Below are 101,399 nucleotides of genomic sequence, written 5' to 3' on the forward strand. Positions count from 1 at the left end.
TGCCGCGCGGCTCCAGCTCGCGCACCGACAGTCCCTCGCTAAACGAGCGGCGGAATGCCATGCGCTGCTTCAGGCGCGGCTTCAGCAGCCGCACACCCTCGATCTGCTGCAGGGCCTCGTGGGTCTCGTCGGTCTCGCGCACGGCCTGGTGCGTGTCGGCGCGGTTGATGAATGCCAGGATCTCCGGGCGCTCTCGCGCGCCGCGCTGCTCCTGGATACGCGTCACGAAGCGATAGGTGGACCAGACATCCGCCTGGCTGGGCGGCACCGGGATCAGCACCCGGTCGGCACCCTCCACCGCGGCCATCAACGCCGCCATGTCCGATGCCCCGACGTCGATCAGGATCTCGTCGTAGTCGCCCGCGCGGGCGCGCGCCGCTTCCAGGTCCGGGGCCGCCTCCAGCATCGGCTCGAAGCCCTCTTCCTGGCGCACCTCCAGCACGTCACTAAGGGTGCGCTGGGGGTCGAGATCGACGGCCAGGGCGCGGCGGCGACTCTCGAGCAGCCACAGGGCCAGATTGAAGGCCACGGTGCTCTTGCCCGTACCCCCTTTCAGATTGGCAACGACGGTCTGCATAGAGCCTCTCCTGGGAACACTGCGGACTGCCGGCTGCGTTTCAGCCACCAGTCCGCAACGCTCGAAAACAGGGCCTGCCCGAAGCCGGGCAGACCCAACCGAGGGATGGACTTAGTTGCCCTGACCCTGCTGCTGCGGCATCTGACCCTGCGGGCCCCAGCCCTGCGGACCGTAACCCGGGCCATAACCGTAGCCGGGACCGTAGCCGTAACCCGGGCCATAACCGTAGCCCGGATGGCCGTAGCCGTGGCCCCGGCCGTAGCCGTGGCCGTGGCCGTGGCCATAGCCATGACCGCGGCCGCGACCGCTGGCGGAGAAGTCAAAGGCGCCATCGCCCATCATGTCGCTCATCATGTCGCCCATGCCCCAGTTACGGCCGGAGCCATACCCCGGGCCACCGAAGAACGGCATGCTGGGACCATAGCCATAGCCGGGACCGTACGGCCCGGGGCCGTACCCGTAGCCCGGACCGCCCCACTGGGCGGAGGCCATCATCGGGGCGGCCAGGCCACCCAGGGAAACGGCGAGAACTGCTGCCTTGACGAACTTGTTCATGGTGCTACCTCCTGAAGGAGTCATGCCCTCGAATCGATTACGCGCATGCGGGGAGGGCTTCTCGAACGCGCGCTTTACTGGTCAGGGGAACGGAAAACCACCCATGCCCCAGGGGAGGACCGGAATCGGCCCGCCCATGCCCGGGTATCCGGGTCCACCCGGATACCCGTATGGATCACCCCACGGCATCCCGCCGGGGGGGTGGAAGGACGGAGTACCGGGACCGCCGTACGGGTAGGCCGGTACCGGCTGTGACCGGTCGTGAACGGCGCCCGATTCGGCCCGCTGCGACGGGTCGTAATCACGCTCCGGAAAGCGCCCGCGCGGGCGCTCCGGTGCCGGGCGCTGCGTCTCCGGCGTAGCGGAGGCCCAGGGGTTCTGGCGTTCACTCGCTGCCAGGTCGGCAACCGGCCACAGGCAGACGGCGACCAGCACGATCGCGAGCACCGAAGCGCGCCGCGTCCGTTGGGGTCTCGTTTGCCCGGACTGCCTGCCCTGCATGGCGAACCGCCTCCGTCTCAAATCCACAGCGATGGGCACCAAGGCACCCGTCCATCCGCGATGACTGATCCGTGGATCAGTAGCCACCGCCCTCTTCCCTGGACTCACGACGCTCACGCATCATTTCCATGCGCCGCTCGCGCTGGCGCTCCATCTCTTCCTCGTAGGCCGCGCGCCCGGCCTCCATGGCCTTCTGGCGTGCCTCACGCATGGCCTGCATCTCTTCCATGCGTTCCTGGCGCTCGGCGTGCTGCGCCTGGATGCGCTCGCGCATCTCTTCCGGCATGTCCTCCGGCAGGTTGTCCGGATCAAACTCCGGCATCTGGCCGTAGCCCGGGCGCTGCTGCATGCCGTAGCCCGGCTGCATCATCCCCGGATGGCCGAAGCCGCCTCGCTGCGGGCCGGGCCCGTAGCCCGGACCATAGCCAAAACCTGGGCCATAACCCGGGCCATAACCCCGATAGCCACGCCCATACCCGTGGCCATAACCGTCGCCGTGACCGCGGCCGTAGCCCTGGCCGTGGCCACGCCCGGACATGCCGAAGCTGAAGTCACCGGAGCCTTCGCGCTGCTGCATCATCCCGCCGCCGGGATGCATGCCCATGCCATGGCCGTAGGGGGCGTGACCGTAGGGACCGGGCACCGGACCCTGCTGGCCCATCGCCGGACCCTGGCCGTAGCCCTGCTGCTCGTCGGCCTGGGCCACACCCAGGGCCAGCACGGATGCCACGGCGGCGCTGGCCAGCGCGGTGCCGATCGTTCGGGTATTGAATCGCTTCTTCATCGGGAACCTCCTTGAGGTCTTGCTTGCGTGATCACTTGAGTCGAATCCCGCGCCGGGCGCGGCCCTTGCCGGGCGTACCCGACTTGCCACCCCCCTTGGGAGTGGTGCCGCCCTCCTTGCGGCCGGTCTTGCTACTGGTCGAGGCGGATTTGGTGGTTCCACCGGTCTTCTTGTTGGACGCCGGCGCCGCGCGCTTGTTCGCCGTGCCACCACCGGATTTGGGGCCGCTGGCGGCCTGGCCGGACGTGCTCGCACGCCCTTTGCTCGGGCTACCCGCCCCGCCAGTGGTCGTCTTGGCCTTGGTCTGCGTCCTGGCCTGAGTCTTCGTCGTGCCACTGGACGCCTTCTTCGCGGTCTTCGTACCCGCGGCTCCGCTCCCGGCCGCGCCAGTCGCGCGGCTGGAGCCGCCCTTCGCAGACCGCGATTCCGTGGCGCCGGACGCGGACGTCGCCTTCGCCGACGCCGCGCGGGATGCCCCGCCGGCGCGAGAGGCGGATTTCTTCGGGCTCACGGCGGCATCGGTCTTCGCATCCGCGTTGCCGGAGGCCGGCGCCGGGGCCGCCGGCCTCCGGGGCTCGGCGGCGGGCTCTGGCGCTTCGGGGCGACTCGCCGGCTCGGGCGCCTGCGCAACCGGATCCGAATCCGGGGCACCGGTCGATTGGCGGTCCTGCGACTTGCCAGCGGCCGGGCCGGAGCCCATACCCGACGGCCCGCCACTCACCGGACCGCTACCGAAGCCCGAGGTGGAGCCACCGCCCGACGGGCCGCCCGGCCCGCCGCCACCGTCACGACGGCGCTCCAGCAAGGACCGGATCAGGCGCCACAGGGCAAACGCGAGATCGCGCAGGCCCTCGAGGAAGGCCAGGGCCAGGCACTTGAGATAGAGACCGGCGTACTGCACCGCCAGGGTGACCGGCCCGCCCTCGCGCGGACCGAAGAGGTCGTTGCCCGCAGCGGCGCCGGAGGCCGCGCCCGGAGCCGGGGCCGCCGCGCCGCCATGGCCGTTGCCGTTGCCATTGCCGGTTGCGCACACGGCCGTCGCCTCGCCGTTCTCGTTCAAGCTGGTCGGACAGAAGGCGCGGCGCCCGGAGATGCAGCCCAGCGGGATCACCACCAGGGTCAGCAGGGTGGCGACCACGGTGCCGAACATCAGCGAGATCGCCATGCCCTGGAAGATCGGATCGAACAGAATCACGCTGGAACCGGCCAGCAGAGCCAGCGCGGTGATGATGATCGGGCGGGTACGCGCTTGGCAGGCCATGATCATGGCATCGCGCACGTCGTGGCCCTCATCCACCGCCTGGCGGCCGAAGTCCACCAGCAATATCGAGTTTCTGACGATGATGCCCGCAAGTGCTATGAAGCCGATCATCGAGGTCGCGGTGAACTCGGCATTCATCAGCCAGTGGCCGGGGATAATCCCGATCAGGGTGAGCGGGATCGGGGCCATGATGATGCCCGGTAGCACGAAGTTGCCGAACTCCCAGACCACCAGCATGTAGATCAGGATCAGGGCGATGGCAAAGGCGATCCCCATGTCACGGAAGGTCTCGTAGGTCACGGTCCATTCGCCGCCCCACTCGAAGGCGGTGGAGCCGTCGTTCGGCGGTGGACCGAGCCAGTGGGGCTGCACCGTGCTGCCGTCCGGCAGGCGGTAATCCTGCAGCTGTTCCTGAACCTCGAGCATGCCGTACACCGGGGCTGCCAGGCGCCCGACCACCTCGCCGGTCACGTACTCCACCGGGCGCAGGTTCTTGTGGTAGATCGGCTCGTCCTGCGGGCGCTGCACGAATTCGCCCAGCTCCATCAGCGGGATCGAACCGCCCTGCGCGGTCGCCACCGGGATCATCTCGAGCTGGCGGATGTCGTTGCGGGTCGCCTCGGGCAGGCGCATCTCGATCAGGTGCGGCTCGACCAGGGACTGCGCCTTGATGTCGCCCAGGATCTGGCCACCGATGGCGGTCTCCAGCGTGCGGTTCACGGCCTCCACCGTGACCCCGCGGCGCAGGGCCTTGTCGCGGTCCACCTCGAAGTGCCACACGTGGTGCGGCGCCTGCAGGAAGCTGTCGACATCGGCCACATGCTCGGCCCGGGCGAACATGCCCTCGAGATCGCGTGCAACCGCGCGCCGGGTAGCGGCATCCGGGCCATACACCTCGGCCACCACCGACTGCAGCACCGGCGGCCCCGGCGGCATCTCGACCACCTGGATGCGCGCCCCGGCGGCGGACGCCATCGGGGTCAGACGCTCACGCGCCTCGGTGGCAATCTCGTGCGAGGTGCGGCTGCGATCACCCTTGTCCACCAGCTGCACCTGGATATCGCCCTGCCAGGGCTTGTCACGCAGGTAGTAGTGGCGCACCAGGCCATTGAAATTGAACGGTGACGCAGTGCCGACATAGGCCTGCAGACCGACCACCTCGTCCATCTCCCGCAGCACCCGGGCCATGTCGTGGCTCAGGGTGGCGGTCTCGGTCAGGGCCGTGCCCTCGGGGAAGTTCACCACTACCTGGAATTCGGGCTTGTTGTCCAGCGGCAGCATCTTCACGCGGACATCGGTGGTCACGAACAGGCTGACCACCAGGAAGAACACCACGATCACGCCGATCAGGAAGGCGTAGCCACGCACGCGGTTGTCGGCCAGCCCCGGGATCGCCTTGCGATAGAAACGGCCCAGCCGCTCGGCCTGGCGGTGTTCCTTGTCCGTGGCCTTTTCGAGGTACGCCATGCTCGGGCGCAGGCGCTGGGTCAGCCACGGCGTGAACACGAAGGCGGCGACCAGCGAGAACAGCATCGCCACCGAACCCAGCACCGGGATCGGCTGCATGTACGGGCCCATCATCCCGGAGACGAAGCCCATCGGCAGCAGCGCCGCGATCACGGTGAAGGTGGCGAGGATGGTCGGATTGCCGACCTCGCGCACGGCATCCACCGAGGTCTCGGTATCGATCCCGCGCTTCATCAGCCAGCGCCGGTAGATGTTCTCCACCACCACTATGGCGTCGTCGACCAGGATGCCGATGGAGAAGATCAGCGCGAACAGGCTCACGCGGTCAATGGTGTAGCCCAGCACCCAGGCGCTGAATACGGTGAACAGGATCACCACGGGGATCACGATCAGCACTACCAGCGCGGCGCGGAACCCAAGGAACAGCCCGACCAGGATGGTCACCGCGAAGGTGGCGATGAACAGCTTGAAGATCAGCTCGTTGACCTTCTCGTTGGCGGTCTTGCCGTAGTCGCGGGAGACGGCGACCTCGACGTTGTCGGGGATCACACTGCCCTTGAGCTGCTCCAGGCGCTCGAGCACGTGATTGGCGACCGTGACGCCGTTGCTGCCGGGCTTCTTGGCGATGGCCAGGGTTACCGCGGCCGCACCCTCCGGCGCCGCCGCCGGATCGACCGCCGCCGGGCCGGAGTAGTGCCGTACGAATCGCTCCAGCTCACCGGGGCCATAAGTCACCTCGGCCACGTCGCTCAGGTAGACCGGCTGGCCGTCGCTGACCGCCACCAGCAGCTGCTCCAGATCCGCCGCGCCGGTGAAGAAACGCCCGGTATACACCGCGGTGCTCAGCCCGCCACTCTCGATGCGGCCGGCCGCCCCCTCCACGTTCGCGGCCTGTACCGCACGGGCAATCTGTTCCTGGCTGACACCGAAACTGGCCAGGCGCTCCGGGCGGAGCTGGATGCGCAGGCGTTCCTCGCGACCGCTGACCACGAAGCTCTGGCTGGTATCGGGGACCTCGTTCAGCTGCTGCTGGGCATCCAGCGCGATCTGGCGCAGCAGGGCATCGTCCACCTCGTGCGACCAGAAGGTCAGGTTGACCACCGGCACGTCGTCCGCGCCCTTGGCCTTGACCAGCGGCTCGCTGACGCCGGGCGGCATCAAGTCACGGTTCGCGAACAGCTTGTCATGCACCTTGACGATCGAGGACTCCATGTCCTCGCCCACGTCGAACTGCACCGTCACCATCGCCTCGCCGCGATGCGAGACGGAATAGACGTTGTCCACCCCCGAGAGCTCGCTCATCAGCCGCTCCAGCGGCCGCGCGGCCAGGCTCGCCACCTGCTCCGAAGGCACCCCCGGATACGACACCATGATGTCCACCATGGGCACGGAGATCTGCGGGTCCTCCTGGCGCGGCGTGACCATCAGGCCGAGGATGCCGATCGCGATACTCGCGAGCAGCAAAAGGGGTGACAGCGGCGAATGGATGAACGCCGCCGCCATGCGCCCGGCGATACCGAGATCCCCGTGTTTCTGCCGGAACCCGCTATCGGATTTTTTTTGGTCTTCCGCCATCAGGTCTGAAACATCCCTTGTTGCTTGCGCATCCGCATCCCCTGGCCCACCGGACTACATCCGGTTCCAGGGGTCGGCCTCGAGCGAACGCGGGCCGGAGGTGTCGCGCCCGACCGGCTGGCCGGAACGCACACCGGCGTCCGGGCGCGCCAGGATCTGCATGCCCGCCTCCAGCCCCGAGGTCACCACCACCTGGTCACCGCGCATGCCGCCCAGGCGCACCATGCGCACACGCACCGAACCCTCGCCGTCGAGTACCGCCACCCGCGGCAGCGCGCCGCCGGGGATCAGCGCCGAGCGCGGAATCACCACCCGCTCACCCGCGACCTCGCCCTGCGGCAGATGCACCGCCGCGTGCATTCCCGGCCCCCCGCGCACGCCCTGCGGCAGGTCGAACTTGACCGTAACCGTGTGGCGCTGCGGGTCGGCCAGCGGGAAGATCTGCGCGACCCGAGCCTCCACCGCGTCGCCGGTATCCAGGCGCACATGCACGTAATCGTCTTCCTGCAGCCCGGCCACCAGCCGCACCGGCACTTGGGCCTCCACCCGCAGAAACTCGACATGCCCGAAGCTCACCAGCGGCTGCCCCGGCTGCACCGTGTCGCCCGCCTCCACGTGCTTGTGCATCACCAGGCCATCGAAGGGGGCCTCCGAGCGGGTGTCGCGGATCGCCGCATCCAGCTCGGTGACCCGGGCACGGGCCTGCTCCCAGCGCGCCTGTGCCTGATCCACGCCGATGTAACGCGAGTAGAGGTCGGTGCGCCGGTCCAGCGCGGGATCGCCGAAGCCCATGAACTGGCCCATCGGCTGGGTAAACATCTGGTCGAACATCGACGGCACGCCCATGCCCGGCATCTGGCCCAGGCTGCGCGACTGTGGCGCGATCATCTCGCGGCCGTACTGCATCTGGGCCTCGCGGATCGCGGACTCGGCGGTACGCATCTCGGCCTGCGCCGCCAGGCGCTGCGCGCGCAGGCGGTCATCACTGATGGCCACCAGCACCGCACCCTGCTCGAAGCGGTCCCCCTCGGCCCCGGCCACCTCGATCACACGCCCGGCCGATTGCGCGGTCAGGGTCACCTCGCGGAACGGGATCACGGTCCCGCTGACGACTCGGGTCGCGGCCCGGTCGGGCTCGACGGTCACCACCTGGCTGGAGGCATGGGCGGCCAGCGGGCCGGCCAGCATCAGGGCCACCGCCCCGCGCAGAAAGATCCGGAAAAATCGAGCAGGCATGGTCGTCGTCACCTCGCGCCGAGGACCGCAATGGGAGAAAGGGCCGGGTCGGGCCGCGTCGCGGCCGACCCGGCACCCGCCTGGAACACCGTCACCACGGGAAGGCCCGCAGCTGCGGGCGCGGCGATCGATCTCGTCCACGCAGTGACGGCGGCATTGCCATTCGGGCAAGTGTCCATCGTCCTGTATGTAGAAGAACTCATCCCCGGCTACAAGCAACGCATATGCCAAGATAATGGTTTTCTTATAAATCAATCAGTTGTTAATGATGTACTAATACTACAGAAACGACTGTTGCAACACCCCCGTTTCGCGCTATAACCGATACAGGGACTGGCGAAACGGGCATCGTTCGGGCGTTGCAACGGATACGCCGTGTTGCAACACCGCATCGCTTCCGCCACCCCGTCCAACAAAAAGAACAAGGAGAGGGGATGACCACAACCGAGCTGGCCGAGATCTGTATCCGACACAGTCGAGACCCACACCTCATCAGCGATGCCCGGGGCCGCGTGCTCTTCGCCAACCCGGCCTTCCACCAGACCCTCCAGATCCCGCCGGGGACCCGCCTCACCCTGGATCAACTGGGACCGCTCAACCTCGAGACCCACCTGAAAGAGGCCGCCATCGCCGCCGGCGAGCCTGCCGACGCCAGCCGCACCAGCCAACCCCTGCACTTCTCGCTGATGGCCGAACTGGATGACGAGACCCTGCCGTTGGAGGTCATCAGCCAGCCGCTGAGGCTGAACGATGACGCTCGCGCCCTGCGCCTGATCACCCTGCAGCCCCAGCGCCGCCGTACCACCGCGGTCGAGACCATCCACGAGGACGGCCGCGACGGGCTCGATGACAGCCATTTCCACTCCTTTGATGCTGAATGCCGCAGTGCACTGCAGTTCGCGCGCCGCATCGCAGCCAGCGATGTGCGGGTGATGCTGCTGGGCGAGTCCGGGACCGGAAAGACCCGCCTGGCACGCGCCATCCACCGCTCCAGCCGCCGCACCAGCGCCCCGTTCGTGGAGATCAACTGCGCAGCCATCCCCGAGGAGCTGCTGGAATCCGAGCTCTTCGGTCATGCCCGCGGAGCCTTCTCCGGCGCGGTCGCCGATCGCATCGGTCGCTTCGAATCGGCCGACGGCGGCACCCTGTTTCTGGACGAGATCGGCGAGATGAGTCAGCGCCTGCAGGCCAAGCTGCTGCGGGCGGTCCAGGACGGGGCCTTTGAACGCGTCGGGGAAAACGAGACCCGCCAGGTCGACGTGCGCATCCTTGCCGCCTCCAACCAGGACCTGCGCGCCCGCGTCGAGGCCGGCGAATTCCGTACCGACCTGTTCTATCGGCTCGCGGTCGCCTCCGTGGAGATCCCGCCGCTGCGCAGCCGCCCCCAGGACCTCGCGGCGACCCTCGAGACCTACGAGGTCCACAACGGCATCCGCATCGCCCCGCGCCTGAGGCAGCGACTGCAGGAACACCCGTGGCCGGGCAACTTCCGGGAGCTGGAAAACGTCCTCGAGTGCCTGAGCCTGCACGCCCGCGACGGCCAGGTGGACGACTTCCCGCTACCGCGTCCGATCCGTATCGACGCCGCCCACGACGCCGGCGTCGACCGCGCAGCCGGGGACACCACGGCGCCGGCGCGCGCCCCGTCCGCGGGCGCCAACGGGCATGCCGCGAAATCCGGGCCGGAGCTCACCGGCGCCGAACACCCGGAGGCCCGGCGCCTGCGCGAGGCCCTGATCGCCAACGCCGGCAACCGTTCCCAAACCGCGCGCTCCCTCGGCATGGACCGCAGCACCCTCTGGCGCAAGCTGCATCGCTACCAGCTGGTCTGAGCGCGGCGCCTGCCCCGGCGCGTCACCCCCCCAAAAAACAAAGGCCCCGCAGGTGATCCACCTACGGGGCCTTTTGTCTGTCGTGCCGGGCCCGGAAGATCCCCGGGTCCGGCACGCTATCTCACCTAGCGGTACTGGCGCAGGTGCGGGGCGCCATCGCGGTGATGACGGTCATACACCGGCGCCAGGCGCTCGATCAGGGCCCGCCGTTCACGCACCGGCAGCAGCCCCAGGGCGCTGTCCCAGGCCTGCATCGCCGCGTCGGCCTCCCCGGTGGCATACAGGGCGTTGCCCAGTTCGCCGTAGAGGTCGGCACGCTGCACCGAGGTCGCCGGAATCGCCTGCAGGGCGTCACGCAGCACCTCCACCGCGGCCTCGGGGCCATCGCTCCAGTACGCCGCACGCCCCGCCTCCAGCGCATCCTGCACCTGACGCGCGATCTGCTCTTCGCTCATCGGCTCGCCGGTCGCGCGCTCGCGCGCCTGTTCCTGCGGGTCCGGAATCGGGCGGTGCATCCCGGTGGGTTCTTCGCGCTCGTAGGCCTCGCCGGTCATCGGGTCCATGTCGCCCTCCGACAGGCGGCCCTCGGCCGGTGTCGTCTCCGGCGTGGTATCTTCCGCCACCGCAACGGCCTCGGTCTCCGCGTCCTCCGGTACCGCCTCCACGCTGGGGGCCAGCAGGTCGCGGGCCGACCACGCGATCAGCCACAGCACGATCGCGATCAGGACCCAGTAGCGATTGACGAAACTTCTCTGCTTGTTGTCTGCCTGTTCCATGCCTCACCTTTCCCGGTTGATCCAAGGCGAAGGGCCGCCCCTTCGCACGCTCCTGAATTTATCCTGCACCGATCCGGCCTCGGCTTCCAGCGCGAACCGGTCACAGCCTGTGGACAACAAAACCGCGGCATAGCTCCCGACCCGGTCGCGGATGCCTCGTGTCAGCGCCAGCCCAGCACGTCCTGGTGGCCCACGGTCAGCTCGACCGTGCCGGCGGCCAGCGCCTGCGCACGCGCATCGCCCCAGGCCTGCAGATCCCCGGCCCGCTCCGGGCGAATCGCGGCCGCCGCGCCCACCCAGCCCTCGATCAGGGCCGCCCCCAGCGCCGCCTGCTCCACGCCGATCCGCCAGTCACTCGCGGCGACCTGTACCCGGTAGCCGAGCGCCTCCAGCTGCTCCGCGCAGGTCGCGGCCGCCGCGGGTCCCAGTGCCGGCCCGAACCCCTTGTCCGAACGCTGATGGCGATTGACCCAGGCCTCCACGTCGGCATCCAGCGGGTGCGGCCGCGACCAGCGCATGCGGCCGTCATAGCTCAGCGCGAACAGCACGGCGGCCCCCTGCCCGGAACAGGCCGCGAGCAGGCGCTGCAGCCACTCCCGCGAGACCAGATCGAGCAGGGCCGAGCCGGTCACCAGGGCCTCGTCGCCGGCCAGCGCCACGGCCGGATCCGAGGCCAGATCGCAGCGTTGCCTCTCGATCTCGACCCCGGCGCAGGGCGCCAGCGCCTGCGCCAGCAGCCCGGCATCGTGATCCACAAGCCGCCAGTGCTGCGGCCGCGGCAGCCGCGGCGCGAGATAGCGCAGGTTGGACCCGGTGCCGCTGCCCAGGTCGGTCACCCGGATCACCGCCGATCCCGCCCCCGCCAGCGCCTCCCGCAGCGCGGTCGCCAGGGCCTCGGGCCGCGCCGCATGGTCCGCCGGTTCCCGCAGTTGCAGCCAGTCCGGGTCAAAGGTCTCGGTCATGCCAGCCACTCCTTCAGGGTCCGCTCCAGTGCATCCACCGCGCCCGCCCAGTCCGGGCGCGCGGCCATCGCGGCACGCCCGGCCCGGCCCATCTGCTCGCGGGTCGCGGCATCCTGCAGCAGCGCATCCAGCGCCGCCGCCAGCGCGGGCACATCGCCCGGGGGCAGCAGGCAGCCGGCCGCCGCGGGCACGGTATCGGGTATCGCACCGCCGGTCGTGGCCACCACCGGGAGCCCGCGCGCCATGGCCTCGGTAAAGGCCATGCCATAGCCCTCGTAGGCACTGGGCAGCACGAACAGCGAGGCCCGCGCATACCAGCCCTCCAGCGCCGCCTCGTTACACTCCCCCGCCCATTCGATACGGTCAGCGATGCCAGCGGCGGCAATCGCCGCCTCCACCCGCCGGGCATACGCCGGATCGCGGGAGCGGGAACCCACCAGCGCCGCGCGCCAGGGTGTCGCCTCCAGCCGCGCCAGCGCCTGCACCAGTTCCAGCTGGCCCTTGCGCGGCACCACGGACCCGACCGTCAGCAGCAGCGGCGGTTCCCCCCGCCCCGGACCAACCGCCTGCGGGTGCGGCGCAACACCCGGCGGTACGGCGCGCAGCCGTGCCGGGGCCAGCCCCCAGCCGGCCACCTCGCGGGCGGTATGCTCGCTGGTGGCCAGCACCCCGTGCGCCAGCCCCAGCGCGGCCCGCTCGGATTCCAGCAGTGCCCGCGCGCGCGCCGCGTCGAGGCCGGTCTCCAGCCCCAGCGGGTGATGCAGCAGGTAGATCAGGCGCAGGCGTTCGGCATGCCGCGCCAGCACATCCGGGAAGGCCCCGGCGGCGAGGCCGTCGACGACCACCCCCGAGCCGTCGGGAAGCCCCTCCAGGGCGGCCGCCAGGGCCGCCGCGGCGGCAGGCTCCGGGCCGGGAAACGCGCCCGCCAGCTCGTGCACGTCCACCCGCCAGCCGCGCGCGCGCAGACCGGACACCAGCTGCGCATCATAGCGGTAGCCCCCGGTGCGCTGATTCAGCGCCCCGGGCACGAGCACGGCCAGGCGATGCATGCGGCGGACGGGGCGCGCTATGGCGCCGCCTCGTAGCTGGCCCAGGCCACATGCGATTCGTTCAGGGTCACGCAGACCGCATCGAGGTCACGGGCCGATTCGCCCAGCTCGCCGGCATGGATGGCCCGGGCCACACGCTGATACAGCTCGTGGGCGAGAAATTCGGTGGTCGTGTTGCAGCCGCGAAACTCCTCGCGCTCGTCCAGATTCTGGTAGTTCAGGTCGGCCAGCAGGGCCTTCACCACCTCGGACGCGCGGCCGATATCGACCACCAGACCGTCGGCATCCAGCGCCTTGCGACGAAAGGTGACATCGACCACATAGGTCGCGCCGTGCAGCTTTTGCGCGGGGCCAAAGGTCTCCCCGGCAAAGCTGTGGGCGATCATGAAGTGGTCACGGACATTCAGGCTGTACATCGGGCATTTCCCCGTGGTTCGCAAAGGTTCGCAGGCATTCAGTAACGGATACGATGGCAGAGCGTCTGCGCCGCCTCCGGCCCGGTCACGCGCGCCATCACCGTCGGCAGGTCGGCGAACGCATCCTCCCCGGTAATCAGGGCATCCAGGGCCGGTTCGGTCAGGAGCGACAGCGCCAGCGCCAGGCGCCGCCGGTAGTCCCAGCGCGCGGCGCGGTCGGGCGGCAGACGCCCGACCTGGGAACTGCGCAGCGTCAGCCGCCGCGAGTGAAAGCCCTCGCCCAGCGGCACCGGTACGGCGCGGTCGCCGTACCAGCTCATCTCCACCACGCGCGCCTCCACACCCGCCAGCGCCAGGGCCTGTGTCAGACCGTCCGGGTTGCCACTGGCGTGCAGCACCCGATCGAGCCCCTGCAGGTCAGCATCCGCAGCGGCAGCCGCCGGCGTGGCCAGACGCAGCCCCAGCCGCTCCGCCACCGCCGCACGCGCGGGGTTGGGGTCGATGACGCTGACCTCGGTGCCCGGGATGGCCCGCAGCAGCCAGGCCGCCAGCAGCCCGACCACCCCGGCCCCAATCACCGCGATACGGTCCCCGGGACCGACCCGGGCATCCCAGACTGCGTTGATCGCGGTCTCCAGGTTGGCGGCCAGCACCGCGCGCTCGGAGGGTACCGCATCCGGGATCGGCACCACCGCCGTGGCCGGCACCACATACGCGCTTTGATGCGGATACAGGCAGAAGACCCGCTGGCCCGGCTCGATCCCGGAGTCGCCCCCCGCCTCGCCGCCCTCGATCACGCCGACGCTGATATAGCCGTACTTCACCGGCCCGGGAAACGCCCCTTCCTGAAACGGCGCGCGCATCGCCTGGTACTGGCTCTCGGGCACACGGCCATGGAACACCAGGGATTCGGTGCCCCGGCTGATGGCCGAGAACCGGGTGCGCACGCGCACCTCACCGGTGCCGGGTTCCGGCAACGGCTGCGGGCGCAGCTCGCCGGTGCCCGGCGCCATGACCCAGAAGGCCTGCTCCGGCGTCATCACCAGCACCCGGAACCCGACGCGACCGGCTTGCGGCATTTCATCGTCATCCGCGCAGTGTGGGCGAAGCGCCGGATCAGCGGCAACTCCCGCCACGGCCCGTGGTCCATCAAACAAACCCGGGCGCACGCGCCGGAGGGCTACAATCCCGACATGATCTCGTCCGATCTCAAGCCATACCCCGGCGCACGCCTGCGCAACGGTGCCCGTACCTGGGCCGCAGACTGGGTGCTGGCCGGTCTCTGCGGGCTCGGCGTCACGCTGGCCCTGCAGGCCCATACCGGCCTCTCCGGCCCTGCGCTGCCCCTTGCCTACGGCCTGCTCTGGCTCGGGCTGGGCGGGCTGCTCGCGGGCACGACGCCGGTGGCCGGCCTGCTGCCCGGTCGCCGCGGGCCCGGCCCGGCCAACCGAATCACGCTGCTGCGCGCGAGCCTGACCGTCCCGCTGGCGGCCCTGGTGCTCACAGCCCCCGCAGCGGACACCCTGCTGGCGCTCTGGATCATCGCCCTTGCGGCCGTGGCCCTGCTGCTCGACGGCGTCGACGGGGCGGTGGCCCGCCGCAGCGGCAGCAGCACGGCCTATGGCGCACGCTTCGACATGGAGCTGGACGCCGCGATGATCCTCGCGCTGGCGCTACTGGCCTGGCAGCTCACCCCGGTCGGTCCGTGGGTCGTCCTGATCGGGCTGATGCGCTACGCCTTCGTGCTGGCCGCCCGGCCATGGCCATGGCTGGCCGCGAGCCTGCCGCCCAGCCGTCGGCGCCAGGCGATCTGCGTCCTGCAAACCGTGGTCCTGCTGCTGGTGCTGACCCCCGCGCTGCCCGCCGCTGCGGCCAGCGCCGTCGCCCTGGGCGGCCTGCTCGCGCTGACTCTCTCCTTTGCCGTGGATATCCACTGGCTGTACCACCACTCGACGCCCGCTGATGGAGGTGCGCAATGACCCCTACCCGCAACAACCGATCCCCCCAAAACCGGCTCGGGTGGATGCCCTCCCTGCTGCTGGCACTCGCCCTCGTCCTGCCCGGCAGCGCGCTGGCCGGGACCGACCGCTGGGTCATCGACCCCGACCACTTCGCGGTCGGGTTCCTGGTGGACCATGCCGGTTTCGCCAAGGTCATGGGGATGTTCCTGGAGGCCGAGGGCGAGTTCAGCTTCGACCCCGCATCCGGCGAGCTGGAAGGCGGCTACTTCGTGATCCAGACCGACAGCGTGTTCACCAACCATGCCGAGCGCGACGACCACCTGCGCAACCCGGACTTCCTGAATGTCGAGGAATACCCGGAGATGCGCTTCACCGCCACGCGCTACCAGCCCACCGGCGACAACACCGGACGCCTGAGCGGCGGGCTGGAACTGCTCGGCGAGACGCGCACCATCCACCTGGACGTGACCATCAACAAGGTCGCGCGCTATCCGTTTCCGCTCGGTGGCCTGTTTGGCCGTCCGTACGTGCTCGGCGCATCAATGCGCGGGAGCTTCAACCGCTCGGACTTCGGCATGACCTACGGCCTGACGCGCGACATCGTCGGTGACGAGGTCGAACTGATCATCGAGTTCGAGGCCCAGCGCCAGTAACCTCGAACGGCCGGATGGATTCACCGCGAAGCGCACGAAGAAGGGCAAGGACGGACTGCACCACAGAGGGCACTGAGGACACGGAGAAGGACTGACGACAGGGCGGCGCGCGCTGGAGTCGACGTGGCTGACCGGCGCGCAGGGCACGGGGCCACGCTCCCCCGTCATCCCGGCCCCAGCGTCCCCTCTTCGTCATCCCGGCCGTAGCGCAGCGGAGAGCCGGGATCTCCACACGCCGGTCCAGCCCCAACGTACGGGTACCCCATACCGTTGAGATCCCGGATAACCGCCGCGCGGTTTCCGGGATGTCGAAGCAGGGGACGGCTGGAGACCCGGGCACGCACCGACCTTGAGCCTGGCTGACGCTCGTTGCTAATCAGGTTCTGAAAAAAAATCCGGTTCAAGGGCTCAAGTCTGCGGCGATGCCGCCGTCACCGGGGGCAGGTCCGTCCCGCGCTTGAGCGCAACGGGCCTGTACATTCAGAACCGGGAGTACCGTGATGGACGCAAGCGCGATTGCCGCGATGGCCACGCAAAACAGCCAGCAGCAGCTGGCGCTGCAGAAGGACGTGGCCGTGCAGAAGAAGGCGATGGAGTCGCAGGAGGTTGCCGCCCAGTCCCTGCTGCAGGCGATGCCCGACATCGGCGAGATGCAGGCCGCCACTCAGGGCCTGCCGGACAACGTCGGCACCAACATCAACACCACCGCCTGAGACGTTACCGACCATCCGCCCAGAAAGGCCCCGGCGCATCCATGCCCGGGGCCTTCACATTACGGGGCCATCACCGGCCCTGCTCCGGCAACGATCGACTTTCTCCGTGTCCTCCGTGACCTCTGTGGTTACATGCCCTTGCCCTTCCTTCGTATCTTCGTGCCCTTCGTGGTGAACAAACGCCCTTGCCCTTTATCCCCCATCCACGGGCGCGCGGCAGACCCGTGCCGCGAAGCGCCGCATCACGCCGCGCGCGACGCGGTCATCGGGGTCGATGCAGAAACCGGCGCGCTCCACCGCGGCCTCGGTATCCCGGTTCGGGTGACAGCCGCCGGTGATGCAGGTCCAGGCCGGCTGCACCCGGTCCTGGGCGCGGGCCAGCAGCGGCCGCGTATGACGCACATGCTCCAGCATGCGCAGCTCGCCCGCCTCCGCCAGCACCCGACGCACCTCGCCGAGCGCCTGTGGCGGGTCCTGCACGCTGCAGAACACCAGGCCGGAGACCACGGTATCGAAGGTGCCATCGGCAAACGGCAGGGCCTCGGCCCGCGCCACTACCAGCGCCGCGGAAGGCGCCCTGCGCCGGGCCCGGCGCAGGGCCGCCAGGTCCGGGTCGATGCCGATAACCCGCTCCGGCCCCGCGTACAGCGGCAGGTCGCGCCCGGTCCCGCAGCCGATCTCCAGCACCCGGCCCCGCGCACCCGTGACCAGCCGCCGGCGCCAGCGGCGCAGGCCAAGCACCTCGGCCACGCTCATCAGGCCGTCATACAGCCAGGGGATCTGTTCCAGTCCGCGCATCCGACCTCCAGAGGGCCGTGCCCAGCCGGAGGCCGCCCCGGCACGGCGGTTCGCAGGCAAAACGTGAACGCCACCACATTCTTTCGGCCCCGCGCAGGAACCTGTTCCGGTGCGGCCTGTCCACGTACTTAAGTTGCGGGAAATGTCGGCTCCCTGGCAACGGCAGCCGATATCCGCCGTTCAGACGCGAACCCTCCATCACACGGGTGTCTGAACGATTTTGGGCCCGGCCATCGCGCCGGGCCTTTTTTTGTCCGCGCGACTCAGCCCGCGGTGCGGCCAATCAGGTTCAGGAATTCACGGCGGGTGCGGCCGTCCTCGCGGAACGCGCCCAGCATCACCGAGGTCGCCATGGAGGAGTGCTGCTTTTCCACCCCGCGCATGGTCATGCACATGTGCTTGGCATCCACCACCACACCAACCCCCTTGGCCCCCGTGACCTGCATCAGCGCCTCGGCAATCTCGCGGGTCAGGCTCTCCTGGATCTGCAGGCGGGCGGCGAACATGTCCACAATGCGCGCGATCTTCGACAGGCCGATCACCTTGCCGTCGGGCAGATAGGCCACATGCACCTTGCCGATGATCGGCAGCAGGTGATGCTCGCACATGGAGTACAGCTCGATATCGCGCAGCAGCACCATCTCGTCGTTGTCGGAGGAAAACAGCGCCCCGTTGACGATGGTATCCAGGTCCTGGTGGTAGCCGCGCGTCAGGTACTGCATCGCCTTGGCGGCGCGCATCGGCGTATCCAGCAGGCCCTCGCGCTGCGGATTTTCGCCCAGCCCGGCGAGGATCGCACGGTAGTGTTCGGCCAGGGCCTCGGGGGCCGCCAGCGGCTGGCCGGCGGCCACCACGGGCCCGGCGTTGATGCGGGCTTGTGCATCCATGGTCGAATCCTTGTCTTCGCTCATTCTTGCTTGTTCCTCGTTCCGGCCCGGATCAGGCCACCAGCGTCACCGCAAGCCCGGAGGCCAGGGCCAGCATAGCCCCCGCCGTCAGCACCAGGCGCAGGCCCAGGTAACCCGGGGGCAGGGCCCGCTGACGCAGGCTCATGCGGTCCACCCAGAGCACCCCAAGAAACAGGGCCGCCAGCGTCATCAGGGCCTCCGGCAGCGGCTGCAATACGGCCAGCCACGCCAGGATGGACGGCACGACCGCCCACACCGGGGCCTGCAGCGGCCCCACGCGGTGCTGCCGGTCCGCCAGGTAGATGCCCCAGTGGATCGCCCCCAGGAACGACAGGATCACCGCACCATAGAGCGCCAGGGCCTCCAGCGCGAAAGCCTGCCATTCCGGCTGGGCCATCCAGGCCGCCGCCCCGAAAAACACAAAGGGTATCAGGCCGCCATAGCCCAGTACCTGCAGGGCCGGCGCCGGTGCATCCGGTCGCACCGTATCCGCGGGTGCGCGGGTCGCACTCGTCCCCAGATACGCGCGCAGCTCCGGAAGGCCGCCAATCGCGCCGTCGCGGGCAACAAAGAAGGGCAGCACCGAGGCACCCGTCGCCTGCTGCAGGGCATGGAACTGCTCGCGATTGTGCGCGGAACCCATGCCCCACTCCAGGCGCAGCCAGCGCCCCGGGCGCGTCGCCTCCAGCAGGGCCTCGGCCTCGCGCAGGTCCGACAGCCCCGAGGTGATGGCCACGATCTCGTGGGTCGCCAGCGCCTCGCCTACGGCTGCCGGCCAGGCCGCATCCGGCCGGTCGTTTCCGCTGTCCTGTGCCACGTCGTACTCCTTTTCTTCACCGCTCGCCGCATCCGGTCCGGCCTCGATTTTCGCCTCCAAGGGTCGATACCGGAGCCAAGGCTATTTACAGTGATTGTACAGCTATTGTATAAGTTGTCCATCACCCCCTGGTCTGGAGATTCTCTGCCATGAAACGCTCGCGCATCGCTGTCATCGGCGGCGGCATCGCCGGCCTGTCGGCGGCCTGGATCCTCCAGACCCGGCATCAGGTCCGGTTGTTCGAGGCCGAACCCGCGCTCGGGGGCCATGCCCACACCGTGGAGGTCACCGATCCGCAGGGCCCGACCGCCATCGATACCGGGTTCGTGGTGTACAACGAACGCAACTACCCGCTGCTGACGCGGCTGTTCGCGGAGCTGGACGTGGCCACCCAGGACACCGACATGTCCTTCGCCTACTCGCGCCAGCCCCATGGCGTGGAGTATGCCGGGTCGGATCTCAACACCCTGTTTGCCCAGCGCCGCAACCTGCTGCGCCCGCGCTTCCTGCGCATGGCCAGCGACATCCTGCGTTTCAACCGTCTCGGCAGGATGCTGTTCGAGCGTGGCGAGAGCGCGAACGGCACCCTGGGAGCGTTCCTCGACCGCCACCGCCTCGGCCGCGGCTTCGCCGAGGACTACCTGCTGCCCATGGCCGCGGCGATCTGGTCCTGCCCGCCCGAGGAGATCCGCGAATTCCCGGCCGCCAGTTTCCTCCAGTTCTTCTACAACCATGGCCTGCTGGATCTGCGCGACCGGCCGCAGTGGCGCACGGTGACCGGTGGCAGCCGCGAATACGTGCAGCGCCTGGCCGCAAGGCTGGAACCGGGCACCACCGTCCATCGTCCGGTGCGGGCGGTGCTGCCCGAGTCCGGCCAGTGGCAGGTCCTGACGGATGACCAGGTCTCCGGCTTCGACAGCGTCGTGTTTGCCTGCCACGCGGATACCGCCCGCTACCTGCTGAACGCCGCGGACCCCACGCGTGACCGCCTGCTGGCGGCCTGCCGATTCCAGTCCAACCGCGCCGTGCTGCACACCGACCCGGACCTGATGCCGCGCTCGCGGCGGGTCTGGTCGTCGTGGAACTACCTCAGCGGTCACCACGGCGATTCCCGCAGCCGGGTCTCGGTCTCCTACTGGATGAACCGCCTGCATCGGCTGGAACGACGCCAGGACTACATCATCAGCCTGAACCCGCTGCGCGAGCCCCACCCGACCACGGTACTGCGCGAACAGAGCTGGGAGCACCCGGTGATGGACACCGCCGCCGAGGCCGCACGCGCACGGCTGGCCGCGACCCAGGGCGAGGACGGCCTGTACTTCGCAGGCGCCTGGATGGGCTACGGCTTCCACGAGGACGGCCTGCGCTCGGCAGTACACGTCGGCCAGGCCATGGGCATCGAACCGCCGTGGTCACAGCCGATCGGCACACGGGGCGCACCCGCCCACAGTCCACTCGACACCCGACCGGTTGCGCACAGGGGCGGTCCCGCCCCTGCCGGCGCGCCCGCCGCACGCTCGCGGGCCGCCTGAATGGACGCGGCCCTGGTACCCGGCTGGGTGATGCACCAGCGCTTTTTTCCGCAGCAGTACCGGTTTCGCTATCCGGTCATCAGCGCGCTGTTCGATATCGACCGGCTGGCGGAAACCACCCGGCGCTGCCGCCTGTTCTCGCTGGACCGGCGTAACCTGTTCAGCCTGCGCACGCGTGATCACGGCCCGCGCGACGGCCGCCCCTGGCGCCCCTGGATCGAGACCCGCCTGGCCGAGCACGGCATCGAACTCGCCGGCGGCCGCATCCGCCTGCTGACCATGCCGCGGGTACTCGGGCACGCCTTCAACCCGCTCAGCATCTGGTATGCCTGGCATGCCGACGGGGGGCTGCGTGCCATCCTGCTGGAGGTGCGCAACACCTTCGGCGAGCACCACCACTATCTGCTGCACGAGAACGGCGCACCCATGGCCCTCCCGGTACGCCAGCAGAAGGACAAGTCCTTCCACGTATCACCGTTCATCGACATGCACGCGCGCTACGCCTTCACCCTGACGCCCCCGCGCGCGGAGGCCGGTGCCTCCCTGCGCATTGCCATCAACGAATACCAGGACCAGGAACTGATGCTCACGGCCACCCAGCACGGCCGTCTGCGCCCGTTCAACGACCGTGCGTTGCTGGGCGCATTCCTGCGCAAGCCCTGGATGACCCTCAGGGTCCTGCCCCTGATTCACTGGCAGGCACTCAGGATCTGGTGGCGCGGCGGGCGCTATCACCCGCGCCCGCCGCGTCCGGCACAGGAGATCGACTAATGTCCCTCGACCAACTCGACACCCCCCAAGTCGCAACCGCCCGCCGTGACTGGGCCCTGCGCCTGATCGCGCGGGCGCTGAAGGACATCGACAGCGGACAGATCACCCTGATCGGCCCCGGCGGCGATCGCGTCACCGTACGCGGGCGCCGTGCCGGCGCCGAGGCGATCTGGCACTTCCGGCGCCCGTGGCGCGCGATCCTGCGCCTGCTGCGCCACGGCGACATCGGCTTTGCCGAGGGCTTCATCAGCGGGGACTGGTTCACCCCCGACCTGCAGGCCCTGCTGCGCTTCGCCACCGACAACCAGGACGCGGTGGCGGCCCTGGCGGACCGTCCCGGCTGGCAGCGAGGCATCGACCGCCTGCGCCACTGGATGCACCGCAACAGCCGCCGCGGCAGCCGCGCCAACATCCGCTTTCACTACGATCTCGGCAACGACTTCTACGACCTGTGGCTGGACCGCAGCATGAGCTACTCGTCGGCCCTGTTCACCCGCGGCGACGAGGCCCTGGAACAGGCCCAGTCGCAGAAATACGCACGCCTGCTGGACCAGCTCGATGCCGCCCCCGGCGCGCACATCCTCGAAATCGGCTGCGGCTGGGGCGGCTTTGCCGAGATGGCCGCGCAGCGCGGCTACCGGGTCACCGGCGTCACCCTGTCGCAGGAACAGCTGGACTACGCCCGCGCGCGCATCGAGCGCGCTGGCCTCGAGGACCGCGTGGAACTGCGCCTGCAGGACTACCGCGATCTGGAGGGCCGCTTTGATCACGTGGTGTCCATCGAGATGTTCGAGGCGGTAGGCGAACAGTGGTGGCCGACCTTCTTTGCCAAGGTCCGCGAGTGCCTGCGCCCGGGCGGGCGCGCGGCGCTGCAGGTGATCACCATTGCCGAACAGGCCTTCGAGTACTACCGCCGCAATGCCGACTTCATCCAGCTCTACATCTTTCCCGGTGGCATGCTGCCTTCGGTCCCGCGCTTCAACGCGGAGGCCGAGCAGGCCGGCCTGACCGTCGCGGATCAGGCCTTCTTCGGGGCGGACTACGCGCGCACGCTGCGGCACTGGCACCAGGAGGTGCGTCAGGCCGAGCCGGTGATCGAGGCGCTGGGCTACTCGCCGTCCTTCCTGCGCATGTGGCGCTACTACCTGGCCTACTGCGAGGTCGGCTTCGACACCGACCGCGTGAACCTGATGCAGGCCGTCCTGCAGAGCCCGGCCCAACCCGGGATGCAGGACGACCGCACGGCGACCCAATGAAGTGAACACCCTGCGCTGGCCGCGGCTGTTCGCCTACGGCGGCCTGGGCATGCCCCTGGCCGTACTCGGGCTGCCGCTGTATGTGTTCCTGCCGGCGCACTACGCCGAGCACACCGGGCTGGGCATAACGCTTGTCGGGCTGCTGCTGCTCCTGGCGCGGCTGCTGGACGTGGTCACCGACCCCCTGATCGGCCATTTGTCCGACCGCATCCCCGGAGCCTGGCGCCGGCGCGCGGTGATGCTGGCCGGCGTGCCACTGCTGCTGGTGGCCGCCCCGTTCCTGTTCCGCCCGCCGGAAGATGCCGGGGCCGGCTACCTGCTGTTGTTCAGTACCCTCGTCTACCTGGGCTGGACGCTGGTGGCCCTGCCCTATGCGGCCTGGGGTGCCGAGCTGTCCGGCGACTACCACGAACGCTCTCGCATCACCGCCGCGCGCGAGGGCTTCGTGGTGCTGGGCACGGTCACCGCCGCCGCACTGCCCGCGGTCCTCGGGCTGCAGGATGACGCCGGCGCTGCACTGGCCGCACTGGCCGTGCTGCTGTGGGTGCTGCTGCCGCTGGCCTTCGTGGTCCTGCTCTGGCGGGTGCCGGAGCGGCCCGGCCGCCTAAAACCCGTGCCCTGGCGCGCGGGCTGGGGCCTGCTGCTGGCCAACCGGCCGTTCCGGCGCCTGGTCCTGGCCTGGGTCCTCAACGGCACCGCCAACGCGATCCCGGCCACGCTGTTCCTGCTGTTCATCACCCATGTACTGGAGGCCCCGGAACACGCCGGGCCGCTGCTACTGGTGTACTTCGCCACCGGCATCCTCGCACTGCCCCTGTGGCTGCGCCTCGCGCGCCGCCTGCCCAAGCACCAGGTGTGGACGCTCTCGATGCTGCTGGCATCGAGCTTCTTTATCTGGGTCCCGTTCCTGGGGTCCGGCGACGTACTCGCGTTCTACGCGATCACCGTACTGACCGGACTCAGCCTCGGGGTCGATCTCGCCCTGCCGGCCGCGATGCAGGCCGACGTAATCGACCAGGACACCGCCGATGGCGGTGGCGAACGCGCCGGGCTCTTCTTCGGCCTGTGGGGAATGGCCACCAAGCTGGCCCTGGCCCTCGCCGTCGGGCTCAGCTTTCCCCTGCTGGGCGCGGCCGGGTTCTCGGCCGCGGGCGACAACGGCCCCACCGCCCTGCTGGTACTGGCACTGGCCTATGCCGGCCTGCCGGTCCTGTTCAAGCTCGCCGCAATGGCCCTGATCTGGCGCTTCCCCATCGATGCCGACGCCCAGCACGCGCTGCGCGAACGCATCCACGCGCGCGAGCAAGCCACCATCCCCGTCCAGCCCGGAGGCAACACCCCATGAAACCTGGCCATCGCTTCATCCCTGCCACCCTGGCGCTTGTGCTGACGCTGTTCCTCGCCGCACCCGCCACGGCGGAAACCGAGATCGACGGCGTCACCTTTGCCGACGCCATCACCATCGACGACACCCAGGTGCCACTGCGCGCCGGACGCCTGTACCGCTACACCGTCTTTCGCGTCTATGTCGGGGCGCTGTACATCCCCGAAGACGTCACCCCGGACGCCGTGCTGACCGCGGATGTCCCCAAGCGCCTGGAACTGGAATACCTGCGCGCGATCAGTGCCGACGACTTCCGCCGCAGCGGCAATCGCCTGCTTGAGGACCAGCAGGACGCGGAGACGCTGGAGGCCCTGGCCGAGCGCCTGGAGACCTTCAACGCCGCCTACCGCGACATGGAGGCCGGCGACCGCTACGCGCTGGAATACCGCCCGGGGCATGGCACGCGCCTGCTACAGAACGGCACGCCGCTGGTCGAAGTCCCCGGCGCCGACTTTGCCGAGGCCTACTTCGGCATCTGGCTGCATCCGGAGAACCCCCTGTCACGCCGCTTCCGCGACACCCTGATCGGCCAGAGCTAGCAAGACGCTCCATGCACACGCGGCGAGGGCGATGCCCTCATCGCGAAGCGCACGGGCCTTCGCCACCTGCGGGCGCGCCCCGCAATCGCGGGGTGCCAACACGCGGCGGCAATTCCCTCAGCCCGACACGCGCCTGCATCCAGGGCCACCCGCCGCGCCATGAACCGGCCGGCCCGTATTCCGCGAAACCCTTCACAGGAAGATTGCCCCGGCCTGGACTAGACTCTTCCGTCCGGGGGCAGGACCAGGACGGTCCAGGGCGCCACCCGGCGGCAGACGCCATCGCCTGCGGCCAGCGGCTCCTGTACAAGGCGTTCCGGAGGAGGATTCCATGCAGCAGCGCATCACCTTTCGGGAGGCCAGCTGGCCTGCCGACGCCGGGGCCCTGTCCCGTATCCGCCACGAGGTATTCGTCGAGGAACAACACGTCCCCGAGGCCCTGGAATTCGACGGCCTCGACGCCGCCGCCCTGCACTGGCTGGCCAGCGGGCCGGACCAGGAACCGGTCGGGACCCTGCGCATGCTCCCGTCCGGGCAGATCGGGCGCATGGCCGTACGCGCCGCCTGGCGCGGCCATGGCATCGGCTCCCGGCTGCTCGAATGCGCCCTCGATGCCGCCACCCGCCACGGCTGGAAGGAAGTCTGGCTGAACGCGCAGAGCGCACGCATCGGCTTCTACGCCCGCCACGACTTCTTCGTGATCAGCGACACCTTCGAGGATGCCGGCATCCCCCACCGCCGCATGCTGCACCGCATCCAAAGCCCGATCCCGCGCCCGGCGACGCCCCATTCCCATGCCACCCACAACCACGCGACCCAGCCACTGTAACCCCGCTGGCGCACCCCCGTGGGAGCCGGCTCGCCGGCGAAGCCCCTGCCAAAGTCGGAGGCGGGCAGGAGCTTCGCCTGCAAGCAGGCTCCCACAGGAGGCTTGTACGGATCTCACAGATCCTGCTTACCCGCTTCCACCACCGTACCCATGCCTCTGAATAACGGCCGAAACGCTCCGCTCACCCCCTCGAGGCAAACGACCCTGAACAATGATGCGAACGCACCCCCACTACCCTATGCTGAGAGAAGGACCGTCAAACCGAGCGAGCGCCCAATGACCGCCCCCGAACGCGACCCCACCCTGAGCGATGCCGAGGCCCTGCTGGCCGAACTCCTGACTGCCGCCCGCCGCCGGTTCTGGCTGCACACACGCGTGGCCCTGCTCGCGGAGATCGCCGGGGCCGACCTCGGCGCCGAGCTCGCCGGTATTGCCCGCCGCCACCGGCATACCGACATCCGCCTGCTGGTGGACGACGACCTTGCGCTGAAGGAACAGCTGCCGAGCCTCGTCGAGAGCATCAAGCGCCTGCCCACCGCCGTCTCGGTACGGCGGCTGGACGCCAGCGAGGAAAGCCCGCTCACCCTGACCGCCATTGCCGACCACAGCGGCTGGATGCAGCTGACCCAGGCCGGTGGGCGCCGCATCCTGCGCGGCGACATTGACGACCGCCCCGGCACCCAGCGCGCGGTGCAGGACTTCGAGGCGCACTGGAGCCTGAGCGACGAGGCCGTCGAACTGCGGCGTCTGATGGTGTAGCCCGAGCGCCCATGAGCACCCCCGGTCGCAACCCGCCCCCGCCGCGCCGCCGCCTGCTACGGGTCCTCGCCGCCGCAGGCGCCGCGCTCGTCCTGCCCGTCGCGGCCCGCGCGCGCGATCCCCATGCCGAGGTCGCGGTACTCCCGTTGCGGAACCGCCCGGCCGGCGAGATCCTGGACGAGCTGCAGGCCCTGTTCGGCGACACCGCCACGCTGCGCGCGGATGGCTTCCGCCTGCTGGTACGCGCGGACGCAGCCACCATGCAGCAGATCCGCGCACTCGTCGCCGAGCTGGATCACCCCGCGCGCGACCTGCTGCTGTCCGTCCGCCGAAGCGCCGAGGCCCCCGGCCGCGAACACGGCACCGGCATCGATCTGGAGACCGGCCCGGCAGGCACCCGCGCCCGCGGCACGGTCTCGCGCCGCATCACCACCCGCCGCGAAGACCTGACCCAGCAGCTGCGCCTACGCGAAGGCACCAGCGCCACCATCCTGGTCGGCGAGACCGAGCCCGCCGGCTTTCGCCTGATCGCGGGGCGCGCAGGCGTCGGTGTCGAACCCCTGGTCCAGGACACCACGCGCGGCTTCCGCGTCCGCCCGCAGCTCCAGCCGGACGGGCGCGTGCGCGTGGAGATCGAGCAGCTCCACGAACGCCCCGCCCCGGGCGGCCCCGGCCGTATCGACCGCCAGGCCCTGACCACCGCCATCACCCTCGAACCCGGGCGATGGCACCCCGTCGCCGGCGTCGAGCAGACCCTTGAGTTCGACACTCGTGGCCTCGCCTCCCGCCGCACCACCCGCGACCGCGACCACTTCACCCTGGAACTCCGCGTCACCCCGATCGACTGATATTCACCCACCACACCCGAACACCCCCGGCTAACGCACTCATCGAATCGCGCCGCACCCGCAACGCCGCCGCCAAACCCGCGCGGCATATCCCCAAAGCAAGATCCCGGATCGTCATCCCGAAAACCGCGCAGCGGTTATCCGGGATCTCCCGCCTTCGCCAAAGCACAGCCCTCGGGTAGTCCCGACATCCTGGATCCCGGCTCTCCGCTGCGCTCCGGCCGGGATGACAGCGGGAGACATCAGCCAACTGGATGACACCGAATTGAGAAGCCGGGATTCACCGGCGCCAAACGAAGGCAGCCGCCCCACGCTGCACCGCCACGGCACATGCGCGAAGGCGCCCAGATGGCGAGCCACCAGCCCCAAACATAAAAAAGGCCCCAAACGGGGCCGAAAGATACGCACAAAAAACGGGGCCCCTGGGGGCCCCGCCAATACGTACAACTGTATTGTTATACCGCTCGAAGCGATTCGGGCTTAGAAGGACACCCGCAGACCGGCACCGACCTGAGTGGTCGAGGTGGATCCAGCAGGAGCGACCTCACCTTCGGACAAGGCCGAGATATCACCGTGGGCCAGACCGCCGGTGACAAGGGAGTTGTTGTCCTGATCGGTGTAAGCCACACCCGCAAAGGCCATCACGCGGTTGCTGAAGTTGTGCTTCATGCCCAGGGCGACGTAGTCAGTGTTGTTGTTCGAACCGCTGTTGCGGGTATGACCCAGGTTCAGCACGAAGTCGTTACGACCCATGGTGTAGGTGCCGGACAGGAAGAACACGTCGCTGTCAGCCACGCGAGCGGGCAAGCCGTCGATGTCGACACGAACGTTTTCGTATTCACCCACCAGGCGGAACGGACCGGAGCTCCAATCAACGCCCAGCTTGGCCAGACGAGCCTTATTGAGGCCGAAGGAGTCGGGGTCATTAGACGTATCGAAGGGGTCGTCGATAGAGGCATAATCATCGGCGTACATGTAGGCCGCGTACAGGTCGATGTCGCCGAGGTCGAAGTTCAGGCGAGCAGAGTAAGCGCTGTCGCTGTTATCGCCGTTGTTGACGTGCGCCATACCCACGAGGCTGACCATGCCGAAGCTGTTGGAGTAGGCGATGGTGTCGTTCAGGTAGCTGCCGTTACCCAGACCACCGAACGGGCCCACGCGGCCACCGTTAAGTCGACCCTGCATGAAGGTCGCGTTCAGCGGGTCCTTGCCAGCGGTGGTGTAGGAGGTGGCCATACGACCCATGCGCACGGTACCGAAGTCGCCGCTCAGACCCACGAAACGATCACGGGCCGAGAAGTCGTTCGAGCCATTGACGGTGAAGTCCTGCTCGATCTTGGCGATCGCGGTGAGGCCATTGCCCAGGTCGTGACGAATGTTGACGCCGAACTGGTTCGGGCCGGCGCCGTCGAGGCCACCAAGTGCGCCACCGGCGTCACGGATACGCAGCTCGGAGCTCGGATCAGCCTGGCCGTCGATGCTGACCGAGTCATAGACGGCCTGGCTCTGGATCTGGCCGAACAGGGTGACGTTGGTGTCGGCGGCGGCGAAGGCCGGGACTGCGAAGGCGCCGGCAACGGCGACTGCGAGAATCTGTTTCTTCATGTTGCGTATCTCCCAGGAGAGGTATGTGTTCGTAATCTACGCCTGCATCCACGGGCGATGCCGCGAATGACAGGTGTTTTATATACACCACGGTGTCGCGTTTCAACCCCCGGGCGGGAAAAAATTGCCACAGTGCGGGTGAATCCGGGCGATACGGCGCGTTTCGATAGATCAAGCACTTGCGCGCAATGCCTGCGACGATGCGCGAAATGGCTCGCAAGCCCCTGAATCCTATTGTTTATCGAGATTTTCTTATTCGCCTCTGGCGCGCGATTTCGCGGATTTGCTCAGGTTTTCCTTATTTTTTCCGGTTTGCGGTGTTGGCGTGATTTTTCCGTGCCGAAGGCGATACCCAGCCGCGTTGTGTTTATGCAACAAGCAGAGATTCGGGCAGGGTCACGCGCCGAGTGTGGCGGAAAGCACACACTGGGTGCGGCAGTGCGAGCGTGGGTTGTGACGACTCGGGGGCTTTCGGGCTTTGGCGGGGGCTTCGCGGGCAAGCCCGCTCCCACTGGGGGGGAGGGCGAGGTTGACGACCAAACACAGACCGGAGGTTCAAGGGGAATCCCTCTCGTTCGGTCATCTCGGGAACCGCAGCGCGGTTATCCGGGATCTCGAGCATTGGTGGTAGCGCGAATGCGGGGTGTCGCTCCGACGCTGGAGATCCCGGCTCTTCGCTTCGCTGCGGCCGGGATGACGACGGGGCGGCGGATATAGGCGGCGCATGCTGCTGAGGCGGGTTGAGGGTGACGGCGCTGGCTGCGGCGATCCGATTGAAACTCGACGGAACCGTCAGGCGCTGTTTGCGAACACAGCGACCCCGGCTCGGCGAGCCGCGATGATCAGGGCCTGGTCCAGTGTGGCAAGGGTGGCGCCGTACTGAAGCGCGAGTGCGAGATAGGAGGCATCGTACGCGGAAAGGCCATAACGCCTGGCCAGTTGAAGCGTAAGGCCGAAGACCGGATCGATGCCGCCGGGATCAACGGCCACCATGAGATCCTGCAGTAGCGCGAGGAAACGCGTGGTTTCCGCTTCGGTCACCAGGCCCTGGCTTTCCGCACGGGCGACCACGTTGGCGACCTCCAACGGCCAGACGGATGGCGCGATCAGACGGATATCGCCCGACTCGATGGAACGCAGGACCGTTGCCGCGACTTCCCGGTCGGCGGCACTACCATCGGACAGCAACCAGCGCATCACGATGGAATTGTCGAGCACGAGATCCATCAGTCACGTCCCGACTCGACGAGGGCCTTGATATCCACCTTCCCCCGCGCTGGGGCCTCGGCCATCAGCTGCCGGAGACTCCGTGCGGCCTGCACACGTCTGGGCGCATCGTCCTCCTCCAGTGGCACAAGCGCAGCCACAGGACGGCCCCGCTGGGTGATGGTAAAACGCCCGCCGGCCTGCACCTTCCTGAGGAAACCGGAAAGGTGTGTCTTGGCATCGTGAGCCCCGATGATTTCGTGATGAGACATGCTTGCACCTTTATGGACCAGTGGGTGGACCGGTTGACATCAATATAGCACGCACAAAAACCTGCGGCGGCGCGCGGGTAAGCGGGTAAGAGGTTGATAGCGCCGATGGAGAGTCCCGGCTTTGGCAGGAGCTTCGCCGCCAAGGCGGCTCCCACGGGGCGAAGGCGGGCGGAGAAGATGCGCCGGTTGGGACGGAGCGGTATAGGGATGATTCGGCTTGTGGCGCGCGAATGATGCCGTCGGGGCTTTCGGGCTTTGGCGGGGGGCTTCGCGGGCAAGCCCGCTCCCACGCGGCTGCACCGTGGGAGCCTGCTTGCAGGCGAAGCTCCTGCCCGTGCCGACCTTTGGCAGGGGCTTCGCCGCCGAGGCGGCTCCCACGGGGCGAATGCGGGTGGAGAAGATTCGGCGGTTGGATAGCTGAGTGGTTGCAGCTAGTCGAGGCCGAAGGCGCGAAGGGCGAGGCGGCGTTTTAGCGGGGTGGCCTGGTCGACCAGGCGGATGCCGAGGCCGCGTAGCTCGGGCAGGCCGGCGGCGTGGGTGGCGAAGATCAGGCGGAAGCCGTCCATGGCGCGTTGCATGAAGGCATTCCCGGCGCGGCGGTCGCGGGTGTAGGCGCGCAGTACGGTCTCGGCGCCGGGGTCGCGGCGGGCGGGGCCATGCAGGCGCTCGACCAGGGCGCGGGCGTCGGCCAGGCCGAGGTTCAGGCCCTGCCCGGCCAGCGGGTGGATGGTGTGGGCGGCATCCCCCGCCAGCGCCACGCGGCCGTCGTGATAGGTACGGGCGTGGCGCGCGACCAGCGGGAAGCTCGCGCGCCGGGAGGTGGCGGTGATCGCACCCAGGCGGTGGTCGATCGCCTCCGCCAGCGCCTCACAGAAACCGGCGTCGTCCAGGGCCAGCGTCGCATCCGCCTGATGCTCGGGCTGGGACCAAACGATAGAACTGCGCCCGTCGGCCAGCGGCAGGAACGCGATGATCTGGTCGTCGACGAAGCGCTGCCAGGCGGTGTCCTCGTGCGGGCGCTCAGTGGTAACAGTCGCGACCACGCCGCGGGCGTGATAGTCCTGCTCGCGCACCGGGATGCCCATGCGGTGCCGCAGTGGGGAGTGCGCACCGTCGGCCGCGACCACCAATCGGGCGGAGGCGAGCCGCGCGTGCTGCGGGCCGTAGAGGTCGACCCGATCCGGGCGCGCATCCACGCTCTTCCATTCGGTCTCCGGCCACAGGGTGACCCCGGCGGCCTCCAGTTCCGCCCACAGCACGGCCTCCAGCGCGGCGTGCTCCACGGTCCAGCCCAGCGCCGGCACGCCCAGCTCGTCGGCATCAAAGCGGATATGCCCCGGGCCGTGCGCGTCCCACACGCTCATGCCGGAGAAGGCGTGGGCACGGCGCGCCTCCAGCGCGTCCTGCACGCCCAGCGTGGCGAGGAAATCCATCGAGGCGATGTTCAGCGTCGCCACCCGCGTGACGGGCGTGGCGTCAGTAAAGGCGGGCGCGGCATTGCGCTCCAGCAGGCCCACGCGCAGGCCCTGGCGCGCCGCGCCCAGCGCGATGGCGCCGCCGACGGCACCGGCACCGACCACGAGCAGATCGAGCACCTCACCTGTGCCGCGTGCGCTCATGCCACGCCCTCCGTATCCGGCCGGGCGAGATGCCGGGCGGTGTGGCGCGGCAATGGGCCGAGGCCCATGGCCGCGCGGGCGAGGCGGTCCCGCGCGGGGCGCAGGCGGTCGACGGCCATCATGCCGCCGCCCAGCGCGTGCCCGCGCAGGCCGGCCGCGTGCAGCATGCCGCGGGCCAGGAAGTCAGTCGTGGCGACCACCCCGGTCACATCGCGACGACGGGCCCGCGCATAGGCTTCGAGCATGGCCGCCGCACCGGGATCGGTCACGAAATGCGGGGTGCCGTCCGGCTCGCGCCCATCACGCAGGGCGCCCAGCAGGGTCGCGACATCGCGCAGGGACAGGTTCAGACCCTGCCCCGCCACCGGGTGCACCGCGTGCGCGGCATTGCCCAGCAACAGTGCGCGCTCCGCGACCGGCTCGGGGGCATGCACCCGCTCCAGAGGAAAACGCACTACGCGGCCAGCCGGACGCAGGCGGCCCAGGGTCCAGCCGAAGCGGGCCTGCAGCTCGCGCAGGCGCTCGGCCTCGTCCAGCTCCAGCCGCCGCTCGCAGGCCTCCGGCGGGGCCACCCAGACGACGTTCATCCGGCCATCCGCCTGCGGCAGCAGGGCCAGCGGCCCCTCGTCGGTGAAGCGCTCGAAGGCTTGGCCGTTGTGCGGCCGCGCCGGTTGCACGTCGAAGACCAGGGCATCCGCCGCATAGCGCAGGCGGTTCACCGGCAGCCCCAGGGCCTTGCGCGTGGGGGACTGGATGCCGTCGGCGGCCAGGATCAGGCGGGCGGCCCAGACCTCCTCGCCTTCGACGCCGTCGATGTGCAGCACGCGGCGCCCATCCGTCACGTCCCCCACGCCCGCCAGCGTGGACTGGTAGCGCACATTCACACCGGCATCGCGGCAGGCCGCGTCCAGCATCGGCTCCAGCGCGACGGCCGGCACCACCTGCCCAAGGGCATGGCGGCCATGGTCGGCGGCATTCAGATACACCCGCCCCAGCACGCCGCGACGGCTGACAACGATGGAACGGATCGCGGTGGCCCGCTGCGCCAGCGGCGCCCAGTAGCCGAGATCGTCGAGGAACTGCACCGAGCCGGCCGCCAGGGCATAGCCACGAGTGTCGTTGGCGTGTGCATCCGGTGCAGGCGGCGCCCCGCGCTCGAACAGCGTGACCGCATAGCCCGCACGCGCCAGGGTGCAGGCGGCGAGGCCGCCGACCGGCCCACCGCCGACGATGGCGATGTCGCAGGTGTTTGTTGTCAAGATCCACCCCGCAAGGACAGGCCCGACGCCCCATTCGCCTGCAAGCAGGCTCCCACGGAGGATCGTGCATGCTGCCCCCTGTAGGAGCCTGCTTGCAGGCGAATCGCACCGGTCCGGACTCCCGGTCGTTCATTGAAACGGAAGAGACGATGGGCGGGCATGGTCAGTCCCAGCCCGGGAGGTCGCCGGCCATGCAGGCCTCGATGTCGGCGACGGTCTTGGGGCAGTCGGCGGTGAGGACCTCGCAGCCGTCGCGGGTGACGGCGACGTCGTCCTCGATGCGCACGCCGATACCGCGCAGCTCCTTCGGCGCATCGCTGTAGGGCCCGAAATAGAGCCCGGGTTCCACGGTCATCACCATGCCGGGTTCCAGCTGGCGCCAGGCATCGCCGACGCGGTAGTCGCCGACGTCGTGCACGTCCAGCCCCAGCCAGTGGCCGGTGCGGTGCATGTAAAACGGGCGGTAGGCCTGATCGCGGATCAGCTTGTCCAGGCGGCCCTTGAGCACGCCCAGCTCCTTGAGCCCGCGGGTCAGTTCGCGCACGGCGGTGGCGTGCGGGGTGTCCCAGTCGTTGCCCGGGCGCACCTCGTCGATCGCGGCAAGCTGGGCGGCCAGCACGCACTCGTAGACCTCGCGCTGGCGGGCGTCGAAACGGCCGGAGACCGGGAAGGTGCGGGTAATGTCGGATGCATAGCCCTGTACCTCGCAGCCGGCGTCGATCAGCAGGAGATCGCCGGCGTTCAGCTCGGCGCGGTTCTCGATGTAGTGCAGGATGCAGCCATTCTCGCCACCACCGACGATGGAGGGATACGCGGTCTCGGTTCCGTAGCGGTGGAACTCGTGCAGCAGCTCGGCCTCCACCGCGAACTCGGTCAGGCCCGGCCGGCAGGCCTGCATGGCGCGCACATGCGCCTGCGAGGAGATCGCGGCCGCGTGACGCATCAATTTGAGCTCGGGGGCCTTCTTGAACAGCCGCTGCTCGTGCAGGTGGTGCTCCACCGCGACGAACTCGTGCGGCGCGCGCACGCCGTTGCGGGCCTTGGCCCGCACCCGGTTGACCCAGCCGAACAGGCGCTGGTCCAGCGGCTCGTCGCGCCCGAACGGTGCGGCCAGCACGGCGCGGTTCTCCATCAGCCCCGGCAGGATCTCGTCGATATCCTCGATCGGGAAGGCGCACTCGGCCCCATAGGTCTCCATCGCGCCGTCCGGCCCGGCCCTGCGGCCCTGCCAGGTCTCCTGGGTCGGGTCGCGGTCGCGACAGAACAGGATGTATTCGCCGGCCGGGCGCCCCGGCACCAGCACCGCCACCGCATCCGGCTCCGGGAAGCCGGTCAGGTAGAGGAAGTCGCTGTCCTGACGGAAGGGGTACTCGACATCGCGGTTGCGGGTGCGCTCGTGAGCGGCAGGGACGACGATGATCGCCTCCGGCCCGAGCGCCCGCATCAGGCGCTGACGGCGCCGGGCGAACTCGCCCTGGGGGATCTCCGGCATCCGGCCCGGCCGGGGGCTGCGTCGCGTCGAGGTCATTGCATCGGGATCCGTTTCGGGTCGTCCGGGGCCAGCTCGTCGGCGATCAGCAGCACGCCCACGCGCACATATTCATTGAGCTCCTCGAAGGCGGCGGCGTTCTCCTCGTCGTCGTCCGGCTCCAGCTCGATGCGCGCGATCTCGGCAAAGTCGCGCAGGATCTCGCTGGCCTCGGCCGAGGGCTTGAGCTTGCCCAGACGCGGCGTCTGACCCAGCCCGGCGATGAAGCCGTCCACCCATTCCGAAAGGGCCTGCGCCTGCGCCTCGATGGCCTCGTCCTCCGGGAGCAGCGGACCAAAGCCCAGCTCGACGTCATACAGCTGGGCCAGCAGGGCGCGCCGGATTGCCTCCACGGTCTTGCCAAAGCTTTCGCCCGCACCCGTGGTCAGCGGCATCGCCTCCCCGAGGCTGCGCTCCAGCGCCGCCACGTCCGCGCCTGGGTCCGCCACCAGGCAGCCGGTGAACAGCCCATGGGCGGAGGCCGGCGTCTGCGCGAAGCCCATGCTGCGCAGGCCATGCGCCAGCTGCTCGCGCAGGGCATCCGGGTCGCGCTCCAGACCCGCCTGCGACTTGGCGTTGCCGGTGCCGCGCGCATCCGCCATCAGAACGACTCCAGCCGCGCTTCGTAGGGGAACAGCAGGAAGCGGTAGAGATCGTCCCCCACCTGCAGGTGGGTGAACTGCGGCTCGCCCAGCTTGATCGCACTGGAACCGGTGGAAGACAGCATGTTGAGACCGAAGCGCTTCTCCTCGATCAAGGCGTTCAACAGCTGTTCCAGCTCCGTATGCGGCACGGTCCCCGTGTTGTCGACGATACGGCAGGGCTTTCCGTTGTGCGCGGTGCCCTCGATCACGGTGGCGTCGGGGCCGGGTTCGGGGGGCTGGGTCATGGGCAGCAACACTTTCTGTGAACGGGATTCGCCGTATTGTGGCCAGCGCGGGCACCGGGCCGCAACAAACCCCGGCGTGGCAGGTGTGCGACCTGCAAAAAGTGAATGTGTTCCAGCAAGAAGATGGCCCAAGTTGACGCTTCGCGCGAAGCCCTCCTAGACTCCATGAATCCATCGACCCGCGGCGGATGCCGCGTTTGCCATTGGGGCCCGAGGCCATGCAGCCGAACGACGATTCCGCAATCGACCCGACCGCCCGTCTGGAAGCCGCGATTACGCGCCTGCTCGAGGAACACGCGACCCTGCGCGAGCATAACCACCTGCTGCAGGAACAGGTGCGCCAGCTCAAGGGGGAACGCGCCGCCTTCAAGGAACGCAACGAGCAGGCCCGTCACCGGGTCGAGAACATGATCGCGCGCCTGCGCTCGATGGAGCATAGCGAATGAGCAAGTCCGAACCCGTCCGCATTTCCATCATGGGCAAGGAGTACCAGATTGCCTGCCCGCCGGAGGAGCGCGCCGACCTGTTTGCCTCGGCCTCCCTGGTGGACGAGCGCATGCGCGAACTGCGCGATGGCGGGCGCGTGGTGGGGGCCGAGCGCATTGCGGTGATGGTGGCGCTGAACCTGGCCCACGATATGCTGGACTGCCAGCAGCAGGCTGGTGGCGCGGATTCGGGCGCCCAGTCGGCGCGGCTGGTCGACCTGGCCGACCGCATCGAAAAGAGCCTCGGCTCCTCGCGCTAGCGCTTGACGGTGGAGCGCAGGGCGAGACGCACCAGCGTCTCCAGCGAATCCGCCTGGCCGCGGACCGCCGCGACCATCTTCTCGGCGCTGGCGCGGGGGTAACCCAGCGACTCCAGCGCCGCCAGCGCCTCGCCCTCCATCTTGGCAGCAGGCGTGGACTCGCTGCCCGCCGCCGCCCCGGCGGGCGCAGCGGCAAAGCCCATCTCCGCGAGGCGCTCGCCCAGCTCCAGCACCACCCGTTCGGCGGTGCGTTTGCCGATGCCCGGCACCTTCGCCAGCCCCGTGACGTCACCGCCACTGATCAGGCCGGCCAGCTCGTCGCCGGCATAGGTGGAGAGCATGGCCAGGGCCAGCTTCGCGCCAATGCCATTGACCCGGATCAGGCGGCGAAACAGATCCCGGTCGCGCTTGTTCAGAAAGCCGAACAGCTGATGCGCGTCCTCGCGCACCACCAGATGCGTCGCCAACACGACCGTCTCGCCCGGCTCCGGCAGCGCCGCCAGCGTGGACAGCGGGACATCGACCTCGTACCCCACCCCGCCGGCGTCGATAACGACGCCGTGGACCTCGCGTGCGATCAGGCGCCCTTCCAGTCGCGCAATCATCGCCCGCCCCCGATCACCGCTGCCCCGGCAAGGCGAGCGTTGTGCTGTTCGGTATGCGCGTGGCAGAGCGCCACGGCCAGGGCATCGGCGGCATCGCTGCTGGCCGGTTCGGACAGACGTAAAAGCTGCTGCATCATGTGCTGGACCTGTTCCTTGTCCGCCCCGCCGACACCGACCACGGCCAGCTTGATCGCGCGCGGGGCGTATTCGTGTACCGCGAGCCCGGCCTGGGTCGCAGCGCAGATCGCCGCTCCGCGGGCATGCCCGAGCTTGATCGCGGACTGGGCATTGCGCGCGACGAATACCGTCTCGATCGCCAGCACATCGGGCTTCAGCTCGGCGATCACCTCGGCCACCCCGGCAAAGATCTCGCCCAGGCGCTCGGGGAATGCGCTGGCCTTCGGCCGGATCACGCCATGCCCGCAGGAGCGGCCCTGGCTGCGCGTGTATTCGATGACCCCGAAGCCGGTAATTCGGGACCCGGGGTCGATACCGAGGATGCGAATGCCGCTCACAACCCCGCCGGATCAGTCACCGCCCATCTCGGCGGGGAAGTCGGCGTTGGTGTAGACGTTCTGCACGTCGTCGAGGTCGTCCAGCATGTCCAGCAGCTTGAGGATGGACTCGGCGGTATCCGCATCCAGCGGCGCCAGGGTGTCCGGACGCCAGGTCACCTCCGACTGCTCCGGCTCCAGCCCGTGCTCGACCAGCGCCTGACGCACGCTCTGGTAGGCATCCGGTTCGGTGATGACCTCGATGGCGCCGTCCTCCTCGACCTGCACGTCCTCGGCCCCGCCTTCCAGCGCGGCCTCCATCACGGTCTCCTCGTCCGGACCGGGGGCAAAACGGATCACGCCCTTGTTCTGGAACAGGTAGGCCACCGAACCGTCGGTCCCCAGGTTGCCGCCCATCTTGGAGAAGGCGTGCCGCACCTCGGCGACCGTGCGGTTGCGGTTGTCGGTCATGCAATCGACCAGGATCGCCGCGCCACCCGGCCCGTAGCCCTCGTAGCGAATCTCCTCGACGTTGTCGCCGCCGCTCTCGCCGGCGCCGCGCTTGGCCGCGCGCTCGATGGTGTCGCGGGTCATGTTCGCACCCAGCGCCTTGTCGATTGCCAGGCGCAGGCGCGGGTTGGTCTCCGGGTCCGAGCCGCCCTGACGCGCGGCAACGGTGATCTCGCGGATCAGCTTGGTAAAGAGCTTGCCGCGCTTGGCGTCCTGGGCATTCTTGCGGTGCTGGATGTTCGCCCACTTGCTGTGGCCTGCCATTCGGTCACGACTCCTGGTTGGGTTCGGTGGCAGCGGTCCCGGCATGCCGGCGGACCGCAGGATGCGCACAGTCTAATCGCTGGGGCCGCGGTAATCACGAATGCGGGCGGCAGGACCCTGCGCTCGTTTGATATCAGGGCAGGAACTCGCCCGCCTCGAGAAAATGCAGGGTCTCCCGCGCCACCGTGGCGTCGAACAGCATGCCCATGTGCGAGACCGGCAGGGTCAGGTGGCGCGAGACATCCGGGCTGCGGGTCTCGTCCGCCGCCACGATGCCGTCATGCGGGTGCGGCAGGCGCGCGAACAGCGGGCCCGGCCCGAACCCCCGGCTTCCGGCCAGCATCCCGATCTCGCGCCCGCGCAGGATGGGACTGCCGCCCAGCAGCCCGCGGTCCAGCGCGGCCCCCAGCCACCAACGGCCGAGCCGGTTGCGCGCCAGACGCGCGGCCACCCGGCTGCCCGCCAGCGGCGAGCCCAGCATCACGATGCGGCCAGGGCGCTGGACCGGGGCCACGGTGAACAGATGGCGGACGATGATGCCGCCGAGGCTGTGGGCCACCAGATGCACCAGGTCGCCGGGCACTGCCTCAACGAAGGCGGCCAGGGCGCGTGCCGCCTGTTCCGGGGTCTGGCGGCGCGAGGCATAGTGGAAGCGATGGACCTCCAGCCCGGCCGCGCGCAGCCGGCGCTCCAGCAGCGCCAGCTCCAGGCCCGGCATATGCCAGCCATGGACCGTGACCACGCTGGCGCGCATACCGGCCACGGCGGGCAGGCGCCTACCCGGCCTGCTGGGTGGCGCTGGCGCGCAGGCGGATGCCCAGCTCGCGCAGCTGCTTCTCGCCGACCGGCGCCGGGGCGTCGGTCAGCAGGCAGGCGGCCGTCTGGGTCTTGGGGAAGGCCATCACGTCGCGGATGGAGTGGGCGCCGCTCATCAGCATCACCAGACGGTCCAGACCGAAGGCCAGGCCGCCGTGCGGCGGGGCACCGAACTCCAGCGCATCCAGCAGAAAGCCGAACTTCTCGCGCGCCTCGTCCTCGCCAATGCCCAGGGCCTCGAACGCGGCCCGTTGCATCTCGGGGTTGTGGATACGGATGGAGCCGCCGCCCACCTCGGTGCCGTTGAGCACCATGTCGTAGGCGCGGGACAGGGCCTCGCGCGGGTTGCTGCGCAGCGCATCCGGGCTGTCCACCGCCGGAGCGGTAAACGGGTGGTGCAGGGCGTACAGGCGCTTGTCCTCGTCGTCGTACTCGAACATCGGGAAGTCGACCACCCACAGCGGCTGCCAGCCCGCCTCGACCAGGTCCAGGTCGTGGCCGAGCTTCACGCGCAGCGCGCCGATCGCCTCGTTGACCACCGAGGCCTTGTCCGCGCCGAAGAAGATCAGGTCGCCGGCGGCGGCCGCGGTCTTCTCGAGGATCTGCCGGGTCACATCCTCCGGCAGGAATTTCAGGATCGGCGACTGCAGCCCGCCCGCGAGATCCGCCGGGTCGTTGACCTTGATGTAGGCCAGGCCCTTCGCGCCGTAGCGGCCGACATACTCGGTGTAGACGTCGATCTCCTTGCGTGTGAGCTTGGCCCCGCCCGGCACGCACAGCGCGGCCACGCGGCCCTCGGGGTCGTTCGCCGGGCCGTTGAACACCTTGAACTCCACCGCCTGCATCACGTCGGTCAGCTCGGTGAACTCCAGCGGGATGCGCAGATCGGGCTTGTCCGACCCGAAGCGGGCCATCGCCTCGACGTAGGCCATGCGCGGGAACGGATCGGGCAGTTCCACGCCCTGCACCTCGCGGAACAGATGACGGATCAGGCCCTCGGTCACGTCCATCACGTCGGCCTCGTCGACGAACGCCATCTCCATGTCCAGCTGGGTGAACTCCGGCTGGCGATCGGCGCGCAGGTCCTCGTCGCGGAAGCAGCGGGTGATCTGGTAGTAGCGGTCCATGCCGGACATCATCAGCAACTGCTTGAACAGCTGCGGCGACTGCGGCAGGGCAAAGAAGCTGCCCGGATGCGTGCGGCTGGGCACCAGATAGTCGCGCGCGCCCTCCGGCGTGGCCTTGGTCAGCATCGGGGTCTCGAGGTCGAGGAAATCGCGTTCCTCGAGGAAGCGGCGCATGGCCGCGGAGACCTTCGCGCGCAGACGCAGGCGCTCCTGCATCACCGGGCGGCGCAGGTCCACGTAGCGATAGCGCAGGCGGGTGTCCTCGCCGACGTCCTCGTCGTCCAGCGGGAACGGCGGGGTCTTGGCGGCGTTCAGGACCTCCAGTTCCAGACCCAGGATCTCCACCGCGCCGGTGGACAGGTCGGGGTTCTCGGTGCCCTCGGGGCGCCGGCGCACGCGGCCGGTCATGCGGATCACGAATTCGCTGCGCAGCTGCTCGGCGCGGGCGAATACGTCCTCGCGGTCGGGGTCGAACACCACCTGCACGCGACCCGTGTGGTCGCGCAGATCGACGAAGATCACGCCCCCGTGGTCACGCCGGCGATTCACCCAGCCGCAAAGGGTCACCTCCGAGTCGAGTTCGTTCTCGGTGACACGTCCACACAGATGAGTTCGCATTACGCTGTTCCAGCCGAAGGGCACGCCCGCCAGGGATCGGTGGTTCCTGAGAGGCCTGCACGGTTAGTCGGGAAAACGGGGCGAACGCGACGTCCGCACCCGCGAAAAGGCCGGAAATCTTACGATTTGCCCTGCCCTTGCGCAACCGGAGCCGGGGCGTCGTCAATGCTTCTGAGCGGGGTGACCACCCCCATGGACATCACGAACTTGAGGCCGTCCTCCACCGTCATGTCGAGTTCGATGGCCTCCTCGCGCGGCACCATCAGCACGAAGCCGGAGGTCGGGTTGGGGGTGGTCGGGACAAACACGGTGATTACCTCGTGCTCGGTGCGCTCCTGCACCTCGCCGGTGCCGACGCCGGTCATGAAGCCGATCGACCACAGGCCGCGGCGCGGGTATTCGATCAGCATCACCTTGCGGAAGGCCTGGCCGCCATCCGCCAGTACCGTCTCGGTCACCTTCTTCACCGCCCCGTAGATCGAGCTGACCAGCGGGATGCGGTGCACGATGGACTCGCCCAGCGCGACCAGCTTGCGCCCGACGATGTTGGCCACGATCACCCCGGTGACGAACACCACGACGATCGCGACCACGATCCCCATGCCCGGGATGGAAAAGCCCAGCAGCGCCTCCGGCCGCCAGCCCGGCGGCAGGAGGAGGATGGTGAAGTCCAGCAGGTCGACCAGCAGCTTGATAATGAAGCCGGTGACGATCAGCGGCAGCCAGACCAGCAGCCCTGCAATCAGGTAGCGGCGCAGGGAGACCAGCATGGGTCAGGTACTGGCCGCGGCCTTGCTCGTGGAGGTATCGGACTTGCCGGCGCCACCGCCCGAATCCTTCAGGTTGCGCTTGCCGTCCTTCTTGAAATCGGTCTCGTACCAGCCACCCCCGGCCAGGCGGAAACCGGCGGCGGAGACCTGCTTGGTCAGGGCCTCGGCACCGCACTCGGGGCAGGTGGTGGCCGGCGGGTCGGAGATCTTCTGCAGGATCTCGGAGATCTCACCGCAATCCTTACACTGATATTCATAGATGGGCATGGCTGGAATCCTCGGAACATATCCGCGAAAACACGGGTTGAGGCGTATTATGCGGCCGTTCGCCGGGAATAAAAGGCCTTCCGCACCGACAGGCGGTGTTTGCGCCGCGCGGCCGCAGCGCGGATGATTCGCCTGATCCTCGAACCACGACCCAGCAAGGACCCGCCATGGCCGAAAAGATCGTGATCATGCTGCTCAATCTGGACCTCGACCGCCCCGGCACCCTGGGCGCGCCGTTCTTCCAGGCCACCGTCGCCGCTGCGATGGATCTCGAGGTCGAGATCTACTTCGCCGCCGGCACCACCCGCCTGCTGCGACAGGGTGTGGCGGACCAGATCTACCCCGGCGAGGCGAAAGAGAAGTCCGTCTACAGCTTCATGCAGGACGCCCACGAGGCCGGCTGTGCCTTCTACGCCTGCGCCGGTGCAATGGACGAGAACGGACTGACCCTGGACAACGCGATCCCGGAACTGGACGGGATGCGCGGCGGCGGCGCCTTCATCGGCGAGGTCGTCGAGGACGGCGTGGCCACCCTCACCTACTGATCCGGCCGCCATGAGCGAACCCTCCCAGCGCGCGGTCCTGATCACCGGCTGCTCAAGCGGCATCGGGGCCTGCACCGCGCGGATGCTCCGCGATCGCGGCTACCGGGTCTTCGCCACCGCCCGGCGCAGCGAGGATGTCGCGCGGCTGAAGAAGGACGGCTTCGAGGCGTTGCAGCTGGACCTGGATGACTCCGCCAGCATCCACAGCGCGGTCACCGAGATCCTGCACCGCACCGATGGCCACCTCTACGCCCTGTTCAACAACGGCGCCTATGGTCAGCCCGGCGCGGTGGAGGACCTCAACCGCGCCACTCTGCGCGCCCAGCTGGAGACCAACGTCCTTGGCTGGCTGGAGCTGACCAACGCGGTGCTGCCGGCGATGCGCCGCGCCGGTGCGGGGCGCATCATCCAGAATTCCTCGGTGCTCGGCTTTGTCGCCCTGCGCCTGCGCGGGGCCTACGTAACCTCCAAGTTCGCGATCGAGGGCATGAGCGACACCCTGCGTCAGGAACTGCATGGCACCGGCATCCATGTCGCCCTGATCGAGCCGGGGCCGATCCGCAGCGAATTCCGCGCCAACGCCCTGAAGGCCTTCCGCTACCACATCCAGCGCGAGCACAGCCCGTGGGAGGAGACCTACCGCGCCGCCGAGGCCCGCATGGCGGACGCCGACTCCGATGCCCCGTTCACACTGGGGCCCGAGGCGGTCGCGCGCTGTGTAGTGCACGCCCTGGAGGCCCGCCGGCCGCGGGTGCGCTATCACGTGACCTTCCCCACCCGCCTGTTCGCCTTCCTCAAGTGGCTGCTGCCGGCGCGGGCGATGGATGCCGTGCTGCGCGGTGTATCACGCGGAGAGAACCGCTGACCGTGGCAAACTGCGCCGCATGAACCTGATCTTTCTCGCCCTGATCGTGATCGCCGTGGCCACGGCTGCGATCCGCGAGATCCGCTCCACCGACCCCGACGAACGCCCGATGCAGGCCCTGTCCGAGGGCGCGATCGACGCCGCCGGCTCGGCGGTGGAACTGGCGCTGGGGCTGGTCGGGGTGATGGCGCTGTTCCTGGGCCTGATGAAGATCGCCGAGGCCGGCGGCCTGCTGACCGTGCTGGCGCGGCTGCTGCGCCCGCTGATGATCCGCCTGTTCCCGTCGGTCCCGCCGGAGCACCCGGCGATGGGCGCGATGATCCTGAACTTCTCCGCCAATATCCTGGGGCTGGGCAACGCCGCGACCCCGTTCGGCATCCGCGCGATGCAGGAACTGGAGAAGCTGAACCCGCACCCGGGCACCGCCACCAATGCGATGGCCCTGTTCCTGGCAATCAACACCTCCAGCATCACATTGCTGCCCACCGGGGTGATCGCGCTGCGCGCCTCGCTCGGCTCCGAGGCCCCGGCCGCGATCCTGCCAACCACCCTGTTCGCCACGCTGTTCGCGACCATCGCCGGCATCACCAGCGCCCTGATCCTGCAGCGCTATTTCCGCAGCCCGCCGCCCACGCGCTCAATCGATGCGGATGCCGCCTCCGGCTCCGACGAGCTGGAAGACACGATCCGGGAAGCGAGCCAGGACAGCACTGAACCGGCGCCGGCCGAGAATCGCGAGCAGGACAGTGCCCAGCCCGAGCAACAACCGATGAACATCGAGGTCCCCACCGAGGGCTACCCGGCCTGGGTCTCGATCCTGGTCCTGCTGGGGGTGCTGGCGATCATCCCGCTGACGATCGTCTACGGCCAGGCGATCGCCCCCTGGATCATCCCGGGGCTGGTGGTCGGCTTCCTGTCCTACGGGGTGATCCGCGGCGTGCCGGTCTACGAGGTCTTCGTCGAGGGGGCCAAGGAGGGCTTCAACGTGGCCCTGCGCATCATCCCCTATCTGGTCGCGATCCTGGTCGCGGTGGGGATGCTGCGCGAGAGTGGTGCTTTAGGCATGTTCGTCGGGCTGGTCGGGCCGCTGACGACCCCGTTCGGCCTGCCGGCCGAGGCCCTGCCGATGGCCCTGCTGCGCCCGCTGTCCGGCTCCGGCGCCTACGGCATCATGGCCGGCATCATGCAGGACCCGACCACCGGCCCGGACACCCACGTCGGCATCCTCGTCTCCACCCTGCAGGGCTCGACCGAGACCACCTTCTACGTGCTGGCCGTCTACTTCGGCGCGATCGGCATCAAGCGCGTGCGCCACACCCTGGCCGCCGCGCTGAGCGCCGACGCGGTGGCCGTGATCGCGGCCGTCGCGATCGTCGGCGTCCTGTTTCTCTAAGGCAACACGGAAAGCAGTGTTGCCCTGATCAGGTCTGACAGGTCTTCAGGGCCCGGGCCAGGGCCTGCGCACTCACCGGCTTGACCACGCAGTCGGAAAATCCGGCCGCCAGCACCCGGTCCCGGGTCGCCGCGGTGGCATCCGCAGTCACCGCGACCACCGGGATGGCGCTCAGATCGGCCTCGCTCTGCAGCGCGCGCAGCACCTGGTAGCCATCCATCACCGGCATATTGAGATCCAGCAGGATCAGGTCCGGCGCCCGGCTCATGGCCAGCTCCAGCCCCTGCTCCGCGGACTGGGCCTGCAGGCAGTCGACATGCTGGTGCTGGCGCAGCATCTCCTGCAGCAGATCCAGGTTGGGCGCGTGATCGTCGACGCACAGCACACGACAGCGGCCTGTGGCCGCCGGAAGGGCGCCGGCGGCGACGTCCGCGCGGGATCCGGCCGGGTCCTGGCCGCGCGCCGCCCGCGGAAGCTCGAACCAGAAGGTACTCCCCGCGCCCGGCTGGCTCTCGACCCCGATTTCGCCGTGCATCAGTTCGACCAGGTGCCGGGTGATCGCCAGCCCTACCCCGCTGCCCTCAACCGAGTCCCGGTCGGCCGCCAGGCGCTCGAACGGCTGAAACAGGCGGGCCTGCTGCTCGGGGGTCAGACCCGGGCCGTCGTCGGCGACGGCCACGCGCACGCGCGCCCCGCGCGCCTGCACGCTCAGCCGGATATGGCCACCCGGCCGGTTGTACTTGACCGCGTTGGACAGCAGGTTGAGCAGGACCTGCTTGACCCGGCGCGCATCCCCCTGCACGCCCAGCTCGCGGTCGGCATCCAGCTCGCACTCTACCTGCCGCTCCTCGGCGAGTGGTCGCATCAGCCCCAGGCAATCCTCCATGACCGGGTCCAGAGCGACCGCTTCCGACTCCACGCTCATCTGCCCGGCCTCGATGCGGGCCAGGTCCAGTACCTCGTTGATCAGGTCCAGCAGGTGGCGCCCGGCGCGTCCGATCTCGTCCAGATAGGCCCGCTGCTGCTCACCCAGCGAGGTGTCGCGCTCCAGCAGCTGGGCGAACCCGAGCACCGCGTTCATCGGCGTCCGCAGTTCGTGGCTCATGTTGGAGAGAAACTCGGACTTGGCGCGGCTGGCCGCCTCGGCCGCCTCGCGCGCTCGGTGAAGCTCGGAACGCCGCAGGAGTTCGTCGGTAAAGTCGCTGAAGATATTGAACCCGTACTGGGGTTCGCCGCGCTCGTCGTTCACCACGCCGATGGTACTGGCCGAGATGAACACCGCGCCATTGCGGCAACGCAGTGGCAGCTTTCCGGTCCAGGCCCCACCCTGGGTGCGCACGTGCTCGATCTCGGCGGCCTCGCGCGCGGCCGCCTCCGGGATGATGGCGTAATACCCCACCCCCTTCAGGTGGGAATCGGTATACCCGAGCATCTCCAGCGCGGCGGGATTGTTGAAGACAAACCGTCCCTTGCGATCGAAGATGCTGATGCCCTGTTCCGAGGTCTCGAACAGCTTGCGGAACAGCGCCAGATATTCCTGTGCCTCGTGCAGTTCGGTGATGTCCTGCAGCGTGCCCGCCACCCGCACCGGGGCCGCGCCCGCCTCCGGGCTCGCGCCGGCGATCAAATGAACGTAGCGGCTGTGGCCATTCGGCAGCCGCAGGCGATGCGTGATTTCCCGCGGCTCGGGCGCATGCAGCTGGTCGAGGAAGGCGGCCACGCGCTCGCGCTCGTCCGGGGGCACCCGCCTCAGGTAGTCGGCGCGGGTCGGGCGGGACTGCCCGGGGTCGATGTCGAGGATTTCGTAGATCACCCGCGACCAGTCGAACTCGCCGCTGTGAGTATCCATCTCCCAGTTGCCGATCCGCGCCAGGCGCTGGGCCTCCTGCAGTCGCGTGGAGAGCCGGGACAGCGCCAGTTCCGAGGTCTTGCGCTTGGTGATGTCCTGCATCACCCCCAGCATGTACAGCACCTCGCCCTCGGCATTGCGCACCACGTCGCCGCGCTCCAGCAGCCAGTGCTCGGAACCATCGGGCCAGATCACGCGGTGTTCCAGCTCGAAGTACGAGCCGCGCCGCAGGCTGCTGGCGATCGCGTTGCGCAGACGCTCGCGGTCGTCCGGGTGCACGGCCTGCATGAAACTGGAAACGGTCGGTTCCAGCCCGCCCTCGGGGTAGCCCAGCAGGGGCGGGATCCGCTCCGACCAGACCAGCTGTTCGCAGTCGGGCGTCCACTCCCAGGTCCCCATGTTGGCGAAGATCTGGCTGGAACGCAGGCGGTATTCCTGGTTCTTTACATGGGTAATCTCGGTCCGGATCGACACGTACTGATAGGGCCGCCCGTCGGCCCCCAGATACGGGACAATCGTGGTCTCGACCCAGTACAGGGAGCCATCCCGCGCCCGGTTGCACATCTCGCCCCGCCAGACCCGGCCGGCGGCAATCGTGGCCCAGAGTTCGGCATAGAACGCCGGCGGGTGCTGACCGGATTTCAGGATGCGGTGGTTGCGCCCGAGCAGTTCGGAGATCGCATAGCCGCTGACCCGCGAAAAACGGTCGTTGGCATAGACGATGTTGCCCGCGGCGTCGGCGATGCTGACCAGCGCGTGCTCATTGACCGCGAGGTGTTCGCGTTCGCGTTCGTACAGGGCCTGGCGATAGGACTCGCTGACCCCGTCCATCTGCCGGAGCTGCCGCGCCCGGGCCGTGATTACCGCGGCGATACGGGCGGGTTCGACCGGCTCCAGGAACACGCCGACCACGCCCGGATGCAGGGTCATCAGGCGGTTCACCTCGCCCGGGTCGTCGGTCAGGATCAACAGCGGCGTCGAGCCACCGTTCTCGCGCCCGCGCAGCAGCGCGGCAAAGGATTCGACAGGCTCGGCCAGCGCGGGCAGGTCCAGCACCACCACGTCCGTTCCGGTACCGTCCATATGGGCCAGCACCGCCTCCGGATCGCTCGCGGTATCCACCTCCAGACCGACGTGGCCAAGGGCCGCCGCCAGGCCGCCACCGCCCCCCGGCGCCGTCACCAGCAGCACGTGGAAGTCGGCGTCGACAATGGCCCCGCCGATCTGGGCCAGCTGTTCGATCAGGGTATCGCCCGCCAGCGGGTAATCGAGGCAGCGCGATACACCCCGGCGGACACACTCCACGCGCGCCCCCGGGCTCCAGCGCCCGGCCACCGCCAGCACCGGCAAGGTGCCATCCATGCCTGCCGGAACCGCGGGCAGCCCGGCACCCTGCAGCTCCACCCGGTCTGCACACAACACCACGGCGGTACAGGGATCATCGGCAAGGCTGGGCACCTCCGGCGCCTCCCTCGAGAGCCGGAGCAGGCGAAAGCCGCGTGCCTCCAGCAACCCGGCGACCGCCTCGCCGACCGGTCCGCCGTCGTCGACCAGCAGCACTCGCGATGCCCGGGCCGACCCGCCGAGACTCGACGCGACCGCTTGGGCGCCGGGTACAGCGTGCTGGCGAAACCCCTCGATCGCGGCCTGCAGCCGTTCCACGCCGGCGTGGATCAGTTCGCGATCGGGCCCGGGGGCGACCGGGCCCACCCCGACCAGGGCCGCCTGCAGAGATTCCGCCACCGAAAACAGCCGCCCCAGCCCGAACACGCGGGCCGAATGCGCCAGGGGATGTACCTCACGCTGCAGCCGCAGCAGGCGTTCACGATCCTCGGGGGTACCATCCAGCGCCTGCGCCAGGCCCATGACGCGCTCGACGCAGGGCACCAGGCCCTGCAGGAATTCGTGCCGCAGCCGCGCCAGCCCTGGCGATTCGCCCCCGTTCGGACGAGTCGCCGCCCGCGCCGGCGCGCTCATCGATTCAATTGGGCGGTCCGCCCGGATTGATGTCCTTGTCCTTCACGATGAAATAGACCCCGATCGCGGCCAGGCCCATCCACAGCAGAAGCGCGAACACCCCAAGCACATCCCACAGCGTGACGAAGAAGAACAGCATGATGGCGGCCGCGCCAAGAAAGAGGTTGCCGATCAAGAAATTGGACGGCCGGCGGGAATCATTGTCGGGCATCAGGGGGCTCCGGGCCTGCGCGGCAGGCGGTTACTGCTTCTTGTAGGGGGCGAAGTCGAACTGCCCGGCGGTCATGTCGTCCCAGAGGTCGCTCTGCAGCACGGCCAGCAGCTTGAACAGCTTGCGCAGCTCCGGGTCGTCCATGAAGCGCTGGTCTTCGCTGGCCTTTAGCACTTCGACCAGCGTCGCGCACTGCTCACGGCTGATCCCGAGGACGTTCAGGCCCTCTTCTCCCATCTCGACATCCATCGGGTAACTCCGGTTGGGTCAAAGCCGGGATTGTAGCGGCTTGCGCGCCCGTAGCGAAAACACCGGACCCGTGCCCCGGCATTGCGCCCCGATGCGCAATGCCGGGTGACACCTACGCCGCCTGGGCGCGGATCAGCTCGACCCGGTTGCGCACGTACAGGTAGTACAGCACCGGGATGATCACCAGCGTCAGCAGGGTGGAGACGAACACACCGAAGATCAGCGAGATCGCCAGGCCGGAGAAGATCGGGTCGTCGAGGATGAACCCGGCGCCGACCATCGCCGCCAGCCCGGTCAGGATGATCGGCTTGGCACGCACGGCCCCGGCATGCACCACCGCCTCGATCACGTCCACGCCGCGGCGGATCTCGTCGTTGATGAAGTCCACCAGCAGGATCGAATTGCGCACGATGATCCCGGCCAGCGCGATCATCCCGATCATCGAGGTCGCGGTGAATTTGGCATCCATGAAGAAGGCGTCCATGAACGCATGCCCCGGCATCACCCCGATCACCGTCAGCGGGATCGGGGCCATGATGATCAGCGGCACCATGTACGAGCGGAACTGCGCGACCACCAGCAGGTAGATCAGGATCAGACCCACCGAGTAGGCGATGCCCATGTCGCGGAAGGTCTCGTAGGTCACTTGCCACTCGCCGTCCCACTTCAGCGAGAAGTTGTACGGGTTCTCCGGCTGGCTGATGAACAGCTGCTCCAGCGGCTCGCCATAGGCCATCGGCGTGTCGCGCAGGCCGAAGAACATGTCGAACATGCCGTACAGCGGGCTGTCCAGCCCCCCGGCCAGGTCACCCATGACGTATACCACCGGCAGCAGGTTCTTGTGGTGGATGGAGCGCTCGAGGCTGGAGTCCACTACGTTGACCACCTCGGACAGCGGCACCAGGTTGCCGTCGCGCGAGCGCACCTTGAGCCCCAGCACCGGGTCCAGGCTGCCCTTCTCGGCCTGCTCGAACTCGAGCCGCACCGGCACCGCGTACTTCACGTTGGAACCGTAGAGGTAGGTCACGTCCTCGCCGGACAGTGCAGTCTCGATCGCCTGCACCACCGCCTGCTGCGACACGCCCAGGCGCGCGGCGCGCTCGCGGTCCACCTGCAGGATCTTCTTCGGCCCCGGGTATTCCACCGAGTCGTCGATGTCGGTGATGCCCGCGGTGTTCTCGAACACCTGGCGTACCTGCTTGGCGATCTCGATCTGGCCGTCATAGTCCGGACCGTAGATCTCGGCGACGATTGGCGACATCACTGGCGGCCCCGGCGGGACCTCGACCACCTTCACGGCCGCACCGTGGCGGTCGGCGATCGCGTTGATCGCCTCGCGCACGCCGAGGGCGATGTCGTGGCTCTTGCGCGAGCGCTCGGACTCATGGGTCAGGTTCACCTGGATGTCCCCGACATGGCTGCCCTCGCGCAGGTAGTACTGCCGCACCAGGCCGTTGAAGTTGATTGGCGCGGCCGTGCCCGCGTAGGTCTGCACGTTGTCGACCTCCGGCACGGTCTTCAGGTAGTCGGCCATCTCGGACAGCACCAGGGAGGTGCGCTCCAGACTGGTCCCCTCCGGCATGTCCAGCACCACCTGGAACTCCGACTTGTCGTCAAACGGCAGCATCTTCATCACCACCAGCTGGAAATATGCCAGCGAGACGGAGCCCAGGATCAGCACCAGCGTGCCGACCCACAGTGCGAGACGGTTGGCCTTCTTGCGCCCGCCGGTCCCCAGGAACGGCATCAGCAGGGTGTTGAAGATCTTCATCAGGCCGGCAGAAGCACTCTCTGCCTCCGGGCCATGACCGCCACCCGCCGGGGCCGCGTGCTCGTGCTGCTCGGCCTGACGCCGCAGGACCTTGTACGTCAGCCACGGCGTGACCACATAGGCCACGGCCAGCGAGATGATCATCCCCATCGAGGCGTTGATCGGGATCGGGCTCATGTACGGGCCCATCAGGCCGGTGACGAAGGCCATCGGCAGCAGCGCCGCAATCACGGTGAAGGTTGCGAGAATCGTCGGCCCGCCCACCTCGTCGACCGCATACGGGATCGCCTCGAGCAGCTTCTTGCCCCCCTGGACCATGTGCCGGTGGATGTTCTCCACCACCACGATCGCATCGTCCACCAGGATCCCGATGGAGAAGATCAGCGCGAACAGCGATACGCGGTTGAGGGTGAAACCATAGGCCCAGGAGGCGAACAGCGTGATCGCCAGCGTGATCACCACGGCCACGCCGACGATGAAGGCCTCGCGCCAGCCCAGCGCGATCCAGACCAGGATCACCACCGACGCGGTCGCCAGGATCAGCTTCTGGATCAGGGTATTCGCCTTGTCGTCCGCGGTCGCCCCGTAGTTGCGGGTGATCGTGGTCTCGATGCCGTCCGGGATATAGGTGCCGCGCAGCTGTTCCAGCCGCTCGATCAGGGCATCGGCAATGTCCGGGGCGTTGGTGCCCGGCTGCTTGGCGATCGCGACCGTGACCGCCGGGTGGCTTTCGCCATGGCGGGCGCGGTCGCCGGCGGCCGCACCGTGGGCAAAGCGCACGTGCTCGGTCGCGTAGGCCGGGCCCTGCACCACCTCGGCCACGTCCTCCAGGTAGATCGGACGATCGTCATGCACGCCAACGACCAGCGCGCCGAAGGCCTCGGGTTCGGTGATGAAGTCCCCGGCCTGGATCAGGATCTCCTGGTCGTCCTGATAGAGCCGCCCGGCATCGCGCGAGAAGTTGGAGGCCTGCAGGCTGTCGCGCAGATCATCCACCGACAGGCCGTAGGCGGACAGCGTCTCCGGCTTGAAGCGCACGTGGACCACATGATCCGGCCCGCCGACGGTGTAGATATCGCGGGTGCCGGGCACGCGCTTGAGCTCGGACTCCAGCGCGTGTGCCACGCGCAGCAGGTCGTGCCCGCCGCGTGCCGCATCCTCGGTCCACAGCGTCACGTTGACGATCGGCACGTCATCAATGCCCATCGGGCGGATGATCGGCTCGCCGACCCCCAGCCCCTGGGGCAGCCAGTCCTGGTTGGAGAACACCTGGTTGTACAGGCGTACCAGCGCCGCGGTGCGGTCCTCGCCGACCTCGAACTGGATGGTGATCTGCGCCATGTTCGGACGCGAGACGGAATAGATGTCGTCGATGCCCTCGATCTCCGAGAGCACCTGCTCGGCCGGCGTCGCCACCAGCTGCGCGACCTCCTCGGCGCTCGCCCCGGGGAACGGGATGAACACATCGGCCATGGTCACGTTGATCTGCGGCTCTTCCTCGCGCGGGGTCACGAGGATCGCGAACAGCCCCAGCAGCAGGCCCACCAGGGCCAGCAGCGGCGTAATCTGCGTGGTCAGGAAGGCCCTGGCAATGCGCCCGGAGATACCCATGCGGGCGGACGCCGCGTCCGTGCTGGCATCACTCATCGGCGCCCACCTGCTGATGTTCCTTCAGCCAGATCTGCGCGTGCACCGGGTCCAGCGCCACGCGCTCGCCCTCGGCCAGACCGCCGTGGATCTCGATCATGCCGTCATACTGGCGCCCGACCCGCACCTGGCGGAAACTCACGCGATCGGCGTCATCCACCACGTACACCGCCACCACCTCGCTGCGGTACACCACGGCATCCGTCGGCACCAGCAGGCGCTCGACGTCGTCCACCACAAAGGCGGTCTTCACGAACATGCCGGGGAACAGCCCCAGATCCTGCTGCTCCGGCAGATTCACGCGGATGCGGAAGGTGGAACTGGCGGGATCGGCATAGGGGAAGATGGTCAGGCTGTCGGCCGCCACCCGGTCACCGTTCAGCAGCACCTCGGCCGTGCGCTGCTCGCGCACCCGGTGGATCAGCCGCTGCGGCACATCCACCGCCACCCGCAGCTGATCCAGACTGATACCGGACAACAGCGGCGAACCCGGGCTGACCGATTCGCCAACCTCGACATGCCGCTCGGTCACGATGCCCGAGTACGGGGCATACACCTCGGTATATCCCAGCTGCTCGCGCGCCTCCTCGACCCGACCCTCGGCCGAGCGCAGCCGCGCCCGGGCGGACGCCAGCGCGGCCTCGGCACGGTCGAACTCGGAGCGCGACACCACCCCGCGGTCGAACACGTCACGGATGCGCTCGAACTCCGAACGGGCCTCGTTGAAGCGGGCGCGGGCCTCGGCCAGGTCGCCCTCGGCCTGGCTCACGCGCGCCTGCTGCTCGGTGTCGCTGACACGCACCAGCAGCTCGTCCGCCTCGACAAAGTCGTCGACATCCACGTAGATCTCGCGGATCCGTCCGGAGGTCTGCGCCGAGATCGTGGAGCGCTGCACCGCCTCCACACGACCATCCAGGATGCGCTCCTGGGTGATCGACTGGCGTTCGGCGGTGGCCGTCTCGAACGGTAGCTCGGCCTGCGCCGACAACGGCAGCAGCAGCATGGCCCAGAGGGCCGGACGCATCCGGTTTCGTAGCATGAGGCGTTCTTTCCTTGCGCTGGTGTCGCGACCCGGACCGCCATTGATGCCGGCCCGGTCCCTCCGCGAACTATATATTAGTATTTTATAATTTACTGTTTACCGATGCCCGGCGCAAGATTCCCCGGCCGTGACTCCGAGCCCCGGGGCCCGCCCGGGGTGCATCGCGCCCGCTCCCCTGCTGCGAGTATAGCCACGCCGCCCGGTCTTTCACGCCGCCGCGGCCTCCCGCCGCTGCACCGGCTCGGCGCTCCCCGTATCATAGCCGTCGATTCTTCGATCCGCCGAACCGGAGGAAGCCATGCCACTGCTGCGCGTCGAGACCAACACCCGCCTGCCCGAGGACGCCGACGGCCTGTGCCAGCGCCTGTCCGCACAGGTCGCCGACTGGCTTGGCAAGCCCGAGTCCTACGTGATGGTCGCCTGCACGCACAACCCGGCGATGTGCTTTGCCGGCAGCAGCGACCCGCTCGCCTACTGCGAGCTGAAGAGCATCGGCCTGCCCGAGGGCCTGACCCGCGAACTGTCGCGCAAGCTGTGCGACGCACTGCAGTTGGAGCTGGGGCTGGCCCCGGCACGGGTATACATCGAATTCTCCGACGCCCCGCGCCATTTCTGGGGCACCAACGGCACCACGTTCTGATCCTGCCCGGCACAGCCGGGCCCGACCTCCCTACTCAACCCGACAAGGCACTACCCCGATGCGCGTCTCGCAATTCCCGCTGAACACCCTGAAGGAAACCCCGGCCGACGCCGAGATCGTCTCCCACCAGCTGATGCTGCGCGCCGGCTACATCCGGCGCCTGGCCTCCGGGCTGTACACCTGGCTGCCGCTGGGCCTGCGCGTGCTGCGCCGGGTGGAAGGCATCGTGCGCGAGGAGATGAACCGGGCCGGCGCGCTGGAGGTGCTGATGCCGGCGGTGCAACCCGCCGAGCTGTGGCAGGAATCCGGGCGCTGGGACTTCTACGGGGCCGAGCTGCTGCGCCTAAAGGACCGCCACGAGCGCGACTTCTGCTTCGGCCCGACGCACGAGGAGGTGATCACCGATCTGGTGCGCCGCGAGATCCGCAGCTACCGCCAGCTGCCGGTCAACTACTACCAGATCCAGACCAAGTTCCGCGACGAGCGCCGCCCGCGCTTCGGCGTGATGCGCGCCCGCGAATTCCTGATGAAGGACGCCTACTCCTTCCACCTGGATGCCGAATCGCTGGGACAGACCTACCAGCAGATGCACGCGGCCTATACTCGTATCTTCCAGCGCTGCGGCCTGGATTTCCGCGCGGTGGAGGCCGACACCGGCGCGATCGGCGGCAACGCCTCGCACGAATTCCACGTGCTCGCCAGCTCCGGCGAGGACGCGATTGCCTTTTCCCCGGGCGGCTACGCCGCGAACGTCGAGCTGGCCCCCTGTCCGCAGCCGGCACCGGCCCCTGCCCCCGGCGCAGCCATGGCGAAGGTCGCCACGCCCGATGTGCGCACCATCGACGATCTCGCGAAGTTCCTGGACATCCCGACCGAACGGACGGTGAAGACCCTGGTGGTCGCCGCCTCCGACGCAATCGACGCCGATCTGGTCGCCATCGTGCTGCGCGGCGACCACGAACTGAACGCGGTGAAGGCCGAGAAGCACCCCTGGATCGCCGAGCCGCTGCGCATGGCCGAACCCGCCGAGATCCGTGCCGCCTTCGGTGCCGATCCCGGCTCGCTGGGGCCGGTGGACAGCCCGATCCCGGTGCTCGCCGACCAGGCCATGCTGGGCATGGCCGACTTCGTGGTTGGCGCCAACGAGAACGGCCACCACCTGACCGGCGTGAACTGGGGCCGCGACCTGCCGCAGCCGGAGAGCGCCGACCTGCGCAACATCCTCGAGGGTGAACCGGCCCCGGACGGCTCCGGGGCGATCGAGATCCGCCGCGGCATCGAGGTCGGCCACATCTTCCAGCTCGGTGACAAGTACAGCCAGGCGCTGGGTGCCCGGGTGCTGGACGAGGACGGCCGCGAACAGGTGGTGACCATGGGCTGCTACGGCATCGGCGTCTCGCGCGTGGTCGCCGCGGCGATCGAGCAGAACTCCGACGAGCGCGGCATCTGCTGGCCCGGCGCCATCGCCCCCTTCGACATCGCCCTGTGCCCGATCGGTGCCAAGAAGTCCCAGCGCGTGCGCGAGGCCGCGGAGAAACTGCACGACGAGCTGGAGGCCGCCGGCTTCCAGGTCCTGCTGGATGATCGCGAACAGCGCCCCGGCGTGATGTTCGCCGACATGGAGCTGATCGGCATCCCGCACCGCCTGGTCATCGGCGAGCGCGGCCTCGACGCCGGCGAACTCGAATACCAGGCACGCACCGCCAGCGAGGCCGAACACCTCCCAATAGACGGCCTGCTCGACGCCCTGCGCCAACGCCTGAACGGCTGAACCCGGGGCGACCACGATGGAAGAGGTCGCCTTCACCCTGGAGATGGGGATCGTATTCGGCCTGCTGGGGCTGACGATCCTGCTGTTCGTGACGGAGGTGATCCGGATCGACCTGGCGGCGCTGAGCGTGCTGTTCCTCCTCGGCATGGTCGCGCTGGTGCCGGGGGTGGCGCCGATCGTCGAGGGCGAGGCGCTGTTTTCCGGCTTTGCCTCGAACGCGGTGATCGCGATCATCGCGGTGATGATCATCGGCAAGGGGCTGGACCGTTCCGGGGTGATGAACCGCCTGGCCGACCTGATCCTGCGCTTTGGCGGGCATACCGAGCGCCGCGTGATGGCCACCACCTCGGGGGCCGTGGGCATCATCACCAGCTTCATGCAGAACATCGGGGCCGCCGCCCTGTTCATGCCGGTGATCAACCGCATCGGCGCGGCCGCGCGCATCCCCCGCTCGCGCCTGCTGATGCCGATGGGCTTTGCCGCGATCGTCGGCGGCACCCTGACGCTGGTGGCCTCCAGCCCGCTGATCCTGCTCAACGACCTGCTGCCCGGCGGGGTCGAGGGCTTCGGGCTGTTCGACGTCACCCCGATCGGACTCGCCCTGCTGGGTACGCTGATCCTCTACTTCGCGCTGTTCGGACGCTGGGTCCTGCCAGCCCGCGATCCGCAGACCGAGGACCCGGACGAGAGCCGGGTACAGACCACCTCGGCCTGGTTCCGTGATGTCTACGGGATGGACTTCGGCGTGCGCGAAGCGCGCCTGGGCGAGGACAGCTCGCTGGCCGGGATGCGCGTGGGCGACTTCGAGGCGGCCTTCGGGGTGCACGTGGTCGGCGTGACCGCAGACGACGAAACCCGCATCGAGCCAAACCGCGAGATCGAACTGGAACGCGGCGCGCATCTGGCCATCCTCGGTCCGGTCACCACTATCGAGAAGACCTGCCACGAGACCGGCACGATGCTGAAGGACGAGCTGGACGTGTTCACCCGCGCCCTGTCCGCCCGCCACGGCGGTATCGCGGAGGTGATCATCCCGCCCGGCTCCGACCTGATCGGCCAGACCGTGCGCGACAAGGGGATGCGGCGCAGCTACGGCATCTCGGTACTGCGCATCCAGCGCGGCGATGACCTGATCATCGACGCGGTCCCGGATACCCCGCTCAAGGCGGGGGACACCCTGGTCGTGCACACGCCCTGGGAGAACCTGCAGGCACTGGAGGACGATCGCGATTTCGTCGTCGTCACCAGCCGCTATCCGCGGCGCAAGCAGGAGGCCTCGCGGACCCATCGTCCGCTCGCAGCGCTCGGTTCCCTTGCGCTGGGGCTGGCACTGGTGCTGTTCACCGACCTGCCGCTGGCGCTGGCGCTGCTCGGCGGGGCCCTGGGGATGATCTTCACCGGCGTGATCACGATGGACGAGGCCTATCGCGGCATCAGCTGGAAGACGGTATTTCTGCTCGCCTCGCTGATCCCGCTGGGGCTTGCGGTGGAGAACTCCGGCGCCGGTGAGTGGATCGCGACCAACGGAATGGCGCAGCTGGAGGGGATGCCGGTCTGGGTGCTGCAGGTCGCGGTGTTCCTGCTGACCACCTTCTTCACGCTGGTAATGTCCAACGTCGGGGCGACGATTCTGCTGGTCCCGCTGGCGGTCAGCTTCGCGAGCGTCGCCCAGGGCATGGGCATCGACGCCGACCCGCGGGTGTTCGCCCTGATCGTGGCGATCGCCGCGTCCAACTCCTTCCTGCTGCCCACCCATCAGGTCAATGCGCTGATCATGGACCCGGGTGGCTACCGCGTGGCCGACTACCTGCGTGCCGGCACCGGTGTGACCCTGCTGTTCATGGTCGTCTCGCTGATCGTGATCAACCTGCTCTTCTGAGGGAAGCACTGGGCCCGGGCCCGGTTCAGGGCCGGTACAGGAAACTCGTACAGACTCCGGTACAAACCCACACGGGAACCGCGCATGCCCGCAACACTTCGTCTGTACCCGGCCCTGGCATTCCTCGCGCTGCTGCTGGCCGCCTGCAGCCCGCGGATCTACGGGGTAAGCGAGGAACAGTGGGACGCCATGGGCGAGGCCGAACGGGTCGAGGCCATCCGCGCCTGGGAATCGGTGCAGAAGGCGCGCGAGGCCCGGCTGCAGGCCGAGGCCGAACAGGAGGCGGCGCTGGCGGCCGAACGCGCCGAGCGGGTCGCGGCCATCCGCAATGGCCAGGCCGGTCTGCCCGGAGACCTGATCCGCGTCAGTCTCAGCGGCGGGACGCTGCGGATCGGCGGGCGCGAACGCGCGCTGGAGCCAACCGCATTCACCCTGGCCAGCGGCGAATCACGCCGCATCGAGGTCCATGCCGAGCGCTACCGCAGCGAACTCGAGGTCGCCTTCGATGACGGTCTGCTGCTGATTGACCTGCCGCGCCATTCGCGCACCGGGGCGGCCCGCCTCGCCTGGGACGGCGCCTGGATGCAGGGCGCCGAGACCCGTATCGATTCAGAAGGCCCACACCGGCTGCGCGACGTGCGCGCCTATGTCCAGGTCATCCCGCCACCCCTGCGAGCCCCAAGACGCTAGCCGTAATCCCTCGGTCGGTTGGCCACGGGCCCCGGCTCATCCAGTGGTAAAGCCCGCCGGAGGCGGGTCCGGCAGCGCGATCTCGTCGGCCTCCACCGCATCCACGCGCGCCCCGCCGGGGCCTTCGGCCAGCCATTCCTCCAGCTCGTCCAGCGCCACCCGGGGGCCTACGGCCAGGACCTCGACGCTGCCATCGGGCTGGTTGCGGGCGTGGCCGGTCAGCCCCCTTCGCCGCGCCTGGTCACGGGTGGAGGCGCGAAAGAACACACCCTGCACCCGCCCCCTGACATGCCAGCGGCGGGCATGGTTATCATTGGCGTCCGTCATCGTTGTCCTCCGGAGTGGATTCATGTCCGATGCCCCTACGCTGTACCACAACCCGCGCTGCAGCAAGTCGCGCGCGGCCCTGGCGCTACTGCGCGAACAGGGCGTGGAACCGCAGATCGTCGAATACCTGAAGACGCCGCCGGATGCCGCCACCCTGCGCGCCATCGTCGACCGGCTGGGCATCGCCCCGCGCGAGCTGCTGCGCACCGGCGAGACGGAATACCGCGAACTGGGGCTGAAGGACGCCGAACTGGATGACGAGGCCCTGATCCAGACCATGGTGCAGCACCCGAAACTGATCGAAAGGCCGATCCTGGTCGCCGGGGAGCAGGCCCGCATCGGCCGCCCGCCGGAACAGGTGCTGGAGATCCTGGCGTGAGCGCGGCACCCGAGGTCCTGGTCCTCTACTACAGCCGCTATGGCGCCACCGCGGAGCTGGCCCGTCACGTCGCCAGCGGCGTGGAGCGCGCAGGTGCCGTGGCGCGCGTGCGCACGGTTCCTCCGGTCACGACCAACATCACCGGGGATGCCCCGGCGGTCCCCGCCGACGGCCCGCCCTACGCGCAGCCCAGCGACCTGGAAGAATGCGCCGGGCTGGTGATGGGCTCGCCCACGCGCTTCGGCAACATGGCCGCGCCACTGAAATATTTCCTCGACGGCACCAGCGGCCTGTGGGCCAGTGGCGGCCTGGTGGACCGGCCCTTCGGGCTGTTCACCAGCACCGCCACCCAGCACGGCGGACAGGAGACCACCCTGCTGAGCATGGCCCTGCCCCTGATCCACCAGGGCATGCTCTGGGTGGGCGTCCCCTACACCGTGCCGGAACTGACCACCACGACCTCCGGCGGCTCGCCCTACGGCGCCAGCCATGTCGCCGGGGCCCAGGGGGAACATGCCGTGACCCGCGAGGAGCAGCGCATCGCAGATGCCCTGGGGGAACGCGTCGGGCGCCTCGCGCGGCGCCTGCGCCGCGAGGACCCGGCGTGATCCTCGGGGCACGGGTCCTGGCCCTGGCCGGCTACCTCGGACTGCTCGGCCTGATCCTCGTCTGGACCACCTGGATCGAGCGTCCGGAGATCGTGCCGGTCTCGGTGGCCCTGGTGATCCTGGTCCTTCCGCTGATGTTTCCGCTGCGCGGGATGCTGCACGGGCGCCGCTATACCCATGCCTGGTCCAGTCTGCTGGCGCTGGCCTACATCACCCTCGGGATCACGCTGGCCGCGGCCGCCGACGCGCGCCTGTACGGGCTGCTGATGACCGCGGCCAGCCTCGCCTGGTTCGGCGGCTGCCTGCTCTACGTCAAGCTGGACGCCCGCCGCGCCCGCCAGACGACGCCCTGATATTCACCACGAAGGCACAGAGAAGGGTCAGGCCAAGGGCGTTTAACAGGAAGACGAGAAGTACGGAAGGTACTGGATGGGGGTCCGAGACAGGGTTTTGCCCTCGGAGGCGCTGGTGCGGCGTCTCACTCCGGCCGGAATGTCCGAAACGGCGGCACACTACGCACCGCGAAGGACTTCCCCCGCAACCCCGACAAGCCCAATGCCCCCTTCCAGCCTTCGCATCTTCCTGTGAACGGGTTTTGACCTTGGTCGTGCGGTGGGTGGTGACGATCAGGGGCGCGCGAGCTGATCGCGCACGAAGGGGATGGTCAGGCGCCGCTGCTCGGCCAGGGCGGCCAGGTCGAGGCGATCCAGGAGCTGCAGCAGCGCGACCAGATCCCGCCGGTAGTGGCGCAGCAGGTAGTCCGCCACCGACTCCGGCAGCTCCAGCCCGCGCAGCGCGGCGCGCTGTGCAAGGATGCGCTTGAGATCGTCCTCCTCCGGCGCCTGCATGCGGAACACCGGGCCCCACGCAAGCCGCGAGGTCAGGTCGGGCAACGGACTGGCGAGCCCGTCGGGCGCGGCGACGGCCGCCAGCAGCACGCGACAGCCGGCGTCGCGCAGCCGGTTCAAGAGCCCAAACAGGGCCTCGTCCCAGTCTCCCTTCCCGATCACGGCATCCAGATCATCCAGCGCCACCAGGCGCGCGCGTTCCAGCCCGTCGAGCACCGCCAGCGGCGGCGCCGCGGCCAGCTCGGCCAGCGGCAGGTAGGCCACCGGCTCGCCGCGCTCGTGCCCCTGGTGGCAGGCGGCCTGCAGCAGGTGGGTCTTCCCCACGCCCGCCGGACCGTGCAGCAGGATCTGCGGCTCGGTCCGCGCGCTCCCGACGGCCAGCGCCGCGACCGCATCCCGCGCCAGACGGTTGCCGCCCGGATAAAACCCCGCGAAGCGCGACGTATCGCGCAACCGCAGGTCCAGCGGCAGCTGGCGCTGATGCGCGGCGCTCATGGCCGCCCGTCTTCGTCAGTCGCCGCCGGCCCGGCACCATTCAGGCGCCGGTAATGCGCCAGCGCGTGGCGCACCCCGACCGCCAGCACGGCCGCCACCGGCAGCGCGAGCAGCACCCCGAAGAAGCCGAACAGCTGGCCACCGGCGAGTACGGCAAAGATCACCGCGATCGGATGCAGGCCGGTACGGTCTCCCACCAGCCACGGGGTCAGGACCATCGACTCCAGGACCTGGGCCACGGCAAAGATCGCGAGCACCACCAGCAGCAGGCTCCAGCCATCGCCCTGGACCAGCGCCACGGCCCCGGCCAGCAGTACACCCACGATCACGCCGACATAGGGAATGAAGCTGACCAGCCCGGCGATCACGCCAATGGCCAGCCCCATCTCGACCCCGGCCACGGTCAGGGTGACCGCATAGAACAGCCCCAGCGCCAGCATCACCAGGAGCTGGCCGCGCAGAAACGCCGCCAGGGTCGCATCCGATTCCTGCGCGAAGCGCAGCACCACAGGGCGCCAGACCTGCGGCAGGAGATCCCGCAGCCCCTGCTGCAGCCGCGGCCAGTCACGCAGCAGATAGAAGCTCACCACCGGCACCAGCACCAGGTTCAGCACCCCCAGCACCAGGGTCCCGGTGGAACTGCCCAGCCATTGCAGCACGCCACCCGCCAGCCCGCCGGCCTCGCGCCAGTGCTCGGCAATCAGGGACTGCAGGGCGGCTGCGTCCAGTGCCGGCGGACGATCCCCCGCCTGTTCTTCCAGCAACGGGCGCACCTGCTGGTCGAACCACGCCAGCAGCTCCGGAAGCGCCAGCGCCAGGCGCTCGAACTGGGCGATGGCCAGCGGGATCAGGATCAGCACCAGGCCAGCGAGCCCCAGCATCACCAGCAGGAAGACCAGGACCGTCGCCAGCGTCCGCGAGCCGCGGGTACGCGGGGCCAGGCGCGAGACCAGCGGGTTGAACAGGTAGCCGATCAGGATGGCGACCACGAACGGGGTCAGGATCGGTGCCAGCAGATACAGCACGCCGCCGACCACCAGCAGCCCGACCAGCGCCGCCAGCGTGACCGTCGACAGGGGGCCCACGCGCTGCTGCGTCTCCGGGGTCATGGCGTCCTCCGCGCGGCCGGGACGGGGGCGCGCCGCAGGTGGCGCCAGGCATACACGCCCCACTGCGCGGTGTAGGCCAGCCCGCTCGCCAGGGTCGTGAATGCGACCACGACCACCATCAGCTGCACCCAGATCGGGTCCAGATCCAGCAGGCCGACCTTCACGATGGCGACCAGCACCAGCGTGATCTGCAGAAAGGTATTCACCTTGCTGATGAACAGCGGACGGATCGCCAGCGGCCCCACGAACACCCGGTACAGGGCCGATCCCGCGGTCAGCCACAGATCGCGCCCCACGACCAGCAACAGCAGCCACAGCGGGAGCAGCCCGGACAGCGTCACCGCCAGGTAGATACCCAGCATCAGGAGCTTGTCCGCCGCCGGGTCCAGCCAGGCTCCGAGCCGGGTATGCCAGCCGTAGCGGCGGACCAGCCAGCCATCCAGGGCATCACTCAGTCCGGCCAGCGCCAGCAGCACCACCGCCAACAGATAGTGCTCCAGCACCAGCAGCCAGACGATCGGCGGGATCAGCACGATCCGCGCGATGGTGACCGCATTGGGGATCTGGTGGCGCGGAATCATCCGGACACGGGCACGCGGGTCAGCCGCGATCCAGCCAGACATCGGCCGCATCGGCGTCGTCCGGCGGTTCGGACCGGTCAAAACCGGAACCGCGCAGCAGGTCAACGAGGTCACCGGGCTCCAGCCCCGTGCGGACCTGCAGCACCACGCGATCGGCCATCAGCGAATCCAGCCGCGCCGCCTCTACCGCCTGCAGGCGGACCAGCTCCGCCCGCAGGCGCTCGAATGCGGCATAGCCCTGCACGTCGACAAACCCCAGCCGCACCCACTCCGGCTCGGCGGCCACACGCGCCAGGCGCTCTGCCACCTGGTCCAGCCCCTGGGCCACGGCCGCGCGCGCGGCCGTGCCGGCATCCGCCCCCGGGGCCGAACCGCGAAACTCGCGGCCGTCGTGCACGGCAACGGAACGCGCCTCGGCCCCGGTCGCGGTCTCGCGCACATGCAGCAGGATCACGCCATCGGCCTGATACCGGCGCGCGGCCTCCAGCAGCGGCTCGGTCACCCCGCCGACGATATCGGAGGGCTGGGCCGCGCGCCGGTCCTGGAGATCTCCCAGCGGAAACAGCAGCGGCATGTCGCGCTCCGCGGCCAGCGACTCCAGCGCGGACAGTACGCCGCGCCCCTCCACCGCATCGCCCAGCAGTTCGCGCTGGCCATTGCGGTCCAGTACCGCCCAGACCAGGAGCCCGGGGCGCTCTCCCAGCACAGCCGGCACACCGGCGTCGCGCAGGGCCGTGCGCAGACGGAAGGGATCGAACTCGAGGCGATAGACGCCCTCCTCGACCTCGCGCAGCCGCTCCAGCGCCGCAATCCAGCCATCGTCGTCGCGGGTCTCCAGCATCTCCTCGACCAGCGCCAGCACCGGCTCCGAGCGCAGCCCGGCCAGACGCACCAGCGCCTGTTCCAGGCCCTGCTCCAGGGCGCCCGCCTCGTCCTCCGCGGCGACCGTGGCCACCAGCGAATCCTGGGCCGCTGCCAGCGGCGCCAGCAACAGCAGGACAAGACCGAGCAGGACGGCCACGGGGTAACGGGTGCGCAGGTGCAGGGACATGATCATGATCGGTTGTTCGACAAGCGTTCCAAAATACCACAGCCATCACACACACTGGCCGCGCGCGGGGCGTGACGGACCGCACCCCGCGCGTCTCTCTTTGCACGCCCGCAGCCGGCTCGCTACCATGCCGGGTTCTTCGAGGCCGCCGCCGTGGCGGCACTCCCGTGCTGGTTGAATGCTGGTTAAATTCCGGGGAACCCATGTCCGAATCCCGTTCAGGCCTGACCTACCGCGAGGCCGGTGTCGACATCGAGGCCGGCGCCGAGCTGGTCGAACGCATCAAGCCGCAGGCGGCGCGCACCCGGCGCCCCGGCGTGATGGCCGGCCTGGGCGGCTTTGGCGCGCTGTTCGAGCTGCCGATGGACCGCTACCGGCAGCCGGTGCTGGTGTCCGGCACGGATGGCGTCGGCACCAAGCTGCGACTCGCGCAGCAGACCGGTCGCCATGACAGCATCGGCATTGACCTGGTCGCGATGTGCGTCAACGACATCGTCGTCCAGGGCGCCGAGCCGCTGTTCTTTCTCGACTACTACGCCACCGGCCATCTGGACGTGGACATCGCCGCGGACGTGGTCACCGGTATCGCGGAGGGGTGCGAACAGGCCGGCTGCGCCCTGATCGGCGGCGAGACCGCGGAGATGCCGGGGATGTACCACGGCGAGGACTACGACGTCGCCGGCTTCGCGGTCGGCATCGCCGAAAAGGACGCGCTGATCGATGGCCGCCAGGTCACCGCGGGCCACGTGGTCCTGGGCCTGGAGGCCACGGGCCCGCACTCCAACGGCTACTCCCTGATCCGGCGGGTACTGGAACACTCCGGTGCATCCCTGGACAGCCCCCTGCCCGGCAGCGAGGGCGTGAGCCTCGGGGATGCCCTGATGGCCCCCACGCGCATCTACGTGCGCCCGCTGCTGGAGCTGCTGCAGCACTTCCCGGTGCATGCGATGGCCCATATCACCGGCGGCGGCCTGACCGAAAACCTCCCGCGCGTTCTGCCCGACCATCTGGGCGCACGCATCGACCCGTACAGCTGGTCCAGGCCGCCGGTATTCGGCTGGCTGCAGCAGGCCGGGGACATCGCCGACGAAGAGATGCTGCGTACCTTCAACTGCGGCATCGGCATGACCGTGATCCTCCCCGAGGACCGGGTCGAGGCCGCCAGTTCGGAACTGGCCCGCGCCGGCATCCGCAGCTGGCCGATCGGCATGATCCAGGAACGCGACGCGTACCAGCCCAGCGTCACCTACGCCGCGGCATGACGGAAACCGCCAGGCAACCCGCCGCGGCCGTCCCGCAGCGCCTGGTGGTCCTGATCTCCGGGCGCGGCAGCAACCTGGGCGCGCTGATCGAGGCCTGCGAGCAGGGCCGGGTCCCGGCCTCGATCGTCGGCGTGATCAGCAACCGCCCGGATGCCGGCGGGCTGGAATTCGCCGCGCGCCACGGCATCCCCAGCCAGGTACTCGATCACCGCGCATACCCGGCGCGCGAGGCCTTCGACACCGACCTCGCCCGCGCCATCGAGGGCTACAGCCCCGACCTGGTCATCCTGGCCGGGTTCATGCGCATCCTGACCCCCGACTTTGTGGACCGGTTCACCGGCCGACTGCTGAACATTCACCCCTCCCTGCTGCCCAAATATCGCGGCCTGCACACCCACGCCCGTGCCCTGGCCGACGGCGAGCGCGAGCACGGGGCCAGCGTGCATTTCGTGACCCCGGAACTCGATGGTGGACCGGTGATCATGCAGGCCCGCGTGCCGGTCGCGCCCGACGACACCCCGGACACCCTCGCCGCCCGCGTCCAGCGCGCCGAGCACCGCCTGTATCCGGAGGTCGTGCGCCGGCTGTGTTCAGGGGAAATTCAGTGGGCCGGGCGGATCCTGCAGGCCGACGGCACGCCACTGCCGGCGCCACTGCAACTCGACGAGGACTTTAATGATCTTCCAGGTTCCTAAGGCCACACCCCTGCTGCGATTTGGCGCCGTGCTCGGGCTCCTGCTGGCGCTCGTGGCCCTGCCGGCCAGCGGTGTGGCACAGAGCACGCACTCGATCCCGCCCTACACCGCCAGCTACGAAGCCAGCGCCATGGGCAACACGCTCAAGGCGCGCATCACCCTGAACCACGAGGACGTGCAGACGCGCATGGCCATGGATGCCCACGTCTCCGGCTTCCTGCGCATCCTGGGCCGTTTCGAGCTGAGCCGCGAAGCGTTGATGAACCGCCAGAACGGCGAGCTCCAGCTGGTGCACTCACGCAGCCGGCAGATCACGCCGCGGCGCGACCGCAAGGTCGAGACCCGCTTCGACTGGGAGCGCGGCCTGGCCATCGGCACCATCAACAGCGACAGCTTCCAGCTCGAGGTGCCGGACCGGACCCTGGACTTCCTCGGCTCGCTGTACCTGATGATGCAGCGCCTGGAGAGTGGCGAGCTGTCCGCCGTCGGCGACCGCAAGACCATCCAGGCCCTGGAGCGCGATCGCCTGCGCGAATACCGTTTCGAGGTCGCCGCGCGCGAGACCATGGAATCGCCCATCGGACGGGTGGATACCATCCGCGTCGACCGCCACACGGACGACAGCGACGTGGCCCTGTCCGCCTGGTTTGCCCGCGAACTGCGCCATGTCCCGGTGCGTCTCGACTACGAGGCCGACGGCCGCGTGTTCGAGCTGAACCTGACGCAACTGGAATGGCACGACCCGATCATTGACCTGACCGAGTAGACACCATGAGCGAGACCTTTGACCTGGCCATCATCGGCAGTGGCCCCGGGGGCTATCGTGCCGCCGTTCTGGGCGCCCTGCGCGGGCTCAACGTCGTCATCGTCGAAAAGGGCGACTGGGGCGGCTGCTGCCTGAACCGCGGCTGCGTACCCAAGAAGGACTGGTACCACACCGCCCGCACCGTCGCCGCGCAGCGCCACTTCGAGGGCCGCGGCATCAGCGGCAGCCTCACGGCCGACATGGACCGCGCCTGGGACCATCAGAAGGACGTGGTCACCGAGGTGCGCAACTCCTACCTCGGCTACATGAAGCACCTGAAGATCCAGTACCGCCACGGCACTGCGAGCTTCCGCGACGCCGAGACCCTGGAGGTCGTCGCCGACGACGGCACCGAGACCGTCAGCGCCCGCCACACCATCATCGCCACCGGCGCCACCGCCACCGTTCCGGCCCCGTTCACGGCCGAACCCGGGCGCGTACTGACCACCGACATGCTGTTCGACGACAAGCCGCCCACGGGCGAGCGCGTCGCGATCATCGGCTCCGGCGTGGTCGCCACCGAATTCGCCTGGATCTTCCATCACCTCGGCAAGCAGGTGACCTGGCTGTCGCGCTCGAAGCCGCTGTCCACGCAGAAGTTCAGCCCGCAGGCGCTGGGCACGCTGAAGGAACAACTGGCCGCGGATGGCATCGAGCCGGTGCGGGTCAAGGGCTACGAAAGCGTCGAGACCTCGGATGACGGCGTCACCATCACCGACAGCGAGGGCAACAGCTTCGAGGTCGACTGGGTGCTGCTCGGCACCGGGCGCACCCCGCATACCGAGGGCCTGAACCTCGACGGAATCGGGGTGAAGACCGACGCCCGCGGCTTCGTGAAACGCCGTCCTACCCTGCAGACCGATGTCGACACCATCTACGCCATCGGCGATGTCGCCAGCGAGTGGCAGACCGCCAACCACGCCCTGGCGGACGCCACCATCGCGGTGGAAAACATCCAGAACGGCAACACCCGCGAGCAAGACGAGCGCTTCGTGCCGATCGCGATCTACTCCGCCGTCGAGATGGCCCGCCTTGGCATGGACGAGGACGACGCCGAGGACGAGGAACTGGAACCGGCGGTCGGCTTCGCCGCCTTCGAGACCTCCCCGCGCGCCCTGGGCCAGGACGAGCCGGAAGGATTCGTGCGCCTGATCGGCGACATGGACACCGGCGCCCTGCTGGGCGGCGAGGTCATCGGCGCCGATGCCGGCGAGCTGATCCACATCCTGTCCCTGGCCCCCGACCGCGACACCGCGCTCGCCTGGATCGCCAGGGGACAATGGAACCACCCGACCCGTGGCGAGGAGTTCCTCAACGCAACGGAAACCCTCGCCTCGAAGTGGAACCTGAAGTCGGAGATCTTCGGCCTGTAGCGGGCGCTCACGGCCGGCAACTCAGTCCGCGTTTCCCTCGTGGCGCCCGCGCTTGGCCGCGAGAACCTCGGCATCGGCACGCTGTACCAGGCTGTCCAGGCCGACATCATCGGCCCGGTAACCGGCCGCCCCGAGGCTGATGGACACGCCCGTCTCCTGTACAAGGCAGTCATGCAGGCGCGCGCCCATCTGCCGGGCGTCCGCCAGGGCGGTGTCCGGTAGCAGCACTACAAACTCGTCACCGCCGTAACGTCCCAGCAGATCGTTCTCGCGCAGGGTTGCCTGGGCGGCGGCCGCCACCCGCTTCAGCAGGGCATCGCCCGCCGCGTGCCCGGCGGCATCATTGACCTGCTTGAAGCCGTCCAGATCGAACATCAACAGGGACAGCGGCGTGCCATGGCGCCGGGCGCGCTCCATCTCGCGCTCGGCACCGGCCTCGAAGAAGCGGCGGTTGCCCACCCCGGTCAGGGGGTCGCTGGAGGCCAGCCCTTCCAGCTTCTGGTTGGCCGCACGCAGCTCGCGATTGGCCTGATCCAGCGCCCGTGTACGCTCCTCGATCACCACCTCCAGGTCCCGGTTGTAGCGCTCCAGGCTTGCGCGCGCCAGACGCAGTTCGGTCACGTTCTGGGAGATCCCGAACAGGTGGGTGATCGCGCCATCCGTGCCATGCACAGGCACCAGCAGGGTCAGCCAGTGGCCCTCGCGCGCCTCGCCATGGGCATCATGAAAGGTCGCGTGTTCCTCGTAGCGCAGCGGCGCATCCAGGCGCAGGCACTCGCGGTAATGCGCCACCACCTGCTCTGCAATATGCCAGGGCAGGAAGTCATGCAGGCGCAGGCCGCTGCAGTCGCGCGCGAACAGCTCGTGCATCCGGGCATTGGCGGACTCCACCACGAAATCCGGCCCCTCGACCCGGATCAGGAACATGTTTTCCGGAAAATGCTGCCAGATCTCCGCCAGCAGCGCGGCCTGCCCGAGTTGCTCGGGCAAAACCGCCGGACCTACCCCGTTGTGCTGCGTCATCGCGCCCCCGTATCCCTGCGGGTGGTCCGCGCCCACCCTTCAGCGCATATAGCCAAAGCCTTCCTGCTGCTGCAGGCGAACGATCTCGGCATCGGCCATCGGCACCACACTGGCGAAACCGTGGAAGTCCTCCGGGGCATAGCCCCGGCGGGCCGCTCCCGCCTCGCAGATACGATACTCGATCACACCCCCCATGCTCAGTCCGCGGGCGCGGGTCATCAGGGTCTCGTTTTCGGCAAAGTGGCGGCGCGCGAACAGGTCCAGCGCGCCACCGTGAATGACCAGCACGATGCGGCTGTCGAAGGGATCGTCACCCGTCATCCGGCTCAGGTAGGCCGCGTGGTCCAGTACGCTCTGCAGGCCGTCAGGGGTCCCGGCCGTTACATCGTAAACCGCCTTGAGGCCGCTGTAGCTGCGCGCCTCCGGCGCCGCCGCGCCCCAGGGGGCCGGTGGTTCATCGCCCGTTGCCGCGGCCAGCGGCGCGACCAGCAGCAACGCGGTCGCCCACGCCTGTATACGTCGTTTCATTCCCTTGATCCTCCGTGATCGGAATCCATTTCACTGCGCATCCCCTGCCGGTCCTCCAGCAGGGCCTCGAAATCCGGCACCGGCATGGCCGGATGGTACAGATGTCCCTGAAAGCGCTCACAGCCATGTTGCACGAGAAAATCGCGCTGGGCCGCGTTCTCCACGCCTTCAGCGATCAGGGACAACCCCATATTCTGGGCGATGGCGGTGATGGTGGCGACGATATTGGCATCGTCCACGTCGTGTTCGATGTCCTGGACGAAGGAGCGGTCAATCTTGAGCACGTCCAGAGGCAGGCGCGCGGCCATCGCACCGGTGTCCTGCAGCAGGCTGTGCGGGCCAGACCGACGGTGCCCCCGCGGGCGGCGATGGAAAAACGGAATCATCATGCAGGAAGTCTAGACAGCCGCGGCCCCGGTCACATGAATAAGTACCCATGATGCAGATTTCATTGTACCGGACGTCGCCCGGGCGAATCCGCGGCGGGCCCCACCCCCAAACGAAAAAAGTCCCGCACAGGGCGGGACTTTCACAACCTGGCGCTTGCGCGCCCGGGCTGGGTTACTGCGCGACGACGTTCGCGGCAGCCGGACCCTTCTGGCCCTGCTCGACGTCGAACGAGACGCTCTGGCCTTCAGCCAGCGACTTGAAGCCGCTACCCTGGATGGCGCTGTGATGGACGAACACGTCCTTGGAGCCATCGGTCGGGGTAATAAAGCCAAAGCCTTTTTCGTCGGAGAACCACTTCACTGTACCTGTAGCCATTTCGGTTACCTCTGTTTTGTACGTACTAGGATTAGGATTTCGAGGGGGGAGAGACTGGAGGGCAACCGAACGACGGTGAATCTTGATCGTGATTCCTGCGGACCCGAAGCGGGACCGGAACTGCGAATCTTAACGCCCCTTGCGGGGTGTCGCCTGGTGCAACATGGAGCCTGTTACCGTTACCTCGAGGCCATTGTCCTCCCAAACCGCGGTGCATTGATAGTGTTTTTTTGGATTTTCCGTGATCCACCGCACACATTGCTTTAGTTTCATGCACTTGCACATTCATTTAATTGGCCACAGGCGGGGGTTTTACACCCGCGAACCCGCCTGATACGGGCCCGGCGGTCAAATTGCGGCCGCAGAACCGGTCTCCGCATCATCGCCCCAGCCGGCGCTGACCAGCGGCAGGGGCACATGCAGCCCGGCCGCCATCACGCGCAGCAATTCGTGTTCGGCCGTCACCACTCGGCCACCGTGCTGGACGGTCACCGCCATGGCCCGAACCAGCCGGTCCTTGTCGCCCAGGCGCAACCCATCCAGGCGCTCCAGTGCCCGATCCAGCACGCCCGCCCAGGCCCGCGCCCCCGCCGCCCCGGACAGCGCCTCCGGAATCGCGGCGTCCATCGGCAGGGCCCCGGTCAGCTCCCCCAGCCCCGCGGTCAGCGCGGCGCGGGCGGCGGCAGGATCCTCCGGGTGGCCATGGTGAGCCAGCACCGCCAGCAGGTAGTGCGCGGCCTGCTGATGATCGTCAAGTGCGGCCTGACCGGGACGTGCCGCCGCGGCGGGGTCGTGGAGGTCGCGCAACTGCCGGCTCAGCAGTCGGCCCAGTGCGTACTCGAAGACAGCCACGCGGCCATCAGCATGGATCAGGCGGTCGGTCAGATCCTCCAGCCGCTGGCGGTCCTCCGGCGCGAGCCGGCGCAGGGCCGGGAAGGCCATCTCCAGCAGCGGCATGCGCAGCGCCTCGGCCAGCGCCGGTTCCGCATCCAGCAGGCCGCGTACCGCCTGCGCGCGCGCCTCGCCCAGGGCCTCGGCCACCATCTCCAGCTGGGCTGCGCGCACGTCGGCATCCGGGTTCAGCAGCAGATACAGCACGACCTCGACGGCGCGGGCATCAGAGCGAGCGGCCCAGGCCAGCGGTCCCGGGATCGCCGCCAGCAGGGCCCCGGCCGCCAGTAGCCGGGCCAGCTCCGGGTGCCCGCTCAGCGCCTCGCCGAATGCATCGGCGCCGGGCGCGCGCCCCTCGCGTTCACGCTGCATGCCGTCCACCGCGCGTTCGCGCGCGGCCTGGCGCACACGGGCATTCAGCTGGCCCCGGAGCGATTCCAGTTCCGCCGGGTCGAAATAGGGTTGCAGCAGGCGGATGCGCTCGAGAAGCGGGGGATGGGTCGCGTAGATCTGCCCGATCGCATCGCTGGCAAACAGCATATGGGTGATCTCCTCGGTATTGCCGTTCAGGCCGGCGTAACGGGCCGCGACCTTCTTCAGCGCGCCGGCCAGCCCCTCCGGCTCGCGCGTGAACTGCACCGCCTGGGCATCCGCCAGGTATTCGCGCTGACGCGAGATACCGGCCCGGATCCAGCGGGCCAGGGCCAGCCCGGCATAGCCCACCACGATCAGGGTGACACTGAGTACGCCCACCCCGGTATCGGCGACATCACCGCGGCGGCGGTGACGCCGGCGCGCCAGCCCGCCCTGCCCCAGCAGCGCGAGGATCTCGATCCCGTAGAGGATGCCGATCAGGCGCATGTTCAGCCGCATATCGCCGTTGAGCACATGCCCGAACTCGTGGGCGACCACCCCCTTGAGTTCGGCCCGGTCGAGGCTGTCGAGGGCGCCACGGGTAACCGCGATGACTGCATCGCCGGGACCGAAGCCCGCGGCAAAGGCGTTGATCCCCAGATCCTGCTCCAGGATGTATACCGCCGGCACCGGGACACCCGAGGCGATCGCCATCTCCTCGACCACATTGCGCAACCGGCGCTGCAGCGGATCGGCCGGATTCCCCTGCAGCGGGACACCGCCCATCTCCATCGCGATGCGGGCGCCACCGCCCGCGCGCAGCTGCCAGGTCCGGTACAGGCTGGCGAGCACGATCAGGCCAACCGTAATCGCTGTGGTCCAGGCGATGGCCCGGGCCGTCCCACCCATGCCCCAGACGATCAGTCCGAGGGTCCCCGCGATCAACAGCACCGCCAGCACGAACAGGGCCAGCAGCACGCGCGTACGCCGATGCGCCTGATCCTGCTGCGCGAAGAAATTCATCGTCCTGCTGCCCCCGTCGGCGGGCTGGGCGCCCGGGATACCGCCCAGTGCCTCATGCCAGCCCCCTGTTGCGCGGCGCCGACCGTTGTTCGCCGCTGCTCCCGGGCACCGCATACACCCGGATCAATCGGCCTCTCCCAGGGCGGCACCGGCCAGGCGCAGGGCCCGCGAGAGATCGGCCAGCAGGCGATCACGCCGCGCATACAGCTCCTGCAGCCGAGCCAGCGCCTGGTCGTGCTGACCGCGTGCGTGCAGGGCCAGCAATTCCTCGGCCAGCTGATGCACCTCCTGCTGCCGACGCCGCAGCCCGGCCCCGGCATCCTGAAATGCCACGCCGGCGCGTTCCAGCCCGCGCTCGAAGACGTCGCAGTCCGCGGCGATGGAGGGCGGCAGCAGGCCCTGCCCGCGCAGATAGGCCTCCAGCTGCCCGACCCAGGCCCGGTGCGCCACCCCGGCGTGCATCAGCGGCATCGCCTCGCGCCCGATGCGCGACAGCGTCGCCCAGTGCCGGGCCGGGCGCCAGGTGGCCACCCAGTCGGGCACATGCGGCGCCGGCATCGGCCGCGCAATCCCGTAGCCCTGGGCCAGCTCGCAGCCAATCAGCAGCAGCATGTCGCCGAGTTCGACGGTCTCCACGCCCTCGGCGATCAGACGGCGCCCGAACGCCTCGGCCAGGCTCAGGATGCCGTCCAGGATCGCCAGGTCCTCGGGATCCTCCAGGATATCGCGCACAAAGCTCTGGTCGACCTTCACCGTGTCCGCCGGCAGCCGCTTGAGGTAGGTCAGCGAGGCATAACCGGTCCCGAAATCGTCCAGCGAGATCTCCACGCCCAGCGCCCGGCATCCCTGGAGACGCCGCGTCACCTCGATCATGTCACCCAGCGCGCTGGTCTCCAGCACCTCCAGCTCCAGGGAGCCGCGGGCGATGTCCGGGTAGGCGTCCAGCAGCTGCTCCAGGCGATCGACGAAATCCGGCTGCCGCAACTGATACGCCGCGACATTGACGCTGACGGGCAGATCCAGGCCCACAGCTGCCCAGGCGCGCAGCTGCCGCAGGGCGCGATCGATCACCCATTCGCCCAGTTCGACCGCCAGCGGGTGGTCCTCGATCTCGGGCAGAAAACGACCCGGCGGCAGCAGCCCCTGCTCCGGGTGCTGCCAGCGGATCAAGGCCTCGACCCCGATCACGTCGCCGGTGCGCATGTTCACCTTGGGCTGGTAGAACAGTACGAATTCCTCTTCCGCCAGCGCGCGCCGGATATCCGCCAGGGTCTCGTGATGGCTGCGGGCGGAGCGGTCGCGCTCGGCATCGAACACGTGGAACCGCCCCTTGCCCGCCAGCTTGGCCTGGTACATCGCCTGGTCGGCCTGGCGCAGCAGCTGGTCCGCCTCCATTTCGACATCGCCGTCCGGATAGAAAGTCACCCCCAGGCTGGCCGACACCTGGAGCCGTTCATCCTCCTCGAACACGGGCTCGGCCGCCGCCTCGAGCATCCGCTTCAGCAGGGTCTCGCAGCCGTAGAGATTGTCGATATCGACCAGCACGGCCACGAACTCGTCCCCGCCCAGGCGCGAGAGGGTGTCCTCCGAACGCATGACGGCCTTCATGCGCGCGGCGACCTCCACCAGCATCCGATCCCCCGCCGCATGGCCGAAGCGGTCGTTGATCTGCTTGAAGCCGTCCAGATCCAGATAGACCACCGCCAGGCGTTCATCGTGACGCCGCGCACGGGCCATGGCCTGCTGCAGGCGGTCCGCGAGCAGGGAGCGGTTGGGGAGACCGGTCAGCGCGTCGTAGTGCGCAATCCGTTCCAGCTGGCGTTCGTGCTCCTTCAGCGTGGTGATGTCCGTCGAGATGCCCAGCAGGCCGGTGATGCGCTCGCGATCGCGGTCGTCCCGGATCGGGGTCTTGATCTCCAGATAGACCCGGCGGGTGCCATCCGGCGCGACCACCTCGATCTCCTCGGTGGTCTGCTCGCCGGCCAGCACGCGGCGATCGATCTTGCGCAGTTGCCGTACCGTCTCGGCCGGGAAAAAGCGGCTGTCGCTGCTGCCGGGCAGGTCCTCGGCGGTCGCGCCAAACAGCTTCAGGCAGGCGCTGTTGGCAAAGGTGTAGAGCCCTTCCCGGTCCTTCATGTAGATATAGGACGAGACGTAATCCAGCGCATCCCGGAAGCGCTGCGACTCGGCATGGGCCGCGCGCAGCGCCAGTTCGTCCTGCTTGCGGTCGGTGATGTCGGTGGCCGTGCCGATCATGCGCAACGGACGCCCGTCCGCATCGCGGCTGACGATCAGGCCGCGGTCCTCGATCCAGATCCAGTGGCCATCCGCGTGCCGCACCCGGTACTCCCGGGCGTAGAAGCCCCGCTGACCGTCGAGATAGGCACGCAAGGCCGCCTGCACCGCGGCGCGCTCATCCGGATGGATGCACTGTTCCCATGTCTCCAGGGAGCTCCCGATCTGGGCCTCGTGCACCCCCATGATCTCCCGCCAGCGCGGGGAAAAGTACAGCTCGTCGCGCGCGATATCCCAGTCATACAGACCGCTGCGCGAGCCCTCCAGAGCGAAGCGCCAGCGGAACTCGCTCTCGCGCAGCTGCTCTTCCCGCCCCCGGAGCTCCTCGGTCAGACGCTCGGCGATCGCCTCGGCGCGCACCCGCGTGCCCGAGATGGACAGAATCAGCCCGAACAGCAGGGCGCTCAGCGCCACCCCCGCGCCCAGCGTGCCCCAGGCACTGGTGTAGGCCACTGCCGCCTGCGGATCGCGATGGTCGAACCGTAGCGACCAGACCCGACCGTTGAAGTCGATCTCGCGTACCTGCGCAAAGCGGCTGGGGGCCTCCGGATCGATCTCGCAGTTGCGGTACAGCAACCGATCCGCATCCATTTCGGGGCCGTCATAGATATGCAGCCCGACGGCCTCGCCCTCCATCAGTTCCCAGTCGCCGAGGATGCCGGTCATCAGGTCGGTCATGCGGTAGGGCGAGTAGGCCCAGCCCTTGAGCGCCCGTGCCCGCTGATCCGGCGTGTCGATCGGCAGGTCCATCCGGTACACGGGGACGTACATCAGCGTGCCGGCCTGCACATCGTGCTCGGTCTCCTGCACCAGCTGCACACGCCCGGTCAACGCCGCACGCCCGCTGTCTCGGGCCTGGATCATCGCCGCCCGGCGTACCGGTTCCGAGAACATGTCGTAGCCGAAGGCGCGCCGGTTGCGGGCATCGAAGGGCTCGAGGTAGACGATCGAGGTGTAGACCTCGCGCGGTTCGTCCGGGAACACGCGGTAGTCCGGAAAGCCCTCGGCCCGGACCTCCGCGATGTGTGCCGCCAGTTCGTCGGGCTGCAGCAGGCGGGCAAAGCCGATCCCCTGCACGCGCTTGAGGGTGTCGGACACCCGCAGCTTGCGCACATAGTCGCGCCATTCCTCGCGCGTGACCTCCTCGGAGGCGTCGAACAGACCGGCGGCCCCGCGCAGCACTAGGGCATAGGCATCCAGCCGTTCCTCGATTCGGATCGTGACCTGATCGGCGGCGAAGGCAAAGCGATCGGCGACCTCGACATCCAGCGCCTGCTTGACCTGCAGCGCCGCCAGCAGCGACAGCAGCGTGCCGAACAGCAGCACCAGCACCGCGAACGCATAACGGCCGCGTGCGTGGCTGCGCCGATGGAGAGACGGAATGAACTTCACTCGGGGCCCCGGGCGGTCTGGAGCTCCAAGTTAAGCACGAAAGGAATGCCGGGCAAACCGGCTCACACCGAGTGTCAGGCGGCGTTCAGTCGCCGGCGACGGTCATCGATTCGATCAGGATGGAGCCGGTATGGATGTTGCCGCGGCGGTCCACGTCGGTGCCCACGGCCGCCATGCGCTGGAACATGTCCTTCAGGTTGCCGGCGATGGTGACCTCCTCCACCGGATACTGCAGCTCGCCGTGCTCGACCCAGAACCCGGCCGCGCCGCGCGAATAGTCGCCGGTCACCATGTTCACGCCCTGGCCGATCAGCTCGGTCACCAGGAACCCTGTACCCATCTCGGCCAGCAGGGCGTCGAAATCCTTGTCTCCCGGGGTTACGGTCACGTTGCGTGCACCGCCCGCGTTGCCGGTGGTCTCCAGCCCCAGACGCCGCGCAGCGTAGCTGTCGAGGGTGTAGCTCTGCAGCACGCCGTCGGCGATCAGCGCGCGGTTGCGTGTGCGCACGCCCTCGCCGTCGAACGGTGCGCTCCCCAGCGCGCGCGGGGTCTGCGGGCGTTCCTCGATCTGCATCCAGGCGGGAAACACGGTCTCGCCCACGGCATTCAGCAGGAACGAACTCTCGCGGTACTGAGCCGGCCCCGAGATCGCGCGAGTGAAGCTGCCGATCAGGGTGCGCGCCATCTCCGGCGCGAACAGCACCGGGCAGGTACGGGTGGAGAGCTTGCGCCCACCCAGGCGGCGCACGGTGCGCTCGGCGGCCTCGCGGCCGATATGGGAGGCAGCATCCAGGTCGTCGGCGTGGCGGGCGACGGAGTAGGCGTAATCGCGCTGCATGCCGGCTGCATCCCGTGCCACCAGGGCGCAGGACAGCGAATGCCGGGTGCTGCGATAGCCGCCCATGAAGCCCTGGCTGTCACCCAGAAAGGCGATCGCCCGTCGGCTGCTGACACTGGCCCCTTCGGAATTCTCGATGCGCGCATCCGTGGCAAACCCGGCCGCCTCGATGGCACAGGCCAGTTCGGTCGCCTCGGTAACATCACAGGCCCAGGGGTGATCCAGGTCCAGGTCGTCCCAGCCGGTCGCCTTGAAGGCCGGATCGGGCATGCCGGCGTAGGGGTCCGGTTCGGTGTAGCGGGCAATGCGGCAGGCCGCCTCGACGGTGTCGATCAGGGCCTGGTCGCTGAAGTCGGTGGTAGAGGCCGCGCCCTTGGACTGACCGAAGTAGACGATCAGCGACAGGCTCTGGTCGCGCTCGTGTTCCAGGGTCTCGATCTCGCCCTTGCGCACCCCCAGCTCCAGCCCGACGCTGTGGCTGACCACTGCCTGCACATCCGAGGCACCGCGTGCCTGCGCGGCCTCCAGCGTGCGCTGCACGCGCGCCTGCAGGGATTCCTGCGAATGGGACAGGGCCTGGGCCTCGCCCTGGCGGGAGGGGTCTTGCGGGATCACGCGTTCGGGAGATGTGCTCATGCGGGTTTCGTTACTCGGTAACAGGTGAGGAATGAACAGGTCAGAAAGGGGTTCGGACGGCCAAAGAACGGCCCCGCCCCGGGGTATCCGACCCGGGGCGGGCGTGTGCTGGCGACGGGGCTAGTCCACCCGGGCGCCGTGCTTGTGCACCGCGCCGGCGTTGCCCCAGCGCTCGAGGTCGTCGACATGCACGCCGACCCAGTACAGCATGCCGACACTGTCACGCGTCCAGCCGCCGACCAGGTCCTGGCCCGCGCCCAGCTCGACGTGATGGGCGAACTGTTCGGCCTTTTCGCGCGCACGGAACACATGCCACTGCACGATCTGGTCGTGGCCATGCCCTTCCGGCAGGGAACGCTCCTGTTCGAGGAAATCGAGATTCATCTGTTGCCTCCTTGTCGCCGTTTCTCCGGTCCCGCAGCGCTCACGCCGCCTGGGTACCGCCCACGGTCATGCCATCGATACGCAGCGTGGGCTGGCCCACGCCAACCGGCACGCCCTGGCCCTCCTTGCCACAGGTACCGATGCCGGAATCGAGCCTCATGTCATTGCCGATCATCGATACCCGGGTCAGCACATCCGGGCCATTCCCGATCAGAGTCGCACCCTTGACCGGGTACGTCACCTTGCCCTTCTCCACCCGATAGGCCTCGGAGGCGGAGAACACGAATTTGCCGGAGGTGATGTCCACCTGGCCACCGCCGAAATTGACCGCGTACAGGCCGTCGTCCACCGAGGCCAGGATCTCCTCCGGATCGGCGTCGCCACCGAGCATGTAGGTATTGGTCATGCGCGGCATGGGCAGCCGGGCATAGGACTCGCGGCGGCCGTTGCCGGTGGAGCGCGTGCCCATCAGCCGGGCATTCATCTCGTCCTGCATGTAGCCCCGCAGCACGCCATCCTCGATCAGCACGGTCTGCTGGGTCGGGTTGCCCTCGTCGTCGACGTTCAGCGAGCCGCGTCGCCCCTCCAGCGTGCCGTCGTCGACGATGGTGATGCCCTTCGCCGCGACCTGCTCGCCGACGCGCCCGGAAAACGCCGAGGTGCCCTTGCGGTTGAAGTCGCCCTCCAGCCCGTGGCCGATCGCCTCGTGCAGTAGCACGCCCGGCCAGCCGGGGCCGAGCACCACCTTCATGGTCCCTGCCGGGGCCTCGCGCGCCTCCAGGTTGACCAGCGCCTGACGCACAGCCTCGCGGGCATAGCCGGCGGCCCGGTCGGCCTCGCGGAAGTACTGGTAACCGAATCGTCCACCGCCGCCCGAGGTCCCGGATTCGCGACGGCCACCCTGTTCAACGATGACCTGCACGTTCAGCCGGACCAGCGGGCGCACGTCGGTGGTCAGCTCGCCGCGGGCGTTGAGCACCAGCACCACCTCGTGCACCCCGGCCAGCGAACACATCACCTGGGTCACGCGCGGGTCCGCCGCGCGGGCCGCGGCATCCACCTCTTTCAGGAGATCGATCTTGGCCTGCTCGCCCAGTGAATCCAGGGGATTGTCCGGGGCGTACAGCGCCGGGCGCGAGGGGGCTCGTGAGGCGACTGCAATGCGGCCACTCTGACCTGCAGCGGCAATGCTGCGCGCGGTGCGGGCCGCCTCGAGCATGGCCGGCATCGCGATGTCATCGGAATAGGCAAAACCGGTCTGCTCGCCGCGGACCACCCGGATGCCGACTCCGCGTTCGATGTTGAAGCTGGCGGACTTCACGATGCCGTCCTCCAGCGACCAGCCCTCCTGACTGGCGAACTGGAAATAGCAGTCGCCTCCGTCGATCCCGTGCCCGAAGGTGGTACCCAGCAGCGTGCTGAGCTCGCTGTCACCAAGGCCGGCGGGATCCAGCAGGGTCTGTTGTGCAAGGCTGTCGATCATGGAGTCCTCTCGGGTTCCGCGGGGGCGCCGGCCGCCGCAGGACGCCTGCGGCAGTCGACGGTTGTAACTTTAAGTATGGAGCTTGGGGCGCCCGCCCCGCTTTCAAGCGCGCGGGCGATGCGGGATTAGGTGGTACCGGGACAGGGCAGACGGCGGTGATCCACCGCCGGAAAACTGCTGCGGATGCGTGCCACCTGGGCATGGTCCAGTGCCGCTAGCAGCACCCCGGGGTTGCGCTGGAGCTGGCCCACCACCCGGCCCCAGGGGTCGACCAGGGCGCTGTGACCATAGGTCTCGCGACCATTGACGTGGAACCCGCCCTGGGCCGCCGAGAGCATGTAGCACTGGTTTTCGATCGCCCGCGCCCGCAGCAGCACATCCCAGTGCGCCTGCCCGGTCTGGGCGGTGAAGGCCGCGGGCAGGACCACCCATTCCGCGCCCCGGTCGAGCAGGGCCCGGAACAGCTCCGGGAAGCGCAGGTCGTAGCAGATGGCCAGCCCCATGCGTCCCACCGGGGTGTCCACGACCACCACCTCGTCGCCACGCTCGAAGACCTTCGATTCGGTATAGGCCTCGGTGCTGTCCGGCAGTCGCACATCGAACAGATGGATCTTGTCGTAGCGCGCGACCTGCCGACCCTGGTCATCGAATACCAGGCAGGCCGAACGCACCCGCTGCCCGTCCGTGGTCTGCAACGGGATGGTGCCGCCGACAATCCACAGCCCCAGGCGCCGGGCCTGCTCGGCGAGGAAGGCCTGCAGCGGACCGGCACCGTCGGGCTTCTCCGCGATCCCGAGCACATCGGTCTCCTGCATGCCCATGAAGGCAAAATTTTCCGGCAACACGGCCAGGCACGCGCCCTTGTCGGCCGCCTCCTGCAGCAGGCGCTTCGCCTCCAGCAGGTTGGCCTGAGGCTGGGGTCCGGATGCCATCTGAATGGCGGCTACCTGATTCATGTCGCTCCGATCATGGTTTGCCCGCGGCCCGTATTGGGCCGCGGAGACGCCAAGCCTGGCCGGCGTCAGTCGTTGTCGGTTGCCCCGGTATCCGCGGCTGGCTCCACCAGCACACGTACCTGCGGGTCGTCCCAGGAGCCGGTAACCGCGTACTCGACACGGGCCGCCTCTTCCATCTGATCCCCAATCCCCAGCACGCGTTCCGCAAGCAGGACCACCACACCGGTCACCGGGCCACCCACCAGCGCCCCGACGATGGGCAGGGCCGTCCGGATACTGGGCACCACGACGATCTCATGGTCGTAGTCGCGCGCCACCAGACCCGTGCGCCCGCTCAGGCGCACGCGGGCGGACGGCCCGTCCATGCGCAGCGCGGGCACGTAGAGATCGCCGTCGCGCAGCACCGCATCCGCGGTGAGTTCACTGAAGCTGAGTCCCTCGGTGAACACGTCACGAAAATCCAGTCGCAGGCGGCGCGGCAGCACATCCAGACTGACCAGGCCCAGCAGGCGCCCGGCGCCGGGCTCGACGTCCGCCAGGCGCCCGTCGGACAGCGCCACCTCCATGGAACCGGTCAGCTGCGCAAGACGCGGCGCATACAGCGGCCCCGCCCAGGCCAGGGACAGCGTACCCTCTCCGGACCCGCCCAGCAGCGCCCGTGACAGCCCGGAGGCGCGCATGGCCGCACCCCAGTCCGTGCCCGTCAGTTCTACATCCAGGCGTGTCTCGGGCCGCCCCTCGCCCGTGACCCGCCAGACGCCGACCGCATCCGCCCGCAGATCGCCTTCCGGGGCCCTCACCTCGAAATCCCTCACCACCAAGCCGCTCGCCTGTGGCTCCAGACCCAGCACGATGTCGGCGAAACGGTAATCTTCCAGCACCAGACTGTCGAGGGTCAGATCGATCGCGGGCCAGGCGCGCGGGTCCTCCAGGGTCCCGGCCGCGACCGGCTCCACGGTCTCGGCGGCGGCCGCCGCCGCGGAACCGTCCCAGCCAGGGTCTTCCAGGATCAGATGCCGCAGATGCGCTTCCATACGTCCCCGACCATCGCCCCCGCTGGCACGCCAGCGGCCCTCGCCCGCGAGCCAGTCGGACGCCACTTCCAGGTCCCAGCCGGCCTCCGCGCGGCGCCCGAGGACACGCAGTCCCGGGATGCTGCGATCCCCCCAGCGGATCTGGTCGCGCACGCTCAGCTCCACGCGCTCCAGGACCACCGCATCCGTCGCCGCAGAGGGCTCGGCCGCCGCGCCCAGGTCCACCTCACCGCCCCAGGGGGCCTCGCCCAGCGCCGCCAGCCAGGGTTCCACATCCAGTTGCGGCAGACGCGCGCGCACCGACACCCCGGAACCCGGCAGCGCCAGCGGCGTGGCCGTCGGCGCACCGATCTCCAGCGCCAGTGCCTGCAGCCCCACGCCACGCGCCGCCACGCGCGGTTCGGCCACGCGTACGGCCGGATCCTCCGGGGCCGCGGCAGGCGACAGGCGCATGTGCGCGCGCAGCGCCTCGCCCAGCTGCAGCCGGCCGATCCCGGCGCCGGAATGTCCCAGCGGCAGGGTCAGTTCGAAATCGCGGGCGACATCCGCCGGCTTGCCAATCGGTTCAGGCCAGTCGATGGCAACGCCCACCAGGTCCGACGCCAGTTCCAGGCGTACCCCGTCCACCCCCGGCCCCAGACGCAGGCGCGCATCCCACTGCGCCTGCCCCTCCAGATAGGGCGCGACCTCGGGAAAAGCCTCCAGCCAGGGCGCCAGGGGCTGCGGGCCCCGGGCACGAAAACGCGCCTCCTCGCCATCCAGCGGCCAGTCCGCATCGAGGGTCACGGTTTCCGAATGCACCCGGGCGGTCACCGCCTCGGCGCTGACCCGCTCCGCGGTATCGAACGTGACCACCCCAGTCGCTTCCTCCAGCACGGCGGGCCAGCCCGGGACCGCGACACGCACCCCGTCCAGTTCGAGCTCGCCGCTGACCCGGGTCGCATCCATGCGGCCCGCCTGCAGCGGCAGGTTCAGGGCAAGGTCCAGACGCGCCGGGCCCGCCACCTCGGCCTGATCGCGGATCTCGGCGGCCTCCTCCAGCAGTTGCGCCCGCTGCAGGTAGGTCAGCAAATCCGCGGCGTTGCCCTCGGACTGCCCGCTCAGATCCAGCACCGCGTGCTCCATGTCGGCAATCCGGATATCGGTATCGCGCACCTCGGTATCAAGGATGCGTCCGCGTGCCGCCTGCGCCCGGAAGCCCGCGTTGTGGAACAGCAGGCGGCCGCTCAGATCCTCCGCGCGCGGCCAGCCCGCCTGGTAATCCAGAACCCCGTCTTCGACCTCGGCCCACAGGTCGAACACACCTTCGTCCTGCGCAAACGGAAAGTCCCGTCCGCGCCCGCGATAGACCATTCCGCCTCCGGTCACGCGGCCGGTCTGGATGCTGTCGCGCAACCAGTCATACGTGGTTTCGGGCAGGTGGTAGGCCGGCAGGTAGCGGGCCGTGTGGGTGCCGTCGGCGCGCAGGATGTCGAGCGAAATATCGACCCGGGGACCGGCGGCATGATCGTCCAGCAGCACCCGCATGCGCCCGCGCGCGGCCGCGTGGGCATTGGCCGCGTACAGCCCCTCCCCGGCCAGGCGCCAGTGTCCCTGCGGGTCGCGCTCCGCGCGCAGACGCCCACGCACCTGATCCAGCTCGACCGGGTCCACCAGCACCTGCGGGAGGTCCACCCGCATTGCGCGCCCGTCCAGCAAGAGCTCCACGCCCCCGCGCCGCCACTGCATGTACCCGGCCGCACCGCGCACACCCGGCGCCGCGCCCACCGCGCGCCACTGCAGATCGCGCACATCGGCCTCGGCCCATACCGGCTGCAGGCGTTCATCCTCGCGGCGGGCCTCGAGGCGGGCATGCTCCAGGGTGCCGCGCGGATGCAGCGCCGCGACCTGCCCGGCCAGCTCCGGCGCCGCCTGCTCGAGCAGCGTCAGCAGCGGCGCATAGGGCTCGACCTCGAGATCGCGCGCGGCCAGCTCCACCGCATCCACGACCAGCCCCCCCGCATCCCCCTCCAGCCGATAGGCCAGGCGCAGATCACCCGAGCCCGGATGCGTCCCTCTCCAGGACGAGCGGTGGCGGGCATCGGCCACCTGCCAGGCAAAGCGATGGCCGATCGCCGTGGCGACCGGTTCGCCGTCCAGGCGCAGGGTGGTGTCATGTTCCCCGCGCAGCCAGGCCACGCGCCCGTCGTCGAGGCCGCCCCAAAGCCGTAGCGAGGTGGTACCGGCAGGGGCGGTCCAGCCCAGATAGGCCAGCCAGGGCCGCCCCGCCTCCAGTTCGACCGCCTCGGCCCGGAGAAAGAAGCGCGCGGCACGCAGATCCGCGGCCGGCGCCTCCACCCCCAGCGCGACCACGGCCCCGGGGCCCGCCCCGTCCGGGGCCCCGGTCAGATACAGGCGCAGGGAGCCATCGTGGCCGGTTCGCAGCGCCGCGCGGTCGAGGCGCAGAGCGGACTCCAGCCCGGCGGCCCGGTCTTCCCAGGACAGCTGCAGGCGTTCGACCTCCACATCCGGCCAGTGCGCCACCGGACGGGCGAGCCACTCCCCCTCGCCCGCCCCGAGCTCATGGCCATTGACGGAGAAGCGGCCGTCGGCATGGCGCACCAGGCGCAGATCCAGGCCGCGCACGCGGACATCCAGGGACGGGTAGCGGCTGCGCAGACTCGCGCCTACGTCCAGGGAGACCCCGAGAGAGTCGATCGCCAGCGCCTCTGCGGGGTCCATGTCGACGACGACATCGCGGGCCACCAGCGCCGGGGACCAGCCGGCCCAGCCGAGCTCGACGCGCGCAGCAGTGACTGTGTGGCCGAGCTGATCGCTGGCGTTCTTCTGCACCCACGCCTGAACCCCGTCCCAGTGCGGCAGGGCAAGCCGCAGCGCCAGCAGCAGGATCGCCAGCAGCAGGGCCAGGCCCAGCACGGCCCACAGCAGGCCCCGCAGGGTTTGTGACAGCCACCTCATTTCTGCGCACGCCAGGCGTTACCCGGCCGGCCGGGGGCCCGATGGTTGCTGGGAGCCTGTCGGGTTTGGGCGATCGTCGCGAGCGTGGTGGGAGAGCGAGGCCCTTTCTTCGGCCTCTCGAGGCGCATAGTGGGAACGATGTAACGAGAGAGGGCGGAGAAAGGCGCCGCTCTCCTGCACGCGCAGCAGATCCGTCCCAAATCCGACAGACTCCTGGGCCCACCTGTGCATTTCACTTGGCGCCTCCCCTCCCCTGAAGATCGGGCCCGCACGGGCCCATGGATCATCAGACGAAGACTACGTCGAACTGCTCCTGGGTATATAGCGTTTCGACCTGGAACCGGATCGGAATCCCGACGAAGCTCTGCAATTCCGCCAGGGCCGCGGATTCCTCGTCCAGCAGCAGGTCGATCACGTTCTGCGAGGCCAGCACGCGCAGCTCGCGCGCATCGTACTGGCGCACCTCGCGCAGGATCTCGCGGAACAGCTCGTAGCAGACCGTCTCGGCAGATTTGAGATAGCCGCGGCCGCTGCAGACGGAACACGGCTCGCACATCTGGTGCTCCAGACTCTCGCGGGTCCGCTTGCGCGTCATCTCCACCAGCCCCAGCGGCGAAACGTCGCAGATCTGCGTCTTCACGTGATCGCGCTCCAGTGCCTTCTCCAGCGCGCGGATCACCTGGCGCTTGTGCTCGTCGTCCTGCATGTCGATGAAATCGATGATGATGATCCCGCCGAGATTGCGCAGACGCAGCTGGCGCCCGATCGCCTGGGCCGCCTCCAGGTTGGTCTTGAAGATGGTCTCCTCGAGCTTGCGGTGGCCGACGAAGCCGCCGGTGTTGATGTCGACGGTGGTCATCGCCTCGGTCTGGTCGAAGATCAAGTAGCCACCCGACTTCAGTTCCACCTTGCGCTCCAGTGCGCGGTGGATCTCCTCCTCCACGTTGAACAGGTCGAAGATCGGACGCTCGCCGGGGTAATGCTCGATGCGGCCGATCAGTTCCGGCAGGTAGCGCTCCACGAAGCCGCAGACCTTCTGGTACGTCTCGCGCGAGTCGATACGGATGCGCTCGATATCCACCCCCACCATGTCGCGCAGGATGCGCTCCACCAGCGGCAGATCGGTATACACCTCGGTCCCCGCCGGGGCGCTGGCGGCCTGTTCCTGCAGGCCGTCCCAGACCTTCTTCAGAAAGGCGGTATCGTTGTACATCGCCTCGTAATCCGCCAGCTCGGCGGCGGTGCGCACGATAAAACCATGCTCCGGAGCCAGCTCGTTGCGCAGGGATTCGATGGACTCGCGCAGGCGCGCACGCACGCCCTCGTCCTCGATGCGCGTGCTCACGCCTATGTTCGCCTGGTTGGGCATCAGCACCAGATTGCGCGACGGCAGCGTGATGTAGGTCGTCAGGCGCGCACCCTTGGACCCCAGCGGGTCCTTGACTGCCTGCACCAGGACCTCCTGACCCTCGCGCAGAAGCTCGCGGATCCCCTCGCGCGCGGCCGGGGCTGTGGCGCCGCCATTGCCGTTGGCCGCAGCGGCCCCCTCCCCGTCGCCCGGTGCGTTCTCGCTGAGCTCCTCGCGCTCCACCGGGGCCACATCGGAGGCATGCAGGAAGGCCGTGCGTTCCAGGCCGATATCGACGAACGCGGCATCCATGCCCGGCAGCACCCGCACCACTCGGCCCTTGTAGATATTGCCCACGATCCCGCGGCGCCGGGTGCGCTCCAGGTGCAGTTCGGTCAGGACGCCGTTTTCCACCAGGGCCACGCGGCTTTCCTGGGGCGTCACGTTCATCAGGATTTCGGTACCGGTCATGCGTTCTTCTTGTTATGAATGAATCTTGTGTCGGGCCGATCGCGCGCCTGCGCGCGGAAGGCGCCGCCCTTGCGGGTCGGGACTAGCGGGAAGCCGTGTCCGCCGGGACGCTGTCCGCATCTTCGGGCGCCACGGTACCGCCCGGGTCGACCCGTGGCCAGGACTTGATCACGGCGTGGACCAGGGTCGCCAGCGGGATGGCAAAGAACACCCCCCACAGCCCCCAGATCCCCCCGAACACGAACACCGCGGCGATGATCGCCACTGGATGCAGATTGACCACCTCGGAGAACAGCAGCGGCACCAGCACATTGCCGTCCAGAAACTGGATCACCCCGTAGGCAACCAGAATCCATGCGAACTCGGGCCCGATGCCGAACTGGAAATAGGCCACCGCCGCCACCGGGATGGTGACCACGGCCGCCCCGATGTACGGGATGATCACCGAGATGCCGACCATGAACGACAGCAGGACGGCATATTCCAGCCCGAACCAGTTGAAGGTCAGGAAGGTCACCGCCCAGACGATCAGGATCTCGATGAACTTGCCGCGCACGTAGCTGGCGATCTTCACGTTGACCTCGCGCCACACCTCGTTGGCCAGATGCGAGTCGCGCGGCATGAAGCTGCGCACCCAGCCAAGGATCAGGTCGCGGTCCTTCAGCATGAAGAACACCATCAGCGGGACCACGATCAGGTAGATCACGACATCCACCAGATGCCGCGCGGAGGCAAGCGAGAACGACACCACGCGCTGGCCCAGCAACGTCGCCTCGGCCTGGATTGCCCCCATCAGATCACGCACCTGCTCGTCAGTAATCAGTTGCGGGTAATGCTCGGGCAGCTGCAGCAGCAGGGCCTGGCCCTCGCGAATCATGCCGGGCAGCTCGCGCACCAGCTGTGTCACCTGGGCCGAAAGCAGCGGCACCACGCTGAACAGCGCCGCCACGGTCAGGGCGAGGAACGCGAGCAGCACGATGGTCACCGCCAGCAGGCGCGGCACATGCAGTCGGGTCAGCTTCTTGACCCCGCCCTCCAGCAGGTAGGCGATGATCAGCGAGGCCAGCAGCGGCGCGAGAATGCGCCCGGCAAAGATGATGACCAGGAAGCCCAGCAGCAGCAGGAACGCGAGAATCACCACCTGCGGGTCGGTGAAGTGCCGCTGATACCACTGACGCAGGACTTCGATCATGGGGTCGGGCCTCCCGGTCCCGAGTCATCCGCGCTATCCGGGTCGGCCGCGCGCGCCGGGTCCTGGGCGACGGCCTTCTCGTAGTGACTGCGGAACACCACCTCGAGCTCGTCGATCACCTCCACCGCCTCGCGCCCCTGCATCACATGCTGGGCCATCAGGGCCGAGGTCTCGTTCAGCAGCTTGGAGCGGTCCAGCATGTGATAGGTGGCGGACAGCCGCCGCATCGCCTTGATCACAGACTCGCTCTCCGGACGCGGGATGGGTTCCGGTTCCGGCAGCGGTTCCGGCGCCGGCGGCGGTGACTCCTGCTCCAGGAAGCGGGCAAACTTCAGCAGGCTGGCCTGATCCTCGGCCGACAGCCGCGCGGCAATCTCGCCGATCGCCCGGGCCGGATCGTCGCGATCCTTCTTGCGCGCACCCCCGAGCACCGACCCGAAGCCCCCTCCGGGCAGGCCACCCGGCCCATCGGAACCCAGGGGCGGGATCATCCGTCGTCCTCGATCTTCAGGCTGAACACCGGCATCTTGCGCCGTTCCTGCATCAGTTCCAGCTCCTTGACCAGGGCCACGATCACATCCGAGGTGACCTTCTGCATCTCGCCCCACTCCATGCGCGCCTCGCCCAGCAGTTCGCCCATATTCGGTGGCGGGTTGTGGCGTGCCTCCATGATGATGTCCTCGAGCATGCCCGGCTTCATTTCCGGCCGGAAGAGCATGCCATAGGTCAGCGCATCCGGGCGCACCGCCAGCCAGTCACCATCGTCATCGACCAGGATCGGCTCCAGGCCCTCCGGCAGGGACACGCTGCCATTGACCAGCTGCAGCACGCGGCGGCCGTCGAGGGTCTCGGCGAGGTCATCGCCGGCACCGGCCGCGGTCTTGTGCGCGGTCACGAAGCGGGCCCGGTACATCGGCTCCTCGTGGGCCGTGCCCCCGGCCTGCTCGGCGACCAGCAGGCCGCCCATGCCCAGCCCCACCACCGGTCGCTTCGAGCGCCGGAAGATGTCGATCAGGGACAGCTCGTCCGGGACCTGCGGATTTTCCTCGCGATCCGCGGTCGGCCACGCGCCGCCGAGCAGCCACAGGCCGTCGAACTGGGCCGCGGAGCCCGGCAGGTCCTGGCCCACGAACGGACGGTAGTAGGAGAAACCGATATCGCGTTTTTCCAGCTGCGATTCGATCAGCCCGAGAAATTCGGAATACGTATGCTGCACCACGCAGTAGTTTTTCATGTCGCGTCAATCCTGTCTGGTTTCTTGAGCCGGGGCCGGCGGGCGCTGGCCGGTGCAGTAGCCACTGAGGAACTGCATGAGCACCTCCAGCGTGGGCACACGGAACTTCTGGCGCGCGTGCACCAGCGAGATCGGCCGCTCCAGCGGCGGCGACAGCGGCAGCGCCACCAGTTCGCCCAGGGCCAGTTCCTTGGCCACTACCGCCTCGGACAGCACCGAGACCCCCATGCCGGCCACCACCGCGCCCTTGATCGCCTCCGGGCTGCCCAGTTCCATGCAGCCGCGCAGGCTGTTGCGGTCGTAGCCGGCGCGCCCAAGGTACTCCATGATCACCTCGCGGGTCCCGGAACCCTCCTCCCGGCATATGAATGGCCGCTCGATGAAGTCGGCCACGGTCACGGTCTCGCGTCCGGCCAGTTCGTGTTCCGGCGGCACGATGAGCCGCAGCTGGTCCACCAGGCAGGGCTGCACCTGCAGACTGCGGTGGCTGACCGGGGCCTCCACGATCCCCAGGTCCACGCTGCCCTCCTCGACCATCACCACGACATTCTCGGTATTGCCCACGCGCAGGCGGATGCCGATGTCCGGGTGCGCGCGGCGGAAGGCCCCGAGCAGGGCCGGCAGCATGTATTCCGCCACCGTGGTGCTGGCACCGATCACCAGCGCCCCGCCATCCGCTCCCTTCAGCTCGCGCAATGCGGCCTCGAGCTCGCCGTAGGTATCGAAGATGCGTTCGGCATAGCGCTGGACCAGGCGCCCGGCCTCGGTCAGGGTGACGCGATTGTGATTGCGATCAAACAACCGGGTATCGAGCTGCTCTTCGAGCTGGCGCACCTGGAAGGTGACGGCCGGCTGCGTCATGTGCAGCATTTCGGCCGCACGCGTAAACGACAGCAGCCGCGCCACTGTCAGAAAGACCTGCAAACGCCGATCGGCCATGCCGCCCCGCCCGAATATCTGTCTCGTGGAAACGCGGGCATGCTACCAAGCCACCGCGGGCGGCAACAGCAACCGCAGCCCCGAAACGGGCCCCGGCATGGACAACTACCAGGACACCATCAGCGCCCTGGGACTGACCGCGGAACGCCCCCTGCTGCAGGCCATCGCCGAACGCCTGCGCAACGCCGCCGCGGCCAGCAACTCCACGGTCTTTCACATCCACGACGATCACTTCGCCCTGATCCTTCCGCAGCGCAGCCGCCGCGAGGCCCTGCAGCTCACGCAGGCGGCGATCGACTGCCTGCAGGCGCCGTTCCCGGTCTACAACATACCGGTCTATCTCGGCGCCCATGCCGGCCTGTCCTCCTTCCCCTTCCACGAACAGGACGAACCGGCCCGGCTGCTGACCAAGACCTGGCTGGCGATGCACCAGGCCAGCCACTCCGGGCGCCGCTACCGCAGCTACGACCGGCGCAGCGACGACACCAGCCTGCACACGGCGGAACTGCTGGGCGGGCTGCAGGGCACCCTGGAACAGGACCAGCTGCGGCTGTTCTACCAGCCCAAGTTCGACCTCGAGACCGGCCGCCTGAGCGGCATGGAGGCCCTGCTGCGCTGGGAACACCCGACCCGGGGGCGCATCCCGCCGGATACCTTCATTCCGCAGACCGAGCGCACCGGCCTGATCCACCCGCTGACCAGGAGAGTGGTGGAACAGGCGCTCGCCGACCTCGCGACCTTCCGCGCGCACGGGCTCGCCATGCCCGTCAGCGTGAACATCTCGGCCCGCAACTTCCTCGAGCCCGACTTTGCCGAGGACGTCCTGGCCATGGTCCACGCCTCGGGGCTGCCGCCCTGCGCGCTGGAGCTGGAATTCACCGAGAGCGCCATCATGTCCGAGCCCGACGAGGTCATCGCGGCCCTGAACCGGCTGACCGCGGCCGGACTGGCGCTGTCCATCGACGACTTCGGCACCGGCTACTCGTCGCTTGCCTACCTGAAGCGCATGCCGGTCACCACCCTGAAGATCGACCAGACCTTCGTGCGCCAGATGCTGGAACAGCCGGTAGATGCCCAGATCACACGCGCCAGCATCAGCCTCGCGCATGATCTTGGCCTGAAGGTCGTGGCCGAGGGTGCGGAAGACACCGCCACACTGGATGCCCTGCGCGCCTGGGGCTGCAACGCGGCCCAGGGCTACGGGGTCGCCCGCCCGATGCTGCTGGATGCCGCGATCGCCTGGGCCGAGGACTGCGGGATCGAGTCGCGCGTACAGGCGCGCTGCGCCACCCACCGCGGATGATTCTGCGCGATTCCCTTGCACCGCCCCCGGGGCTGCGCTATAGTCCGCCGTCTTTCTGGTAGACCCAAATTCCGGAGTCCCCCGATGGCCCGAGTATGTCAGGTGACCGGCAAGCGCCCGGCGACCGGTAACAACGTTTCGCACGCCCACCGCAAGACGCGGCGGCGCTTCCTGCCCAATCTGCACTCCCACCGTTTCTGGGTGGAGAGCGAGAACCGCTTCGTGCGCCTGCGTGTCAGCAGCAAGGGCATGCGCATCATTGACAAGCGCGGCATCGACGCGGTCCTGGCGGACTGCCGAGCCCGCGGCGAAAAGATTTAAGGAAGGTTCACGATGGCTGCCAAGTCCGCACGCGACAAGATCCGTCTGGTGTCCTCCGCCGGCACCGGGCACTTCTACACCACGTCCAAGAACAAGCGGAACATGCCCGAGAAGATGGAGATCAAGAAGTTCGATCCCGTCATCCGCAAGCACGTGATGTACAAGGAAGCCAAGATCAAGTAATCGGGGCCCTACCGCCCGACTGCCTGAATCAACGCTCGAAAAAGGCCCGGCCCGCCACAGCGCGCCGGGCCTTTTTGCGTTCGCGTGAGTGCGGCGTGTGTTCAGACCGGATCGGCCTGCTCGCCCTCTTCCGGCGTGGCACCGCCCTCCGCAGCCGTTTCCGCCCAGCGCGTCATGCGCCGGCCCCAGCGATGGGCCGTCGCCGGGTCCAGTTCGATCTTGGTATAGCGCCCGCCATCGCGGATAATGACGCGCAGCAGCGGGACTCCCGAGTCGTGCAGGATCTGCCGCAGTTCCACGACCTCGCCGAATGGCGCATCAATCGAATCCATGGTGCGTGTGTTCCTCCTGAGCCGGCCTGCCACGAACCGTTACGGCCGCCCATCTGTCTTTTGACCAAGCGCAAGCATGCAACCAATTTTTGTCGGTCGGCAACCCATCTTCGACGATCAGGAGAAGCTGATCGGATTCGAGCTGCTCTTTCGCGCGGGTCACCTTGATACCGCCTCCGTCACCGACGGCGACCTGGCCACCTCGGACCTGCTGCGCAGCGCCTTCGTCGACATCGGGCTGGAACACCTGGTCGGCGAACACCTGGCCTTCGTGAACCTCACCCGCGGCTTCCTGGAGCACGAGGTCATCACCAGTCTGCCGCCGCAGCAGGTGGTGCTGGAGATCCTCGAGGACATCGAGATCGACACCGAGGTGCTGGCCGCGGTCCGGCGTCTGAAACAGCAGGGCTTTCGCATCGCGCTGGACGACTACCAGTTCCAGGAACACCACGCCGAACTGGTCGAACTGGCCGACCTTGTCAAGCTGGATGTGCTGACCCTGGGCCATGCACGCATCGAACAGGAGGTCACCAGCCTGCGCCAGTTCGGCGTCGATCTGCTGGCCGAGAAGGTCGAGACCCCCGAGGACTACGCCCACTGCCGGCGGCTCGGCTTCCGCATGTTTCAGGGCTTTCACCTGTCCTATCCCCACGTGATCGAGGGACAGCGGCTGGAGAGCCTGGAACTGGCGCTGCTGCGGCTGCTGCGCGCCCTGCAGGCACCGGACCCGGCACCGCGCGAGCTGGAAGAACTGATCGCCGCCGAGCCGGGGCTGGCCATCCAGCTGCTGCGCATCGCCAACAGCCCAGCCTATCGCGGCGCGCGCGCGACCGAATCCCTGCATGACGCGATCCTGCGCCTGGGTCAGGGGCGGATCAAGCGCCTGGCCATGCTGATGGTGCTGCGAGGCTCCGCGGGCCAGACCCACGGCCTCGAACAGGTGATGATCCGCGCCCGCATGGGGATGCTGATGGCACGAGCGCTGGGGCTCCCCGCTGCGGAATGCGAACGCTATTTCACCCTTGGCATGCTCTCCGGGCTGGACCGGGTGCTGGGCGTTCCACTGCGGCGCATCCTCGGCGAACTGCACCTGTCCGCCGAGATGGAACAGGCGCTGCTGGAGGGCAGCGGGCCACTGGCCCCACTACTGGCGACCATCGCCGCGTTCGAGGGCCCGAGCACCCCTCCGGAAGCCGGAGATGGCCCGGTTCCGGTCACGGTCTCCAGCCGGCTGTACCTGGAATCCGTACGCTGGACCGAAGACCTGCTGGCCTCACTGACCCATAACCAGGAAGGATAGCCGGGCATGACCCTGAACCTGCGCAGCCAGCTGCTGCCGGAGGCCGCAACCGGCCCCGACACCGGCATGCACGTGCATCTGGGCCCGACCGCAGGCACAGACACCCGCGCAAACCGCCTCGAGATCCATCCCGGGGTGGAACCCGTGGCGCCGGATACCTACGTCGAATCCTGGACCACCCGGGGACGCGCTCGCGCCGAACACCAGGGTCCGCTGCAACTGCTGGAGTATCCGGAGGTCCTGTTCGCAAGCTGGCAGGGCCCGGACCACGGCCTGCGCACCCAGACCGAACAGGCCTATCGCGACCTGCTGGGCGCCTGTCATGCGCGTGGTTTCGGACACCTCGCACGCATCTGGAACTTCTTTGGCGACATCCATGGCGAAGAAGACGGCCTGGAACGCTACCAGGCCTTCTGCATCGGTCGCGCCGCGGCCCTGGAGACCCTCGCGATCCCGCAGGCCGGCATGCCCGCCGCCACCGCGATTGGCGGCACACAGCGGCGGCTGGTGATCTACCTGATCGCCACCCGCACCCCGGCCACGGCGCTGGAAAACCCGCGCCAGGTCAGCGCCTACCGCTACCCCGAACGCTACAGCCCGAAAAGTCCCACCTTCGCGCGGGCCACCCGGCTGGACACGACAGACGGTCCGCTGGTCCTGCTGTCGGGCACCGCCAGCATCGTCGGCCACGAGAGCCGGCATCCCGAGGATGTCAGCGCGCAGGCCCGCGAGACCCTGACCAACCTGCGGGCCCTGCACGAGACCGCCGGGCGCCACCTGCCACCCCCACGCTGGCTGCGCGTCTACCTGCGCCGTCCCGAGGATCGGACCCGTGTCGCCGCGGTCCTGGCCGAACACTTCAACGACTACTGTCCAGGCCCGGTGGTGCAGTGGGCGCAGGGCGATATCTGCCGGCGCGAACTGCTGCTGGAGATCGAGGGCGTGCATGCCTGAACTGCCCGAGGTCGAGACCACCCGGCGCGGGCTGGAACCCCTGCTGGCGGGGCGCCGCATCACCGCCTTCGAGGTCCGCGAGCCACGCCTGCGCTGGCCCGTACCCGAGGACCTGACAACGCGACTGGCCGGCGCGCAGGTCCGCCAACTGGCCCGCCGGGCCAAGTATCTCCTGCTGGATACCGATCGCACCGGCATTCTGCTGCATCTGGGGATGTCCGGCAGCCTGCGCCACTGCCCGCCAGAGACGCCGCTGCGCCGCCATGACCACCTGATCCTGCACCTGGACAACGGCTACCAGGTCCGGCTGCACGACCCGCGGCGCTTCGGCTGCTGTCTGCCGCTCCCGGACGACGGCACCCCGCATCCGCTCCTGGCAGGGCTGGGCCCCGAACCCCTGGACCCCGCATTCGATGGCGATATCCTATTCCTGCGCAGCCGCGCCCGCCGCGGCCCGGTGAAGGCCTTCGTCATGGACCAGGCCATCGTGGTCGGGGTCGGCAACATCTACGCCACCGAGGCCCTGTTCCTCGCCGGGATCCGGCCCGGACGCGCGGCCGGCCGAGTCACCCGAGCGGAATACCAGCGTCTGGCCGCACACATCAAGGCCGTACTGGCCGAGGCCATCGAGCAGGGCGGGACCACCCTGCGCGACTTCCTCCGCGAGGACGGTACCCACGGCTACTTCCGCCAGTCCCTGCACGTCTACGGCCGCGCCGGGGAACCCTGCCACGTCTGCGCCGATGTGCTGCGCACCCGCCGCATCGGCCAGCGCGCCAGCAGCTACTGCCCCACCTGCCAGAAATAGCCGCCCGTCTTGCGGAAGGCCGCGAAGAGCTTTCCACCACAGAGGGCACAGAGGACACGGAGAAGGGCGGGTCACAGAAAGACCGGAAGCTCGTGGAGATTCCGGATGGAATGGATGTGATCGGTAGCGATGCGGGCCTGCGCGGCCACAACAATCCACCCAGGCCCGTCATCATCCCGGCCGCAGCGAAGCGGAGAGCCGGGATCTCCCAGGACACCCTCAGCGCCTGACGCTCTGCCCGTCCTGGGCCCTCCCGGATAACCGCTGCGCGGTTTCCGCGACGGCGCCGGTCAGCCCCGTTTCAGAATAATGAATCGCTCTTCAGACACTTACCGGGCAAGGCACACGGGAGCCGGAACCCGGGTCTTCCCCGTGCACTCCGTACCCTCTGTGGTGAAAACGCCCTTGGCCTCGCCCTTCTTTGTGTCTTCGTGCGCTTCGTGGTGAATCAAAACGACCGCACCACGGCACAAAGCCGCCGGCTCGCGCGGTTCAGAGATAGCGCGAGACGCGGGGCACGGCGTCCAGCAGGTGGCGGGTGTATTCGGCCTTTGGACTGGCCAGGACCTCGGCGGTCGCGCCGATCTCCTCCATGCGCCCGTCGTGCATCACCAGCATGCGGTCGGAGAAGTATTCCACCACGCCCATGTCGTGGGTGATGAAGATCATCGCCAGCTGCCGTTCCACCCGCAGCCGCCCGAGGATCTGCAGCACCTCGGCCTGCACCGAGACATCCAGCGCACTGGTCACCTCGTCGCAGATGATCACGTCCGGGTCCAGCACCAGGGCACGGGCGATCGCGATGCGCTGGCGCTGGCCGCCGGAGAACTCGTGCGGGTAGCGCCACAGGGTGTCCTCCGGCAGCGCGACCTGCTCCAGCACCTGCCCGGCGATGGCGATGCGCTCGTCCTGATCCGCCCCGATCCCGTGCACGCCCATCGGTTCGGTCAGCAGGGTCAGTACGTTCAGGCGCGGGTTCAGCGACGAGGCCGGGTCCTGGAACACCACCTGCAGGTGGCGCCGCAGCCGGCGCAGTGGCTTGCGTGGCATCGCGCTCAGCGACTCGCCGCGGTAGCGGATCTCGCCACCGGTCGGTTCGACCAGCCGCAGGATCGCCCGGCCCAGGGTGGTCTTGCCGCAGCCGGACTCGCCGACCACCGCCAGCACCTCGCCGTTGTCCAGCGCGAACGAGACGTCGTCCACCGCGCGCACCACGTCCACCTGGCGCCGCAGCAGGCCCTTGAGGACCGGGAAGTGCACCTTGAGCCCGGCGACCTCCAGCAACGCCTCGCGTCCGGCCCCGGGCACCGGTGGCAGCGGTGGCAGGTTCTCCGGCAGAGCCTCGATCAGCTTGCGGGTGTAGGCATCCTGCGGGTCGCGCAGCAGCGGGTGACAGGCGCCCTGTTCCACGATCCGGCCCTTGCGCATCACCGCCACGCGGTCGGCCACCGAGGCAACCACGCCGAAGTCGTGGGTGATCAGCAGCACCGACATGCCGTTGCGCTCGCGCAGGCGGTCGATCAGCTTCAGGATCTCCGCCTGGATCGTCACATCCAGTGCGGTGGTCGGCTCGTCCGCGATCAAGAGGTCCGGCTCGGCCACCAGCGCCATCGCGATCATCACCCGCTGACGCTGGCCGCCGGAGAGCTTGTGCGGGTACTCGTCGCGGCGCTGCTCGGGGTTCGGCAGCTGCACCTCGCGCAGCACCTCCAGGGTGCGTGCCGCGCGTGCCGCGGCATCCATCTGCGGGCGGTGCAGGCGCAGCACCTCCTCGATCTGCTCGCCGATGGTCAGCACCGGGTTCAGCGAGGTCATCGGTTCCTGGAAGATCATGCCGATGCGGTCGCCGCGCACCGACTGCATCACCGCATCCGGCAGGCCCAGCAGCTCCTGGCGCCCCTCGCGACCGGCCAGCCAGACCTCTCCCGACGGCCGCTCGAAGCCGCCATCCAGCAGGCGCATGATCGCCAGCGCGGTGATCGACTTGCCGGAACCGGACTCGCCGACCAGCGCGAACAGCTCGCCTCCGCGGATGGAGAAGCTGGCATCCTCCACCAGCGGCGCGGCGCTGTCACCGTGGCGGATCTGCAGGTTCTTTACCTCCAGCATGATCAGCGCACCCCGCCGCTGGTCGTGCCCCCGGCGCCGGCCGCCGGGGTGGCCCGGTTGCGGCTGCGCGCCGCGGAGCGGGCATGCGGGTCCACCGCATCCCGCAGGGCCTCGCCGATCAGGTTGTAGGCGAACACGGTCAGGAAGATGGCCCCGCCGGGGAACGCGGCCATCCACCAGTTGAAGGTGGAGCTCTGCACCGCCTGGTTCAGCATCTGCCCCCAGGAGGGCTCGTCCACCAGGCCCAGGCCGAGGAACGAGAGCGTGGCCTCGGCCAGGATCGCGGAGGCTACGCCGAAGCTCGCGGCCACCAGGATCGGGGCGATGCCGTTGGGCAGCATGTGCCGGAACAGGATCGAGGGCAGCGACAGCCCGGAGGCGATCGCCCCCTGCACGAAGTCCTGCTGGCGCAGGCGCAGGAACTCGGCACGCACGTAGCGCGCATAGCCGGACCACGAGGTCAGCCCGATGATCAGCATCATCAGGTACAGCGAGCGCCCGAAGAAGGCGACGAAGGTCAGCAGCAGGAACAGCGTCGGGATCGCCTCGAAGATCTCCACCAGGCGCATGCCGATGATGTCCACGATGCCGGAGAAGTAGCCCATCAGTCCGCCCAGGATCACGCCGATCCCGAGCGCGATGCCGGTCGCAATGAAGCCGATGGACAGCGCGATACGCGAGGCATGGATCATGCGCGAGAGCACGTCGGCGCCGTTGTCGTCGGTGCCGAACCAGTGCACCCGGTCGGGGACCTCGCGCGGGGCCTCCAGACCGGTATCGGCATAGTCGCGCAGGTAGTCGCGCGCGGAATACGGGATCGGCGCCCGGATCACCGTCTGGTAGGCACCGGCCGTCTCGGCCTCGCGGTACTGCTCGTAGACCACCAGCGACGGCGGCGACACCGTCTGCCAGGCCACCGCGCCCAGGATCGCACTGAGCACACCCCACAGCGCCAGGCGCCGCCAGGGTCGTCCGGGCACGGCCCAGAACAGGGCCGCCAGCAGCAGCATGCCGAACAGGGTCACGTCGGCGGCGGTCAGGTAGCGCAGAAACGGCGCGGCCCAGTCGCCATCGGCGGTCTGCAGCAGCAGCGGGTGCGAATTGGCCAGCAGCGGGGCCAGCACCGCGATCAGGGTCAGCAGCGCGATCCAGGCGATGCCCAGGCGCGCGCCCCAGCGCAGCAGGACCTCGCCCACCACGCGCCGGGCCCAGGACCGGCTGCGGCGGTCGGCATCCGGGTTGCGCACGGCCTCAGTCATAGTTCACCCGCGGGTCGACGATGGCGTAGGCCAGATCCGCCAGCAGGTAGCCCACCAGGGTCAGCACGCCGGAGATCAGGGTGATCGACAGCACCAGTTCGCGGTCCCGGGTCTGCACCGCCTCCACCGCGAGCTTGCCCATGCCGTCGATGGAGAAGATCGCCTCGACGATCACCGAGCCGGCCAGCAGCGACGGCAGCAGGGTCGCGGACACGGTAATCAGCGGCAGCAGCGAATTGCGGAACACGTGACGCCACAGCACGTCGTGCTCGGCCACGCCCTTGGCGCGGGCGGTCCGCGCGTAGTCCGAGCTCAGGTTCTCCAGCACCGCCGAGCGCGACAGCTTGGCGAGAAACGCGAGCCCGCCGTAGGACAGGCACAGCACCGGCAGCACCAGATGCCAGGCCCGATCCAGCAGGAAGCCCGGCACCAGGTCACCGGGCGCGAGACCGAGCGCGAGCGCCAGTCCGGCCCCGAGGCCCGTAGTCGCCAGGTAGAAGCCACGCAGCACCCCCCAGTCGCTGCGCGCCATCAGCCCGCCCACCACGAGCCCGATCACGACCGCAACCGTGGTGCTGATGGCCCCGGCCACGGCCAGATCACGGAACATCAGCCAGCCGCAGATCGCCCCGATCGCCGCGCCCAGGCCGCCACGGATCAGGGCCGGCAGGTGGCGCGCCAGATAGAGGCCCAGTGCCGCCCCCAGAAACGGCAGCACCAGCAGCAGCGGCAGCGCCCAGACCACCTCCACCGTGGGCAGGAAGGTCATGTCCAGCGCCGCGCGCTGACTGAGCCCGCCGGTGGGGAACCACTGCCAGAACTGGTCCGATGCGAAGAAGCCGATCAGCAGCACCCCGGCCAGCATGGTCGGCACCGACCACAGCGCCAGCAGCACCACCCCGGACTGCGAATCGAAGGCCTCGCCATGGCGCGTGGCCGCGCGCACCCCGACCGCGACCGCGATCAGGTAGATCAGCGGGATCGACAGCACGTTCAGCAACAGCGTGATCGGCAATCGCTCCGCGATCAGGTCGGCCACCGGTCGGCCATAGCGGAAGCTGGTACCCAGGTTCGGGGCCTTCAGGTGCGGCCAGCCGGTGAGCGAGCCGTCCTCGTCCTGCGCAAAGCCAATCGGGGAGATGTTGTTCAGCCAGCGTCCGAACTGCACCGGTGGCGGCTGATCCAGGCCGTAGAGGCGGTTGTAGTACTCCTCCATCGCCTTCTGCGCCTGCGGCTCCAGGCCCTGACCCTCGACCAGGGTCAGCGCGCTGATCCCGCCGGGCGCGGCCGCCATCACCGTGAACACCACCACGGTGATGCCAAACAGGGTCGGCACCATCAGCAACAGCCGCCGCAGGATATAGGTCAGCATCGCGCGGCGTGCCGGTCGGACAGGCTCCCGGGGTGCACCGGCCTACTGCCCGTAACGCTGCTGTTCGAACGGCACATAGACCTCCACCGGCACGAACCCGAGGTTCAGGCCCAGTGCGGTCTGCTCGAGGTTGCGGATACGCCGGTCGATGAAGGCCAGGGTCTGGCGCCGCATCAGGAAGGTGTAGGGCTGGTCCTCCACCAGGATGCGCTCGGCCTCGCGCCAGTGCTGCATGCGCGCGGCCTCGTCCACCTCGCCGCGGGCGGCCTCGATCACCGCGTCCAGCTCGGGATTCTGGTAATGGATGAAGTTGTCCCCGCCGGCGACGGTCTGGCTGGAGTGGAACATCTGGAAGATGTCCACCTCCACCCCGCTGGTCCAGCCCAGGGTAATGGCATCGAAGTCCTGGCGGCTGAGCCGCTCCAGCATCACCGACCACTCGGTCGGCTGCGGGCGCATCTCGACCCCGGCGCGGGCATAAAGATCGCGCAGGAACAGCGCGATGCGCCGGGTGTCCTCGTTGTCCTGGAAGTACACCAGGTCAAACGAGAACGGCTCGCCGTCCGCGTTGACCAGCACGCCGTCCCGGTTCTTCTCGCGGTAGCCGGCCTCGGCCAGCAGCTCCAGCGCGCGCTCGACGTTGTAGGGGATCGGGTCCAGCTCGGGGTTGTGCTGGTCACTGCGCGGACTGAACGGACTGATCGCCCGTTCCGCATAGCCCAGCATGACCTCCTCGATCAGCCGGTCGACATCGGTCAGGTGGCTCATCGCGCGGCGCACCCGGGGATCGGCGAAGCGGGTCGCCTCGCCATTGCGCTTCTGGTTCCAGGCGATGTAGGAGTAGCCGGCGGTCGGACTCATGTACTCAAAGGTGTCGGCGCGCTCGCGCAGGGCCTCGTCATCGCGCAGGCGCGCGTATTCGCGCGGGCGCGCACCGTAGACATCGATATCGCGATTGCGGAAGGTCGTCAGCCGCGCCGAGTCGTTCTGGATCACCCGCCATACCAGGCGATCGAAGGACGGCTCCACCGGCCCCCAGTAGCGCGGATTGCGCTCCAGCTCGACCCGCCCCGCATCCGGCGTCCACCCGGTCGGGTCTTCCATCCGGTAGGGCCCGGACCCGAGCAGGATGCCGCGCGACTCGTTGAAGGTCTCCGGCTCGTCCAGGTAGCGCTCGTAAAAATGCTTCGGCAGCACGTCCAGGCCGCCGGCGACCCGCATCGCATCGAAGAAGGGCTCCTCGAACACGAAGCGCACGCGGCGCTCATCCAGCGCCTCGACCGACTCGATCATCTCCAGAAAGGCCCGCGCCCGCGGCACCGCGATGGCGTCGGTCATCAGGAAATCGAAGGTGAACTCCACGTCCGCGGCGGTCAGGGGCTCGCCGTCGGAAAACTGCAGCCCCGGGCGCAGGCGAAAGGTCAGCTCGGTACCGCTGTCGTCGAATTCCCAGGCCTCGGCCAGCAGACCCTGCCATTCCAGCGACTCCGGATCGCGCTGCACCAGCGATTCCAGCACATAGTTCTGCACCTCCGAGGCATAGGCATCCGAGGATACATACGGCGTGATCGTGGCCAGGCCGGTGCCGAAGGCCTGCACCAGCCAGTCGCCCTCGGCGTAGTCGTCCGCGGTTGCGGCCGCGGCGGATCGGCGGAAGGCCGAGGGCACCTCGTCAACCCGCGGGGCGCGTTCGGCGTCGGCCCCGGCAAAACGCCCCGAGGCCAGATCCCCCTCCAGGCTCTGCAGGCTGCGGCGCAGAGCGCGCAGATCCCGCGCCTGTTCGCTCATGGTGTTCTGCATCGCCGCCATGCGCTGCCACTGACGGTCCACCTGAACCATCACCAGCAGCAGCAGGATGCCGAGGACGATCAGGGTCACGATCCAACCAAAATGACGACTCACAGGACCTCCGGTTTCGCGGCGACGCATGCCCGCCGGCGACATGCTGCCCGGCACTATAGCAGTCCGTGCCGTCGCCCTCGACGGGTGCTGGCCGGACCTTTGGCACATCGGTATGATCCCGTGACAGTCGCGGTCGAATGCGGTTCCCCCGCCATCGAACGCTGTCGAGACCGCCCGTCCGGGCGAGTCGACAGCGATTGTCTTGGGAAACACTGATTAATGTACACACTCGCGTTGGTACCCCAGGTTTTCCGAGACAAGGCGCGCCGTGCAGCGGGTAGTGGTTCTACCCGCCCGTTCTCGATTGATTCGGGGCGCAACGCAGGATCGGGGAACCTGGGGTACCAACCCCACGGGGCTCGGCCGCCCGTTTGTAATAACAACGGGCGCGCGCACG

Annotated in this window: 92 protein-coding genes and 2 pseudogenes (1 of these 94 cut by a window edge); 34 read left to right on the top strand and 60 right to left on the bottom strand. The window is 68.8% G+C overall.

Annotated features, from left to right (window positions below):
- The 6 genes from D000_RS0103115 to D000_RS0103135 all read right to left on the bottom strand — a co-directional run.
- Positions 1 to 577, bottom strand: partial view of an AAA family ATPase gene (locus tag D000_RS0103115; protein WP_018872097.1) — the 5' portion only. It extends 65 nt beyond the left edge of the window; 577 of the gene's 642 nt are visible here — the first part of the coding sequence; its start codon is at positions 575 to 577; its stop codon lies off the left edge, out of view.
- 111 nt (positions 578 to 688) lie between these two features.
- Entirely contained in the window at positions 689 to 1,132 is a 444-nt protein-coding gene (locus D000_RS0103120; RefSeq protein ID WP_018872098.1) for a sulfur globule family protein, read from the bottom strand.
- A gap of 81 nt (positions 1,133 to 1,213) precedes the next feature.
- A complete protein-coding gene (locus D000_RS13700; RefSeq protein WP_231370992.1) occupies positions 1,214 to 1,579 on the bottom strand; it encodes a hypothetical protein in 366 nt (121 codons plus the stop codon).
- Between the two features lie 130 nt (positions 1,580 to 1,709).
- Positions 1,710 to 2,417 carry a hypothetical protein gene (locus tag D000_RS0103125; RefSeq protein ID WP_018872099.1) on the bottom strand — a complete coding sequence of 236 codons (708 nt, stop codon included), beginning with the start codon at positions 2,415 to 2,417 and terminating at the stop codon, positions 1,710 to 1,712.
- A gap of 31 nt (positions 2,418 to 2,448) precedes the next feature.
- Positions 2,449 to 6,720, bottom strand: coding sequence for an efflux RND transporter permease subunit (locus tag D000_RS0103130; RefSeq protein ID WP_018872100.1), 4,272 nt, complete (start codon positions 6,718 to 6,720; stop codon positions 2,449 to 2,451).
- Positions 6,721 to 6,774: 54 nt separating this feature from the next.
- Positions 6,775 to 7,956 carry an efflux RND transporter periplasmic adaptor subunit gene (locus tag D000_RS0103135; protein WP_018872101.1) on the bottom strand — a complete coding sequence of 394 codons (1,182 nt, stop codon included), beginning with the start codon at positions 7,954 to 7,956 and terminating at the stop codon, positions 6,775 to 6,777.
- Positions 7,957 to 8,390: 434 nt separating this feature from the next.
- Between D000_RS0103135 and D000_RS0103140 the strand changes: the two genes are divergently transcribed.
- A complete protein-coding gene (locus D000_RS0103140; protein WP_018872102.1) occupies positions 8,391 to 9,788 on the top strand; it encodes a sigma-54-dependent Fis family transcriptional regulator in 1,398 nt (465 codons plus the stop codon).
- 125 nt (positions 9,789 to 9,913) lie between these two features.
- On the opposite strand, the gene D000_RS0103145 is transcribed toward D000_RS0103140, so the two are convergent.
- The 5 genes from D000_RS0103145 to D000_RS0103165 all read right to left on the bottom strand — a co-directional run bounded on the left by D000_RS0103145 (position 9,914) and on the right by D000_RS0103165 (position 14,031).
- On the bottom strand, positions 9,914 to 10,564 hold the full coding sequence (locus tag D000_RS0103145; protein ID WP_018872103.1) for a hypothetical protein: 651 nt from the start codon (positions 10,562 to 10,564) through the stop codon (positions 9,914 to 9,916).
- 161 nt (positions 10,565 to 10,725) lie between these two features.
- Entirely contained in the window at positions 10,726 to 11,526 is an 801-nt protein-coding gene (locus D000_RS0103150; RefSeq protein WP_018872104.1) for a class I SAM-dependent methyltransferase, read from the bottom strand.
- Positions 11,523 to 12,575, bottom strand: a complete 1,053-nt coding sequence (locus D000_RS0103155) for a glycosyltransferase family 4 protein (RefSeq protein WP_018872105.1) — start codon at positions 12,573 to 12,575, stop codon at positions 11,523 to 11,525. Before D000_RS0103155 ends, D000_RS0103150 begins: the two co-directional genes overlap by 4 nt.
- 17 nt (positions 12,576 to 12,592) lie before the next feature.
- Positions 12,593 to 12,991 (bottom strand): 6-carboxytetrahydropterin synthase, encoded by a 399-nt coding sequence (locus D000_RS0103160; protein ID WP_018872106.1) that lies wholly within the window; start codon positions 12,989 to 12,991, stop codon positions 12,593 to 12,595.
- 38 nt (positions 12,992 to 13,029) lie between these two features.
- A complete protein-coding gene (locus D000_RS0103165) occupies positions 13,030 to 14,031 on the bottom strand; it encodes a zinc-binding alcohol dehydrogenase (protein ID WP_038047476.1) in 1,002 nt (333 codons plus the stop codon).
- Between the two features lie 153 nt (positions 14,032 to 14,184).
- Between D000_RS0103165 and D000_RS0103170 the strand changes: the two genes are divergently transcribed.
- The 3 genes from D000_RS0103170 (at position 14,185) to D000_RS0103180 (ending at position 16,318) form a co-directional block, all read left to right on the top strand.
- Positions 14,185 to 14,970, top strand: coding sequence for a CDP-alcohol phosphatidyltransferase family protein (locus tag D000_RS0103170; RefSeq protein WP_026279732.1), 786 nt, complete (start codon positions 14,185 to 14,187; stop codon positions 14,968 to 14,970).
- Positions 14,967 to 15,605, top strand: coding sequence for a YceI family protein (locus D000_RS0103175; protein WP_026279733.1), 639 nt, complete (start codon positions 14,967 to 14,969; stop codon positions 15,603 to 15,605). The genes D000_RS0103170 and D000_RS0103175 overlap by 4 nt, the downstream gene beginning before the upstream one ends.
- A gap of 500 nt (positions 15,606 to 16,105) precedes the next feature.
- Positions 16,106 to 16,318 carry a YjfB family protein gene (locus D000_RS0103180; protein WP_018872110.1) on the top strand — a complete coding sequence of 71 codons (213 nt, stop codon included), beginning with the start codon at positions 16,106 to 16,108 and terminating at the stop codon, positions 16,316 to 16,318.
- Positions 16,319 to 16,510: 192 nt separating this feature from the next.
- On the opposite strand, the gene D000_RS0103185 is transcribed toward D000_RS0103180, so the two are convergent.
- The 3 genes from D000_RS0103185 to D000_RS0103195 form a co-directional block, all read right to left on the bottom strand.
- On the bottom strand, positions 16,511 to 17,116 hold the full coding sequence (locus D000_RS0103185) for a class I SAM-dependent methyltransferase (RefSeq protein WP_018872111.1): 606 nt from the start codon (positions 17,114 to 17,116) through the stop codon (positions 16,511 to 16,513).
- Positions 17,117 to 17,379: 263 nt separating this feature from the next.
- Positions 17,380 to 18,027 (bottom strand): GTP cyclohydrolase I FolE, encoded by a 648-nt coding sequence (gene folE, locus D000_RS0103190; RefSeq protein ID WP_018872112.1) that lies wholly within the window; start codon positions 18,025 to 18,027, stop codon positions 17,380 to 17,382.
- A gap of 28 nt (positions 18,028 to 18,055) precedes the next feature.
- Positions 18,056 to 18,841: a DUF3429 domain-containing protein gene (locus D000_RS0103195; protein ID WP_051074938.1), complete on the bottom strand. Its 786-nt coding sequence runs from the start codon at positions 18,839 to 18,841 to the stop codon at positions 18,056 to 18,058.
- A gap of 149 nt (positions 18,842 to 18,990) precedes the next feature.
- Between D000_RS0103195 and D000_RS0103200 the strand changes: the two genes are divergently transcribed.
- From D000_RS0103200 to D000_RS0103235, 8 genes are all read left to right on the top strand, one after another.
- Positions 18,991 to 20,373 (top strand): NAD(P)/FAD-dependent oxidoreductase, encoded by a 1,383-nt coding sequence (locus D000_RS0103200; RefSeq protein ID WP_018872114.1) that lies wholly within the window; start codon positions 18,991 to 18,993, stop codon positions 20,371 to 20,373.
- Entirely contained in the window at positions 20,374 to 21,144 is a 771-nt protein-coding gene (locus tag D000_RS0103205) for a DUF1365 domain-containing protein (RefSeq protein WP_018872115.1), read from the top strand.
- Positions 21,144 to 22,400 carry a cyclopropane-fatty-acyl-phospholipid synthase family protein gene (locus tag D000_RS0103210; RefSeq protein WP_018872116.1) on the top strand — a complete coding sequence of 419 codons (1,257 nt, stop codon included), beginning with the start codon at positions 21,144 to 21,146 and terminating at the stop codon, positions 22,398 to 22,400. Before D000_RS0103205 ends, D000_RS0103210 begins: the two co-directional genes overlap by 1 nt.
- A gap of 1 nt (position 22,401) precedes the next feature.
- The gene (locus tag D000_RS0103215; protein WP_018872117.1) at positions 22,402 to 23,745 is read left to right on the top strand and encodes an MFS transporter; all 1,344 of its coding nucleotides are present in this window, start codon (positions 22,402 to 22,404) and stop codon (positions 23,743 to 23,745) included.
- Entirely contained in the window at positions 23,742 to 24,323 is a 582-nt protein-coding gene (locus D000_RS0103220; RefSeq protein WP_018872118.1) for a chalcone isomerase family protein, read from the top strand. The genes D000_RS0103215 and D000_RS0103220 overlap by 4 nt, the downstream gene beginning before the upstream one ends.
- A gap of 331 nt (positions 24,324 to 24,654) precedes the next feature.
- Positions 24,655 to 25,152, top strand: coding sequence for a GNAT family N-acetyltransferase (locus tag D000_RS0103225; RefSeq protein WP_018872119.1), 498 nt, complete (start codon positions 24,655 to 24,657; stop codon positions 25,150 to 25,152).
- A 276-nt stretch (positions 25,153 to 25,428) separates the two neighbouring features.
- Entirely contained in the window at positions 25,429 to 25,911 is a 483-nt protein-coding gene (locus D000_RS0103230) for a hypothetical protein (protein WP_018872120.1), read from the top strand.
- An 11-nt stretch (positions 25,912 to 25,922) separates the two neighbouring features.
- Positions 25,923 to 26,759: a secretin N-terminal domain-containing protein gene (locus tag D000_RS0103235; RefSeq protein WP_018872121.1), complete on the top strand. Its 837-nt coding sequence runs from the start codon at positions 25,923 to 25,925 to the stop codon at positions 26,757 to 26,759.
- Positions 26,760 to 27,239: 480 nt separating this feature from the next.
- Here the strand turns inward: D000_RS0103235 and D000_RS0103240 are convergent, their stop codons facing one another.
- From D000_RS0103240 to D000_RS0103275, 8 genes are all read right to left on the bottom strand, one after another.
- A complete protein-coding gene (locus tag D000_RS0103240; protein WP_018872122.1) occupies positions 27,240 to 28,364 on the bottom strand; it encodes a porin in 1,125 nt (374 codons plus the stop codon).
- A gap of 792 nt (positions 28,365 to 29,156) precedes the next feature.
- Entirely contained in the window at positions 29,157 to 29,591 is a 435-nt protein-coding gene (locus D000_RS0103245; RefSeq protein WP_018872123.1) for a type II toxin-antitoxin system VapC family toxin, read from the bottom strand.
- The gene (locus D000_RS0103250) at positions 29,591 to 29,842 is read right to left on the bottom strand and encodes a type II toxin-antitoxin system Phd/YefM family antitoxin (protein WP_018872124.1); all 252 of its coding nucleotides are present in this window, start codon (positions 29,840 to 29,842) and stop codon (positions 29,591 to 29,593) included. Before D000_RS0103250 ends, D000_RS0103245 begins: the two co-directional genes overlap by 1 nt.
- A gap of 431 nt (positions 29,843 to 30,273) precedes the next feature.
- Positions 30,274 to 31,461, bottom strand: coding sequence for an FAD-dependent monooxygenase (locus D000_RS0103255; RefSeq protein WP_018872125.1), 1,188 nt, complete (start codon positions 31,459 to 31,461; stop codon positions 30,274 to 30,276).
- A complete protein-coding gene (locus D000_RS0103260; RefSeq protein ID WP_018872126.1) occupies positions 31,458 to 32,720 on the bottom strand; it encodes an FAD-dependent monooxygenase in 1,263 nt (420 codons plus the stop codon). The genes D000_RS0103255 and D000_RS0103260 overlap by 4 nt, the downstream gene beginning before the upstream one ends.
- Positions 32,721 to 32,883: 163 nt before the next feature.
- Positions 32,884 to 34,212, bottom strand: a complete 1,329-nt coding sequence (gene pepP, locus D000_RS0103265; RefSeq protein ID WP_026279734.1) for a Xaa-Pro aminopeptidase — start codon at positions 34,210 to 34,212, stop codon at positions 32,884 to 32,886.
- A 32-nt stretch (positions 34,213 to 34,244) separates the two neighbouring features.
- Positions 34,245 to 34,850 (bottom strand): UPF0149 family protein, encoded by a 606-nt coding sequence (locus D000_RS0103270; protein ID WP_018872128.1) that lies wholly within the window; start codon positions 34,848 to 34,850, stop codon positions 34,245 to 34,247.
- On the bottom strand, positions 34,850 to 35,137 hold the full coding sequence (locus tag D000_RS0103275) for a hypothetical protein (protein WP_018872129.1): 288 nt from the start codon (positions 35,135 to 35,137) through the stop codon (positions 34,850 to 34,852). The genes D000_RS0103270 and D000_RS0103275 overlap by 1 nt, the downstream gene beginning before the upstream one ends.
- 218 nt (positions 35,138 to 35,355) lie before the next feature.
- On the opposite strand from D000_RS0103275, the gene D000_RS0103280 reads away from it, so the two are divergent.
- Positions 35,356 to 35,583, top strand: a complete 228-nt coding sequence (locus tag D000_RS0103280; RefSeq protein ID WP_018872130.1) for a hypothetical protein — start codon at positions 35,356 to 35,358, stop codon at positions 35,581 to 35,583.
- The gene (locus tag D000_RS0103285; protein ID WP_018872131.1) at positions 35,580 to 35,882 is read left to right on the top strand and encodes a cell division protein ZapA; all 303 of its coding nucleotides are present in this window, start codon (positions 35,580 to 35,582) and stop codon (positions 35,880 to 35,882) included. Before D000_RS0103280 ends, D000_RS0103285 begins: the two co-directional genes overlap by 4 nt.
- Here D000_RS0103285 and ruvA read toward each other — a convergent pair.
- From ruvA to D000_RS0103320, 7 genes are all read right to left on the bottom strand, one after another.
- Complete coding sequence (ruvA, locus tag D000_RS0103290) at positions 35,879 to 36,487, bottom strand: Holliday junction branch migration protein RuvA (RefSeq protein ID WP_018872132.1); 609 nt, start codon at positions 36,485 to 36,487, stop codon at positions 35,879 to 35,881. The two genes, D000_RS0103285 and ruvA, sit on opposite strands and share 4 nt — an antisense overlap.
- Complete coding sequence (gene ruvC / locus D000_RS0103295; protein WP_026279735.1) at positions 36,484 to 36,993, bottom strand: crossover junction endodeoxyribonuclease RuvC; 510 nt, start codon at positions 36,991 to 36,993, stop codon at positions 36,484 to 36,486. The genes ruvA and ruvC overlap by 4 nt, the downstream gene beginning before the upstream one ends.
- A 21-nt stretch (positions 36,994 to 37,014) precedes the next feature.
- Positions 37,015 to 37,755 carry a YebC/PmpR family DNA-binding transcriptional regulator gene (locus D000_RS0103300; protein WP_018872134.1) on the bottom strand — a complete coding sequence of 247 codons (741 nt, stop codon included), beginning with the start codon at positions 37,753 to 37,755 and terminating at the stop codon, positions 37,015 to 37,017.
- Positions 37,756 to 37,888: 133 nt separating this feature from the next.
- Positions 37,889 to 38,518, bottom strand: coding sequence for a triacylglycerol lipase (locus D000_RS0103305; RefSeq protein ID WP_026279736.1), 630 nt, complete (start codon positions 38,516 to 38,518; stop codon positions 37,889 to 37,891).
- Between the two features lie 13 nt (positions 38,519 to 38,531).
- Positions 38,532 to 40,316, bottom strand: a complete 1,785-nt coding sequence (gene aspS / locus D000_RS0103310) for an aspartate--tRNA ligase (protein ID WP_018872136.1) — start codon at positions 40,314 to 40,316, stop codon at positions 38,532 to 38,534.
- Between the two features lie 119 nt (positions 40,317 to 40,435).
- A complete protein-coding gene (locus D000_RS0103315) occupies positions 40,436 to 41,086 on the bottom strand; it encodes a DUF502 domain-containing protein (protein WP_018872137.1) in 651 nt (216 codons plus the stop codon).
- A 3-nt stretch (positions 41,087 to 41,089) separates the two neighbouring features.
- The gene (locus D000_RS0103320) at positions 41,090 to 41,353 is read right to left on the bottom strand and encodes an FmdB family zinc ribbon protein (RefSeq protein ID WP_018867442.1); all 264 of its coding nucleotides are present in this window, start codon (positions 41,351 to 41,353) and stop codon (positions 41,090 to 41,092) included.
- Positions 41,354 to 41,520: 167 nt separating this feature from the next.
- Here D000_RS0103320 and D000_RS0103325 point away from each other — a divergent pair, with 167 nt between their 5' ends.
- The 3 genes from D000_RS0103325 to D000_RS0103335 are packed head-to-tail and all read left to right on the top strand — an operon-like array spanning position 41,521 to position 44,156.
- Positions 41,521 to 41,898, top strand: a complete 378-nt coding sequence (locus tag D000_RS0103325; RefSeq protein WP_018872138.1) for a DsrE family protein — start codon at positions 41,521 to 41,523, stop codon at positions 41,896 to 41,898.
- 10 nt (positions 41,899 to 41,908) lie between these two features.
- Positions 41,909 to 42,763, top strand: coding sequence for an SDR family oxidoreductase (locus tag D000_RS0103330; RefSeq protein ID WP_018872139.1), 855 nt, complete (start codon positions 41,909 to 41,911; stop codon positions 42,761 to 42,763).
- Positions 42,764 to 42,782: 19 nt separating this feature from the next.
- Positions 42,783 to 44,156, top strand: a complete 1,374-nt coding sequence (locus D000_RS0103335; RefSeq protein ID WP_018872140.1) for a nucleoside recognition domain-containing protein — start codon at positions 42,783 to 42,785, stop codon at positions 44,154 to 44,156.
- Between the two features lie 28 nt (positions 44,157 to 44,184).
- Here D000_RS0103335 and D000_RS0103340 read toward each other — a convergent pair whose 3' ends face one another.
- The 5 genes from D000_RS0103340 to D000_RS0103360 all read right to left on the bottom strand — a co-directional run bounded on the left by D000_RS0103340 (position 44,185) and on the right by D000_RS0103360 (position 52,884).
- Positions 44,185 to 47,982, bottom strand: a complete 3,798-nt coding sequence (locus D000_RS0103340; RefSeq protein WP_018872141.1) for a PAS domain-containing protein — start codon at positions 47,980 to 47,982, stop codon at positions 44,185 to 44,187.
- Between the two features lie 4 nt (positions 47,983 to 47,986).
- Positions 47,987 to 48,193 carry a hypothetical protein gene (locus D000_RS0103345; protein WP_018872142.1) on the bottom strand — a complete coding sequence of 69 codons (207 nt, stop codon included), beginning with the start codon at positions 48,191 to 48,193 and terminating at the stop codon, positions 47,987 to 47,989.
- 30 nt (positions 48,194 to 48,223) lie between these two features.
- Positions 48,224 to 48,442 (bottom strand): hypothetical protein, encoded by a 219-nt coding sequence (locus tag D000_RS0103350; protein WP_012981920.1) that lies wholly within the window; start codon positions 48,440 to 48,442, stop codon positions 48,224 to 48,226.
- A 112-nt stretch (positions 48,443 to 48,554) separates the two neighbouring features.
- Positions 48,555 to 51,860 carry an efflux RND transporter permease subunit gene (locus tag D000_RS0103355; protein WP_018872143.1) on the bottom strand — a complete coding sequence of 1,102 codons (3,306 nt, stop codon included), beginning with the start codon at positions 51,858 to 51,860 and terminating at the stop codon, positions 48,555 to 48,557.
- Entirely contained in the window at positions 51,853 to 52,884 is a 1,032-nt protein-coding gene (locus tag D000_RS0103360; protein WP_018872144.1) for an efflux RND transporter periplasmic adaptor subunit, read from the bottom strand. The genes D000_RS0103355 and D000_RS0103360 overlap by 8 nt, the downstream gene beginning before the upstream one ends.
- Positions 52,885 to 53,200: 316 nt before the next feature.
- Between D000_RS0103360 and D000_RS0103365 the strand changes: the two genes are divergently transcribed.
- The 4 genes from D000_RS0103365 (at position 53,201) to D000_RS0103380 (ending at position 57,882) form a co-directional block, all read left to right on the top strand.
- A complete protein-coding gene (locus D000_RS0103365) occupies positions 53,201 to 53,542 on the top strand; it encodes a phenylpyruvate tautomerase MIF-related protein (protein WP_018872145.1) in 342 nt (113 codons plus the stop codon).
- Between the two features lie 58 nt (positions 53,543 to 53,600).
- Entirely contained in the window at positions 53,601 to 55,313 is a 1,713-nt protein-coding gene (locus D000_RS0103370; protein WP_018872146.1) for a proline--tRNA ligase, read from the top strand.
- A gap of 16 nt (positions 55,314 to 55,329) precedes the next feature.
- On the top strand, positions 55,330 to 57,192 hold the full coding sequence (locus tag D000_RS0103375; protein WP_018872147.1) for an SLC13 family permease: 1,863 nt from the start codon (positions 55,330 to 55,332) through the stop codon (positions 57,190 to 57,192).
- An 84-nt stretch (positions 57,193 to 57,276) separates the two neighbouring features.
- A complete protein-coding gene (locus D000_RS0103380; RefSeq protein WP_018872148.1) occupies positions 57,277 to 57,882 on the top strand; it encodes an Hsp20/alpha crystallin family protein in 606 nt (201 codons plus the stop codon).
- Positions 57,883 to 57,918: 36 nt separating this feature from the next.
- Here the strand turns inward: D000_RS0103380 and D000_RS0103385 are convergent, their stop codons facing one another.
- Positions 57,919 to 58,209, bottom strand: coding sequence for an acylphosphatase (locus tag D000_RS0103385; protein WP_018872149.1), 291 nt, complete (start codon positions 58,207 to 58,209; stop codon positions 57,919 to 57,921).
- Positions 58,210 to 58,231: 22 nt separating this feature from the next.
- Between D000_RS0103385 and arsC the strand changes: the two genes are divergently transcribed.
- The 3 genes from arsC to D000_RS0103400 are packed head-to-tail and all read left to right on the top strand — an operon-like array spanning position 58,232 to position 59,549.
- Positions 58,232 to 58,588, top strand: coding sequence for an arsenate reductase (glutaredoxin) (gene arsC, locus D000_RS0103390; protein WP_018872150.1), 357 nt, complete (start codon positions 58,232 to 58,234; stop codon positions 58,586 to 58,588).
- Positions 58,585 to 59,196 carry an NAD(P)H:quinone oxidoreductase gene (wrbA, locus tag D000_RS0103395; protein WP_018872151.1) on the top strand — a complete coding sequence of 204 codons (612 nt, stop codon included), beginning with the start codon at positions 58,585 to 58,587 and terminating at the stop codon, positions 59,194 to 59,196. The genes arsC and wrbA overlap by 4 nt, the downstream gene beginning before the upstream one ends.
- Positions 59,193 to 59,549: a DUF2069 domain-containing protein gene (locus D000_RS0103400; protein ID WP_018872152.1), complete on the top strand. Its 357-nt coding sequence runs from the start codon at positions 59,193 to 59,195 to the stop codon at positions 59,547 to 59,549. The genes wrbA and D000_RS0103400 overlap by 4 nt, the downstream gene beginning before the upstream one ends.
- 273 nt (positions 59,550 to 59,822) lie before the next feature.
- Here the strand turns inward: D000_RS0103400 and hda are convergent, their stop codons facing one another.
- The 4 genes from hda to D000_RS0103420 are packed head-to-tail and all read right to left on the bottom strand — an operon-like array spanning position 59,823 to position 63,280.
- The gene (gene hda, locus D000_RS0103405) at positions 59,823 to 60,539 is read right to left on the bottom strand and encodes a DnaA regulatory inactivator Hda (RefSeq protein WP_018872153.1); all 717 of its coding nucleotides are present in this window, start codon (positions 60,537 to 60,539) and stop codon (positions 59,823 to 59,825) included.
- Entirely contained in the window at positions 60,536 to 61,648 is a 1,113-nt protein-coding gene (locus D000_RS0103410; protein WP_018872154.1) for an AI-2E family transporter, read from the bottom strand. The genes hda and D000_RS0103410 overlap by 4 nt, the downstream gene beginning before the upstream one ends.
- Entirely contained in the window at positions 61,645 to 62,229 is a 585-nt protein-coding gene (locus D000_RS0103415) for a CDP-alcohol phosphatidyltransferase family protein (RefSeq protein WP_018872155.1), read from the bottom strand. The genes D000_RS0103410 and D000_RS0103415 overlap by 4 nt, the downstream gene beginning before the upstream one ends.
- A gap of 19 nt (positions 62,230 to 62,248) precedes the next feature.
- Entirely contained in the window at positions 62,249 to 63,280 is a 1,032-nt protein-coding gene (locus D000_RS0103420) for a DUF2066 domain-containing protein (protein ID WP_026279739.1), read from the bottom strand.
- 203 nt (positions 63,281 to 63,483) lie between these two features.
- Here D000_RS0103420 and purM point away from each other — a divergent pair, with 203 nt between their 5' ends.
- Genes purM through D000_RS0103440 form a run of 4 tightly spaced genes read left to right on the top strand, consistent with a single transcriptional unit; the run spans position 63,484 to position 67,415 of the window.
- Entirely contained in the window at positions 63,484 to 64,542 is a 1,059-nt protein-coding gene (purM, locus tag D000_RS0103425; RefSeq protein ID WP_018872157.1) for a phosphoribosylformylglycinamidine cyclo-ligase, read from the top strand.
- Positions 64,539 to 65,237, top strand: coding sequence for a phosphoribosylglycinamide formyltransferase (gene purN / locus D000_RS0103430; RefSeq protein WP_018872158.1), 699 nt, complete (start codon positions 64,539 to 64,541; stop codon positions 65,235 to 65,237). Before purM ends, purN begins: the two co-directional genes overlap by 4 nt.
- Entirely contained in the window at positions 65,218 to 66,003 is a 786-nt protein-coding gene (locus D000_RS0103435; RefSeq protein WP_018872159.1) for a DUF3108 domain-containing protein, read from the top strand. Before purN ends, D000_RS0103435 begins: the two co-directional genes overlap by 20 nt.
- 5 nt (positions 66,004 to 66,008) lie before the next feature.
- Positions 66,009 to 67,415 (top strand): NAD(P)/FAD-dependent oxidoreductase, encoded by a 1,407-nt coding sequence (locus D000_RS0103440; protein WP_018872160.1) that lies wholly within the window; start codon positions 66,009 to 66,011, stop codon positions 67,413 to 67,415.
- Between the two features lie 21 nt (positions 67,416 to 67,436).
- Here the strand turns inward: D000_RS0103440 and D000_RS0103445 are convergent, their stop codons facing one another.
- The 16 genes and pseudogenes from D000_RS0103445 to D000_RS0103520 form a co-directional block, all read right to left on the bottom strand.
- The gene (locus D000_RS0103445; RefSeq protein ID WP_018872161.1) at positions 67,437 to 68,438 is read right to left on the bottom strand and encodes a GGDEF domain-containing protein; all 1,002 of its coding nucleotides are present in this window, start codon (positions 68,436 to 68,438) and stop codon (positions 67,437 to 67,439) included.
- 39 nt (positions 68,439 to 68,477) lie between these two features.
- Complete coding sequence (locus D000_RS0103450) at positions 68,478 to 68,966, bottom strand: DsrE family protein (RefSeq protein ID WP_051074932.1); 489 nt, start codon at positions 68,964 to 68,966, stop codon at positions 68,478 to 68,480.
- Positions 68,963 to 69,265, bottom strand: a pseudogene (locus D000_RS0103455) (EAL domain-containing protein); the annotation flags it as partial. The pseudogene D000_RS0103455 and the gene D000_RS0103450, both read right to left, overlap by 4 nt.
- 262 nt (positions 69,266 to 69,527) lie before the next feature.
- Positions 69,528 to 69,731, bottom strand: coding sequence for a cold-shock protein (locus D000_RS0103460; RefSeq protein ID WP_018872164.1), 204 nt, complete (start codon positions 69,729 to 69,731; stop codon positions 69,528 to 69,530).
- 348 nt (positions 69,732 to 70,079) lie between these two features.
- Positions 70,080 to 71,999, bottom strand: coding sequence for a M48 family metalloprotease (locus D000_RS0103465; RefSeq protein WP_018872165.1), 1,920 nt, complete (start codon positions 71,997 to 71,999; stop codon positions 70,080 to 70,082).
- 123 nt (positions 72,000 to 72,122) lie between these two features.
- Positions 72,123 to 75,626, bottom strand: a complete 3,504-nt coding sequence (locus D000_RS13285) for an EAL domain-containing protein (protein ID WP_196800589.1) — start codon at positions 75,624 to 75,626, stop codon at positions 72,123 to 72,125.
- A gap of 145 nt (positions 75,627 to 75,771) precedes the next feature.
- On the bottom strand, positions 75,772 to 77,160 hold the full coding sequence (pmbA, locus tag D000_RS0103475; protein ID WP_018872167.1) for a metalloprotease PmbA: 1,389 nt from the start codon (positions 77,158 to 77,160) through the stop codon (positions 75,772 to 75,774).
- Between the two features lie 120 nt (positions 77,161 to 77,280).
- Positions 77,281 to 77,544, bottom strand: a complete 264-nt coding sequence (locus D000_RS0103480) for a hypothetical protein (protein ID WP_018872168.1) — start codon at positions 77,542 to 77,544, stop codon at positions 77,281 to 77,283.
- A gap of 40 nt (positions 77,545 to 77,584) precedes the next feature.
- Entirely contained in the window at positions 77,585 to 79,027 is a 1,443-nt protein-coding gene (tldD, locus tag D000_RS0103485) for a metalloprotease TldD (RefSeq protein ID WP_018872169.1), read from the bottom strand.
- A 125-nt stretch (positions 79,028 to 79,152) separates the two neighbouring features.
- The gene (locus D000_RS0103490) at positions 79,153 to 79,983 is read right to left on the bottom strand and encodes a carbon-nitrogen hydrolase family protein (RefSeq protein ID WP_018872170.1); all 831 of its coding nucleotides are present in this window, start codon (positions 79,981 to 79,983) and stop codon (positions 79,153 to 79,155) included.
- A 65-nt stretch (positions 79,984 to 80,048) separates the two neighbouring features.
- On the bottom strand, positions 80,049 to 83,975 hold the full coding sequence (locus tag D000_RS0103495) for a YhdP family protein (protein ID WP_018872171.1): 3,927 nt from the start codon (positions 83,973 to 83,975) through the stop codon (positions 80,049 to 80,051).
- A gap of 286 nt (positions 83,976 to 84,261) precedes the next feature.
- Complete coding sequence (rng, locus tag D000_RS0103500; protein WP_018872172.1) at positions 84,262 to 85,794, bottom strand: ribonuclease G; 1,533 nt, start codon at positions 85,792 to 85,794, stop codon at positions 84,262 to 84,264.
- A gap of 82 nt (positions 85,795 to 85,876) precedes the next feature.
- Positions 85,877 to 86,986 (bottom strand): AI-2E family transporter, encoded by a 1,110-nt coding sequence (locus D000_RS0103505; RefSeq protein ID WP_018872173.1) that lies wholly within the window; start codon positions 86,984 to 86,986, stop codon positions 85,877 to 85,879.
- A complete protein-coding gene (locus D000_RS0103510) occupies positions 86,983 to 87,477 on the bottom strand; it encodes a hypothetical protein (RefSeq protein ID WP_018872174.1) in 495 nt (164 codons plus the stop codon). The genes D000_RS0103505 and D000_RS0103510 overlap by 4 nt, the downstream gene beginning before the upstream one ends.
- On the bottom strand, positions 87,474 to 88,220 hold the full coding sequence (locus D000_RS0103515; RefSeq protein ID WP_018872175.1) for a type 1 glutamine amidotransferase: 747 nt from the start codon (positions 88,218 to 88,220) through the stop codon (positions 87,474 to 87,476). Before D000_RS0103515 ends, D000_RS0103510 begins: the two co-directional genes overlap by 4 nt.
- A 6-nt stretch (positions 88,221 to 88,226) precedes the next feature.
- The gene (locus tag D000_RS0103520) at positions 88,227 to 89,159 is read right to left on the bottom strand and encodes a LysR family transcriptional regulator (RefSeq protein WP_018872176.1); all 933 of its coding nucleotides are present in this window, start codon (positions 89,157 to 89,159) and stop codon (positions 88,227 to 88,229) included.
- Between the two features lie 97 nt (positions 89,160 to 89,256).
- Here D000_RS0103520 and D000_RS13290 point away from each other — a divergent pair.
- The 3 genes and pseudogenes from D000_RS13290 to rpmG all read left to right on the top strand — a co-directional run.
- Positions 89,257 to 90,462: pseudogene (locus D000_RS13290) on the top strand (putative bifunctional diguanylate cyclase/phosphodiesterase); the annotation flags it as partial.
- Positions 90,463 to 90,546: 84 nt separating this feature from the next.
- A complete protein-coding gene (gene rpmB / locus D000_RS0103530; protein ID WP_018872178.1) occupies positions 90,547 to 90,783 on the top strand; it encodes a 50S ribosomal protein L28 in 237 nt (78 codons plus the stop codon).
- A gap of 12 nt (positions 90,784 to 90,795) precedes the next feature.
- Positions 90,796 to 90,966, top strand: a complete 171-nt coding sequence (gene rpmG / locus D000_RS0103535; protein ID WP_012983362.1) for a 50S ribosomal protein L33 — start codon at positions 90,796 to 90,798, stop codon at positions 90,964 to 90,966.
- 101 nt (positions 90,967 to 91,067) lie between these two features.
- Here the strand turns inward: rpmG and D000_RS0103540 are convergent, their stop codons facing one another.
- A complete protein-coding gene (locus D000_RS0103540; protein ID WP_018872179.1) occupies positions 91,068 to 91,298 on the bottom strand; it encodes a hypothetical protein in 231 nt (76 codons plus the stop codon).
- Positions 91,299 to 91,374: 76 nt separating this feature from the next.
- Here D000_RS0103540 and D000_RS0103545 point away from each other — a divergent pair, with 76 nt between their 5' ends.
- Genes D000_RS0103545 through mutM form a run of 3 tightly spaced genes read left to right on the top strand, consistent with a single transcriptional unit; the run spans position 91,375 to position 94,360 of the window.
- On the top strand, positions 91,375 to 92,598 hold the full coding sequence (locus D000_RS0103545; protein WP_018872180.1) for an EAL and HDOD domain-containing protein: 1,224 nt from the start codon (positions 91,375 to 91,377) through the stop codon (positions 92,596 to 92,598).
- A gap of 6 nt (positions 92,599 to 92,604) precedes the next feature.
- Positions 92,605 to 93,552, top strand: a complete 948-nt coding sequence (locus D000_RS0103550) for a hypothetical protein (RefSeq protein WP_018872181.1) — start codon at positions 92,605 to 92,607, stop codon at positions 93,550 to 93,552.
- The gene (gene mutM / locus D000_RS0103555) at positions 93,545 to 94,360 is read left to right on the top strand and encodes a bifunctional DNA-formamidopyrimidine glycosylase/DNA-(apurinic or apyrimidinic site) lyase (RefSeq protein ID WP_018872182.1); all 816 of its coding nucleotides are present in this window, start codon (positions 93,545 to 93,547) and stop codon (positions 94,358 to 94,360) included. The genes D000_RS0103550 and mutM overlap by 8 nt, the downstream gene beginning before the upstream one ends.
- A 492-nt stretch (positions 94,361 to 94,852) precedes the next feature.
- On the opposite strand, the gene D000_RS0103560 is transcribed toward mutM, so the two are convergent.
- Genes D000_RS0103560 through D000_RS0103575 form a run of 4 tightly spaced genes read right to left on the bottom strand, consistent with a single transcriptional unit; the run spans position 94,853 to position 101,002 of the window.
- Positions 94,853 to 96,469, bottom strand: coding sequence for an ABC transporter ATP-binding protein (locus D000_RS0103560; RefSeq protein WP_018872183.1), 1,617 nt, complete (start codon positions 96,467 to 96,469; stop codon positions 94,853 to 94,855).
- Between the two features lie 2 nt (positions 96,470 to 96,471).
- On the bottom strand, positions 96,472 to 97,728 hold the full coding sequence (locus tag D000_RS0103565; protein ID WP_018872184.1) for an ABC transporter permease: 1,257 nt from the start codon (positions 97,726 to 97,728) through the stop codon (positions 96,472 to 96,474).
- On the bottom strand, positions 97,721 to 99,100 hold the full coding sequence (locus tag D000_RS0103570) for an ABC transporter permease (RefSeq protein WP_018872185.1): 1,380 nt from the start codon (positions 99,098 to 99,100) through the stop codon (positions 97,721 to 97,723). The genes D000_RS0103565 and D000_RS0103570 overlap by 8 nt, the downstream gene beginning before the upstream one ends.
- A gap of 42 nt (positions 99,101 to 99,142) precedes the next feature.
- The gene (locus D000_RS0103575) at positions 99,143 to 101,002 is read right to left on the bottom strand and encodes a peptide-binding protein (protein ID WP_018872186.1); all 1,860 of its coding nucleotides are present in this window, start codon (positions 101,000 to 101,002) and stop codon (positions 99,143 to 99,145) included.
- Between the last annotated feature and the right edge of the window lie 397 nt (positions 101,003 to 101,399).

The organism is Thioalkalivibrio sp. ALJ16 (assembly GCF_000377345.1).
Taxonomy (GTDB): domain Bacteria; phylum Pseudomonadota; class Gammaproteobacteria; order Ectothiorhodospirales; family Ectothiorhodospiraceae; genus Thioalkalivibrio.

Bases quoted from the DNA above. Each gene is read 5' to 3' on its own strand.
- D000_RS0103515 (WP_018872175.1), bottom strand. From the start codon at position 88,220: ATGAAAAACTACTGCGTGGTGCAGCATACGTATTCCGAATTTCTCGGG.
- D000_RS0103505 (WP_018872173.1), bottom strand. From the start codon at position 86,986: ATGATCGAAGTCCTGCGTCAGTGGTATCAGCGGCACTTCACCGACCCG.
- D000_RS0103160 (WP_018872106.1), bottom strand. From the start codon at position 12,991: ATGTACAGCCTGAATGTCCGTGACCACTTCATGATCGCCCACAGCTTT.
- mutM (WP_018872182.1), top strand. From the start codon at position 93,545: ATGCCTGAACTGCCCGAGGTCGAGACCACCCGGCGCGGGCTGGAACCC.
- D000_RS0103335 (WP_018872140.1), top strand. From the start codon at position 42,783: ATGAACCTGATCTTTCTCGCCCTGATCGTGATCGCCGTGGCCACGGCT.
- D000_RS0103140 (WP_018872102.1), top strand. From the start codon at position 8,391: ATGACCACAACCGAGCTGGCCGAGATCTGTATCCGACACAGTCGAGAC.
- D000_RS0103130 (WP_018872100.1), bottom strand. From the start codon at position 6,720: ATGGCGGAAGACCAAAAAAAATCCGATAGCGGGTTCCGGCAGAAACAC.
- D000_RS0103155 (WP_018872105.1), bottom strand. From the start codon at position 12,575: ATGCATCGCCTGGCCGTGCTCGTGCCCGGGGCGCTGAATCAGCGCACC.
- D000_RS0103415 (WP_018872155.1), bottom strand. From the start codon at position 62,229: ATGATTCCGCGCCACCAGATCCCCAATGCGGTCACCATCGCGCGGATC.
- D000_RS0103440 (WP_018872160.1), top strand. From the start codon at position 66,009: ATGAGCGAGACCTTTGACCTGGCCATCATCGGCAGTGGCCCCGGGGGC.
- aspS (WP_018872136.1), bottom strand. From the start codon at position 40,316: ATGCGAACTCATCTGTGTGGACGTGTCACCGAGAACGAACTCGACTCG.
- D000_RS0103230 (WP_018872120.1), top strand. From the start codon at position 25,429: ATGACCGCCCCCGAACGCGACCCCACCCTGAGCGATGCCGAGGCCCTG.
- D000_RS0103275 (WP_018872129.1), bottom strand. From the start codon at position 35,137: ATGACCCAGCCCCCCGAACCCGGCCCCGACGCCACCGTGATCGAGGGC.
- D000_RS0103565 (WP_018872184.1), bottom strand. From the start codon at position 97,728: ATGACTGAGGCCGTGCGCAACCCGGATGCCGACCGCCGCAGCCGGTCC.
- D000_RS0103170 (WP_026279732.1), top strand. From the start codon at position 14,185: ATGATCTCGTCCGATCTCAAGCCATACCCCGGCGCACGCCTGCGCAAC.
- purN (WP_018872158.1), top strand. From the start codon at position 64,539: ATGACGGAAACCGCCAGGCAACCCGCCGCGGCCGTCCCGCAGCGCCTG.
- rng (WP_018872172.1), bottom strand. From the start codon at position 85,794: ATGACCGGTACCGAAATCCTGATGAACGTGACGCCCCAGGAAAGCCGC.
- D000_RS0103570 (WP_018872185.1), bottom strand. From the start codon at position 99,100: ATGCTGACCTATATCCTGCGGCGGCTGTTGCTGATGGTGCCGACCCTG.
- D000_RS0103520 (WP_018872176.1), bottom strand. From the start codon at position 89,159: ATGGCCGATCGGCGTTTGCAGGTCTTTCTGACAGTGGCGCGGCTGCTG.
- D000_RS0103255 (WP_018872125.1), bottom strand. From the start codon at position 31,461: ATGAGCGCACGCGGCACAGGTGAGGTGCTCGATCTGCTCGTGGTCGGT.
- D000_RS0103180 (WP_018872110.1), top strand. From the start codon at position 16,106: ATGGACGCAAGCGCGATTGCCGCGATGGCCACGCAAAACAGCCAGCAG.
- D000_RS0103220 (WP_018872118.1), top strand. From the start codon at position 23,742: ATGAAACCTGGCCATCGCTTCATCCCTGCCACCCTGGCGCTTGTGCTG.
- D000_RS0103445 (WP_018872161.1), bottom strand. From the start codon at position 68,438: ATGACGCAGCACAACGGGGTAGGTCCGGCGGTTTTGCCCGAGCAACTC.
- D000_RS0103185 (WP_018872111.1), bottom strand. From the start codon at position 17,116: ATGCGCGGACTGGAACAGATCCCCTGGCTGTATGACGGCCTGATGAGC.
- rpmB (WP_018872178.1), top strand. From the start codon at position 90,547: ATGGCCCGAGTATGTCAGGTGACCGGCAAGCGCCCGGCGACCGGTAAC.
- D000_RS0103465 (WP_018872165.1), bottom strand. From the start codon at position 71,999: ATGAATTTCTTCGCGCAGCAGGATCAGGCGCATCGGCGTACGCGCGTG.
- folE (WP_018872112.1), bottom strand. From the start codon at position 18,027: ATGAGCGAAGACAAGGATTCGACCATGGATGCACAAGCCCGCATCAAC.
- D000_RS0103340 (WP_018872141.1), bottom strand. From the start codon at position 47,982: ATGAGCGCGCCGGCGCGGGCGGCGACTCGTCCGAACGGGGGCGAATCG.
- D000_RS0103125 (WP_018872099.1), bottom strand. From the start codon at position 2,417: ATGAAGAAGCGATTCAATACCCGAACGATCGGCACCGCGCTGGCCAGC.
- D000_RS0103205 (WP_018872115.1), top strand. From the start codon at position 20,374: ATGGACGCGGCCCTGGTACCCGGCTGGGTGATGCACCAGCGCTTTTTT.
- D000_RS0103560 (WP_018872183.1), bottom strand. From the start codon at position 96,469: ATGCTGGAGGTAAAGAACCTGCAGATCCGCCACGGTGACAGCGCCGCG.
- D000_RS0103200 (WP_018872114.1), top strand. From the start codon at position 18,991: ATGAAACGCTCGCGCATCGCTGTCATCGGCGGCGGCATCGCCGGCCTG.
- D000_RS0103360 (WP_018872144.1), bottom strand. From the start codon at position 52,884: ATGCGTCCGGCCCTCTGGGCCATGCTGCTGCTGCCGTTGTCGGCGCAG.
- D000_RS0103245 (WP_018872123.1), bottom strand. From the start codon at position 29,591: ATGGATCTCGTGCTCGACAATTCCATCGTGATGCGCTGGTTGCTGTCC.
- D000_RS0103435 (WP_018872159.1), top strand. From the start codon at position 65,218: ATGATCTTCCAGGTTCCTAAGGCCACACCCCTGCTGCGATTTGGCGCC.
- D000_RS0103380 (WP_018872148.1), top strand. From the start codon at position 57,277: ATGCCCGCAACACTTCGTCTGTACCCGGCCCTGGCATTCCTCGCGCTG.
- D000_RS0103490 (WP_018872170.1), bottom strand. From the start codon at position 79,983: ATGAATCAGGTAGCCGCCATTCAGATGGCATCCGGACCCCAGCCTCAG.
- ruvA (WP_018872132.1), bottom strand. From the start codon at position 36,487: ATGATTGCGCGACTGGAAGGGCGCCTGATCGCACGCGAGGTCCACGGC.
- D000_RS0103410 (WP_018872154.1), bottom strand. From the start codon at position 61,648: ATGACCCCGGAGACGCAGCAGCGCGTGGGCCCCCTGTCGACGGTCACG.
- D000_RS0103420 (WP_026279739.1), bottom strand. From the start codon at position 63,280: ATGTCCCTGCACCTGCGCACCCGTTACCCCGTGGCCGTCCTGCTCGGT.
- D000_RS0103460 (WP_018872164.1), bottom strand. From the start codon at position 69,731: ATGGCTACAGGTACAGTGAAGTGGTTCTCCGACGAAAAAGGCTTTGGC.
- D000_RS0103165 (WP_038047476.1), bottom strand. From the start codon at position 14,031: ATGACGCCGGAGCAGGCCTTCTGGGTCATGGCGCCGGGCACCGGCGAG.
- hda (WP_018872153.1), bottom strand. From the start codon at position 60,539: ATGAGCGCCGCGCATCAGCGCCAGCTGCCGCTGGACCTGCGGTTGCGC.
- D000_RS0103300 (WP_018872134.1), bottom strand. From the start codon at position 37,755: ATGGCAGGCCACAGCAAGTGGGCGAACATCCAGCACCGCAAGAATGCC.
- D000_RS0103210 (WP_018872116.1), top strand. From the start codon at position 21,144: ATGTCCCTCGACCAACTCGACACCCCCCAAGTCGCAACCGCCCGCCGT.
- D000_RS0103350 (WP_012981920.1), bottom strand. From the start codon at position 48,442: ATGGATGTCGAGATGGGAGAAGAGGGCCTGAACGTCCTCGGGATCAGC.
- D000_RS0103175 (WP_026279733.1), top strand. From the start codon at position 14,967: ATGACCCCTACCCGCAACAACCGATCCCCCCAAAACCGGCTCGGGTGG.
- pepP (WP_026279734.1), bottom strand. From the start codon at position 34,212: ATGCCGGAGATCCCCCAGGGCGAGTTCGCCCGGCGCCGTCAGCGCCTG.
- D000_RS0103320 (WP_018867442.1), bottom strand. From the start codon at position 41,353: ATGCCCATCTATGAATATCAGTGTAAGGATTGCGGTGAGATCTCCGAG.
- arsC (WP_018872150.1), top strand. From the start codon at position 58,232: ATGTCCGATGCCCCTACGCTGTACCACAACCCGCGCTGCAGCAAGTCG.
- D000_RS0103540 (WP_018872179.1), bottom strand. From the start codon at position 91,298: ATGGATTCGATTGATGCGCCATTCGGCGAGGTCGTGGAACTGCGGCAG.
- D000_RS0103315 (WP_018872137.1), bottom strand. From the start codon at position 41,086: ATGCTGGTCTCCCTGCGCCGCTACCTGATTGCAGGGCTGCTGGTCTGG.
- D000_RS0103280 (WP_018872130.1), top strand. From the start codon at position 35,356: ATGCAGCCGAACGACGATTCCGCAATCGACCCGACCGCCCGTCTGGAA.
- D000_RS0103375 (WP_018872147.1), top strand. From the start codon at position 55,330: ATGGAAGAGGTCGCCTTCACCCTGGAGATGGGGATCGTATTCGGCCTG.
- tldD (WP_018872169.1), bottom strand. From the start codon at position 79,027: ATGATCGACAGCCTTGCACAACAGACCCTGCTGGATCCCGCCGGCCTT.
- D000_RS0103450 (WP_051074932.1), bottom strand. From the start codon at position 68,966: ATGAAACGACGTATACAGGCGTGGGCGACCGCGTTGCTGCTGGTCGCG.
- D000_RS0103120 (WP_018872098.1), bottom strand. From the start codon at position 1,132: ATGAACAAGTTCGTCAAGGCAGCAGTTCTCGCCGTTTCCCTGGGTGGC.
- purM (WP_018872157.1), top strand. From the start codon at position 63,484: ATGTCCGAATCCCGTTCAGGCCTGACCTACCGCGAGGCCGGTGTCGAC.
- D000_RS0103355 (WP_018872143.1), bottom strand. From the start codon at position 51,860: ATGAGTGATGCCAGCACGGACGCGGCGTCCGCCCGCATGGGTATCTCC.
- D000_RS0103330 (WP_018872139.1), top strand. From the start codon at position 41,909: ATGAGCGAACCCTCCCAGCGCGCGGTCCTGATCACCGGCTGCTCAAGC.
- D000_RS0103240 (WP_018872122.1), bottom strand. From the start codon at position 28,364: ATGAAGAAACAGATTCTCGCAGTCGCCGTTGCCGGCGCCTTCGCAGTC.
- D000_RS0103135 (WP_018872101.1), bottom strand. From the start codon at position 7,956: ATGCCTGCTCGATTTTTCCGGATCTTTCTGCGCGGGGCGGTGGCCCTG.
- D000_RS0103345 (WP_018872142.1), bottom strand. From the start codon at position 48,193: ATGCCCGACAATGATTCCCGCCGGCCGTCCAATTTCTTGATCGGCAAC.
- D000_RS0103365 (WP_018872145.1), top strand. From the start codon at position 53,201: ATGCCACTGCTGCGCGTCGAGACCAACACCCGCCTGCCCGAGGACGCC.
- D000_RS0103250 (WP_018872124.1), bottom strand. From the start codon at position 29,842: ATGTCTCATCACGAAATCATCGGGGCTCACGATGCCAAGACACACCTT.
- D000_RS0103550 (WP_018872181.1), top strand. From the start codon at position 92,605: ATGACCCTGAACCTGCGCAGCCAGCTGCTGCCGGAGGCCGCAACCGGC.
- D000_RS0103285 (WP_018872131.1), top strand. From the start codon at position 35,580: ATGAGCAAGTCCGAACCCGTCCGCATTTCCATCATGGGCAAGGAGTAC.
- pmbA (WP_018872167.1), bottom strand. From the start codon at position 77,160: ATGAGCACATCTCCCGAACGCGTGATCCCGCAAGACCCCTCCCGCCAG.
- D000_RS0103325 (WP_018872138.1), top strand. From the start codon at position 41,521: ATGGCCGAAAAGATCGTGATCATGCTGCTCAATCTGGACCTCGACCGC.
- rpmG (WP_012983362.1), top strand. From the start codon at position 90,796: ATGGCTGCCAAGTCCGCACGCGACAAGATCCGTCTGGTGTCCTCCGCC.
- D000_RS0103385 (WP_018872149.1), bottom strand. From the start codon at position 58,209: ATGACGGACGCCAATGATAACCATGCCCGCCGCTGGCATGTCAGGGGG.
- D000_RS0103370 (WP_018872146.1), top strand. From the start codon at position 53,601: ATGCGCGTCTCGCAATTCCCGCTGAACACCCTGAAGGAAACCCCGGCC.
- D000_RS0103545 (WP_018872180.1), top strand. From the start codon at position 91,375: ATGCAACCAATTTTTGTCGGTCGGCAACCCATCTTCGACGATCAGGAG.
- D000_RS0103225 (WP_018872119.1), top strand. From the start codon at position 24,655: ATGCAGCAGCGCATCACCTTTCGGGAGGCCAGCTGGCCTGCCGACGCC.
- D000_RS0103235 (WP_018872121.1), top strand. From the start codon at position 25,923: ATGAGCACCCCCGGTCGCAACCCGCCCCCGCCGCGCCGCCGCCTGCTA.
- D000_RS0103150 (WP_018872104.1), bottom strand. From the start codon at position 11,526: ATGACCGAGACCTTTGACCCGGACTGGCTGCAACTGCGGGAACCGGCG.
- D000_RS0103145 (WP_018872103.1), bottom strand. From the start codon at position 10,564: ATGGAACAGGCAGACAACAAGCAGAGAAGTTTCGTCAATCGCTACTGG.
- D000_RS0103495 (WP_018872171.1), bottom strand. From the start codon at position 83,975: ATGAGGTGGCTGTCACAAACCCTGCGGGGCCTGCTGTGGGCCGTGCTG.
- D000_RS0103480 (WP_018872168.1), bottom strand. From the start codon at position 77,544: ATGAATCTCGATTTCCTCGAACAGGAGCGTTCCCTGCCGGAAGGGCAT.
- D000_RS0103270 (WP_018872128.1), bottom strand. From the start codon at position 34,850: ATGGCGGATGCGCGCGGCACCGGCAACGCCAAGTCGCAGGCGGGTCTG.
- D000_RS0103510 (WP_018872174.1), bottom strand. From the start codon at position 87,477: ATGATCCCGCCCCTGGGTTCCGATGGGCCGGGTGGCCTGCCCGGAGGG.